84 protein-coding genes, 1 tRNA gene, 3 rRNA genes and 1 pseudogene (2 of these 89 only partly in view) are annotated in these 115,343 nt (G+C 72.2%); 63 read left to right on the top strand and 26 right to left on the bottom strand.

The genetic code is table 11. From position 1 onward, the window contains the following. Positions 1 to 601, top strand: the 3' portion of a protein-coding gene (locus tag ACPU2J_RS24645) for a DUF4190 domain-containing protein (protein ID WP_423833991.1). It extends 140 nt beyond the left edge of the window; 601 of the gene's 741 nt are visible here — the last part of the coding sequence; the start codon falls outside the window, past its left edge; the stop codon is at positions 599 to 601. Between the two features lie 64 nt (positions 602 to 665). Here the strand turns inward: ACPU2J_RS24645 and ACPU2J_RS24650 are convergent, their stop codons facing one another. Together ACPU2J_RS24650 and ACPU2J_RS24655 are read right to left on the bottom strand one after the other, a co-directional pair. Beyond that, positions 666 to 2,258: a TROVE domain-containing protein gene (locus ACPU2J_RS24650; RefSeq protein WP_423833992.1), complete on the bottom strand. Its 1,593-nt coding sequence runs from the start codon at positions 2,256 to 2,258 to the stop codon at positions 666 to 668. Positions 2,259 to 2,735: 477 nt separating this feature from the next. After that, a complete protein-coding gene (locus ACPU2J_RS24655; RefSeq protein WP_420079451.1) occupies positions 2,736 to 3,281 on the bottom strand; it encodes an NADAR family protein in 546 nt (181 codons plus the stop codon). A gap of 194 nt (positions 3,282 to 3,475) precedes the next feature. On the opposite strand from ACPU2J_RS24655, the gene ACPU2J_RS24660 reads away from it, so the two are divergent. The 8 genes from ACPU2J_RS24660 (at position 3,476) to ACPU2J_RS24695 (ending at position 13,248) form a co-directional block, all read left to right on the top strand. Beyond that, complete coding sequence (locus ACPU2J_RS24660) at positions 3,476 to 4,990, top strand: gamma-aminobutyraldehyde dehydrogenase (protein ID WP_401164981.1); 1,515 nt, start codon at positions 3,476 to 3,478, stop codon at positions 4,988 to 4,990. 44 nt (positions 4,991 to 5,034) lie between these two features. After that, positions 5,035 to 6,285 (top strand): polyamine ABC transporter substrate-binding protein, encoded by a 1,251-nt coding sequence (locus tag ACPU2J_RS24665; RefSeq protein ID WP_423833993.1) that lies wholly within the window; start codon positions 5,035 to 5,037, stop codon positions 6,283 to 6,285. A gap of 97 nt (positions 6,286 to 6,382) precedes the next feature. Further along, on the top strand, positions 6,383 to 7,549 hold the full coding sequence (locus ACPU2J_RS24670; protein ID WP_423833994.1) for an ABC transporter ATP-binding protein: 1,167 nt from the start codon (positions 6,383 to 6,385) through the stop codon (positions 7,547 to 7,549). Continuing rightward, positions 7,546 to 8,475: an ABC transporter permease gene (locus ACPU2J_RS24675; protein ID WP_420079449.1), complete on the top strand. Its 930-nt coding sequence runs from the start codon at positions 7,546 to 7,548 to the stop codon at positions 8,473 to 8,475. Before ACPU2J_RS24670 ends, ACPU2J_RS24675 begins: the two co-directional genes overlap by 4 nt. Beyond that, positions 8,475 to 9,281, top strand: a complete 807-nt coding sequence (locus tag ACPU2J_RS24680; RefSeq protein WP_361597619.1) for an ABC transporter permease — start codon at positions 8,475 to 8,477, stop codon at positions 9,279 to 9,281. Before ACPU2J_RS24675 ends, ACPU2J_RS24680 begins: the two co-directional genes overlap by 1 nt. A gap of 25 nt (positions 9,282 to 9,306) precedes the next feature. Then, a complete protein-coding gene (locus ACPU2J_RS24685; RefSeq protein ID WP_361597622.1) occupies positions 9,307 to 10,725 on the top strand; it encodes an NAD(P)/FAD-dependent oxidoreductase in 1,419 nt (472 codons plus the stop codon). 156 nt (positions 10,726 to 10,881) lie between these two features. Continuing rightward, complete coding sequence (locus ACPU2J_RS24690) at positions 10,882 to 11,346, top strand: hypothetical protein (RefSeq protein WP_361597625.1); 465 nt, start codon at positions 10,882 to 10,884, stop codon at positions 11,344 to 11,346. Between the two features lie 108 nt (positions 11,347 to 11,454). Next, complete coding sequence (locus ACPU2J_RS24695; protein ID WP_423835005.1) at positions 11,455 to 13,248, top strand: chitinase; 1,794 nt, start codon at positions 11,455 to 11,457, stop codon at positions 13,246 to 13,248. On the opposite strand, the gene ACPU2J_RS24700 is transcribed toward ACPU2J_RS24695, so the two are convergent. Both ACPU2J_RS24700 and gabT read right to left on the bottom strand, forming a co-directional pair. Continuing rightward, on the bottom strand, positions 13,208 to 14,014 hold the full coding sequence (locus tag ACPU2J_RS24700; RefSeq protein WP_423833995.1) for a phosphatase PAP2 family protein: 807 nt from the start codon (positions 14,012 to 14,014) through the stop codon (positions 13,208 to 13,210). The genes ACPU2J_RS24695 and ACPU2J_RS24700 overlap by 41 nt on opposite strands. A gap of 211 nt (positions 14,015 to 14,225) precedes the next feature. Next, complete coding sequence (gene gabT / locus ACPU2J_RS24705) at positions 14,226 to 15,575, bottom strand: 4-aminobutyrate--2-oxoglutarate transaminase (RefSeq protein ID WP_361597634.1); 1,350 nt, start codon at positions 15,573 to 15,575, stop codon at positions 14,226 to 14,228. A 239-nt stretch (positions 15,576 to 15,814) separates the two neighbouring features. Here gabT and ACPU2J_RS24710 point away from each other — a divergent pair, with 239 nt between their 5' ends. From ACPU2J_RS24710 to ACPU2J_RS24760, 11 genes are all read left to right on the top strand, one after another. Next, positions 15,815 to 18,178 (top strand): ATP/GTP-binding protein, encoded by a 2,364-nt coding sequence (locus ACPU2J_RS24710; protein WP_423833996.1) that lies wholly within the window; start codon positions 15,815 to 15,817, stop codon positions 18,176 to 18,178. Positions 18,179 to 18,340: 162 nt separating this feature from the next. Next, positions 18,341 to 19,921, top strand: a complete 1,581-nt coding sequence (locus tag ACPU2J_RS24715) for a PucR family transcriptional regulator (RefSeq protein ID WP_361597640.1) — start codon at positions 18,341 to 18,343, stop codon at positions 19,919 to 19,921. 148 nt (positions 19,922 to 20,069) lie between these two features. After that, positions 20,070 to 21,515, top strand: coding sequence for an aldehyde dehydrogenase family protein (locus tag ACPU2J_RS24720; RefSeq protein WP_361597643.1), 1,446 nt, complete (start codon positions 20,070 to 20,072; stop codon positions 21,513 to 21,515). 228 nt (positions 21,516 to 21,743) lie between these two features. Next, a complete protein-coding gene (locus ACPU2J_RS24725) occupies positions 21,744 to 23,747 on the top strand; it encodes an acyl-CoA dehydrogenase family protein (protein WP_423833997.1) in 2,004 nt (667 codons plus the stop codon). Between the two features lie 94 nt (positions 23,748 to 23,841). Then, positions 23,842 to 25,197: a hypothetical protein gene (locus ACPU2J_RS24730; RefSeq protein WP_423833998.1), complete on the top strand. Its 1,356-nt coding sequence runs from the start codon at positions 23,842 to 23,844 to the stop codon at positions 25,195 to 25,197. An 85-nt stretch (positions 25,198 to 25,282) separates the two neighbouring features. Continuing rightward, complete coding sequence (gene dxr / locus ACPU2J_RS24735) at positions 25,283 to 26,536, top strand: 1-deoxy-D-xylulose-5-phosphate reductoisomerase (protein ID WP_423833999.1); 1,254 nt, start codon at positions 25,283 to 25,285, stop codon at positions 26,534 to 26,536. Then, on the top strand, positions 26,533 to 27,834 hold the full coding sequence (locus ACPU2J_RS24740) for a M50 family metallopeptidase (protein WP_361606749.1): 1,302 nt from the start codon (positions 26,533 to 26,535) through the stop codon (positions 27,832 to 27,834). Before dxr ends, ACPU2J_RS24740 begins: the two co-directional genes overlap by 4 nt. 177 nt (positions 27,835 to 28,011) lie before the next feature. After that, positions 28,012 to 29,169 carry a flavodoxin-dependent (E)-4-hydroxy-3-methylbut-2-enyl-diphosphate synthase gene (gene ispG, locus ACPU2J_RS24745; protein ID WP_361606752.1) on the top strand — a complete coding sequence of 386 codons (1,158 nt, stop codon included), beginning with the start codon at positions 28,012 to 28,014 and terminating at the stop codon, positions 29,167 to 29,169. Positions 29,170 to 29,316: 147 nt separating this feature from the next. After that, a complete protein-coding gene (locus tag ACPU2J_RS24750; RefSeq protein WP_361606755.1) occupies positions 29,317 to 30,162 on the top strand; it encodes a GNAT family N-acetyltransferase in 846 nt (281 codons plus the stop codon). A 62-nt stretch (positions 30,163 to 30,224) separates the two neighbouring features. Continuing rightward, the gene (locus ACPU2J_RS24755) at positions 30,225 to 30,800 is read left to right on the top strand and encodes a GNAT family N-acetyltransferase (protein ID WP_423834000.1); all 576 of its coding nucleotides are present in this window, start codon (positions 30,225 to 30,227) and stop codon (positions 30,798 to 30,800) included. 9 nt (positions 30,801 to 30,809) lie between these two features. Next, positions 30,810 to 32,522 carry a proline--tRNA ligase gene (locus ACPU2J_RS24760; RefSeq protein WP_423834001.1) on the top strand — a complete coding sequence of 571 codons (1,713 nt, stop codon included), beginning with the start codon at positions 30,810 to 30,812 and terminating at the stop codon, positions 32,520 to 32,522. Between the two features lie 33 nt (positions 32,523 to 32,555). On the opposite strand, the gene ACPU2J_RS24765 is transcribed toward ACPU2J_RS24760, so the two are convergent. The 4 genes from ACPU2J_RS24765 to ACPU2J_RS24780 are packed head-to-tail and all read right to left on the bottom strand — an operon-like array spanning position 32,556 to position 35,432. Continuing rightward, the gene (locus ACPU2J_RS24765) at positions 32,556 to 33,503 is read right to left on the bottom strand and encodes a slipin family protein (protein ID WP_420079444.1); all 948 of its coding nucleotides are present in this window, start codon (positions 33,501 to 33,503) and stop codon (positions 32,556 to 32,558) included. Between the two features lie 42 nt (positions 33,504 to 33,545). Continuing rightward, positions 33,546 to 34,448, bottom strand: coding sequence for an aminoglycoside phosphotransferase family protein (locus tag ACPU2J_RS24770; RefSeq protein ID WP_420079443.1), 903 nt, complete (start codon positions 34,446 to 34,448; stop codon positions 33,546 to 33,548). 34 nt (positions 34,449 to 34,482) lie between these two features. Next, positions 34,483 to 34,923 carry a ferritin-like domain-containing protein gene (locus tag ACPU2J_RS24775; RefSeq protein ID WP_420079442.1) on the bottom strand — a complete coding sequence of 147 codons (441 nt, stop codon included), beginning with the start codon at positions 34,921 to 34,923 and terminating at the stop codon, positions 34,483 to 34,485. Next, positions 34,920 to 35,432 (bottom strand): hypothetical protein, encoded by a 513-nt coding sequence (locus ACPU2J_RS24780; RefSeq protein ID WP_423834002.1) that lies wholly within the window; start codon positions 35,430 to 35,432, stop codon positions 34,920 to 34,922. The genes ACPU2J_RS24775 and ACPU2J_RS24780 overlap by 4 nt, the downstream gene beginning before the upstream one ends. A gap of 206 nt (positions 35,433 to 35,638) precedes the next feature. On the opposite strand from ACPU2J_RS24780, the gene rimP reads away from it, so the two are divergent. The 9 genes from rimP (at position 35,639) to ACPU2J_RS24825 (ending at position 47,882) form a co-directional block, all read left to right on the top strand. Further along, positions 35,639 to 36,151, top strand: coding sequence for a ribosome maturation factor RimP (gene rimP, locus ACPU2J_RS24785; protein ID WP_361606776.1), 513 nt, complete (start codon positions 35,639 to 35,641; stop codon positions 36,149 to 36,151). Between the two features lie 2 nt (positions 36,152 to 36,153). After that, positions 36,154 to 37,170 carry a transcription termination factor NusA gene (gene nusA, locus ACPU2J_RS24790; protein ID WP_361606779.1) on the top strand — a complete coding sequence of 339 codons (1,017 nt, stop codon included), beginning with the start codon at positions 36,154 to 36,156 and terminating at the stop codon, positions 37,168 to 37,170. A gap of 146 nt (positions 37,171 to 37,316) precedes the next feature. Further along, positions 37,317 to 37,604: a YlxR family protein gene (locus ACPU2J_RS24795; protein WP_420079440.1), complete on the top strand. Its 288-nt coding sequence runs from the start codon at positions 37,317 to 37,319 to the stop codon at positions 37,602 to 37,604. 148 nt (positions 37,605 to 37,752) lie between these two features. Continuing rightward, entirely contained in the window at positions 37,753 to 40,842 is a 3,090-nt protein-coding gene (infB, locus tag ACPU2J_RS24800) for a translation initiation factor IF-2 (protein ID WP_365496700.1), read from the top strand. Between the two features lie 160 nt (positions 40,843 to 41,002). Beyond that, complete coding sequence (locus tag ACPU2J_RS24805) at positions 41,003 to 41,296, top strand: DUF503 domain-containing protein (protein ID WP_030651158.1); 294 nt, start codon at positions 41,003 to 41,005, stop codon at positions 41,294 to 41,296. 28 nt (positions 41,297 to 41,324) lie between these two features. Further along, positions 41,325 to 41,774, top strand: a complete 450-nt coding sequence (gene rbfA, locus ACPU2J_RS24810) for a 30S ribosome-binding factor RbfA (protein ID WP_030651161.1) — start codon at positions 41,325 to 41,327, stop codon at positions 41,772 to 41,774. Beyond that, a complete protein-coding gene (truB, locus tag ACPU2J_RS24815; protein WP_420079439.1) occupies positions 41,771 to 42,706 on the top strand; it encodes a tRNA pseudouridine(55) synthase TruB in 936 nt (311 codons plus the stop codon). Before rbfA ends, truB begins: the two co-directional genes overlap by 4 nt. Positions 42,707 to 42,967: 261 nt before the next feature. Further along, on the top strand, positions 42,968 to 46,798 hold the full coding sequence (locus ACPU2J_RS24820; RefSeq protein WP_423834003.1) for a serine protease: 3,831 nt from the start codon (positions 42,968 to 42,970) through the stop codon (positions 46,796 to 46,798). Between the two features lie 127 nt (positions 46,799 to 46,925). Continuing rightward, positions 46,926 to 47,882 (top strand): bifunctional riboflavin kinase/FAD synthetase, encoded by a 957-nt coding sequence (locus ACPU2J_RS24825; protein ID WP_423834004.1) that lies wholly within the window; start codon positions 46,926 to 46,928, stop codon positions 47,880 to 47,882. 72 nt (positions 47,883 to 47,954) lie between these two features. Here ACPU2J_RS24825 and ACPU2J_RS24830 read toward each other — a convergent pair whose 3' ends face one another. The 3 genes from ACPU2J_RS24830 to eccE all read right to left on the bottom strand — a co-directional run bounded on the left by ACPU2J_RS24830 (position 47,955) and on the right by eccE (position 52,793). After that, a complete protein-coding gene (locus ACPU2J_RS24830; protein ID WP_423834005.1) occupies positions 47,955 to 50,705 on the bottom strand; it encodes an SCO5717 family growth-regulating ATPase in 2,751 nt (916 codons plus the stop codon). A 121-nt stretch (positions 50,706 to 50,826) separates the two neighbouring features. After that, on the bottom strand, positions 50,827 to 51,525 hold the full coding sequence (locus ACPU2J_RS24835) for a hypothetical protein (protein ID WP_420079436.1): 699 nt from the start codon (positions 51,523 to 51,525) through the stop codon (positions 50,827 to 50,829). Further along, a complete protein-coding gene (eccE, locus tag ACPU2J_RS24840; RefSeq protein WP_423834006.1) occupies positions 51,522 to 52,793 on the bottom strand; it encodes a type VII secretion protein EccE in 1,272 nt (423 codons plus the stop codon). Before eccE ends, ACPU2J_RS24835 begins: the two co-directional genes overlap by 4 nt. 258 nt (positions 52,794 to 53,051) lie before the next feature. Here eccE and eccB point away from each other — a divergent pair, with 258 nt between their 5' ends. The 4 genes from eccB to ACPU2J_RS24860 all read left to right on the top strand — a co-directional run bounded on the left by eccB (position 53,052) and on the right by ACPU2J_RS24860 (position 56,872). Beyond that, positions 53,052 to 54,632 (top strand): type VII secretion protein EccB, encoded by a 1,581-nt coding sequence (eccB, locus tag ACPU2J_RS24845; protein WP_420079434.1) that lies wholly within the window; start codon positions 53,052 to 53,054, stop codon positions 54,630 to 54,632. Between the two features lie 65 nt (positions 54,633 to 54,697). Next, a complete protein-coding gene (mycP, locus tag ACPU2J_RS24850; RefSeq protein WP_423834007.1) occupies positions 54,698 to 55,960 on the top strand; it encodes a type VII secretion-associated serine protease mycosin in 1,263 nt (420 codons plus the stop codon). Between the two features lie 212 nt (positions 55,961 to 56,172). After that, entirely contained in the window at positions 56,173 to 56,523 is a 351-nt protein-coding gene (locus ACPU2J_RS24855; RefSeq protein WP_420079432.1) for a hypothetical protein, read from the top strand. A gap of 43 nt (positions 56,524 to 56,566) precedes the next feature. After that, on the top strand, positions 56,567 to 56,872 hold the full coding sequence (locus ACPU2J_RS24860) for a WXG100 family type VII secretion target (RefSeq protein WP_361603877.1): 306 nt from the start codon (positions 56,567 to 56,569) through the stop codon (positions 56,870 to 56,872). 92 nt (positions 56,873 to 56,964) lie between these two features. Here the strand turns inward: ACPU2J_RS24860 and ACPU2J_RS24865 are convergent, their stop codons facing one another. Together ACPU2J_RS24865 and eccCa are read right to left on the bottom strand one after the other, a co-directional pair. After that, positions 56,965 to 57,210 (bottom strand): DUF397 domain-containing protein, encoded by a 246-nt coding sequence (locus ACPU2J_RS24865; RefSeq protein WP_361603874.1) that lies wholly within the window; start codon positions 57,208 to 57,210, stop codon positions 56,965 to 56,967. An 81-nt stretch (positions 57,211 to 57,291) separates the two neighbouring features. Then, a complete protein-coding gene (eccCa, locus tag ACPU2J_RS24870) occupies positions 57,292 to 61,248 on the bottom strand; it encodes a type VII secretion protein EccCa (RefSeq protein WP_423834008.1) in 3,957 nt (1,318 codons plus the stop codon). Positions 61,249 to 61,471: 223 nt separating this feature from the next. On the opposite strand from eccCa, the gene eccD reads away from it, so the two are divergent. The 6 genes from eccD (at position 61,472) to ACPU2J_RS24900 (ending at position 68,589) form a co-directional block, all read left to right on the top strand. Beyond that, the gene (gene eccD, locus ACPU2J_RS24875; protein ID WP_423834009.1) at positions 61,472 to 62,977 is read left to right on the top strand and encodes a type VII secretion integral membrane protein EccD; all 1,506 of its coding nucleotides are present in this window, start codon (positions 61,472 to 61,474) and stop codon (positions 62,975 to 62,977) included. A 171-nt stretch (positions 62,978 to 63,148) separates the two neighbouring features. Further along, on the top strand, positions 63,149 to 63,436 hold the full coding sequence (gene rpsO, locus ACPU2J_RS24880) for a 30S ribosomal protein S15 (protein WP_360868846.1): 288 nt from the start codon (positions 63,149 to 63,151) through the stop codon (positions 63,434 to 63,436). A gap of 307 nt (positions 63,437 to 63,743) precedes the next feature. Next, the gene (locus ACPU2J_RS24885; RefSeq protein WP_361603908.1) at positions 63,744 to 65,966 is read left to right on the top strand and encodes a polyribonucleotide nucleotidyltransferase; all 2,223 of its coding nucleotides are present in this window, start codon (positions 63,744 to 63,746) and stop codon (positions 65,964 to 65,966) included. Further along, entirely contained in the window at positions 65,963 to 67,342 is a 1,380-nt protein-coding gene (locus ACPU2J_RS24890; protein ID WP_420079429.1) for a M16 family metallopeptidase, read from the top strand. The genes ACPU2J_RS24885 and ACPU2J_RS24890 overlap by 4 nt, the downstream gene beginning before the upstream one ends. 26 nt (positions 67,343 to 67,368) lie before the next feature. After that, positions 67,369 to 68,121, top strand: a complete 753-nt coding sequence (gene dapB, locus ACPU2J_RS24895) for a 4-hydroxy-tetrahydrodipicolinate reductase (RefSeq protein ID WP_361603862.1) — start codon at positions 67,369 to 67,371, stop codon at positions 68,119 to 68,121. A 15-nt stretch (positions 68,122 to 68,136) separates the two neighbouring features. Further along, complete coding sequence (locus ACPU2J_RS24900) at positions 68,137 to 68,589, top strand: hypothetical protein (RefSeq protein ID WP_361603859.1); 453 nt, start codon at positions 68,137 to 68,139, stop codon at positions 68,587 to 68,589. A gap of 48 nt (positions 68,590 to 68,637) precedes the next feature. On the opposite strand, the gene ACPU2J_RS24905 is transcribed toward ACPU2J_RS24900, so the two are convergent. Together ACPU2J_RS24905 and ACPU2J_RS24910 are read right to left on the bottom strand one after the other, a co-directional pair. Then, positions 68,638 to 69,192: a hypothetical protein gene (locus ACPU2J_RS24905; protein WP_420079428.1), complete on the bottom strand. Its 555-nt coding sequence runs from the start codon at positions 69,190 to 69,192 to the stop codon at positions 68,638 to 68,640. A gap of 48 nt (positions 69,193 to 69,240) precedes the next feature. Beyond that, positions 69,241 to 69,480, bottom strand: coding sequence for a hypothetical protein (locus tag ACPU2J_RS24910; RefSeq protein ID WP_361603853.1), 240 nt, complete (start codon positions 69,478 to 69,480; stop codon positions 69,241 to 69,243). Between the two features lie 213 nt (positions 69,481 to 69,693). On the opposite strand from ACPU2J_RS24910, the gene thyX reads away from it, so the two are divergent. The 7 genes from thyX to ACPU2J_RS24945 all read left to right on the top strand — a co-directional run bounded on the left by thyX (position 69,694) and on the right by ACPU2J_RS24945 (position 79,197). Then, the gene (thyX, locus tag ACPU2J_RS24915; protein ID WP_365496674.1) at positions 69,694 to 70,434 is read left to right on the top strand and encodes an FAD-dependent thymidylate synthase; all 741 of its coding nucleotides are present in this window, start codon (positions 69,694 to 69,696) and stop codon (positions 70,432 to 70,434) included. A gap of 200 nt (positions 70,435 to 70,634) precedes the next feature. Then, on the top strand, positions 70,635 to 71,534 hold the full coding sequence (dapA, locus tag ACPU2J_RS24920) for a 4-hydroxy-tetrahydrodipicolinate synthase (protein ID WP_361603848.1): 900 nt from the start codon (positions 70,635 to 70,637) through the stop codon (positions 71,532 to 71,534). 123 nt (positions 71,535 to 71,657) lie between these two features. Beyond that, complete coding sequence (locus ACPU2J_RS24925) at positions 71,658 to 73,343, top strand: ribonuclease J (protein ID WP_361603845.1); 1,686 nt, start codon at positions 71,658 to 71,660, stop codon at positions 73,341 to 73,343. A gap of 650 nt (positions 73,344 to 73,993) precedes the next feature. Beyond that, positions 73,994 to 75,517 (top strand): 16S ribosomal RNA (locus ACPU2J_RS24930). Between the two features lie 282 nt (positions 75,518 to 75,799). Continuing rightward, positions 75,800 to 78,923: ribosomal RNA gene (locus ACPU2J_RS24935) — 23S ribosomal RNA — on the top strand. 76 nt (positions 78,924 to 78,999) lie between these two features. Next, positions 79,000 to 79,116 (top strand): 5S ribosomal RNA (gene rrf, locus ACPU2J_RS24940). The 16S, 23S and 5S rRNA genes sit together here with 1 tRNA gene alongside, the layout of an rRNA operon. Positions 79,117 to 79,121: 5 nt before the next feature. Further along, positions 79,122 to 79,197: transfer RNA gene (locus tag ACPU2J_RS24945), tRNA-Thr, on the top strand. A gap of 99 nt (positions 79,198 to 79,296) precedes the next feature. Here ACPU2J_RS24945 and ACPU2J_RS24950 read toward each other — a convergent pair. After that, on the bottom strand, positions 79,297 to 79,809 hold the full coding sequence (locus ACPU2J_RS24950; protein WP_423834010.1) for a DinB family protein: 513 nt from the start codon (positions 79,807 to 79,809) through the stop codon (positions 79,297 to 79,299). Between the two features lie 43 nt (positions 79,810 to 79,852). Then, positions 79,853 to 82,438, bottom strand: coding sequence for a SpoIIE family protein phosphatase (locus ACPU2J_RS24955; protein ID WP_423834011.1), 2,586 nt, complete (start codon positions 82,436 to 82,438; stop codon positions 79,853 to 79,855). A 168-nt stretch (positions 82,439 to 82,606) separates the two neighbouring features. Here ACPU2J_RS24955 and ACPU2J_RS24960 point away from each other — a divergent pair, with 168 nt between their 5' ends. From ACPU2J_RS24960 to ACPU2J_RS25000, 9 genes are all read left to right on the top strand, one after another. Then, positions 82,607 to 88,141, top strand: a complete 5,535-nt coding sequence (locus ACPU2J_RS24960) for a HAMP domain-containing protein (RefSeq protein ID WP_420079425.1) — start codon at positions 82,607 to 82,609, stop codon at positions 88,139 to 88,141. Positions 88,142 to 88,415: 274 nt separating this feature from the next. Next, a complete protein-coding gene (locus tag ACPU2J_RS24965; protein ID WP_365077744.1) occupies positions 88,416 to 89,099 on the top strand; it encodes a response regulator in 684 nt (227 codons plus the stop codon). Between the two features lie 115 nt (positions 89,100 to 89,214). Next, complete coding sequence (locus ACPU2J_RS24970; protein WP_423834012.1) at positions 89,215 to 92,025, top strand: DNA translocase FtsK; 2,811 nt, start codon at positions 89,215 to 89,217, stop codon at positions 92,023 to 92,025. Positions 92,026 to 92,244: 219 nt separating this feature from the next. Then, a complete protein-coding gene (locus ACPU2J_RS24975) occupies positions 92,245 to 93,135 on the top strand; it encodes a helix-turn-helix domain-containing protein (RefSeq protein WP_420079423.1) in 891 nt (296 codons plus the stop codon). Positions 93,136 to 93,327: 192 nt separating this feature from the next. Further along, positions 93,328 to 94,821: a 30S ribosomal protein S12 methylthiotransferase RimO gene (rimO, locus tag ACPU2J_RS24980; RefSeq protein ID WP_420079422.1), complete on the top strand. Its 1,494-nt coding sequence runs from the start codon at positions 93,328 to 93,330 to the stop codon at positions 94,819 to 94,821. Continuing rightward, positions 94,818 to 95,474 (top strand): CDP-diacylglycerol--glycerol-3-phosphate 3-phosphatidyltransferase, encoded by a 657-nt coding sequence (gene pgsA / locus ACPU2J_RS24985; RefSeq protein WP_420079421.1) that lies wholly within the window; start codon positions 94,818 to 94,820, stop codon positions 95,472 to 95,474. Before rimO ends, pgsA begins: the two co-directional genes overlap by 4 nt. 29 nt (positions 95,475 to 95,503) lie before the next feature. Continuing rightward, positions 95,504 to 96,037, top strand: a complete 534-nt coding sequence (locus ACPU2J_RS24990) for a CinA family protein (protein WP_365496444.1) — start codon at positions 95,504 to 95,506, stop codon at positions 96,035 to 96,037. Between the two features lie 109 nt (positions 96,038 to 96,146). Beyond that, on the top strand, positions 96,147 to 96,524 hold the full coding sequence (locus ACPU2J_RS24995) for a helix-turn-helix domain-containing protein (protein ID WP_360871662.1): 378 nt from the start codon (positions 96,147 to 96,149) through the stop codon (positions 96,522 to 96,524). A gap of 142 nt (positions 96,525 to 96,666) precedes the next feature. Beyond that, entirely contained in the window at positions 96,667 to 96,978 is a 312-nt protein-coding gene (locus ACPU2J_RS25000; RefSeq protein WP_420079420.1) for a hypothetical protein, read from the top strand. Here ACPU2J_RS25000 and ACPU2J_RS25005 read toward each other — a convergent pair. The 4 genes from ACPU2J_RS25005 to ACPU2J_RS25020 form a co-directional block, all read right to left on the bottom strand. Beyond that, on the bottom strand, positions 96,926 to 97,696 hold the full coding sequence (locus tag ACPU2J_RS25005) for an SDR family NAD(P)-dependent oxidoreductase (RefSeq protein ID WP_361589540.1): 771 nt from the start codon (positions 97,694 to 97,696) through the stop codon (positions 96,926 to 96,928). The genes ACPU2J_RS25000 and ACPU2J_RS25005 overlap by 53 nt on opposite strands. A gap of 129 nt (positions 97,697 to 97,825) precedes the next feature. Then, positions 97,826 to 98,623 carry an Fpg/Nei family DNA glycosylase gene (locus tag ACPU2J_RS25010; RefSeq protein WP_420079419.1) on the bottom strand — a complete coding sequence of 266 codons (798 nt, stop codon included), beginning with the start codon at positions 98,621 to 98,623 and terminating at the stop codon, positions 97,826 to 97,828. A gap of 205 nt (positions 98,624 to 98,828) precedes the next feature. After that, entirely contained in the window at positions 98,829 to 99,515 is a 687-nt protein-coding gene (locus ACPU2J_RS25015; RefSeq protein ID WP_420079418.1) for a hypothetical protein, read from the bottom strand. A 154-nt stretch (positions 99,516 to 99,669) separates the two neighbouring features. Next, positions 99,670 to 104,259 (bottom strand): ATP-dependent helicase, encoded by a 4,590-nt coding sequence (locus ACPU2J_RS25020; protein WP_423834013.1) that lies wholly within the window; start codon positions 104,257 to 104,259, stop codon positions 99,670 to 99,672. A gap of 80 nt (positions 104,260 to 104,339) precedes the next feature. Here ACPU2J_RS25020 and ACPU2J_RS25025 point away from each other — a divergent pair, with 80 nt between their 5' ends. The 3 genes from ACPU2J_RS25025 (at position 104,340) to ACPU2J_RS25035 (ending at position 106,285) form a co-directional block, all read left to right on the top strand. Further along, positions 104,340 to 105,173, top strand: coding sequence for an AraC family transcriptional regulator (locus ACPU2J_RS25025; RefSeq protein WP_361589529.1), 834 nt, complete (start codon positions 104,340 to 104,342; stop codon positions 105,171 to 105,173). 174 nt (positions 105,174 to 105,347) lie between these two features. Continuing rightward, positions 105,348 to 105,980, top strand: a complete 633-nt coding sequence (locus tag ACPU2J_RS25030; RefSeq protein WP_361589636.1) for an AzlC family ABC transporter permease — start codon at positions 105,348 to 105,350, stop codon at positions 105,978 to 105,980. After that, positions 105,977 to 106,285 carry an AzlD domain-containing protein gene (locus tag ACPU2J_RS25035; protein WP_423834014.1) on the top strand — a complete coding sequence of 103 codons (309 nt, stop codon included), beginning with the start codon at positions 105,977 to 105,979 and terminating at the stop codon, positions 106,283 to 106,285. The genes ACPU2J_RS25030 and ACPU2J_RS25035 overlap by 4 nt, the downstream gene beginning before the upstream one ends. On the opposite strand, the gene ACPU2J_RS25040 is transcribed toward ACPU2J_RS25035, so the two are convergent. Continuing rightward, positions 106,254 to 107,255 carry a hypothetical protein gene (locus tag ACPU2J_RS25040; protein WP_423834015.1) on the bottom strand — a complete coding sequence of 334 codons (1,002 nt, stop codon included), beginning with the start codon at positions 107,253 to 107,255 and terminating at the stop codon, positions 106,254 to 106,256. The genes ACPU2J_RS25035 and ACPU2J_RS25040 overlap by 32 nt on opposite strands. A gap of 80 nt (positions 107,256 to 107,335) precedes the next feature. Between ACPU2J_RS25040 and ACPU2J_RS25045 the strand changes: the two genes are divergently transcribed. After that, positions 107,336 to 107,530: a DUF3046 domain-containing protein gene (locus tag ACPU2J_RS25045; protein ID WP_420079415.1), complete on the top strand. Its 195-nt coding sequence runs from the start codon at positions 107,336 to 107,338 to the stop codon at positions 107,528 to 107,530. A gap of 240 nt (positions 107,531 to 107,770) precedes the next feature. After that, entirely contained in the window at positions 107,771 to 108,925 is a 1,155-nt protein-coding gene (locus ACPU2J_RS25050) for an AI-2E family transporter (protein ID WP_420082338.1), read from the top strand. Here ACPU2J_RS25050 and ACPU2J_RS25055 read toward each other — a convergent pair. After that, positions 108,879 to 109,634, bottom strand: coding sequence for a Clp protease N-terminal domain-containing protein (locus ACPU2J_RS25055; protein ID WP_420079414.1), 756 nt, complete (start codon positions 109,632 to 109,634; stop codon positions 108,879 to 108,881). The genes ACPU2J_RS25050 and ACPU2J_RS25055 overlap by 47 nt on opposite strands. Before the next feature lie 143 nt (positions 109,635 to 109,777). Here ACPU2J_RS25055 and ACPU2J_RS25060 point away from each other — a divergent pair, with 143 nt between their 5' ends. After that, positions 109,778 to 110,401: a class I SAM-dependent methyltransferase gene (locus tag ACPU2J_RS25060; RefSeq protein ID WP_423834016.1), complete on the top strand. Its 624-nt coding sequence runs from the start codon at positions 109,778 to 109,780 to the stop codon at positions 110,399 to 110,401. A 7-nt stretch (positions 110,402 to 110,408) separates the two neighbouring features. Here the strand turns inward: ACPU2J_RS25060 and ACPU2J_RS25065 are convergent, their stop codons facing one another. Further along, a complete protein-coding gene (locus tag ACPU2J_RS25065; RefSeq protein ID WP_420079412.1) occupies positions 110,409 to 111,452 on the bottom strand; it encodes a S66 family peptidase in 1,044 nt (347 codons plus the stop codon). A gap of 121 nt (positions 111,453 to 111,573) precedes the next feature. On the opposite strand from ACPU2J_RS25065, the pseudogene ACPU2J_RS25070 reads away from it, so the two are divergent. Further along, a pseudogene (locus tag ACPU2J_RS25070) lies at positions 111,574 to 112,191 on the top strand (phosphatase PAP2 family protein); the annotation flags it as partial. A gap of 36 nt (positions 112,192 to 112,227) precedes the next feature. Here the strand turns inward: ACPU2J_RS25070 and ACPU2J_RS25075 are convergent. Further along, positions 112,228 to 112,920 (bottom strand): response regulator transcription factor, encoded by a 693-nt coding sequence (locus ACPU2J_RS25075; RefSeq protein ID WP_361589511.1) that lies wholly within the window; start codon positions 112,918 to 112,920, stop codon positions 112,228 to 112,230. After that, a complete protein-coding gene (locus ACPU2J_RS25080) occupies positions 112,917 to 114,434 on the bottom strand; it encodes a sensor histidine kinase (protein ID WP_420082337.1) in 1,518 nt (505 codons plus the stop codon). Before ACPU2J_RS25080 ends, ACPU2J_RS25075 begins: the two co-directional genes overlap by 4 nt. A 189-nt stretch (positions 114,435 to 114,623) precedes the next feature. On the opposite strand from ACPU2J_RS25080, the gene recA reads away from it, so the two are divergent. Continuing rightward, positions 114,624 to 115,343: the 5' portion of a recombinase RecA gene (gene recA / locus ACPU2J_RS25085; RefSeq protein WP_420079411.1), read on the top strand. The gene runs 390 nt beyond the window's last position; the window shows 720 of its 1,110 coding nt (coding positions 1-720); it begins with the start codon at positions 114,624 to 114,626; its stop codon lies beyond the right edge, outside the window.

Consider the following 115,343-nt stretch of genomic DNA (forward strand, 5'->3'; position numbering starts at 1 on the left):
CGGGCCGACGCTCCCCGGGCTGCCGGGGGAGCAGCCGCCGCAGTCCGTCCCGGGGCCGCCATCCGTACCGGGCCCGGCGGCGTACGGCTATCCGACCCCGCCCGGCTACGGCTATCCCGGCGGCGCGGGCCACACGGCACCCCCCGGGTATCCGGGCGACGCGGGCTACCCGGGCTACGCCACCCACCCCGGCCACCCGACCCACCCCGGCTACGCGACCCACCCCGGCTACCCGGGCCATCCGGGATACCCGGCCCCGGGCGCGTACCCGCCGTACGGCCGCCCGCCCGCCAACGGCCTCGGCGTGACCGCCCTGGTGCTCGGCATCCTCTCGGTCATCGGCTGCGTCATCGGCTTCATCGGCATCGCGCTCGGCATCGCCGCGGTCGTCTTCGGCGCCGTCGGCAGGGGCAAGGCCAGGCGCGGCGAGGCGGACAACGGCGGGATGGCCCTCGCGGGCATCATCCTCGGCGGGATCGGCATCGCACTGGGCGCCCTGATGACGGTGGCCCTGTTCGCGGGGCTGATGGACCAGGGCCCGATCGGCGACTCCCCGTCCGACAGCCCCTACGACAACTCCCGGGTCCGCGAGAAGGTCTGACCGGCCGCCCGGCACGGGCCGCCGGTCGCGGCGGACCCGGGCCGGGGCCCGGGTCCGCCCGCCCTCACTCCGTCCAGGGCCAGTGCGCGTCGCGGCCCGCCTCGATCAGGGAGACCATCCGGAAGGCCGCGTCGGTGAGCCCGCCGAAGGTGTGCCGGTTCGCGCCGCCGGAGGGCCCGTGCCCCACCCGGTAGCCGGCCAGGTTCCAGGTGTAGACGGGGATCGCGGCGGGCACCTGCTCCGTCGGATCGCCGTGGTGGCCGAACGCGCCGGCCTGCTCGTCGGTGACGATCAGCACCCTGTCGTGGCCCCGGTAGTGCTTGCGCACGGCCTCGGCCGTGCAGGTCCCGCCGAGATCGCCGAAACGTTCCAGCACCTTCAGCACGGACTCGCCGCGCGTGTACGGCACCGCCTCGCTCGTACTGCCGAACTGCACCAGATCGGCGTGCTCGGCCCGCAGCGCGAGGGCCGTCCCGAACACGGCCGCCGCGTCGGCCCGGTTGAGCTCCGAGCGGTCCGACAAGGGCGCCCACATCGACCCGGACCGGTCGACGAGGACGAGCGTACGGCCGGGCAGCGCCGGTACGTTGACCAGCGAGTGGCCGAGCGCACGCTCCAGCGGGTACGCCCAGCGCAGCGAGGGCGCGTGCCGGTACGCGGCCAGGTAGCGGAAGGGGAACTGTCGCGAGCGGGCCACGTTCTCCGGGTCGCAGATCCGCGCGGCGACCTCGGCCGCCACCTCGTCCGAGACCCCTGCCCGGTCGAAGTTGCGCAGGTTGCGCAGCAGCGCCATCGCGCCCATGGACGGGATCACGGCCTCCCACGCGGCCGCGTCCAGCGGCCCCTGCAGCCAACCGGCCAGCGCCTCCCAGGTCATGCCCGCCTCGGCGAGCCGCTCCGCGCCGTCCGCGGCGAGGACCACACCGCGCCGCTCGGAGACCGGCAGCTCCATCAGCGCCCGGTGCGCGGCGAGGGTGCGGTTGCCGGCCGGGAGCTGCGCGCCCTGCGGGTTGTGGCGGCGGTCGAGGGCGTGCCGGAACAGCTCGCCCTGCCAGGGCTTGGCCGGGTCGGGCGAGGCGTGCACGAGGTTGAGGACGTCGCCGAAGCGGTACGCCCGGGAGTCGGTGTCGTACTTCAGCAGCGAGGTGCCCGAGTACAGGCGGCGCACGGCGTCGCCGATGCCGCGCTTGACGGGCTTGGGCACGTTGCGCCCGTACGCGGAGGTCCAGTGGGCGAGCAGCTCGCCGGGCTCGTCCGCACGGCGCAGCACGGAGTCCACGACGCCGCGGTTGGACGGCCCGTCGGTGGCGCCCGCGTCGAGGCGGGCCTTCACGTACGCGGCGGCGCCGACGAGCGAGGCGGTGCGCATGTGCGCGTCGTTGCGGAGCCAGGCCAGCAGGCCGGCGGTCCACGCGGGGTCCTCGACCGCGAGGGTGCGCACGAGCGCCGCGAAGCGGTCGTCGCGGGCCTGCCCGCTCTCGTAGGCGGTGTGCTGGGTGACGAAGTTGGCGACGGCGAGCAGGAACAGCTCGGAGCGGGGGTCGCGCAGGTGGCCCGGGCCGCCCTCGGCGGTGCGGGAGCGTCCGGCGGAGCGCACGGGCGAAGTGGGCGCGGCGGGCGCCGGCTTGACGCGTGCGCGCAGGTTGAAGCGGGCCATGGGAATCCCCCCGAATTCGTTGGAAGCGGGGGAGGCGTGGCGCGGGGGTGCCCGAGATCGGGAGTCGGCGGCGGACTCGTGCCCGGCGAGCTTGCTCACTGCTCCACCGGCCCGTTCCCTCGCGGGTGACGGGCCGGGTGGGATTCGAACCCACGACCTCCGGGTTGGGAAGAAGTAACCGCAGCCTGCGCACCGGGCATCCCCCACGCGGGCCTCCCGAGATCAAGGTGGCGGCGGCCGGTGTTTTCTCTGCAAAAGAAGGAGCCGCAGCCTGCGCACCGGGAGGTGCGTGACACAAGGCGTCCAGAGAACAAGGTCGGCGAAACCACAAGGTGCTCTACCAGCTGAGCTACACCGGCCCGAAGCCGGTGACGGGACTCGAACCCGCGGCCGCCCGATGATGAGTCGAAGTAGGTCTCGCCTTCGCACCTGGACGAGGAACACGGTAGGCGGCGCCCTTCCGGCTCCGCCAGCCAATTACGCGCGCAGCCGCGCGCGGGCCTCCATCAGGGCGAAGCCCAGCAGGTTCAGGCCGCGCCAGCGGGCCGGGTCCAGGGCGCGCTCGTCGTCGGCGGCCAGCCCGATGCCCCAGATGCGGTCCAGGGGGCTCGCCTCCACCAGCACGCGCTCCCCGGTACCCAGCAGGTAGGCGCGCAGCGCCGGGTCGGAGCCGAACTTGTGCACGCTGCCCTCGACGACCAGGGCGAAGCGCTCCCGCTCCCACGTCGCGTCGTCGAAGCCGCGCACGAGCCGGCCGATCTTCTTCGCCTCGGCGGGGCTGTTCGCCGCCACCGCGGCCCGTTCCGCTTCGGCGTCCCCGAACAGCCGGGCCTTGCCGGCCATCATCCAGTGCTCCGCCGTGGCGTACCGGACCTCACCGACAGTGAAGGAGGACGGCCACCACTGGCTCAGGCAGCTCGGACCGAGCGTCCCGTCCGGCCGCGGCCGGTGCCCCCAGAACGGCAGGTACTTCACCCGTTCACCACGGCTGACCTGCTTGATCAGGTCGTCGATCATCTCCATGCACGCGAGTCTGGCACCCGCCACGGACACTTCGTACGGGATTTTCGGTGTGCCTCGACACATGGTCGACCGATTCCGTCGCGTAATCAAAAGGCAACAACGGAATCACTTGGCCGAGGGCACCGCCTCTGCCAGGATCGGCACTCAATTCGAGCTGTAGCTCGAACTGTAGCTACGGAGAGCGTGAGAGCGTGATGGGCAACCGCTTCCAGGTCAAGGACCGCTTCGCAGACGGCGCGCAGTACATCGACGGGCAGCTCAGGCCCGGCACCTCCGGACGGTCACACACCGTGGTCGACCCGGCGACCGGGGACGAGGTCCTCACCTACGAGCTGGCGGGCACCGCGGACGTCGACGAGGCCGTCGCCGCCGCCCGGCGCGCCTTCCCGGGCTGGTCCGGCGCCACCCCCGGCGAGCGTTCGGACGCCCTGCACCGGCTGGCCGCCGTACTGGCCGAGCAGGCCGGGGACTTCGCGTACGCCGAGTCCCTCCAGTGCGGCAAGCCGATCAAGCTGTCGACCGAGTTCGACGTCCCGGGCACCATCGACAACACCGCCTTCTTCGCGGGCGCCGCCCGGCACCTCCAGGGGCAGGCGGCCGGCGAGTACTCCGGCGACCACACCTCGTACGTACGCCGCGAGGCCATCGGGGTCGTCGGCTCCATCGCCCCCTGGAACTACCCGCTCCAGATGGCCGCCTGGAAGATCCTCCCGGCGATCGCGGCGGGCAACACCATCGTCCTGAAGCCCGCCGAGCTCACCCCGCTCACCTCCCTGATGTTCGCGCAGGCCGCCAAGGAGGCGGGACTGCCCGACGGCGTGATCAACATCGTCACCGGAGCCGGCCGCGAGGCCGGGGAACACCTCGTCGGCCACCCCGACGTGGTGATGACCTCCTTCACCGGCTCCACCGCCGTCGGCAGGCGCGTCGCGGAGATCGCCACCGCCACCGTCAAGCGGCTGCACCTGGAGCTCGGCGGCAAGGCCCCCTTCGTCGTCTTCGACGACGCGGACCTGGAGGCCGCCGCGCACGGCGCCGTCGCCGCCTCCCTGATCAACACCGGCCAGGACTGCACCGCCGCCACCCGCGCCTACGTGCAGCGGCCCCTGCACGACGCCTTCGTCGCCCGGGTGGCCGAGCTGATGGAGACCGTCCGCCTCGGGGACCCCTTCGCGCCCGGCACCGACCTCGGACCGCTGGTCTCGCACGCCCAGCGCGACCGGGTCGCCGGCTTCGTCGAGCGCGCCCGCGGCTACGCCACCGTCGTCACCGGCGGGGAGATCCCGGGCGGGGACCTCGCCGCCGGCGCGTACTACCGGCCCACCCTGATCACCGGGGCCGCCCAGGACAGCGAGGTGGTCCAGTCGGAGATCTTCGGCCCCGTCCTCGTCGTCCTGCCCTTCGACGCGGACGACGAGGGCATCGCGCTCGCCAACGACACCCCGTACGGGCTCGCCGCCTCCGCCTGGACCCGCGACCTCTACCGGGCGGGCCGCGCCACCCGGGAGATCCAGGCGGGCTGCGTCTGGGTCAACGACCACATCCCGATCATCAGCGAGATGCCCCACGGCGGGTACAAGGCGAGCGGCTTCGGCAAGGACATGTCCGCCTACTCCTTCGAGGAGTACACGCAGGTCAAGCACGTGATGTACGACAACACTGCGGTCGCCGCGAAGGACTGGCACCGCACGATCTTCGGGGACCGATAGAAACCCACCGCCCGACCGGCGGCACACCTCCGAAAGGCCACAGCATGGAGCAGTTCGAGCCCGACCGCCTCTCGGCGGCGCAACTCGCCGCGATGCGGCGCAGCCTGACCAGCGGGCGGGGTGCCCTCACCCGCCGGTCGCTGCTGCGCGCCTCCGGAGTCGGTGCGCTCACCCTCGGAGGGCTGTCCGCCCTCTCCGGCTGCGGGATCCCGCCCGCCAAGCGCGAGGGGGGCGAGGCCGCGGCCTCCGACGACCGCTCGGACCGGGAGAAGGAGCTCAACTTCTCCAACTGGACCGAGTACATGGACACCAGCGAGGACGAGAAGTCCCGCCCCACGCTGGCGGAGTTCACCAAGCGGACCGGGATCGACGTCAAGTACACCGAGGACATCAACGACAACGTCGAGTTCTTCGGCAAGATCAAACCCCAGCTCGCGGCCGGCCAGGACACCGGCCGCGACCTGATCGTCGTCACCGACTGGTTGGCCGCCCGCATCATCCGGCTGGGCTGGGCGCAGAAGCTCGACCCGGCCCACCTGCCCCACGCCTACGCCAACCTCTCCCCGCAGTTCCGCAGCCCCGACTGGGACCCGGGACGGGCCTACAGCTACCCCTGGACCGGCATATCCACCGTCATCGCCTACAACGAGAAGGCGACCGGCGGCAAGAAGGTCGACTCCGTCACCCAGATGCTCGACGACCCGTCCCTCAAGGGCCGGGTCGGCTTCCTGACGGAGATGCGCGACAGCGTCGGCATGACCCTGCTCGACCAGGGCAAGGACCCGGCCGCCTTCACGAACGCCGACTTCGACGAGGCGGTCGGCCGCCTCCAGAAGGGCGTGGACAAGAACCAGATCCGCCGCTTCACGGGCAACGACTACACCTCGGACCTCGACAAGGGCGACCTCGCGGCCTGCCTGGCGTGGGCGGGCGACGTCATCCAGCTCCAGGCCGGAAACTCGGACATCAAGTTCGCCATCCCCGCCGCCGGCTACATCACCTCCAGCGACAACCTGCTGGTCCCCGCCAAGGCACGGCACAAGGCCAACGCGGAGAAGCTCATCGACTACTACTACGAGCTTCCGGTCGCCGCGCAGCTGGCCGCCTACATCAGCTACGTCTGCCCGGTCGAGGGCGTCAAGGACGAGCTCGCGAAGATCGACGCCGAGCTCGCGGAGAACACCCTGATCGTCCCGGACAAGGCGATGACCGCCAAGTCCCACGCCTTCCGCTCGCTCACGAGCGAGGAGGAGACGGCGTACGAGGAGAAGTTCGCCAAGCTCATCGGCGCCTAGCCGCCGGCGGCGGCCGCGGCCCCCGCACCCGCGGGCCGCGGCCGCGCAGGCCCCCTCCCCTTGACCGCTCCGCCCCACAGACCCCCGGGACCCCTCCATGACTGACACGACCGACGGCGGCGACGTCCGCCTCTCCGGGATCAGCAAGCACTACGGCACCTTCACCGCCGTGCACCCGCTGGACCTGACCGTCCCCCAGGGCTCCTTCTTCGCCCTCCTCGGCGCCTCCGGCTGCGGGAAGACCACCACCCTGCGCATGATCGCGGGGCTGGAGGAACCCTCCACCGGCACGGTCCACCTCGGCGACCGCGAGGTCACCCACCTGCCGCCCTACAAGCGCCCGGTCAACACGGTCTTCCAGAGCTACGCGCTGTTCCCGCACCTGAGCATCTACGAGAACATAGCCTTCGGCCTGCGCCGCCGCGGCATCAAGTCGGTCAGGAAGCAGGTCGACGAGATGCTGGAGCTGGTCCAGCTCGGCCAGTTCGCCCAGCGCAAGCCGCACCAGCTCTCCGGCGGCCAGCAGCAGCGCGTGGCCGTGGCCCGCGCCCTGATCAACCACCCCCGGGTGCTCCTCCTCGACGAGCCCCTCGGCGCCCTCGACCTCAAGCTGCGGCGCCAGATGCAGCTGGAGCTCAAGCGCATCCAGACCGAGGTGGGCATCACCTTCGTGCACGTCACGCACGACCAGGAGGAGGCCATGACGATGGCCGACACGGTCGCCGTGATGAACGGCGGGCGGGTCGAACAGCTCGGCGCCCCCGCCGACCTCTACGAGAACCCGCGGACCACCTTCGTCGCGAACTTCCTCGGCACCTCGAACCTCATCGAGGCGTCCGTGGAGTCCGTCGGCTCCGACGTGGTCGTCTCCGCGTCCGGGACCGCGCTGCGGCTGCCCGCCGCCCGATGTTCGACCACGCCCCGCACCGGCGGGAAGCTGCTGGTCGGCATCCGTCCGGAGAAGGTGTCCCTGGTCCCGGCCGACGAGGAGAACACCATCGCGACGGGCCGCAACAGGATCACCGGCCGGATAGCCGCCTCCTCCTTCATCGGGGTCTCCACGCAGTTCGTCGTCGACAGCCCGGTCTGCCCCGAGCTGGAGGTCTACGTCCAGAACATCGAGCGCGACAGCCGGCTGGTCCCGGGCGCCGAAGTGGTCCTCCATTGGAACCCGGAGCACACCTTCGGCCTTGACGCCGGGCAGTCCGTGCTTGCAGGGACGACGGGCGACGCGGGCATCGAGACGGTCGAGGAGAGCGCGTGACCACCACGGCCGCGCCGCCCCAGGCGCCCGCACCCACCGAACCCCCGGTCCACAAGCCGTCGACCCGCAAGCGCCTGGTCCCGTACTGGCTGCTGCTCCCCGGGATCCTGTGGCTGCTGGTCTTCTTCGTCCTGCCGATGGTCTACCAGGCCTCCACCTCGGTGCAGACCGGCTCCCTCGAAGAGGGCTTCGAGGTCACCTGGCACTTCCGGACGTACTGGGACGCCTTCACCGAGTACCTGCCGCAGTTCCTTCGCTCCCTGCTCTACGCCGGCACCGCCACCGCGCTGTGCCTGCTGCTCGGGTACCCGCTGGCCTACCTGATCGCCTTCAAGGCGGGCCGCTGGCGCAACCTGCTGCTGGTCCTGGTCATCGCCCCCTTCTTCACCAGCTTCCTGATCCGCACGCTGGCCTGGAAGACGATCCTGGCCGACGGCGGGCCGGTGGTCGCCGGCCTCAACGCGATCGGCTTCCTCGACGTCACCAGCTGGCTCGGCATGACCGAGGGGGACCGGGTGCTGGCCACGCCGCTCGCGGTCGTCTGCGGCCTGACCTACAACTTCCTGCCCTTCATGATCCTGCCGCTGTACTCCTCCCTGGAGCGCATCGACACCCGCCTGCACGAGGCGGCCGGGGACCTGTACGCGCGCCCCGCCACGGTCTTCCGGAAGGTGACCTTCCCGCTCTCGATGCCGGGCGTGGTCTCCGGGACGCTGCTCACCTTCATCCCGGCCAGCGGCGACTACGTCAACGCCGAGCTGCTCGGCTCCACGGACACCCGGATGATCGGCAACGTCATCCAGTCGCAGTACCTGAGGATCCTCGACTACCCGACGGCGGCCGCGCTGTCGTTCATTCTCATGGCGATCGTGCTGATCATGGTCACCATCTACATCCGCCGAGCGGGGACGGAGGACCTGGTCTGATGCGCACACCCCTCGCCTGGCTGCGGCGCAACCTGGTCGTGATCGCCGGCCTCGGCACGCTCGCGTACATGATCCTGCCGAACGTCGTCGTCACCGTCTTCTCCTTCAACAACCCCTCCGGGCGCTTCAACTACGCCTGGCAGGAGTTCTCGCTCGACGCGTGGAAGGACCCCTGCGGCGTCGCCGACATGTGCGGCTCCCTCGGGCTCTCGCTGCAGATCGCCCTGTGGTCCACCCTCGTCGCGACCGCCCTCGGCACGGCCATCGCCTTCGCCCTGGTGCGCTACCGGTTCCGGGCGCGCGGCGCGGTCAACTCGCTGATCTTCCTGCCGATGGCCATGCCGGAGATCGTGATGGCGGCCTCGCTGCTCGCGCTCTTCCTCAACATGGGCATCCAGCTGGGCTTCTGGACCATCCTGATCGCCCACATCATGTTCTGCCTCAGCTTCGTCGTCGCCGCCGTCAAGGCCCGTGTCCTGTCCATGGACCCGCGGCTGGAGGAGGCCGCACGGGACCTCTACGCGGGACCGGTGCAGACCTTCCTGCGGGTGACCCTGCCCATCGCGGCACCGGGCATCGCGGCGGGCGCCCTGCTGTCCTTCGCGCTCTCGTTCGACGACTTCATCATCACCAACTTCAACTCGGGCAACACCGTCACCTTCCCCATGTTCGTGTGGGGATCGGCCCAGCGCGGCACGCCCGTACAGATCAACGTCATCGGCACGGCGATGTTCGTCATCGCGGTGCTGGTGGTCCTCGCCGGCCAGACGGTCGGCAACCGCCGCAAGAAGGCACAACCGAAGTAATCAGTTCCGTAGGGAGTTGGAAGCCATGGCCCCAGTCGCCATGCGTAGTGTTGCTGCATCACTTTCCGAAGCGAAGCCGGTCTCGTACTGGCTGGACGACCCCGGCAAGCCCGCCGCCGAGCCGGCGCTCACCTCCGACGAGCGTTGCGACCTGCTGGTCATCGGCGGCGGCTACAGCGGCCTGTGGACCGCGCTCCTCGCCAAGGAGCGCGACCCCGGGCGGGACGTCGTCCTGATCGAGAGCAAGGAGGCGGGCTGGGCCGCCTCCGGCCGCAACGGCGGCTTCTGCGCCGCCTCCCTCACGCACGGCCTGGGCAACGGGATCGCCCGCTGGCCCGGCGAGCTGGCCAAGCTGGAGGAGCTGGGCGCCCGCAACCTCGACGCCATCGAGGAGGCGGTCGCCCGCTACGGCATCGACTGCGACTTCGAGCGCACCGGCGAGATCGACGTCGCCACCGAGCCCCACCAGGTCGAGGAGCTGCGCGAGCTGCACGAGGAGGCGGTCCGCCTGGGCCTCGCCGACGGCTCCGAGTGGCTGGACCGCGACGCGGTGCGCGCCGAGGTGGACTCCCCGACCTTCCTCGCGGGCCTGTGGGACCGCGACGGCGTCGCCATGCTCAACCCCGCGAAGCTGGCCTGGGGCCTGAAGCGGGCGTGCCTGGACCTCGGCGTGCGGATCTACGAGAACACCCGCGGCCTCAAGCTCGCCCCGGCCGGACGCGGGATGACCGTGCAGACCCCCTACGGCACGATCCTGGCCCGCCGGGTCGCCCTGGGCACCAACATCTTCCCCTCGCTGGTCCGGCGGATCCGCCCGTTCACCGTCCCCGTGTACGACTACGCGCTGATGAGCGAGCCGCTGGACGAGGCCCAGCTGGCGGCCGTCGGCTGGAAGAACCGGCAGGGACTGGGCGACAGCGCCAACCAGTTCCACTACTTCCGGATCACCCGGGACCACCGGATCCTGTGGGGCGGCTACGACGCCATCTACCCCTACCGGGGCAGGCTCGACTCCGAGTACGACCACCGCCCCGAGACCTACCTCAAGCTCGCGGAGCACTTCTTCACCGCGTTCCCCCAGCTGGAGGGGCTGAAGTTCAGCCACGCCTGGGGCGGAGCCATCGACACCTGCTCGCGGTTCTCCGCCTTCTTCGGCACCGCGCACTCCGGGAAGGTGGCGTACGCGGCCGGCTACACGGGCCTCGGGGTGGGTGCCACCCGGTTCGGTGCCGACGTGATGCTGGACCTCCTCGACGGGCTCTCCACCGAGCGCACCCGGCTGGAGATGGTGAAGTCCAAGCCGATGCCGTTCCCGCCCGAGCCCTTCGCCTGGACCGGGATCGCCCTCACCAAGTGGTCGCTGGCCCGCGCGGACGCCCGGGGCGGCCACCGCAACCTGTGGCTGAAGGCGATGGACAAGCTCGGCCTCGGCTTCGACAGCTGAACCGCGCGCCGCGCTTCGCGCGCGCCGCCCTCCCCGCGCCGTCCGCCGTGTGACCCGGTTCACCTCCACGAGGTGGCGGAACCCGCGTCATAACCGCGCCCGGTCCCGCTCTCTGCGGGTGAGAACGCCTCACCTACAGGGAACGGAGGCCGGGCGATGACGACCCCGGGGGACAAGATCGCGGTGGACTGGCTGCTCTCGGCGGCGCCGGACCCGGACGCCTGCCGGTGGGAGTGGGAGCGCAGCCCCCTGGGGGTCGCCCTGCTGCCCGCCGGCCGGCTCTGGGACGTGCTGATCCTGCCGGGCGAGCTGGGGCAGGCCACCCTCGACGTGCTCGCACTGCTGCAGGAGCGCCCCGGACCGGTGCTCGCCGACTTCGGCGAGTCCAGGATGGGCTTCTTCGTGCCGCCGGGCACCGCCTCCCGCTGGATCGGCACGGGGGTCCGGGGCGCCGGCAGCGGCACCTGGATCGTGGTGCCGTACCCCGGCCGGGCCACCGGCGGCGTGCGCTGGGCGGTGCTCCCGGACGGGCGCGGCACCCTCACCGACCCGGTCCTGCTGGAGCTGGCGATGCACGAGGCGGCCGCCCGGGTGCTGGCGGGGGAGTGCCGGAACCCTTGACAGGGGCATTGGTCTGGACCATCTTGGGCGCCGCTGTGCCCGTACACCGACAGCAGCCTGGCTCCATCCCCCCATGCACCGGAGGCAGTTGTGCGCAGAGCATGGTCCATCCTCACGGCCGCCGCCCTGGCGGCCGCCGGCTTCCTCGCCGCGGGTCCGCCGGCCGCGGCGGCGGACGCCGACCTCGTCCGCAACGGCGGCTTCGAAGCCGGACTCGACGGCTGGAGCTGCTCCGCCGGCAGCGGAGCACCCGTCGCCTCACCCGTCCACGGCGGCACTTCGGCCCTGCGGGGCACCCCGGCCGGCCAGGACAACGCCCGCTGCTCCCAGACCGTCACCGTCGCCCCGGACTCCGCCTACACGCTCACCGCCTGGGTCCAGGGCGCGTACGTCTACCTCGGCGCGAGCGGCACCGGCACCACGGACGTCTCGGCCTGGACGCAGAGCCCGGGCGCCTGGAAGCAGCTCACGACCGGCTTCCGCACCGGGCCCGCCACGACCTCCGTGACCGTCTACACCCACGGCTGGTACGGCCAGCCCGCCCACCTCACCGACGACGTCACCCTCGTCGGCCCCGACCCGGGCGGCCCCGGCCAGCCCCAGCCCCCGGCCGCCCCCACCGGCCTCACGGGCACCGCGACCTCGTCGAGCACCGTGGCCCTGGCCTGGTCGGCGGTACCCGGCGCGACCTCCTACCTCGTCCACCGCGACGGGGCCGCACCCCTGCCGTCCGGCACCCCCGCGGCGACCGTGACCGGGCTCGCACCCGCCACCGCCCACACCTTCCGCGTCAGCGCCATGAACGCCGCCGGCGAGTCCGCCCGGAGCGCGCCCGTCACCGTGACGACGGGCACCGGCGGCGGGGGCGACGGCGGCGGAATCCCCGCCCACGCCCTGGTCGGCTACCTCCACGCCAGCTTCGCCAACGGCTCCGGCTACCTGCGCATGGCCGACGTACCCGCCTCCTGGGACGTCATCAACCTCGCCTTCGGCGAACCGACCTCGGTCACCTCCGGCGACATCCGCTTCCGGCTCTGCCCCGTCGCCGAATGCCCGAACGTCGAGACCCCGGCCGAGTTCAAGGCCGCCATCAAGGCCAAGCAGGCGGCCGGCAAGAAGGTGCTGATCTCGATCGGCGGCCAGAACGGACAGGTCCAGCTCTCCACCGTCGCCGCCCGCGACGCCTTCGTCACCTCCGTGAGCCGGATCATCGACGAGTACGGCCTCGACGGACTCGACATCGACTTCGAGGGCCACTCCCTGTCCCTGGCCACCGGCGACACCGACTTCCGGGCCCCCACCACCCCGGTCATCGTCAACCTGATCTCCGCGATCAAGATCCTCAAGGCCCGGTACGGCGCCGGATTCGTACTGACCATGGCCCCGGAGACCTTCTTCGTCCAGCTCGGCCACCAGTTCTACGGCTCCGGCCCCTGGGGCGGCCAGGACCCGCGCGCCGGCGCCTACCTCCCCGTCATCCACGCCCTGCGCGACGACCTCACCCTGCTCCACGTCCAGGACTACAACTCCGGCCCGATCATGGGCCTCGACGGGCAGTACCACTCGATGGGCGGCGCCGACTTCCACATCGCCATGAACGACATGCTCCTCACCGGCTTCCCGGTCGCGGGCAACAGCGCCCGGGTCTTCCCCGCCCTGCGCCCCGACCAGGTGGCGATCGGCCTCCCGGCCACCACCAACGCGGGCAACGGGCACACCTCGCCCGCCGAGGTGACCCGGGCGCTGGACTGCCTGACGAAGAACACGGGCTGCGGGAGCTACCGCCCCCACGGCGCCTGGCCCGGCCTGCGCGGCCTGATGACCTGGTCGATCAACTGGGACCGGTTCGGTGGCTGGGAGTTCAGCCGGAACTTCGACGCGTACTACGGCAGCACCGGCTGACCACCAGCAGCAGCGGTGTGCACAGCAGCAGGCTGGCCAGCACGTCCAGCGGCCAGTGGTACCCGCGCAGTACCAGTCCGGCGGCCGTCGTCCCCGTGAGGACGAGGGCGGCGGCCACCGGCCACCGCCGGCCGGCGTACGGCCGCAGGAGCAGGGCCGCGCCCGTGTACGCGACGAACGCGGTCGCGGTGTGGCCCGAGGGGAAATAGCCGGCGGCCCACGGCTCCAGCGGACCGGGGCGGGCCGTCCACACCTTCAGCGGCACCACGAGGGCCGGGACGGCCGCCATCGCCGCCACCGCGGCGGCCGCCCCGAGGCGGTTGCCGCGCAGTGCGGCGTACGCGGCGGCCAGCAGCAGCACGGGAAGGGCGACCGGGACGTTCCCGAGGTCCGAGAGGCGTTCGGTGACGGCGTCGGGGACCGTGCGGACCAGGGCGCGGCTGAGCCGGGCGTCCGCGGACAGCAGCGGGCCGGGGAGCAGCACCTGCCAGGTGGCCAGGGCGAGGAGGAGGGCGCAGAGCGCGGAGACGGCAAGGGGCCGGCGAGCGGCGGCCAGTGGGCCGCGAGGGGTGGCCGGCCGTCCCGGAACAGGGGGGATGGTTCCGAGACGGCCGGCCGGACCGGGTCGCCGCACGCCCCGGGGGGTTTGGGGCGGACGGCCGTCCGATCGGTGAGGAGTGTGCGCGAACGCACGACCAGTACGGCGCTGGGGAAGCCCGGTACCGGTATCGCTCCCGGTGGCCCGGGAACGAGCTTTTTCACTCATCTGAAGAAACCGTACGGCAGGGGGAGGGGGACCGACAGCAGGAACGCGCTCCCGCCATCGGCCCCCCACAGCTTCTTCACAGCGTCCGCCCGTTACCGTCGGTAGGAGGCGGATCGTGCGCTCGGACGTTCCACCCGTTCGAGCAGGTGGTCGGACCGGGCGTGGACCGGTCGCGTACCGGGCGAGGCCCGGTCGGCTCGGACCGGTCGGCTCAGACGACGTCCGTGCCGATGGCGGCGAAGGCCGCCTCGATGAGGTCCAGGCCCTCGTTCAGCAGGTGCTCGCCGATGACGATCGGCGGGAGGAAGCGGAGCACGTTGCCGTAGGTGCCGCAGGTGAGGACGAGCAGGCCCTCGGCGTGGCAGGCCTTGGCGAGCGCGCCGGCCGCCTCCGGGAACGGGGTCTTGGAGACCGGGTCTTTCACCAGCTCGATCGCGATCATGGCGCCGCGGCCGCGGATGTCGCCGATGATCTCGTACTTCTCCTGCATGGCCGTCAGGCGGGCCTTCATGATGGACTCGATCTTCTTCGCCTTGGCGTTGAGGTCGAGCTCCTTCATGGTCTCGATGGAGCCGAGCGCACCGGCGCACGCCACCGGGTTGCCGCCGTAGGTGCCGCCCAGGCCGCCCGCGTGGGCGGAGTCCATGATCTCGGCGCGGCCGGTCACGGCGGCGAGCGGCAGACCGCCCGCGATGCCCTTGGCGGTGGTGATCAGGTCGGGGACGATGCCCTCGTCCTCGCACGCGAACCACTGGCCGGTGCGGCAGAAGCCGGACTGGATCTCGTCGGCGACGAAGACGATGCCGTTCTCGTTGGCGAACTTCACGATCTCGGGCAGGAAGCCCTTGGCCGGCTCGATGAAGCCGCCCTCGCCGAGGACCGGCTCGATGATGATCGCGGCGACGTTCTCGGCGCCGATCTGCTTGCTGATCTGGTCGATCGCCTGGGCGGCGGCCTCGGGGCCGCAGTTCTCGGCACCGGTGGGCCAGCGGTAGCCGTAGGCGACCGGGACGCGGTAGACCTCGGGGGCGAACGGACCGAAGCCGTGCTTGTACGGCATGTTCTTCGCGGTCAGCGCCATGGTGAGGTTCGTGCGGCCGTGGTAGCCGTGGTCGAAGACGACGACGGCCTGGCGCTTGGTGTACGAACGGGCGATCTTGACGGCGTTCTCGACGGCCTCGGCGCCCGAGTTGAACAGGGCCGACTTCTTGGCGTGGTCACCCGGGGTCAGCTCGGCGAGGGCCTCGCAGACCTCGACGTAGCCCTCGTACGGGGTGACCATGAAGCAGGTGTGGGTGAAGTCGGCGAGCTGCGCGGACGCCCGGCGCACGACGGCCTCGGCGGAGGCGCCGACGGAGGTCACGGCGATGCCGGAGCCGAAGTCGATCAGGCGGTTGCCGTCGACGTCCTCGATGATGCCGCCGCCGGCGCGGGCGGTGAAGACGGGCAGTACGGAGCCCACGCCACCGGCCACCGTCTCCAGGCGACGGGCCTGCAGCTCCTGCGACTTGGGGCCGGGGATCGCGGTGACGATCTTGCGCTCCTGCGGGACAGCGGTCATAGAGGGCTCCTGGGGGGTGTTTTCGGACGCACTTGTGTCTTTGTCCGCAGGCTAGGCCCGGGAGCGGGGGTCCTGCATGCTCCGTTCGGTAGTGATCTCCGCGTGTCCTTGTCCGCGACGGCCATAGGAGGGAGCGGACGTGTGTCTTCTGGAGAGTGCCGGCGTACGCGCCCCGGACCCGGTACCGGGCACTAGATTGAGCGCCGCAGAGCACGGCACGGTCAGGGGGCAGGGTTTTCATGGACACCGAGGGCATGTACGACGGCCACGCGACGCAACGAGGCCAGGTCCCCAGACCGACCACCCCTCCTCCCAGCCTGCCGCACATTCCCCCGGCGCCGCCGAAGCCGGTCCATGCACCGGCCATGGGCCCCACGCTCGCCGACTGGGTCAGTGCCCCGAGGCCACAGGCCGAGCCGGGCGTCTGGCGGTTCGAGTACGAACCCCGGAAGGGGGAGGAGACCGATACCGCGACCGACCGATCGCTGTTGATCGGTGTGGTCATCTCGTTCCTGGCGTGCGTACTGCTCTGGTCCCTGCTGGCCAACAACTACATCCCCTACGCCGATGTCCCGTTGAAGCTCTTCACCCCCCGGGACTGGTGGGAGTTCGGCGGTCGAGCCGCCGACCACCGGGGCGTAGCAGCACTGCAGGCCTACGAACTGGTGCTGACCGGCGCGCTGGTCTTCTGGTTCAGTCGACTGGGATCATGGGGTTTGGCCTTCGAAAGGCTCGTCGTGGCGCGCGGGCCGGGCGCCCGCGTCGCAGGTGCGGCCGCCGTGGCGATGTTCGTCGCGATGTCCATCGCGACGAAAACCCTGCCTGCAGACGCCCTGGCGTTCAGCCACCTCCCCTACACCGAGATGGGGCCCTTGGCCAGGCTCTCCGCCGCCCTGTTGTACGTGGTGCTGTACGGACCCGTCGTCTACCTCTTCCTCCGGCTTGCGGGGTGGTGGCGGGCCCCCCGCGGTCGCTCCGCACCGCCGACGACAGCCGCCGCAGCGGCTGCCGCACCAGCAGCACAGCACCCGGCGGCCGACGACCCCGCTCGGTGGCCCGAGTTGCGGGGGGTTGGGCTGGGGGAGGTGGCCGATCGGTTGGAGGGGGAGGCCGGGGGCGGGCGGATGAACGACGTCGACTACACGCGGATCCGGCGGGCCTGGGACTCCGTGCGCGTCGACCCCTCGCGGATGCGCGCCTTCGCCGACTCCGTCCGGGACAAGGGCGCCGGCGCCTGCGTGCACCCCTCCGGCGCGCGCGACCTGCCCGTCCGGGCCGCCCGGCACGACCTGCTGGCCCGGCAGGTGCTGCTCGGCACCGTCGAGGACGGCGTCCGCAACCCCTACGCCCGCCGCGGCACCTCCCTCGCGCTCGACCCCGACGTGCTCGGCACCTCCCTGCTCGCCGTCGGCCCCTCCGGCACCGGCAAGACCCGGCAGCTCGTACGGCCCGTCGTGGAGTCCCTCGCGCTCCAGGCGCTGGCCGGCCAGGCCGCCGTCGTCGCCGTCGGCGCGGCCGGGGCCCAGCTCGGGCCCGACACCGCCTACGACGTCGTGGTCCGCATCGGCGACCCGGCCTCCGTCTACGACCTGGACCTCTACGGCGGGGCCACCGACCCCGACGAGGCGGCCACCCTGCTCGCCGAGGCCTTCGTCGGGGACGTCCCGGGCGCCGACGTGCGCCGCGCCGCCACCGCCCTCGCCCAGCTCCTCGGGCCGTTCCGGGCGGCCCACGGACGCTTCCCGGCCGTCCCCGAACTGCGCGAGCTGCTCGACGGACTCCCCGCGGCCCTCGACGCCCTGCGCCGGGAGCTCGACGGGCAGCCCGCCATGCTGCGCGAGCTGGACGCCCGGACCCGGCAGCACGGCGCCCACGGCGACCCCGGAGCCGCCCTCGCCGACCGGGTGGCGCTGCTGGACCGGCCCGCCTTCGCCGGGTTCTTCGACACCACCGGCCAGGGCCGCCCCTTCTCCCTGCGCGCCCTGGAACACCCGATCCGCGTCCGCGTCGACCTGCCCGAACGCGGCCACGCCGACGCCTCCCGGATGCTGGCCCGGCTGCTGCTCGCCCAGTTCAACGCCGCCGCGGCCGCCCGGGCCGACCGCTCGCTGTTCGCGTTCCTGGCCCTCGACGACGCCTCGCACACGCTGACCTCGCAGACCGTCCGGGGCGTCCAGCGGCTGCGCTCCGCGCACGCGGGCGTCCTGCTCACGCTGCGCACGCTGGACGACGTACCGGAGGAGCTGCGCACGCCGTTGCTCGGTGCGGTCGGCTGCCGGATGGCCTTCTCCGGGGTCACCACCTGGGACGGCAAGCGCTTCGCCGAGGCCTGGGGCACCGAGTGGGTGGAGACCCGTGACGTCACCCACCGCACGGTCTTCGCCGACCAGCCGCTGACCCGTGCGATCCACGCCTTCCGCAAGCTCGTCACGGGCAAGGCGGTCACCACCGACGCGGTGACCGTCCGCCAGGTGGAGCGCGAGCGCTGGTCCGCCTCGGACCTCGCGCACGCCGTACCGCCCGGGCACGCCGTGCTCTCGCTCACCTCCGTGCGCGGGGAGCGGGCGGCCCCGCTGCTGGTCCGGCTGGCCGGATCGGCCTGACCCGCGCTCCGACCCGTACTGGGTGGCAGAATCGAGGGGAGCCGTTCGTACGCCACGGCGAAAAGCCTCGGTGCCTCGACGCGTCGAAGCACCGACGGCTCCCGCGATCCAGCCCTCCCGCCCTCCCCTCCCGCCACCCTCCGCTAAGGCCCCTGGTAACCGATGCCGCTGACCCTCGCCTCCCTCGTCCAGCACTCGGCGCTCAAGCTCGGCGTCCGGGCGGGGGAAGGGCGCCTGGACACCCCCGTGCGCTGGGCCCACGTCAGCGAGCTCGCCGACCCCGTCCCCTACATGGAGGGCGGGGAGCTCCTCCTGATCACCGCGATGAAGCTGGACGCGGACGACCCGGAGGAGATGCGGGCCTACGTACGGCGCCTCGCCGCCGCCGGAGTGGTCGGCATCGGCTTCGCGATCGGTGTGAACTACGAGGCCGTCCCCGAGGCGCTGGTCGAGGCCGCCCGGGCCGAGGACATGCCGCTGCTGGAGGTGCCCCGCCGGACCCCGTTCCTCGCGATCAGCAAGGCCGTCTCGGCGGCGCTCGCCGCGGACCAGTACCGGGCGGTGACCGCCGGCTTCGAGGCGCAGCGCGAACTGACCCGCGCCGCGCTCTCCGCCGACGGCCCCGCCGAGCTGTTGGCGAGGCTCGCGGCCCACGTCCACGGATGGGCCGCGCTGTACGACGCCTCGGGCGCCGTGGTCGCCGCGGCGCCCGAATGGGCCGCCCGCCGCGCCGCCCGGCTGACCGCCGACGTGGAGCGGCTGCGCGAGCGGCCCGCGCCCGCGAGCGCGGTCGTCGGGGGTTCCGAGGACCGCGTGGAACTGCAGTCGCTGGGCACCGGCCGCCGGGCGCGCGGGGCGCTCGCCGTGGGCACCGGGGCCCCGCTGGGCACGGCCGAGCGTTACGCCGTCCACTCCGCGGTCGCCCTGCTCACCCTCACCACCGAACGGTCGCGGTCGCTGCACGAGGCCGAGTCCCGGCTGGGCGCTGCGGTGCTGCGGATGCTGCTGGCGGGCGAGGCGGAACACGCCCGGTCCGTGGCCGGCGACCTCTACGGATCCCTGCTGGACGCGCCGTTCCGGCTGATCGTCGCCGAGCCCGCGCTGGCCGGCACGGCCCAGCCGGAGGGGCTCGCGCTGCTGGCGGACACGGTCGAGTCGGCGGCCGCCCGCTCCGGGGAGGCTCTGCTGCTCGTCCCCGAGCCGGGGCGCCTGGTGGTCCTGGCCTGCGACGGCGGAGCGGCCGTGCAGGCCTGCGCCGACCACGCCGAGGCGCTGGAGGCCCGCCGCGGCCGCGACGCCGCCGGGCCCGAGCCCGACGAACTGGTGATCGGGCTGTCCGCGCCGGCCGGGCCGGGCGCCGTGGCCACCGCCCTCAAGCAGGCGGACCAGGCGCTCGCCGTGGCCCGCCGCCGGGGGCGGCCACTGGTGGAGCACGAGGACATGGCGGCCGGTTCCGTCCTGCCGCTGCTCGCCGACGACGCCGTACGGGCCTTCGCCGACGGCACGCTGCGCGCGCTGCGCGAGCACGACGCGACCGGACGCGGCGACCTGGTCGCCTCGCTGCAGGCGTGGCTCTCCCGCCACGGCCAGTGGGACGCCGCCGCCGCGGACCTGGGCGTGCACCGGCACACGCTGCGCTACCGGATGAAGCGGGTCGAGGAGATCCTCGGCCGCTCCCTGGAGGACCCCGACGTCCGCATGGAGCTGTGGCTCGCGCTGAAGGCCACCTCCACTCCCGCCTGACGGACCGCGCCGGCCCGGCCCTGACAGTGACAAACCGGCGAAGCGGGGCGACCCGCCGCTCCACCAGGGACAAACGCCGAAACGGCCCCGGAGTCCTACGGTGGAGGGGTCAGGACCCACCGCACACACCCGAAGGGCCGGGATTCGCATGACTTCCACCCACGCCTTCTGGCTCGCCGGCCGCCAGGCCACCGGCGAGGACAGCTTCGACGTCCACTCCCCGTGGGACGGCCGCCAGGTCGCCACGGTCAGCGTCCCCACCGACGCGCAGGTCGAAGAGGCCGTGGCCGCGGCGTACGCCGTGACGGCGGAGTTCTCCGCGACCCCTGCCCACGTACGGGCCGCCGCCCTGGACCACGTGTCCAAGCGGCTCGTCGAGCGCACCGAGGAGATCGCCCAGCTGATCTCCGCCGAGAACGGCAAGCCCGTCAAGTGGGCCCGCGGTGAGGTCGGCCGTGCGGTGTCCGTGTTCCGCTTCGCCGCCGAAGAGGCCCGCCGCTTCAACGGCGGAGAGGCCCAGCGCCTCGACACCGACGCCGGCGGCGTCGGCCGTCTCGCGCTGACCCGCCGCTTCGTCAAGGGCCCGGTCCTCGGCATCGCGCCGTTCAACTTCCCGCTGAACCTGTGCGCCCACAAGGTGGCCCCGGCCATCGCCGTCGGCGCGCCGATCATCCTCAAGCCGGCCCCGGCCACGCCGCTCTCCGGCCTGATCCTGGGTGAGCTCCTCGCCGAGACCGACCTCCCGGCCGGCTCCTGGTCGGTCCTCCCGGTGGCGAACGACAAGATGCCCGCCCTGGTCAAGGACGAGCGCCTCCCCGTCATCTCCTTCACCGGCTCCGACACCGTCGGCTACGCCATCCAGCAGTCGGTGCCCCACAAGCACTGCACCCTGGAACTCGGCGGCAACGCCGCGGCCGTCGTCCTGGACGACTGGTCCTCCGAGGCCGACCTCGACTGGGCCGCGACCCGTATCGCGACCTTCTCGAACTACCAGGCCGGCCAGTCCTGCATCTCCGTGCAGCGCGTGATCGCCGACGCCTCCGTCTACGACCGGCTCGTGGAGAAGGTCGTCGCGAAGGTCCAGGCGCAGGTCACCGGCGACCCGAACGACGACGCCACCGACGTCGGCCCGCTCGTCTCCGAGGCCGCCGCCCAGCGCGTGGAGTCCTGGGTCGACGAGGCCGTCTCCGCCGGCGCCAAGCTGCTCACCGGCGGCAAGCGCGAGGGCGCCTCGTACGAGCCGACCGTGCTCGCGAACGTCCCCGCCGGCGTCAAGCTCGCCACCGAGGAGGTCTTCGGCCCGGTCCTGACCCTCCTGCGGGTCGAGAACACCGACGAGGCCTTCGCCGCGGTGAACGACTCCAAGTTCGGCCTGCAGGCCGGCGTCTTCACCCACGACGTCCAGACCGCCTTCCGCGCCCACCGCGAGCTGGAGGTCGGCGGCGTGATCATCGGCGACGCGCCGTCCTACCGCGCCGACCAGATGCCGTACGGCGGCGTCAAGCAGTCGGGTGTCGGCCGCGAGGGCGTCCGCTACGCGATGGACGACTACACGTACGAGCGCGTCCTGGTCCTGACCGGCCTCGACATCTGATCCCGTACGGCCACAGAGCCGACGGCCGGAGCCTACTGTGCGGGGGCTCCGGCCGTCCCTTTTCCTCCGGGCCGGACGGCGGCCGGGCAGCAGCCCGGGCCGCCGTCCGGCCCGCGGCCGTTCCCCCGGCTGGACCGCCCCGACTTTTCCCGCGGAGCCGGGCAGGGTACGACTCACAGGTAGCACCCATCGGTAGCGATCCGACCCAGCGGCGAGGTGAGCCCCCTCATGTCGGCAACACAGCCCGCACAGCCCGCACAGCCCGCACAGCCCGCACAGCCGGTCCAGCCCGGCGGCACACAGCCCAAGGTGACCGAGCGTGAGGCACGACAGGTCGCGGAAGCGGCCCGGGAACAGGACTGGCGCAAACCGAGCTTCGCCAAGGAGCTCTTCCTCGGCCGGTTCCGGCTCGACCTGATCCATCCCCACCCGCTGCCCGCCGACGAGGACGTCCGGCGCGGCGAGGCCTTCCTCGCCCGGCTGCGCGAGTTCTGCGAGGCCCAGCTGGCCGACGGCCTGGCCGCCCGCATCGAACGCGAGGCGCGGATCCCCGACGAGACCGTGCGCGGGCTCAAGGAGCTCGGCGCCCTCGGCATGAAGATCGACCCCAAGTACGGGGGCCTCGGCCTGACCCAGGTCTACTACAACAAGGCGCTCGCCCTCGTCGGCTCCCTCAGCCCGGCCATCGGCGCCCTTCTCTCGGCCCACCAGTCGATCGGAGTGCCCCAGCCGCTGAAGATGTTCGGCACCCAGGCCCAGAAGGACGCCTACCTGCCGCGCTGCGCCACCACTGCCATCAGCGCCTTCCTGCTGACCGAACCCGACGTGGGCTCCGACCCGGCGCGCCTGGCCACCACGGCCGTCCCCGACGGCGACGACGCCTACGTGCTCGACGGCGTGAAGCTGTGGACCACCAACGGCGTCGTCGCGGACCTGCTCGTCGTCATGGCCCGCGTCCCCCGCAGCGAGAACCACCGCGGCGGCATCACCGCCTTCGTCGTCGAGGCCGACTCCCCGGGCATCACCGTCGAGAACCGCAACTCCTTCATGGGCCTGCGCGGCCTGGAGAACGGCGTCACCCGCTTCCACCGGGTGCGGGTCCCCGCCGACCAGCGCATCGGCGCCGAGGGTGCCGGTCTCAAGATCGCCCTCACCACCCTCAACACCGGACGCCTGTCGCTGCCGGCCATGTGCGTCGGCGCCGGGAAGTGGTGCCTGAAGATCGCCCGCGAGTGGTCGGCCGTCCGCGAGCAGTGGGGCCGGCCGGTCGCGCAGCACGAGGCCGTCGGCGCCAAGATCTCCTTCATCGCCGCCACCACCTTCGCCCTCGAAGCCGTCGTCGACCTCGCCTCCCAGATGGCCGATGAGGACCGCAACGACATCCGCATCGAGGCCGCCCTCGCCAAGCTCTACGGCTCCGAGATGGCCTGCCTGATGGCCGACGAACTCGTCCAGATCCGCGGCGGACGCGGCTTCGAGACCGCCGAGTCCCTGGCCGCCCGCGGCGAACGGGCCGTCCCCGCCGAGCAGATGCTGCGCGACCTGCGCATCAACCGGATCTTCGAGGGCTCCACCGAGATCATGCACCTGCTGATCGCGCGCGAGGCCGTCGACGCCCACCTCTCCGTCGCCGGCGACCTCATCGACCCCGAGAAGGACCTCGGCGACAAGGCGAAGGCCGGTGCCCGCGCCGCCGGGTTCTACGCCCGCTGGCTGCCCCGGCTGGCCACCGGACCCGGCCATGTCCCCGGCACCTACCGGGCCTTCCACCCCGGCGGCCACCCCGACCTCTCCACCCACCTGCGCTATGTGGAACGCAGCGCCCGCAAACTCGCCCGGTCCACCTTCTACGCGATGTCCCGCTGGCAGGGCCGCATGGAGACCAAGCAGGGCTTCCTCGGCCGGATCGTCGACATCGGCGCCGAACTCTTCGCGATGAGCGCGGCCTGCGTCCGCGCCGAGCACCTGCGGGCCTCCGGGGACCACGGCCGCGAGGCGTACCAGCTCGCCGACGCCTTCTGCGAGCAGTCCCGCCTCCGCGTCGAGGAGCTCTTCGGCAGGCTCTGGTCCAACACCGACGACCTCGACCGCAAGGTGGTCGCGGGCGTCCTGTCCGGCACCTACGCCTGGCTGGAGGAGGGCGTGCTCGACGCCTCCGGGGACGGCCCCTGGATCGCGGACGCCACCCCCGGCCCGTCGACTCGGAAAAACGTCCACCGCCCCTTGCGCTGACCTGCGATCATCGCCGCACGTCGGACAGACGTACGAGGATGAGCGGGCGTACCCGACCGGTACGCCCGCGAGCACAGCACGAGGCGGACCAACGATGCCGACGGCCCAGGAAGACCGCACCAGCCGACGGCTGGCCTGGTGCGTGGCGCACCTGCTGCGCCACGCCCCGGACCACGTCGTCATCGACATGATCCACCGGCTCGACGAGCCCACCCTCAAGTACCTGTGCCGGGACGAGTGGCTCTCCGCCCCGACCGTCACCCTGCTGCTGCGCCACGGCGCCGCGGCCGACCGCGGCTTCATCGCCCGCAACCCCCGCGTCGTGGGACGGCCGCTGCCCGGCCTGCCCGGGCCCGCCCGGTATGCCGCCCGCCCCGGCCCCGGCCGCGAACCGGCCCAGGAGGCCGGCCCCGGGCCGCTCGGCCGGGACGCGCTGCTCGGCCTGCTGCGACGGCACGGACGCCGGCCCCGGACCCCCCTCACCCTGCTGCGCCTGCCGCACGACCCCCTGGACCCCGGGGCGCTGCTGCGCGAGCACGCCCGGGACCCGCTGCCGCCCGGAGCCGTCGAAGCGCTCCTGCTGGTCGGCGGCCTGCCCCTGGAGACCTCCCTCGCCCTGCTCGACACCCGCGGCCGCACGGGCGGCGACACCCCCGCCTCGTGGCACCGGCCGGCGGTCCGCGCCGTCCGCATGGGGCTCGCCACCTTCGAGGAGGTCGTCGCGCACCTGGCTCCGGCCCACCTGACCCTGCGTCTCGCCGACCACCCCGCCACCGGCGGGCTGCGCTGGTCCCTGCCCGAACAGGCAGGCATGCGCACGGCCCTGACCCGCGCCCTGAGCCCCCTCGGCGACTCGCCGCGCCACTGGGCGGCCCTGGAGCGCCACGCGCCCGGCTTCCGGGGCACCCTTCCGGAGCTGGTGGCCGGGATCGTCTCCGGAGACCCCACCCCGCCCGCCCCGCCCGCCGGACCCGCTCCGGCCCCCCTCGCCCACGTCCTCGGACTGCTCCGGACCGGCCCGCCGCCGGAACACCCCGAACCCCGCGGCGACTGGGAGCCCGGGCAGTTCTCCGCCGAACGCGGGCTGGCCCTCGTCAGCCTCGCCGTGCCGATGGACTCCGTGCAGGAGGACATCCGCTGGATCCGGGACTGCCTGAGCCGGGGCCTGCTCACCGGCGCGGACGTGGTCCGGTACAAGGTGCCGGCCTGCTGGGCACTGGACGAGGACCACTGGCTGGGGGACGGGGACGGACCCGACCGCCACGACTGGCCCGCGCCCGTCCTGGCGGCGCACGCCGAGACCGCGCGGCTGACCGCGCCCCTGGGCGACGACCCCGAGGCCTGGTGGCGGGCCGCCCGGGCCCTGCCCGACTTCACCGGAACGGTGCCGGAGCTGTGCGCCGCCGCCGGGACGGGCGGCCCGGCGCCGCGTGAGCCGTCCGCGCCGTAGGACGGTGGCGCGGAGGCGCCCGGCGACGGGCCCGGCGGGGGAGTCCGTGTCCTGGCCCGTACGACTTGCGGCAACAATGGGGGGCATGAGCGACCGTCCAGCCCCCCTCGCCGATCCGCACCTCCTCTTCGACCCCGCGGCCGGCCGCCGGGACATCGTCGTCCTCGGGTGCACCGGATCCATCGGCACCCAGGCCATCGACCTGGCCCTGCGCAACCCGGACCGGTTCCGGGTCACCGCCCTGTCCGCCGCCGGCGGCCGGGTCGCACTGCTGGCCGAGCAGGCCCGGCAGCTGCGGGTCGAGAAGGTGGCCGTCGCCCGCGAGGACGCCGTACCGGCCCTGAAGGAGGCGCTGAGCGCCCAGTACGGGCCCGGGGAGACGCTGCCCGAGATCCTGGCCGGACCGGACGCCGCGACCGAGCTCGCCGCCTCCGCGTGCCACACCGTCCTCAACGGCATCACCGGCTCCATCGGCCTCGCGCCCACCCTCGCCGCGCTGCGGGCCGGCCGCACCCTGGCCCTGGCCAACAAGGAGTCGCTGATCGTCGGCGGCCCGCTGGTCAAGGAGCTCGCCCGGCCCGGCCAGATCATCCCGGTGGACTCCGAGCACGCGGCCCTCTTCCAGGCCCTCACCGCCGGGACCCGGGCCGAGGTCCGCAAGCTCGTCGTCACCGCCTCCGGCGGCCCCTTCCGCGGCCGCACCCGCGCCGAGCTGGCGCAGGTGACCGTCCAGGACGCCCTCGCGCACCCGACCTGGGCCATGGGCCCCGTGATCACCGTGAACTCGGCGACCCTGGTCAACAAGGGCCTGGAGGTCATCGAGGCGCACCTGCTCTACGACATCCCCTTCGAGCGCATCGAGGTCGTCGTCCATCCGCAGTCCTACGTGCACTCGATGGTGGAGTTCACGGACGGCTCCACGCTCGCCCAGGCGACCCCGCCGGACATGCGCGGCCCCATCGCGATCGGTCTCGGCTGGCCCCACCGGATCCCCGACGCCGCCCCCGCCTTCGACTGGAGCAAGGCCTCCACTTGGGAGTTCTTCCCCTTGGACACCGAGGCGTTCCCGGCGGTCGGCCTGGCCCGGCACGTGGGCGCCCTGGGCGGCACCGCCCCGGCCGTCTTCAACGCGGCCAACGAGGAGTGCGTCGAGGCGTTCCTGGCCGGTCGGCTGCCGTTCACAGCAATCATGGATACGGTCTCTGCCGTGGTCGACGAGCACGGGACGCCTCGGTCGGGAACCTCCCTGACCGTCCAGGACGTCCTTGAAGCAGAGGCCTGGGCCAGGGCCCGGGCGCGGGAGATGGCGGCTCGGGCCGCCGCGGAGGCGCGCGCATGACACTTCTGATGACGGTGCTCGGAATCGTGATCTTCGCGGTCGGCCTGCTGGTCTCCATCGCGTGGCACGAGCTGGGGCACCTCTCCACGGCCAAGCTGTTCGGCATCCGGGTGCCGCAGTACATGGTGGGCTTCGGCCCCACCATCTGGTCGCGGAGGAAGGGCGAGACCGAGTACGGGATCAAGGCCATCCCGATGGGCGGTTACATCCGCATGATCGGGATGTTCCCGCCGGGCGAGGACGGCAAGGTCACCGCCCGGTCGACCTCGCCGTTCCGGTCGATGATCGAGGACGCCCGCTCGGCGGCGTACGAGGAGCTCCAGCCCGGCGACGAGAGCCGGCTCTTCTACACGCGCAAGCCGTGGAAGCGCGTGATCGTGATGTTCGCCGGCCCGTTCATGAACCTGGTCCTGGCCGTGGCGATCTTCCTCACCACGCTGATGACCTTCGGGCTGAACACCCAGACCACCGCGGTCGCCACCGTCTCCGACTGCGTCATCCAGCAGAGCGAGAAGCGCGACAAGTGCCTGCCCACCGACCCGGCCGCCCCCGCCAAGGCCGCCGGCCTGCGGGCCGGCGACAGGATCGTCGGCTTCAACGGCCGCCCGGTGGCCGACTGGTCCGCCCTGCAGAAGGACATCCGCTCCACCGTCGGCCCCGCCACGATCACCGTCGAGCGGGCCGGGCAGCGCATGGACCTCAAGGCCGACCTGATCGAGAACAAGGTCGCCAAGACCGACGGCAGCGGCAACTACGTCAAGGACGAGTACGTCACCGCCGGCTTCCTCGGGTTCGCCCCGGCCTCCGGCTACGTACCGCAGTCCTTCGGCCAGTCCGTCGACCGCATGGGCGAGATGATGGAGGCCGGCGTGCAGTCGCTGGTCGCCCTGCCCACCAAGGTCCCGGACCTGTGGAACGCCGCCTTCAACGGGGCCGAGCGCAAGCAGGACAGCCCCATGGGCGTCGTCGGGGCGGCCCGCGTCAGCGGTGAGATCTTCACCCTCGACATCCCCGCCCAGCACCAGCTGGTCTTCTTCCTCAACCTGTTGGCCGGATTCAACCTTTCGCTGTTCCTGTTCAACATGCTGCCGCTGCTCCCGCTCGACGGCGGGCACATCGCCGGCGCCCTGTGGGAATCGCTGCGGCGCAAGGTCGCCCGGGTCTTCCGGCGCCCCGACCCCGGCCCGTTCGACGTGGCCAAGCTGATGCCCGTCGCGTACGTGGTCGCGGGCCTGTTCATCTGCTTCACCCTGCTGGTGATGGTGGCGGACGTGGTGAACCCCATCAAGATCACCTAGTCGCACGCGGTGCGATACCGCACACCGCCGGGAGCCGGGCACGCATCGTGCCCGGCTCCCCGCGTTCGGGTGGCGCACCCCCTCGGATGCACGGGGCGTCCCGTGGTTGGCGTAACCTCGAAGGCCGGAGCCCGCCGATCTCGGGACCTTGATCCACACCTTGGGGTTGCACAGCAGATGACTGCCATCTCACTCGGAATGCCGTCCGTGCCGACGAAGCTTGCCGACCGCCGGGTCAGCCGCAAGATCCAGGTCGGCTCCGTGGCCGTCGGCGGCGACGCGCCCATCTCGGTCCAGTCGATGACCACCACCCGCACCTCCGACATCGGTGCGACCCTCCAGCAGATCGCCGAGCTGACCGCCTCCGGCTGCAACATCGTCCGCGTGGCCTGCCCGACCCAGGACGACGCCGACGCCCTTGCCGTGATCGCCAAGAAGTCCCAGATCCCGGTCATCGCGGACATCCACTTCCAGCCGAAGTACGTGTTCGCCGCGATCGACGCCGGCTGCGCCGCGGTCCGCGTGAACCCGGGCAACATCAAGCAGTTCGACGACAAGGTCAAGGAGATCGCGAAGGCCGCGAACGAGACCCGCACGCCGATCCGCATCGGCGTGAACGCCGGCTCCCTCGACGCCCGCCTGCTGAAGAAGTACGGCAAGGCCACCCCCGAGGCCCTCGTCGAGTCGGCGCTGTGGGAGGCCTCCCTCTTCGAGGAGCACGGCTTCGGCGACATCAAGATCTCGGTCAAGCACAACGACCCGGTCGTCATGGTCAACGCCTACCGCCAGCTCGCCGCCGCCTGCGACTACCCGCTGCACCTCGGCGTCACCGAGGCCGGCCCCGCCTTCCAGGGCACCATCAAGTCCGCCGTCGCCTTCGGCGCCCTGCTCTCCGAGGGCATCGGCGACACCATCCGCGTCTCCCTCTCCGCCCCGCCGGCGGAGGAGGTCAAGGTCGGCATCCAGATCCTGGAGTCGCTGAACCTCAAGCCGCGCCGGCTGGAGATCGTCTCCTGCCCCTCCTGCGGCCGCGCCCAGGTCGACGTCTACAAGCTGGCCGAGGAGGTCACCGCCGGCCTGGAGGGCATGGAGGTCCCCCTCCGCGTCGCGGTCATGGGCTGCGTCGTCAACGGCCCCGGCGAGGCCCGCGAGGCCGACCTCGGCGTCGCCTCCGGCAACGGCAAGGGCCAGATCTTCGTGAAGGGCGAGGTCATCAAGACCGTCCCCGAGTCGAAGATCGTGGAGACCCTCATCGAAGAGGCGCTGAAGATCGCCGCGCAGATGGAGGCCGACGGCGTCGCCAGCGGCGAGCCCACCGTCGCCATCGGCGTCTGATCCCCGCGGGCCCGCCCCGCACCCGGCCCCGGCCCGTTCCCGCTGATCGCGGGGCCGGCCGGGGCCTTTCGTGACCTGCCGGCGCGGCATCGTCCGGCCCCGGCGGGTACAGTGCGGAGATCAGCAGACGTGCATGGTGAGGCCCCAGTGTTGACGCAGACGACCACCCGGGTCCTTGAACCCGGTGACCTCGATGCCGCGCTCGAAGTCCTCGGACGCGAGCCGGTGGAGAACGCCTTCGTCACCTCCCGGGTCCAGGTCGCCGGACTCGACCCCTGGCGGCTGGGCGGCGAGATGTGGGGCTGGTACGCCGACGGCGAGCTCCGCTCCCTCTGCTACGCCGGGGCCAACCTGGTGCCCGTCTGCGCCGGTCCGGACGCCGTGCGCGCCTTCGCCGACCGGGCCCGCCGCACCGGCCGCCGCTGCTCCTCGATCGTCGGCCCCGCCCCGGCCACCCGCCTGCTGTGGCAGCTGCTGGAACCCAGCTGGGGACCGGCCCGCGACGTCCGCTCCCACCAGCCGCTGATGGTCATCGAGCGCCCGTCCACCACGGTCGAGCCCGACCCGCAGGTCCGCCGGATCCGCAAGGACGAGATGGACCTGATCATGCCCGCCTGCGTGGCCATGTTCACCGAGGAGGTCGGCGTCTCGCCGATGGCCGGGGACGGCGGTCTGCTCTACCAGGCCCGGGTCGCCGAGCTCGTCGCGGGCGGCCGCTCCTTCGCCCGCGTCGAGGACGGCAAGGTCGTCTTCAAGGCGGAGATCGGCGCCGCCACCGCCCGCGCCTGCCAGATCCAGGGCGTGTGGGTGGCCCCCGAGTTCCGCGGCCGCGGCCACTCGGAGACCGGGATGGCAGCCGTCGTCGCCCACGCCCTGCGCGACGTGGCCCCCGTCGTCAGCCTCTACGTGAACGACTTCAACACCGCGGCCCGCGCCGCCTACCGACGGGTCGGCTTCCGCGAGGTCGGCGCGTTCATGAGCGTGCTGTTCTGACGCCGACGACAGACCCGGCCGCGGCATTCCGGCGCGCCCCTACCGCGAAGTAAGGTCGCCGCATGCTGCCTTCCGGAGTCCGTATCGGCCCCCTCGACCTCGCCGACCGCGTGGACGAGGCCCTGCGCGTGCAGGCCGTCGCCTTCGGCCTCAGCGAGGAGGAGGTCGGCATCCGGCGCTACATCGTCCAGCGCCACATGACCTGCCGGGGCGCCCGCGCCCTCGGGGCGTTCGCCGAGGACGGCGCCCTCGCCGGGTTCGTCTACGGCATGCCGAACGACCGCACGCACTGGTGGTCCACCGTGGTCGAGCCCTACCTGCGGGCCGGCGGCCACGACGACTGGCTCGACGGCTCCTTCGTCATCACCGAACTGCACGTCCACCCCGGTTTCCAGGGCCACGGCATCGGCCGCACGCTGATCACCGCCCTCACCGACGACGCCGCCGAACCCCGTTCGATCCTCTCCGCCATCGACACCGAGAGCCCCGCCCGGGGCCTGTACCGGGCCCTCGGCTACACCGACCTCGCCCGCCAGGTCCACTTCCCGAGCGCCGCCCTCCCGTACGCCGTCATGGGCGCCGCCCTCCCGCTGGCCAGGGGCGGAAACGGTTACCGGGGGCCGTCGCGGCCCCGGTAACCTCCCGGCATGTCCACACACCACGTACAGCGCATGTCCCGCCTCATGGCCAAGACCCTCCGCGAGGACCCGGCCGACGCCGAAACCCTGAGCCACCGGCTCCTGGTGCGCGCCGGATACGTCCGGCGCAGCTCGGCCGGGGTGTGGACGTGGCTGCCGCTCGGCAAGCGGGTGCTGGACAACGTCTCCCGCGTCGTCCGCGAGGAGATGGACGCCATCGGCGCCCAGGAGGTGCTGCTGCCGGCCCTGCTGCCGAAGGAGCCCTACGAGGTCAGCGGGCGCTGGTCGGAGTACGGGGACCTGCTGTTCCGGCTCCGGGACCGCAAGGGCGCGGACTACCTGCTCGGCCCCACCCACGAGGAGATCTTCACCCTGGTGGTGAAGGACCAGTGCACCTCGTACAAGGACCTGCCGGTCATGCTCTACCAGATCCAGACCAAGTACCGGGACGAGGCGCGGCCGCGGTCCGGGGTGCTGCGCGGCCGCGAGTTCCAGATGAAGGACTCCTACTCCTTCGACGTCTCCGACGAGGGCCTGGCCGAGTCCTACCGGCTCCACCGGGAGGCCTACGTCCGCATCTTCGAGCGGCTGGGCCTGGACCACCGGATCGTCTCGGCGGTGTCGGGAGCCATGGGCGGATCGGCGTCGGAGGAGTTCCTCGCCCCCGCCGGGGCGGGCGAGGACACCTTCGTCGACTGCCCCTCCTGCGACTACGCCGCCAACACCGAGGCCGTCACCTTCGCCCTGGCGCCGGTCTCCGCGGAGCACCCGGCGGTGCAGGAGGTGGACACCCCGGACACCCCGACGATCGAGACCCTGGCCGCGCACCTGTGCGTCCCCGCCTCGGCGACGCTGAAGAACCTCCTGGTGAAGGTCGACGGCGAGATCGTCGCCGTGGGCGTCCCGGGCGACCGCGAGGTGGACCTCGGCAAGCTCGGCGAGCACCTCGCCCCGGCCGTCGTGGAGCTCGTCACCGCCGAGGACTTCACCGGCCGACCCGACCTCGTCCGCGGGTACGTGGGCCCGCAGGGCCTGGAGAAGGTCCGCTACCTGGCCGACCCGCGGGTCGCGCCGGGCACCGCCTGGGTGACGGGCGCCAACAAGCCCGACACGCACGCCCGCAACGTGGTCTGCGGCCGTGACTTCGAGGTGGACCAGTACCTGGACGTGGTGGTCGTGGAGCCGGGCGACCCCTGCCCCTCCTGCGGCGCCGGCCTGCGGCTCGACCGGGCCATCGAGATCGGTCACATCTTCCAGCTGGGCCGCAAGTACGCCGACGCCTTCGGGCTGGACGTCCTGGGCCGCGAGGGCAAGCCGGTACGGGTCACGATGGGCTCGTACGGGATCGGCGTCTCGCGCGCGGTGGCGGCCCTGGCAGAGCAGACCGCCGACGAGCGCGGGCTGTGCTGGCCGGCGGCGGTGGCCCCGGCCGACGTCCACGTCGTCGCGGCGGGCAAGGCCGTACCGCTGGCGCTGGCGGAGCAGGCGGCCGAGGCCCTGGCCGGCTCCGGCCTCCGGGTCCTGCTGGACGACCGCCCGGGCCTGTCCCCGGGCGTGAAGCTCACCGACGCGGAGCTGATCGGCGTGCCGTGGATCCTGGTGGCGGGCCGCCGCTCGGCGGAGGAGATCGTGGAACTGCAGAACCGCGCGACGGGCACCCGCGAGGAGCTCCCCCTGGCGGAGGCCCTGACCCGGCTGCGCGAGCCCGGCGCCGGCGCCTGACGCGCCCCGTCCGCGCGGCGGCCGCCGCTGCGGCTACGGCGCGGACCCGTCCGGGGACGGCGCCGGACCGGCGGTCCCGAGGGCGGGAGGCTCCGGGGGCGGGGCGACGGGCTCCGGCCCGTCCCCGCCCTCCGGGAGGGGTCCGACCCCGTCCGGCCCGGGGCCTTCGGAAGCCGGGCCGGCCGGGGCCGGGTCGGTGTGCGCCGGCGCCGCCGGGGGCAGCGGGGCGGCGCGTTCGAGGAAGCGCAGCAGTTCCACGGGGAACGGCAGCACCAGGGTGGAGTTCTTCTCGGCGGCGACCGCGACCACCGTGTGCAGCAGCCGGAGCTGCAGTGCGGCGGGCTGTTCCGACATGACCTCCGCGGCCTCGGCCAGCTTGTGGGAGGCCTGCAGCTCGGCGTCGGCGTTGATCACGCGGGCCCGCCGCTCTCGGTCCGCCTCCGCCTGCCGGGCCATCGACCGCTTCATCGTCTCCGGCAGGGACACGTCCTTGATCTCGACCCGGTCGATCTGGACGCCCCAGCCCACCGCCGGGCTGTCGATCATCAGCTCCAGCCCCTGGTTGAGCATCTCCCGGTTGGACAGCAGGTCGTCCAGGTCCGACTTCCCGATGATCGACCTCAACGAGGTCTGGGCCATCTGCGAGACGGCGAAGCGGTAGTCCTCCACCGCCACGACCGCGCTCGCCGGATCGACCACCTTGAAGTACACGACCGCGTCCACCCGCACCGTGACGTTGTCCCGGGTGATGCCCTCCTGCGCGGGCACCGGCAGGGTCACGATCTGCATGTTGACCTTGCGCAGCCGGTCGATCAGCGGAACGATCACGGTGAACCCCGGCGGCCGGACCTCCTCGCGCAGCCTGCCGAAGCGGAAGACCAGCCCCCGCTCGTACTGCTTCACGACCCGGGCAGCGGCACCCATGTACACGGCGGCACCCACGCCCGCCGCGACCACCGCTGTCAGCAGTTCTTCGACCATGACGGCCCCCTGCCGGACACACCTTCCTACCTACGGTATGCCCTACAGCCAGGCGGCGAACTCCAGCAGCAGCTCGGCATCCCGCCGCCGGCCCGCGGCCAGCGCCCGGTGGCCCGACTCCACCGCCCGGAACAGCGTCCAGCCCCGCAGCCGGTCCCGGTCCACGTCCAGCGCGTCGGCCAGCTTGTTCACCCGGCGCCGGGCCCCGGCCGCACCGGTCGAGGAGGCCACCTGGTCCTCCAGCCGGTCCCGCACCAGCCGCGCCAGGTCGTACGCCCGCTCGCCCACCAGCGGATCCGGCCCCACCGTCAGCCACGGCGCCCGCTCACCCGCCAGCACCTTGCCCTGCCGGAAATTGCCGTGCAGCAGCAGCTCCTCGGGCGGGGACGCCACCAGCTCCGTCCGGGCGGCCAGCGCCGCGTCGGCCAGCACCCGGACCTCCGCGGGCGCCGCGGCCAGGGCCACCGCCTGGAGCCCCGTACGCTCGGCCACCGACTCCCACCCGTGCCCGGCGGGCGGCGCCACCCACAGCCGGCGCAGGGTCCCGCTCGCCTCCAGCAGCGCCTTGGCCTCCGGAAGGGAGCGCAGCGACACCTCCGGGTGCAGCCGCTCCAGCAGCAGCGCCCCGTCGTCCCCGTGATGCCGGTTGTCCAGCACCCGTACGGCCCCGAAACCGCCCCAGTGCGCCAGCGCGGCCAGCTCCCGGTCCGGCCGGGCGTTCGGCGGAGCCAGTTTCAGGGCGGCCGGGGTCCCGTCCTCGTAGGTGACGAGGACGACCAGGCTGCTGCGCCCGCCGGGGGCCTGCACCCGCTGGGCCCGTACCCCGCGCCGGGTCAGCGCGTCCTCGGCGAGTGCGGGCAACTGCCCCAGCCAGTCCGTGTCCTGCGCTGTGTCCGGCATCTCGCCGAGCGCCCGTACGAGCCGCTGCGGCGGTTCGAAAGCCATGCGTGCGTGGTCCCTTTCAGCTGGTGAGGGCTCGTTACGCGCGTTCCGTGAGCCCAGGGAAGGCTACGCCGCCGCCGCGCCAGCGCGCCGCCCGCACTGCCGCCGCGGTCAGCGCGTCGGCCGCCTCGCGGCGCAGCTGCCCCTCTGCTGCCCGCACCAGGTCGGAGTACGCGCCCGCCACCCGGTCCTCGACGAAGGCGGCCAGTCGCTCCGCGTCGGCCTGCGTGCGGACCTGGAACGGCAGGCCGTAGGCCGCCTCCGACGGCCGGGGCGCGCCGCCCAGCTCGCGGACGCCCCGCGCGAGGGCGTCGCGCCGGGCGAGGTGGGCGCCGTACGCCTCCCGGGCCTCGGTCGCGCGCGGCCCGGTGCTGCGGGCGCCGATCACCCCGTAGGCGTAGGCCGCCGCGTGCTCGGCGGCGAGGGCCGCCTGGGCGGCCGCGAGGGCCCCGCCGGCGGGGGAGGGCTCGGGCTTCACGACGCGGCTCCCGGGGGCGAGGTCAGCAGGTAGGCGTGGACGGCGCCGCAGGCGGCGACCGAGGCCAGCATCCGGGCGAGCTCACCGGGCGCCCCGGCCAGGTCGATGGTGCGGGACTCGGACAGCTTGCGCTCGGCGTCGGCGAGGGCGGTCAGGGCCTCGGCCGGCTTCGGGGGCACGGGCGACGCGCTCGACGCGGGCGCGGCGGCCGCGCCGGTGCCCGCGGAGGGGACGGCGGACGAGGCCGGGGAGGGCCGGTCGCCCGCGGCGGGGGACAGGGCGGCCGCGTGCGCGGCGACCGAGGCGCGCAGGGGAGCCAGCCGGGGAGCGAGGGACGGGTGTGCCGCCCCGGTGGCGTCGTAACGTTCCAGCAGTCGCTCGCTGTCACGAACGGCCGCTTCGCGCATCCGCCGGTCGAGTGAAATCGCGGCGGTGACGGCGGGGGAGGGGGTGTCGGAGCACCCCGTCAGCAGCACGGTGCCGGCCGCGCCGGCGGCACCGGCGAGCACGCTCCGGCGGGAGGGTCTTGGGGGCGGAGTCCAGGGCACGGCGGCGTCCTCCGGGTGGTGACGGGGCTGATCGCGGGGCGGGGTGTGATCACGGTACCCGTGGCCCTGTCCGGCGGGCGGACGGCAACACCCTCCGACACCGGATACCCTTTGACACGACGCACGACGGAAACCACAACAGCACACGCGGCCGAGGAGTCACCCGGATGAGCACCACCCAGAGCGACAGGCTGCGCGGACTGCTGGAGCCGCTCGTCGCCGCCAAGGGCCTGGACCTCGAAGAGATCGAGCTGTCCCGCGCGGGCAAGCGCCGGATGCTCCGCATCATCGTGGACTCCGACGAGGGCGTGGAACTGGACGCGTGCGCCGAGCTGAGCCGTGAGGTCTCCGACCTGCTCGACGAATCCGACGTGATGGGCGAGGACGAGTACGTCCTCGAAGTGAGCTCGCCGGGCGCCGACCGCCCGCTGACCGAGCACCGCCACTACGTACGGGCCATCGGCCGTCTCGTGAAGTTCCAGCTGGCCGCCGAGGGCGAGAAGGGGGCCGGGGAACTGGTCGCCCGCATCCTCGACGTCGACGACGAGGGCCTGGACCTCGAAGTACCGGGCGTGAAGGGCCGCAAGGCGACCGCCCGCCGCATTGCTTTCACCGACATCGCCAAGGCGCGTGTCGAGATCGAGTTCAACCGCAAGGACAAGAAGGAAGAGGAGGCGTAGCCGTGGACATCGACATGAGTGCCCTGCGGGGTCTGGTCCGGGAGAAGGAGATCTCCTTCGACCTGCTCGTCGAGGCGATCGAGTCGGCCCTCCTCATCGCGTACCACCGGACCGAGGGGAGCTTCCGCCGCGCCCGCGTCGTGCTGGACCGCACCAACGGTCACGTGGTCGTGTGGGCGACGGAGGACCCGAGGGACCTCGAGGAGGGGCAGGAGCCCAAGGAGTTCGACGACACCCCGTCGGACTTCGGCCGGATCGCGGCGACGACCGCCAAGCAGGTGATCCTCCAGCGTCTGCGCGACGCCGAGGACGACCTGACCTTCGGCGAGTTCGCCGGCCGCGAGGGCGACGTCATCACCGGTGTGGTGCAGCAGGGCAAGGACCCGAAGAACGTCCTGGTCGACATCGGCAAGCTGGAGGCCATCCTGCCGGTGCAGGAGCAGGTCCCCGGCGAGGACTACCCCCACGGCCTGCGCCTGAAGGCGTACGTCGTGCGGGTGGCGAAGGGTGTCCGCGGTCCGTCCGTGACCCTCTCGCGCACCCACCCCAACCTCGTGAAGAAGCTGTTCTCGCTGGAGGTCCCGGAGATCGCCGACGGCAGCGTCGAGATCGCGGCGATCGCCCGCGAGGCCGGTCACCGCACCAAGATCGCGGTGCGCTCCACCCGTTCGGGCCTCAACCCGAAGGGCGCCTGCATCGGCCCGATGGGCAGCCGCGTGCGCAACGTGATGGCCGAGCTGCACGGCGAGAAGATCGACATCGTGGACTGGTCGGACGACCCGGCCGAGATGGTCGCGAACGCCCTGTCACCCGCCCGGGTGAGCAAGGTCGAGGTCGTCGACTGGGACTCCCGGTCCGCCCGGGTGACCGTCCCCGACTACCAGCTCTCGCTGGCCATCGGCAAGGAGGGCCAGAACGCCCGCCTCGCCGCGCGGCTCACGGGCTGGCGCATCGACATCCGTCCCGACACCGAGGTGTCCCCGGACGCCGACCGGGACCGCGAGCGGGCCGGGGAATAAACCGGTACCGTCCGGTCCTTCCGGGACGGTAGACAGGTTCACAACCGCCGCCGCCGAGGTGACGGATCAAGACAACACGACAGCCGTTCGATTTTTCCTCCGACACTCGTCGGGGGAGAGGTCGGTGCGGGGAGGTAGACTTAGGCGTGTCTGGCCGGACGCAAGCCCGCGCATGCCCCGAACGAACCTGTGTGGGGTGTCGGGAGCGAGCGGCCAAGAGCGATCTGCTGCGCATCGTGGCGATCGAGGACGAATGTGTTCCCGATCCTCGCGGTACGCTGCCCGGCCGGGGTGCGTACCTGCACCCTGCCGTGGTCTGCCTCGACCAGGCGGTCCGCCGCCGGGCGTTCCCCCGGGCCCTGAGGTCCGCCGGAGCGCTCGACACGGTGAGCCTGCGCAAAGCCGTGGCCGGTGAAGCCACGGCCAGACCGTAAGAAGTAGTACGGCACGGATACCCCGTGCGGTCAGGTACCTCGCGAGTTGGAAGTAGGTCGAGATTGCGATGAGCACTCGATGAGTACGCGATGAGTACGCCCATGAAGTAGCGACGGTCCGGCGTAACCCGGACCTAAAAGGAGCGAAGTGGCTAAGGTCCGGGTATACGAACTCGCCAAGGAGTTCGGGGTGGAGAGCAAGGTCGTCATGGCCAAGCTCCAAGAACTCGGTGAATTCGTCCGTTCGGCGTCCTCGACGATCGAGGCGCCCGTTGTACGCAAGTTGACTGACGCACTGCAGGGGCCCGGCGGCAACGCCGGCAAGTCCGCTGCGAAGCCCGGCGCGCCCCGCAAGGCCGCGCCCGCCAAGCCCGCGGCGCCGTCTCCGGCCGCCGCGGCACGTCCTGCTGCCCCGAAGCCCGGCGCACCGGCCCCCAAGCCGGCCGCTGCCGAGGCCCCGGCCGCAGCCCCCGTGACGCCGGCCGCCCCCGGCCCGCGTCCCGGCCCGAAGGCTCCGGCCGCCCCGAAGCCCGCTCCGGCGGCGCCCGTGGCGACCGAGTTCTCCGCGCCTCCGGCGGCCCCGGCCGCTCCGGCGCGTCCCGCCGCGGCCCCCGGTCCCCGTCCGGCGCAGCAGCGTCCGGCCGCCCCGGGCCAGGGCGGTGCCCGTCCCGGCGCCCCGCGTCCCGGTGGTGCCGCCCCCGGCGCCCAGGCCCCGCGTCCCGGCGGTGCCCAGGCCCCGCGCCCGCAGGGCGCCCGTCCGGCCGGTCCCCGTCCGGGCAACAACCCGTTCACCTCCGGCGGCTCCACCGGCATGGCGCGCCCGCAGGCGCCCCGTCCGGCCGGCGCCCCGCGTCCCGGTGCCCCCGGCGCCGGCGGCGGCCAGGGTGCTCCCCGTCCGCAGGGCGGTCCCGGCGGCGCTCCGCGTCCGCAGGGTCCCGGCGGCGCCCGTCCGACCCCGGGCGGCATGCCCCGTCCGCAGGGCGGCGCTCCGCGTCCGGCCCCGGGCGGCAACCGTCCGAACCCGGGCATGATGCCGCAGCGTCCCGCTGCCGGTGGTCCCGGTCCCCGTCCCGGCGGTGGCCCCGGCGGCCGCGGTCCCGGTGCGGGCGGTCCCCGTCCCGGCGGCGGTGCCGGTCGTCCCGGCGGCGGCTTCGCCGGCCGTCCGGCCGGTCCGGGCTCGCGTCCGGCCGGTGGCGGCTTCGGCGGTCCCCGTCCCGGTGGCGGCGGCTTCGGCGGCGGTCCGGCCGGTGCCGGTGGCGGCGGTCGTCCCGGCTTCGGCGGTCGCCCCGGCGGCCCCGGTGCCCGTGGCGGTACGCAGGGTGCCTTCGGCCGTCCCGGCGGTCCGGCCCGTCGCGGCCGCAAGTCGAAGCGTCAGAGGCGCCAGGAGTACGAGGCCATGCAGGCCCCGTCCGTGGGCGGCGTGATGCTGCCCCGCGGCAACGGCGAGACCGTTCGCCTGTCGCGCGGTGCGTCCCTCACCGACTTCGCGGAGAAGATCAACGCCAACCCGGCGTCGCTGGTCGCGGTCATGATGAACCTCGGCGAGATGGTCACTGCCACGCAGTCCGTCTCCGACGAGACCCTCCAGCTCCTCGCGGGCGAGATGAACTACCAGGTTCAGATCGTCAGCCCGGAGGAGGAGGACCGCGAGCTCCTCGAGACCTTCGACATCGAGTTCGGCGAGGACGAGGGCGGCGAGGAGTACCTGCTGCCGCGTCCGCCGGTCGTCACCGTCATGGGTCACGTCGACCACGGTAAGACCCGACTGCTCGACGCCATCCGCAAGACGAACGTCGTCGCGGGCGAGGCCGGCGGCATCACCCAGGGCATCGGCGCCTACCAGGTGGGCACCGAGGTCAACGGCGAGGACCGCAAGATCACCTTCATCGACACCCCGGGTCACGAGGCGTTCACCGCCATGCGTGCCCGCGGTGCGAAGTCGACCGACATCGCGATCCTCGTGGTCGCGGCCAACGACGGCGTCATGCCGCAGACGATCGAGGCGCTGAACCACGCCAAGGCCGCCGGCGTCCCGATCGTCGTCGCGGTCAACAAGATCGACGTCGAGGGTGCCGACCCGACCAAGGTCCGCGGCCAGCTCACCGAGTTCGGTCTCGTCGCCGAGGAGTACGGCGGCGACACGATGTTCGTCGACATCTCCGCCAAGCAGGGTCTGCACATCGACTCCCTGCTGGAGGCCGTCGTCCTCACCGCCGACGCCTCGCTCGACCTGCGCGCCAACCCCGAGCAGGACGCTCAGGGTATTGCGATCGAGTCCCACCTCGACCGCGGCCGCGGTGCCGTCGCCACCGTCCTCGTCCAGCGCGGTACCCTCCGCGTCGGCGACACGATGGTCGTGGGCGACGCCTACGGTCGTGTGCGCGCCATGCTCGACGACAAGGGCAACAACATCGAGGAAGCGGGTCCGTCGACCCCCGTCCTGGTCCTGGGTCTCACCAACGTCCCCGGCGCCGGCGACAACTTCCTCGTCGTCGACGAGGACCGCACCGCCCGTCAGATCGCCGAGAAGCGTGCTGCGCGCGAGCGCAACGCCAACTTCGCCAAGCGCGTCCGCCGGGTGTCCCTGGAAGACCTCGACTCGGTCCTCAAGGCCGGTCTGGTCCAGGAACTCAACCTCATCATCAAGGGCGACTCGTCCGGTGCGGTCGAGGCTCTCGAGTCCTCGCTGCTCCAGCTCGACGTCGGTGAAGAGGTCGACATCCGGGTCCTGCACCGCGGTGTGGGTGCGGTCACCGAGTCCGACATCTCGCTGGCGATGGGCTCCGACGCCATCGTCATCGGCTACAACGTCCGCGCTGTCGGCCGTGCCGCGCAGATGGCGGACCGCGAGGGCGTCGACGTCCGCTACTACTCGGTGATCTACCAGGCCATCGAGGAGATCGAGGCGGCCCTGAAGGGTCTGCTCAAGCCGGAGTACGAAGAGGTCGAGCTCGGTACGGCGGAGGTCCGCGAGATCTTCCGCTCGTCCAAGCTGGGCAACATCGCGGGTGTCCTCATCCGCTCCGGCGAGGTCAAGCGCAACACGAAGGCGCGGCTCCTGCGCGATGGCAAGGTCATCGCCGAGAACCTCACCATCTCGGGTCTGCGCCGCTTCAAGGACGACGTCACCGAGATCCGCGAGGGCTTCGAGGGTGGTATCAACCTCGGTTCCTTCAACGACATCAAGATCGACGACGTCATCGCGACGTACGAGATGCGCGAGAAGCCGCGCGCGTAAGCGCGAGGCACATCGCACCGTGTCGTAGCTCGTCACACCGGGGCCGGTCGGCGGAATATCCGTCGATCGGCCCCGGCCGTTGCGTGTACGGTTCTGGTGATCCTGCCGAGCGACGGCCGGCAGGCCACCGAACCCGCACCGGCGGGACATCCGGAACTGCATGTACGTGGGGACTCTGTCCTTCGATCTGCTCCTCGGCGACGTCCACTCGCTGAAGGAGAAGCGCTCCGTGGTCCGGCCCATCGTGGCCGAGCTCCAACGCAAGTTCTCCGTGAGCGCGGCGGAAGTGGGCGACCAGGACCTGCACCGCAGGGCCCGTATAGGGGTCGCCCTGGTGAGTGGGGACGCGGGGTTCCTCTCGGACGTGCTGGACCGCTGCGAGCGGCTGGTCGCGGCGCGTCCGGAAGTGGAGCTGCTGTCCGTACGACGGCGCCTCCACGGTGATGAAGACTGATAGCAAGACATAAGAAGGAGACGGACCAGTGGCCGACAATGCGCGGGCGAAGAAGCTGGCGGACCTCATCCGGGAGGTGGTGGCGGAGAAGCTGCAGCGCGGTGTCAAGGACCCCCGCCTCGGTACGCACGTGACCATCACGGACACCCGGGTCACCGGCGACCTGCGGGAGGCCACGGTCTTCTACACGGTCTACGGCGACGACGAGGACCGGGCCAGCGCGGCAGCGGGCCTGGAGAGCGCCAAGGGCGTACTGCGTTCCGCGGTCGGCCGGGCGGCGGGGACCAAGTTCACGCCCACCCTGACCTTCGTCGCGGACGCCCTCCCGGAGAACGCCAAGACCATCGAGGACCTCCTGGAGAAGGCGCGCACCTCCGACGCCCAGGTGCGGGAGGTGTCCTCCGGCGCCCAGTACGCCGGCGACGCCGACCCGTACAAGAAGCCCGGCGAGGACGACGAGGACGCAGCCGCGGAATGAGCACCAACGCAGGGAAGACGCCTGGCGGTCCCTCCCGGCCGGAGGCCGGGGGCGGACTCGTCATCGTCGACAAGCCCGCCGGCTTCACCTCGCACGACGTGGTCGCCAAGATGCGCGGGATCGCCAAGACCCGCCGCGTCGGCCACGCCGGCACGCTCGACCCGATGGCGACCGGCGTCCTGGTCCTCGGCGTGGAGAAGGCCACCAAGCTCCTCGGCCACCTCGCGCTCACGGAGAAGGAGTACGTCGGCACCATCCGCCTGGGCCAGAACACCCTGACGGACGACGCCGAGGGCGAGATCACCACCTCCACGGACGCCACCGGGGTCACCCGGGACGCCGTGGACGCGGGGGTCGCCAAGCTCTCGGGCGAGATCATGCAGGTCCCGTCCAAGGTCAGCGCCATCAAGATCAAGGGCGTGCGCTCCTACAAGCGCGCCCGCGACGGTGAGGACTTCGAGATCCCGGCCCGGCCGGTGACCATCTCGTCGTTCCAGGTGTACGACATGCGCCAGGCGGAGGCCGAGGACGGCACCAAGGTCGTCGACCTCGTCGTCTCCGTGGTCTGCTCCAGCGGTACGTACATCCGCGCCCTGGCCCGCGACCTCGGCGCGGACCTCGGCGTCGGCGGTCACCTGACCGCGCTGCGCCGCACCCGCGTCGGCCCGTACAAGCTCGACCGCGCGCGGACCCTGGACCAGCTCCAGGAGGAGCTGACCGTCATGCCGATCGGCGAGGCGGCGGCCGCCGCCTTCCCGCGCTGGGACCTGGATGCGCGGCGGGCCTCGCTGCTCGCCAACGGCGTGCGGATCGACATGCCGGACGAGTACGGGGACGGCCGCACCGTCGCGGTCTTCGGGCCGCAGGGGCAGCTGCTCGGGCTCGTCGAGAGCAAGAACGGGAAGGCGAAGTCCCTCGCGGTCTTCGTCTGATCCCGCCGCCCGGCGGACCGCCGGGCGTTGACGTGGAGCGGTGAGCGCACTTGCGTGGCTGCTCACCGCTCCACGACCCCCCTCGGGTAGGTCTCTATCCATCCGGACCCTGATATTCACCCGTCCGAGCAGGCGCTCGGAGTGAATGGAGGGAGCGCAAGGGGGCGCGTTCGTCCTGTGTGCTGTTCGTGCTGATCTTCACCTGCCTACCGTCGTGACCACGGGGTGTTGCGGTGGAGCGGTACGGGGAGTGGTGCGGCCATGGCGGAACTCGTGACGATCTGCGATCCGGCCGGGCGGGAGCGCGGCAGCGGATTCGTCGCCGACGACCTCGGGACGGTGATCACCAGCCACGAGGCCGTCGACGGACTGACACTGATGGTGCTGCACGCCCCGGGCCCGGCCGGACGCACCTGTCTGGCGGACGCGGGTGACGTCACCGCCCTGCCCGGCCTCGGCCTGGCCCTCGTACGGAGCGACGGTCTCGGGGTGCGGCCGCTGCCCGTGGCGGCCCGCGCGACCGTCGAGCCGGGGACCTACGTACGGCTGCCCGCGCGCGGCTGGCGGCAGGCGCGGGTGCTCGGGGGCGCGCGGGTCACGCACCCGGCGGCGGACCGCACCCACCCCGTGCCCGACGGGGTGGCGGTCGAGCTGGCCATCGGCACCGACGGGCAGGACGCGCTCGCCCTGGGCGGAGAGGCCTGCGGGGCACCGGTGCTCGACGTCGGGACCGGAGCGGTGCTCGCCGTCCTGGGCACCGGGCTGCGCGCCGAACACCGCACCGGAGGCTTCGCCGTCGTGCTGCGCGCCGCGGCGGCCGCCGACCCGGCCGGCCCGCTCGCCGCACTGCTGGACCGCAACGGCGCGACCGTGCCCGGTCGCGGGGCCGACCTCAACCTCGCCGGAGCCCTCGAACTCACCGCGACCACCCTCGGCGCGGCCCTCCCGCCCCGGCCCGCCGGCCCGGGACGGCCCCGCGTGGAGCGGCCCGCCGTCGCCGCCGGGCTCGAGGCGTTCACGGCGGGCCGCCGCCCCGTCCTCGGCCTGGTGGGCGACCCCGGTACGGGCCGCACCACGGCGCTCGCGGCCCTCGCCGCCGACCGCGCCCGCGGGGAGCGCCCCGCGCCCACCCTGTGGCTGCGCGGTGCGGACCTCCGAGCCGGGGACGCCTCCCTCGCCGACGCCGTGGCCCGGGCCCTGACGACGGCCGGGCAGATCGTGTCGGCGGCCGACCCGGAGGGCGGGCGACCGCACCCGGGGGACCCGGCCGCCGCGGAACACGGACCGGGCCCGGCACCGGAGGCCGGCCGGGCCCGCCCGCCCGTACCGGAGGCGCCGCCCGTACCGGAGGTGCCGCCCGTACCGGAGGTGCCGGGGACCCCCGTGGCCGGCCCGTCCGCGCAGGCGCACCCGCACGCTCCGGCAGCCGCGCACCCGACCGCACCCGGCGCCGGGAGCGGACCGGCCGACGGCCCCGGCCGGGCCGACCGCCCGGCCGATGCCGGTGCCGGCGCCGCCCACCTTCCCGGGCCTCGGAGCCCCGGCGGCGCAGCCCCCCGGACGGTCGCGGCCGACCTCGGTGCCAGGGTGCCCGGGCAGCGGTCGCCGGGCGCCGGAACCACCGCACGCGGGGCGGCCCGGGTCCCCGCGCCTCCGGGCGGCGGGCCGACCGGCCCGGACCGGCCCGGGCCCGGCCCCGGGCGAGGCGTCGGGGAGCCGGAGGGCATCGCAGAGCGGGTGGCGCGCGCCGCCGCGGCGGCCGGACGGGCCCTGCTCGTGGTCCTCGACGCCCCCGAGGAGATGCCACCGGAGCTCGCGCACCGCCTGGAACCCTGGACCGGCGCCACCACCGCCTGGCTGGAGGCCACCGGTGCCCGGCTCGTCGTCGCCGCCCGGCCCGAGTACTGGGAGGGAGCCGGCGCCCTCTACCCGCCCGGCGCCCTGCACGAACCGGCCCGGGAGCCCCGCCGGCTGCCGCCCGCCCTGACCCTCGCGGACCTCACGCCCGACGAGGCAGGGACCCTCCGGGCCCGGCTCGGCATCCCCGCCGACGCCGTGGCCGAGCCCGACGCCCGTCACCCGCTCACCCTGCACCTCCTCGCCGGGATCCGGGCCGCGGAGGTCACCGCCGGCCGCCCGGGCCGCGACGAGGTCTTCGCCGCACACGTGGACCTGCTGTGCCTGCGCACCGCCGTCCGCATCACCGCCGCCGGCGCCGCGGGCACCGGGGTGCACGGCCCCGGCGTCCGCCGGCTCGCCGCCCGCGTCGCCGGGCGGGTGCACGAGGCCGCGCGGCGGTGCCTCGGCCCCGGGCAGGGACAGCTGGACCGGGCCTCCTTCGAGGAACTCTTCCCCTGGCGCACCGGCTGGGCCTCCGCCGTGCTCACCGAGGGACTGCTCGTCCCCGCCGGGAACGGCTACCGCTTCGCCCACGAGGAGCTGTCCGACTGGATCCAGGCCGGCCACCTGGACATCGGGACCGCCCTCGGCCTCCTCGTGCACGGCCCCGCCCGGCCGGCGCTGCCCGTGCCCCGGCACCGGATCGGGCCCGTCCTCGAAGCACTGCGCCGGCTCCCCGAGGACCGGCTGCGCCGCGAACTGGCCCGGCTCGTCCATGCCCTCGACGGCTTCGCCGCGGATCCGGCCGGCGCCGTACCGGACCGCGTCTGGTGGGCCGCCCGGCTGCTGCGCGAGACCCTGCTGCGGGCCCCGGACGCCGGACCCCACCTGCCCGTCCTGCACGCCCTCGCCGAGCACGTCACCCGGGCCGGCCCGGGGGCGTTCGGCGGCCGCTTCTGGAACCGCCTGCGCCTGGCCGAGCCCGACCGCCTCGACCTGCTGCGCCGCCTGTTGCCCGCCGACCCCGCCGAGGCGGAGCCCGGCGACCGCTACCTCGACGCCGTCGCCCGCCGCCTCGCCCGCGACCCCCGGCGCGTGCAGCCGCTGCTGTGCGGGTGGTTCCGCGACGGCCGCCGGCTGCGCGGCCGCCCCGGGGCCACCGTCGCCACCGCCGCCCAGGCCCTGCTGCACACGCACCGCGCCCTCGCCGTCGACGACCTCACCGAGGCCCTCGTCACCGCCGCCCACCCGCGTGCCGACGAGCTGCTCGCCGTGCTCGCCGAGGAGGAGCCCTCCGCCCTCTCCCGCGCCGTGGACCGCTGGGCGCACGACGAACGGCCCGGGCGGAGGGTCGCGGCCGCCGCCTATGCGCTCGCCGCCGCCCCGCACGTCCGCGCCCCCGCCGACCGCGACCTGCTGCGCCGTGCCGCCCGGGCCCTGCTCGCCCGTCCCGCCGACGCCCCCCTGCACGGCAGCGCCCTCGCGGTGCTCCTGCGCGATCCGCAGGTCCGGGCCCGCTACCTGCCCGACGCCCTCGCCTGTTTCCGGGACGCCGAGCACGGCTCCCGGCTGCCCGCGGCGGCGCTGGTGGCGGCCCTGCCCGTACTGCCCGACCAGGACGAGGTGTTCGCCGCGCTGCGGGCCCGGGCCGACGGCGAGGTGCTGCGCGCCCTGGCCGCCCTGACCACGCCCGCACTGGCCCGCCGCGCGGCCGACCTCGTACGGGAGCACCTCGCGCGCAGTCCGGACGACGCGCCGCACGCGGCGTACTTCGTGGAGCGGCGGCTGGAACAGGGGCCGGTCGCCGAGCCCGTGGTGCGTCCGCTGGTCCTGGACCTGCTGCGCGGCGCGCCCGTCGGGGTCCGGGCGGAGCTGGCGGCCGTCCTGGGCGCGCCGGGCGGGGAGGCCTCGTACCCGTTGCGGGGCGAGCTGGCCGCCGTACTGCTGCGCGAGGAGGCGGACCCGCGGGTGCTCGACGCGTTCCTCGGTGCGCTCGCCGCAGGGACCGGGCAGCGCCCCCAGGAGCGGACGCGCGAGCTGCTGCGGCGTACCGGACGGCAGCTGCTGCGGGCCCCCGGTGGTCCGGCGGTCTTCGAGCGGCGCACGGTCGAGCTGGCCCGCACCGAACCGGCCTTCGGGGCGGTGGTGGCCCGCTGGCTCGCCGAGTCGGGCGGGGACGCCGCCGCGCTGCTGGGGCCGAGTGCCCGGCGGACCGTGGAGACCCTCCGCCGGTCCGCCGCGGACGTGACCTGAGGATCGGTGGACCGGGCCGTCCCACGCGGACGCCGATGCGGGTCACGGGCCACCGGCATGGCAGTCTTAGACCTGCAATCGGCAATCAGTTCAACGACCAACCGGGTTCGGGCGAGGAGCGGTCACAGTGCAGCGCTGGCGTGGCTTGGAGGACATCCCCCAGGACTGGGGACGCAGCGTCGTCACCATCGGCTCCTACGACGGCGTGCACCGGGGACATCAGCTGATCATCGGACGGGCCGTGGCCACCGCCCGCGAGCTCGGCGTCCCGTCCGTCGTGGTCACCTTCGACCCGCACCCCAGCGAGGTCGTCCGCCCCGGGAGCCACCCGCCGATCCTGGCCCCCTACAACCGGCGCGCCGAACTGATGGCCGGGCTGGGCGTGGACGCCCTGCTGATCCTGCCGTTCACGGCGGAGTTCTCCCAGCTGTCCCCGGCCGACTTCATCGTCAAGGTGCTCGTCGACAAGCTGCACGCGCGGGCCGTCATCGAGGGCCCGAACTTCCGCTTCGGCCACCGTGCCGCCGGGAACGTCGACTTCCTGCGCGAGCTGGGCGCCACCTACGACTACGCGGTCGACGTCGTGGACCTGGTCGAGCGCGGCGCGGCCGGCGGCGGCGTGCCGTTCTCCTCGACGCTGGCGCGCAGGCTGGTCGCCGAGGGCGACATGGACGGAGCCGCCGAGATCCTGGGCCGCCCGCACCGGGTCGAGGGCGTGGTGGTGCGCGGGGCGCAGCGCGGCCGGGAGCTCGGCTACCCCACCGCGAACGTGGAGACGGCGCCGCACACCGCGATCCCGGCCGACGGGGTGTACGCGGGGTGGCTGACGGCGGACGGCGAGCGGATGCCCGCGGCGATCTCGGTGGGGACGAACGTGCAGTTCGACGCCACCGAGCGGACCGTGGAGGCGTACGCGATCGACCGGGTCGGGCTGGACCTGTACGGCAAGCACGTGGCCGTCGACTTCCTCGCCTACGTGCGGGGGATGGCCAGGTTCGAGTCGCTGGACGGGCTGCTGGAGGCGATCGCGGACGACGTGAAGCGGGCCCGGGTGCTGACGGACGCGTACGACACCAGGCGCTGAGCGGGAACGGGTGAGGGCCCGTGCTGCCCCGGATCCCGATCCGGGGCAGCACGGGCCCTTCCTGTTGCGCGGTCAGCCCAGGCGCGGGTCGCGCGGGGGCTGCTGGGGCTGCTGCCAGGGCTGGCCGGGCTGCGGTGCCTGCTGCGGGTAGGGCTGACCGTACGGCTGCTGGGGCTGCTGGTACGGGGGCTGGCCCTGGGGCTGGCCGTACGCCGGGGGCTGCTGAGCCTGGGGGTGTGACTGCGGGGCGTGCGGCTGCTGGGGCTGCTGGGGCGCTCCCCAGTGGTTCTGCGGGGCCTGCTGGGCCCGCAGGAAGTCCTCGGCCACCAGGGCGGACAGGTTGAAATAGGCCTCGCGGGTCTTGGGCCGCATCAGGTCGAGGTCGACCTCGGCGCCGGCCGCGAGGTGCTCGTCGAACGGCACCACGACGACACCGCGGCAGCGGGTCTCGAAGTGCTGCACGATGTCCTCGATCTTGATCATCTTGGCGGTCTCGCGGACCCCCGAGATGACGGTGAGGGAGCGGGAGACGAGGTCGGCGTAGCCGTGCGCGGACAGCCAGTCGAGGGTGGTGCTCGCGCTGCTGGCGCCGTCCACCGACGGGGTCGAGATGATGATCAGCTGGTCGGCCAGGTCCAGGACGCCGCGCATGGCGGAGTAGAGCAGCCCGGTGCCCGAGTCGGTCAGGATGATCGGGTACTGCCGGCCGACGGTCTCGATGACGCGCCGGTAGTCCTCGTCGTTGAAGGTGGTCGAGACGGCCGGGTCCACGTCGTTGGCGATGATCTCCAGGCCGGAGGGGGCCTGCGAGGTGAACCGGCGGATGTCCATGTACGAGTTGAGGTACGGGATCGCCTGCACCAGGTCCCGGATCGTCGCACCGGTCTCGCGGCGCACGCGGCGGCCGAGCGTGCCCGCGTCGGGGTTCGCGTCGATGGCCAGGATCTTGTCCTGGCGCTCGGAGGCGAGCGTGGCGCCCAGCGCGGTGGTGGTCGTCGTCTTGCCGACGCCGCCCTTGAGGCTGATGACGGCGATCCGGTAGCAGGACATCACCGGCGTGCGGATCAGCTCCAGCTTGCGCCGGCGCTCGGTTTCGGCGGCCTTGCCGCCGAAACGGAACCGGCCGCTCGCGTTGTTGTTCTTCGGCTTCTGCTTGCCGCGCAGCAGCCGGTCGGAGGACAGCTCGACGGCAGCGGTGTAGCCGAGGGGGGCGCCGCCGCCGGGCGCCGCCGCCTGGTACCGCGGGTCGTGCGGCTGCGGCTGCGGCTGGGCCTGCGGTTGGGCCTGCGGCGGGGCCTGGTGGTGCTGCTGGCCGGGGCCCACGGGCCACTGTCCCGCGGAGCGCGGGTCGTAGGCCTGCGGCTGCGGCTGCGGTGCGGGCTGGGGCCCCGGCTGAGGGGTGGCCGCCGCCGGGGGCGGGTACGCGTACCCCTCGCGCGGGCCGAACGCCGCGGGCGGTGGCGGCAGTTCAGCGGGGGGACCGCCGAACACGGCCTCCCCGGGGGCGGCGTCCGCGAACGCCGCGGGAACGGCGTCGGCGGGGGCGGGTGTGGGTGCCGGAGCTCCGGGTGCCGGGGGCAGGACCTCGGCCGGCGCCGGCTCGGCGTACGGGTCCGGACCGAAGGTCTCGGCCGGTGCGGGCCGTGCCGGGGGCACGGCGTCAACCGGCGCGGCAGGTACGGGCGGTACGGCGTCGGCAGGTACGGGGGCCGAGAACGGCGCGGCCGGCGGTGCGGCGTCGGCCGTTGCGGGAGACCCGAAGGGTGCCGGGGGCAGGACGTCGGCGGGTGCGGGCGTGCCGTACGGCGCGGCCGGGGTGGCGGTGAACGGTGTGTCCGGTGCCGGAGGGCCGGGCGGTGCCGGCGGCACGGCGCTGTCCGCAGCGGGTGCGGTGAACGGTGCCGGGGGCGCGGCGTCTGCCGGCGCGGCGTCGACCGGCGCGGCCGGAGGCGCACCGGGTGCAGCAGGCGGGCCGGGCGGTGCCGGCACGGCGTCGGCCGCTGCGGGGGTGGTGAACGGTGCCGGCGGAACGGCGTCGGCGGGTGCGGCGTCGACCGGCGCGGCCGCTGCGGTCGCGGCCGGGGGTGCGCCGGGTGCGGCCGGCGGGCTGAGGGGCGCCGGCGGTGCGGCGTCGGCCGGTCCGGGAGTGCCGAACGGGGCCGGGGGCAGGGCGTCGGTGGCTGCGGGCGTGGCGAACGGCGCGGCCGGCGCGGGCGGTGCGGCGTCAACGGGTGCAAGTGGTGCGGAGGCTTCGGACGGCGCGGCCGGTGCCGGGGGCGCCTCGGGAACCGGCGGCGCCGCGGGCGCGGCGCCGGCCGGGGCCGACGGCTGCGGCGGTTCCGGGGCCTCGGCGCGGGCGGGTGCCTGCGGCGGGGCGGGGGGCGTCCACGGAGCGGACTCCGCAGCCGTGCCGAACGGGGCCGCGGGTGCGCCCTCCGCCGCCGCGGGAACACCGAAAGGCGCGCCGGGAGCCGACGGAGCCGCCTCGGCCGGAGCCGACGCAGCGGCCTCCGGCAGCGGCGCGGGCGCGAAGGGCAGGGCGGTGGCCGGAGCCGGTCCGGCCTCGTCGGACGGGGTGCGCGGAGCCGGCGGAGCGATCCGCATCGTCGACGGCGAGTCCAGGTCCGACGGCCGGTGCGGCTCGAACCCGCTGCCCTCGGGCAGCCCGGGCACCTGCGCGGCCGGAGCGGCGCTCTGCGTGTACCAGGCCGGCGGGGTGTAGTCGATGGTGAACTCGCCCGTCACCTCGGGCTCCGCGTCGGACTGATCGTCCGTCGGGACGTCCCACGTCCCGCCGCGCCTCTCGTTCCGATCGCCGCTCACTGGTCCTCCTGGTTCGTCGAACACTGGTCCGGCGCCCACCTCCGCGCCGCGCCTGCGCCCAGCCTAATCGGGGCCCGTGGCCCCCGTCCGTCCTGTATCGCCCCCGCCGGGCGGAGCGCGCTCAGTCGATCCGGCGCGCCGGGCCCAGCAAGCCCGTCTCCGTGTCCGTCCCCTGCGTCATCACGAACTGCCGGTCCCGCGGCGTGCACCACAGGGTCACCCCGTCGCCGAGCGTCGGCAGCGCGGCCACGGCCTGCCGCGGCAGCCGCATCAGGTGGGCGATCTGCTCGGCCTCGTCCGGGGAGACCCGCTGTACCCCCACGAGTGAGGACTGCTTCAGCAACCTCGGTGCCGTCGGGCTCAGATAGGGCAGCAGGGTCAGCACCGACTGCCAGGGCCCGGACACGACGCGGCCGCGCGGCGGACGCATCCCGCAGTCGCGGACGACCAGGACCGGGCTGCCCGCCGAGGCGCCCTGGGGCGGGACCCGGCCCACCTCGTGCAGGGTGACGCACTCCTGGCCGCCGCCCGCGGCCCGGGCCAGAGCGGACCACACGTGCGCGCGCCCGGTCTCCACGGCCACCCGCGCTCCCGTGGCCGCCGTGCGCAGCGCCAGCACCTGGGCCGTCCACAGACCGCCGATGAGCGTCACCTCGTACGGGGTCGGCCGGTTGACGCCGAGGACCGCCGGATGCCCTTCGGCGTCCACGCCGATCACGACGCCGTCGTCCCCGACCGGTACCGCCAGCAGGTCCAGGTCCGCCGCGGGCACCACGTGCCGTTCCCGCCGCGGGCCGACCAGTCCGAAACCGCCCCTCATCGGGCCCCTCCCAGCGGCAGCGAGGCCAGCAGCCCGGGCACCTGCTCGCGGTCGAGCCGCACCAGACCGGCCTTCACGCCGCGTGCGGTGCGCTCCAGTTCCCGGCGCGCGGAGACGAGCTCCTCGTCGCTGCGGCCGGTCACCCGGAGGTGTCCGGTCAGGGTCACGGCCTGCCGTTCCGCGGCGGCGATCGTCAGGCTGAAGGTCGTCGCGAGCGCGGGCAGCGAGGTCAGCAGCGCCACGAACTGCGGAAGTCCCGCACCGGTTCCGCCCAGTGGGGGCCACCGGCCGATCCAGTACGTGGTGTGCCGGCGGTCGTCGCAGCGCCAGGTCCGCGGGGTCTCCTCGGTGCGCCGCCCCGTGCTCGCGGACCGGCCGGCCTGGGTGATCGCCATCGGGTTCGCGCAGGAAGACGTGGCCAGCGCGGCCGTCAGCTGCTGTTCCGTCAGGACCGCGGCGCGGAACCCCGCCCCGGTCAGCCGGCTCGCCAGCTGGTCGGCGACGCGGACCACGCAGCGCTGCGCGCCCGCCAGGCCGCCGCCGCGCGCGGTGACCGCCTCGGGGCACAGCTCCGGGTCCAGCTTGAGCGCGATCCAGGTGAGCCGGACGGCGGGGGAGCCCGTACGGGCCTGCAGCGGCGCGTAGTTCTGGGCCGCCGTCGAGCGTTCGGGCAGGTGCGGGGCGGGCGCCGGCTGCGTGTGCTGGACCAGCTGCGCCGACTCCAGCCTGATGCCGTCCACTTCCAGGACGTCCCGTACGAGGCCGAGCGGCAGCGGCCGCGCCCCCCGGTCGGGCCGCAGCGCGGTGGCGTCGGCGTCCACCTGGACGACGGCGGTCAGGAAGGTCCCGTCGCCGACCATCCCCACCGGCCGCCGGTCGCGGTCGCTGAACGTGAGGGTGCGCAGGGCGGGATCGGCCTCGACGAGCGGGGCGAACCCGGGCTCGGTGCCCGCGGGGACGGTGGAGGCGGCGGCCCGCCGGCGGCGGGCCCGCAGGGCGAGGGCCCCGCCGATCCAGTCCGGCAGGGGGCGGCGGCTGCGGCGCACGAGCGCGAGGACCACCAGGACGAGCGCCAGGCCGCCCGCCGGGACCAGCAGGAGCGGCTCCACCACCCACGCCACGAGCAGGACGGCGGCCGCCACCTGGAGGAGTACGAGTTGTTGCAGTCGGAACGGACCGAAGCGCACAGGGCCCGATTTCAGGTGCGGGGCCACACCGCCGCGCGGGGGTCGGGGCGCGCCGGTCTGCGGCTCCGTGGCCGTGGCCATCACTCGCGCACTTCCCCTTTCCGGGGCCGGGCCCCATGCGTTCCGAAGCCGCGCGAAAGCCGCCGCGAGCCCCCGGAAACTCCCCAATCCACCCCAACAAGCCCCGATTGCCCCGGTGCGGAAGGCGCTGGGAGGCTGCCTCACCCTACCCGGCCCGCCCCTGCCGCCCGTCAAGAGGCATAGTAGGTGCCCGGTCCGACTATCGAGGCCCGGGGACAGGGGCCGCCGGCCCGGCCGCGTGGGGGGAAGCAGACGGTCATGGCATCACGACGCGACGAGCTCAACGCGTACACCTTTGCGAAGCGGCGCACGGTGGCGGCGTTCCTCCAGCCCTCCGCGACGGGTACCGAGGAGGGTGCGCCGCGCCCCCTGCGGGCGGTCCTGCCGGGTGTGATCGTCGGGGCCCTCGTCCTCGCGGGATTCGGCGCGTGGGGCATGTTCAAGCCGACGGCGCCCAAGGGCTGGGCGGAACCGGGGACACGGGTCATCGTCGGCAAGGACTCCACGACCCGGTACGTGGTGCTGACGACGAAGGTCGACGGCAAGGACCAGACGCGCCTGCACCCCGTGCTGAACCTCGCCTCCGCCCGACTCCTGCTGGACCCGCAGAAGTTCAAGGTCATCCAGGTCGAGGACAAGGTCCTGGACGCGGGCCGGCCGCCGCGCGGACCCATCATCGGCATCCCGTACGCCCCCGACCGGCTCCCCTCCAAGGCCGAGGCCGCCAAGGCCAAACGCTGGGCCGTCTGCCAGCAGCCCGGCGGCAACGGCCGCGGGGTGCAGACCGCCACCTTCGTCCTCGCCGACCGCGAGGCCGCCCGCACCGACGACGCCCGCCGGCTCACCGACACCCAGGCCCTCTACGTGCAGAGCACCGGTACGGGCAACGAGCGCTACCTGGTGGACGCGAACGGCACCAAGTACAGGTTCCCCGAGGGCACCCCGGCCGCCACGACGATGACCAACGCCCAGGTCGGCACCGGCGCCACCCCCCAGCAGGTCAGCCCGGAATGGCTGGGGACCCTCAACTCCGGCGACGACCTCGCCTTCCCCGCACTCCCCGGCAGGGCGGGCGCCGACGCCGGCGTCAAGGGCCTGGCCGCCGCCGACAACAAGGTCGGCATGGTGCTCACGGCGCAGACCGGATCCGGGACCCAGTACTACGTGGTCCTCCCCGGCAAGGTGGCCCCGGTCTCCGACTTCGTGGCCTGGCTGCTGATCTCCGCACCGGCCACCGACGGGCTCAACATGCACGGCAAGGCCCGCGAGATCGACCTGCAGTCCATCGCCCCGGACACCACCCCCTTCGCCGCCGACGCCCGCTGGCCGCGGAAGAAGACCGAACGGATCAACCAGACCGCACCGGCGGCCGGCGGCCAGGGCGACGGCTCCCACCACCGCGACACGGTCTGCAACGTGCTGCGCTCGGTCGACGGCCAGGGCAACCAGACCCTGAGCACCTGGGCCGGCACGGGCTTCCCCATCGACATCACCGCCAGCGGCACCAGCGCCTACGTCACCCCCGGCTCCGGCCTCCTCTACACCCAGGTGCAGGGCAAACAGACCACCGCCGGCGGCTCCCTCTTCCTGGTCACCGACACCGGCCTGCGCTACGCCGTGCAGGCCAACGGCGACAGCGACGCCGCGCAGTCGGGGATCGGGGCGCCCGACCCGTCCAAGGGCGGCGGCCGGACCGGCCGTCCCGAGGCCAGCCAGGCCCAGGTCCGGCTCGGGTACGGGGGAGTGACCCCCGCCCTGGTGCCCATCGCCTGGTCGGAGTTCCTCTCCAAGGGGCCGCGCCTGGACACCAACTCCGCCCGCCAGCCCCAGGGATCGTGAGGCAGCCCACCATGCACCTGCCGCCCGCCGCCCCTCCGACGCCGGCCCCGCCGTCTCCCCGGCCGGTGCGGCGGACCACAGGGCCCGCGCGGGCCGCCGCCCTCGGCCTCGCCCTGACCGCCGCCGTCGCCGCCGTCGCCACGGGTGCGACGGCCGCGCAGTCCGCGCCGGCGCAGCCCGCGCCCCCGTACGCCGTGGGCCTCGACGGCGCCGGGGAGTGCACCTTCCCCATGAAGCAGCAGATCGCCGACCGCCCCTGGGCGCTCCAGAGGATCCTGCTCGACGAGTTGTGGGCGCAGACGAAGGGCAAGGACAAGAAGGGCAGGAGCGTACGGGTCGCCGTCATCGACACCGGGGTGGACCGCGCCAACCCGCAGCTCGGCCCGGCCCTCGACGTGGGCGCGGGCAAGGACCTCGTCGACCCGAAGGGGGGCGACGGCACGGCCGACACCGTCGGCCACGGCACCAAGGTCGCCGGGCTGATCGCGGCCCGTCCCCAGGAGGGCACCGGCTTCGTGGGGCTCGCGCCGGACTCCACGATCATCCCGATCCGGCAGAACGACGGGCAGGGCAAGGGCAACGCCCTCTCGCTGAGCCAGGCCATCGACCACGCCGTCGCCAAGGGCGCCCAGGTGATCAACATCTCCCAGGACACCGACGCTCAGCTGACGGCGGACTCCGAACTCGCCAAGTCGGTGAGCAAGGCCGTGGCGGCGAACATCGTCGTCGTGGCCTCGGCCGGCAACGACGGCACGAGCGGCCGCAAGCGCAGGACCTACCCGGCGGCCTTCCCCGGCGTGCTCGCCGTGGGCGCCTCCGACCGCAACAACGAACGCGCCGAGTTCTCCCAGCCCGGCGACTTCATCGGGGTGGCCGCACCCGGGGTCGACATGGTCTCCACCGTCCCCGGCTTCGGCCAGTGCATCGACAACGGCACCAGCTTCTCCGCCCCCTACGTCGCCGGCGTGGCCGCCCTGCTGCGCGCGGAGCACGAGGACTGGACCGCCCAGCAGATCGTCTGGCAGATCCAGAACACCGCGGAACGCTCCGTCAAGGGCCGCGACGACTACGTGGGTTGGGGCGTCGTGGACCCGGTCCGCGCACTCGGGCAGGACCAGCAGCCGCCCACCGCCCCCGTACCCGACCCGGGTCCGCCCCCGGCCGCCGCCCCGCAGGCCGCTCCGCTGCACCTGACCGAGACCGCGCAGGAGCGGGCGGAGCGCCTGGGCACGTACGCTCTCGGCATCGGCGCCGTCCTGATCGCCGTCATCGCCGGTACGGCGACCGTCGTGAAGGAAGCCCGCAACCGCCGACGGCGTTTGCAGTGAACGGTCACGGTTCGTCAACGGAAGCGCCCGACCGGTGTTGGGCGCGGACGGCGAACTGACTAGAGTGACCGCAGGCTTCACGAGTGTGATCGGGGGATCGTGTGAAGCGGAGGGGGACGACCCGGGGCGTGCAGCCCGCAGCCACGCCCGGCAGCCCGCTCCGCCGCGCAATCCGCCTGGTCCGCCGGCGAATTCAGAAGTGAGGAGCTTCGATGAGCACGAACACCTTCGGACTTGCGGACGACCCGGTCGTCCGGGCGAAGAACAAGATCGAGGAGACCGGCACGGCCGTCTCCAAGCAGGCCCGTGAGCTGGCCGACATCCTCGCCACCGTGAGCGCCGGCTGGACCGGTGTGGGCGCCTCGGGCTTCATCACCGCCCAGAGCACCCTCAACGACAGCCACGACGAGATCCGCCGGCTGCTCGGCGTCCTGCACAACGCGGTGGCGCAGACGAAGAACCTCAGCAACGCCCAGGACGACGAGGTTCGCGCCGCGTTCAAGAACGCCGTCCAGCCGTCGCAGTCCGGCACCGGCCCCCGCTCGGGCCTCGACGGCATCTGACGACACGTCGCCCCCGGTCGGACACAGCGAGAAGGAGCAGAGCATGACGGCGAACGACGGCACCCGGGTCCGGTACGAATCCGTCCAGCAGATGGCGGACCGCATCCGGATCGTCTCCGGGAACATCATCAAGGACCTGGAGCAGATGGAACAGGCCCTGAAGGTCGTCACCGACACCTGGGACGGTGAGGCGCACCGCGAGTACGTCACCCTCCAGGGCAAGTACAAGGGCAAGGCCAGCACGATGCAGGCCGAGCTGGAGAAGGTCGCCAAGCTCATCGAGCGCGGCAAGGACGACTACCGCGCCACCGACAAGCGGGCGTCGACCCTCTTCACCGAGGCCTACTGACCCCGGGACGGGCCCGCGCGCCGGGTCCCGCACGGTGAAGGGGCGCGCCCAGACCGGGCGCGCCCCTTCACCGTGTGTGCCCCGACGGACCCTCAGGGCTCCTGCCGGTCCAGGTCGAACTCCCCGTCCCGGGCCCCGAGCACGAACGCCTCCCACTCGGCCGCCGTGTAGCGCAGCACCGTCTCGCGGTCCAGCGAGGACCGCATGGCCACCGCCCCCTCCGGGAGCCGGGCGATCTCCACCCGCTCCTCGTCCGGGCTGGTCCCGGGCGGGCCCTCCCACTCCACACCGCTGATGTCGAGCGCGTACAGCTCGTCCTTCTCCTGCTGGGTGCCCATGAGCGGCCCCTTCCCTCGGTGGTGCGGTCTTCACGGCCGATTATCGGGGCAGCGCCCCCGGCAGGGACGGGTTTCCGCCGATCACATGCCGCCCGGCATCCGGCCGAGCTGCACCAGCGACGTGCCCCGCCTGCGCGAGACGAAGTAGCCCCGGCCCGGCGGCATCGGGCGCGGACGCACCGTACCCACCAGGTCGCCCTCGGCCGGGTCGCCCGACAGGACCAGGCCCTGCGCGCCCAGCTCCTTGATCCGCTGCATGAACGACTCGTACATCGAGCGCGAGGCGCCCGCCGTGCTCCGCGCGATGATGAAGCGCACGCCCGTGTCCCGGGCGAAGGGCAGGTACTCCACCAGCGGCGCCAGCGGATTGCCCTGGCTCGTCGCCACCAGGTCGAAGTCGTCGATGATGATGAACACGTCCGGGCCCGTCCACCAGCTGCGGTCGCGCAGCTGCTGCGGGGTGACGTCGGGCGGCGGCTGCCGGCGCGAGAACACCCCGCCCAGCGCCTCCATGTGCATCTGCAGCGAGTTCGCCATCGGCGCGTACTCCAGCAGGTGCTCCTCCGGGAGCGCGCCGAGCAGGGTCCGCCGGTAGTCGCCGACGACCAGCCGCGCCTGGTCCGGGGTGTAGCGCTCCGCGATCTGCTTCGCGATGAGCCGCAGCAGGTTGGTCTTGCCGGACTCGCTCTCGCCGAAGACCAGCAGGAACGGATCGGAGTCGAAGTCGACGAACACCGGCTCCAGGGCTGTCTCGTCGATGCCGATCGCGATGCCGCGCTCGGGGAACTCCCCGCCCTTGGGCAGCTGGTCGGCGTGGAGCAGCCGCGGCAGCAGCCGGACGCCCGGAGCCGCCGGGCCCGCCCAGTTCTGCCGCACGGCCTCCACGAACGCCGCCGTCGCCTCCGACAGGTCACCGGTGTCGTGGGAGCCGTCGATCCGGGGGAGCGCCCCCAGGAAGTGCAGCTTCTCGGGCACCTGGCCGCGCCCGGGCATGCCCTGGGGCACGTTCGCCGCGACCTTCCGGTCGAACTCCGAGTCCATGGTGTCGCCGAGCCGCAGCTCCAGCCGGCCCAGCATCTGGTCCTTCAGCGCGGCCCGCACCTCCATGTACCGCGCCGCGGTGATCACCACGTGGATGCCGTAGCCCAGGCCGCGCGAGGCGATGTCCGTGACCACCTGCTCCAGGCCCTCGTACTCGCCGCGGAAGTTGCCCCAGCCGTCGACGATGAGGAAGACGTCGCCCCACGGCTCGTGCGGCAGCTCGCCCGCTGCCCGCCGGCGCCGGTAGGTCCCGATCGAGTCGATGCCGTTCGCGCGGAAGAACTCCTCCCGGCGGTTGAGGACACCCCCCACCTCCGCGACCGTGCGCCGCACCCGCTCCGGGTCCAGCCGCGAGGCGACACCACCCACGTGCGGCAGCCCGGCGATCGCCGACAGGCTGCCGCCGCCGAAGTCCAGCGCGTAGAACTGCACCTCCCGCGGGGTGTGCGTCAGCGCGAACGAGGACACCAGCGTCCGCATCAGCGTCGACTTGCCCGACTGCGGACCGCCGACCACCATCAGATGGCCCGCCGCCCCCGAGAAGTCCCGGTACAGCACCTCGCGCCGCTGCTCGAACGGCTTGTCGATCAGACCCAGCGGCACGATCAGCCCGCCCGGGCGGGTGTACCCCTGCGCGTGCAGCCCGCGCTCCGCGCTCGGCGCCGGCGCCGGCAGCAGCTGGTCCAGTGCCGGAGCCCGGTCCAGCGGAGGCAGCCACACCTGGTGCGCCGGCACCCCCTGGCCCTCCAGCCTGCCCACGATCACGTCCAGCACCGTGTCCGCGAGGGCGTCGTCCTCCCGCTCCGACCGCGCCGTCAGGTACGCCGGGTCCGGGGCCGCGTACACCACCGGCACCGGGGCCGCCGTGAACAGCACGGGACGCCGCTCCACCGGGAACGCCCCCACCGACAGGTCCGGGCCGCCCGAACGGTACGTGCCCGAGACGTACGCCGCCTTGAAGCGCACCATCTCGTCCGTACCGAACTTCAGATAGCCCGAACCGGGCACCGACGGCAGGTGGTAGGCGTCCGGCACCCCGATCGCGGTCCGCGACTCCGCCGCCGAGAACGTCCGCAGACCGATCCGGTACGACAGGTAGGTGTCCAGACCGCGCAGCTTGCCCTCCTCCAGCCGCTGCGAGGCCAGCAGCAGGTGCACGCCCAGCGACCGGCCGATGCGCCCGATCTGGATGAACATGTCGATGAAGTCGGGCTTCGCCGTCAGCAGCTCGCTGAACTCGTCGATGACCAGCACCAGCGAGGCCAGCGGCTCCAGCGGCGCACCGGCCGCGCGGGCCTTCTCGTAGTCGTGGATGTTCGCGTAGTTGCCGGCTGCGCGCAGCAGCTCCTGGCGGCGCTGCAGCTCGCCGCGGATCGAGTCGCCCATGCGGTCCACGAGCGTCAGGTCGTCCGCCAGGTTCGTGATGACCGCCGCCACGTGCGGCATCTGCCCCATGCCCGTGAAGGTCGCACCGCCCTTGAAGTCGGCGAGCACGAAGTTCAGCGTCTCCGAGGTGTGCGTGACCGCCAGACCCAGCACCAGCGTGCGCAGCAGCTCCGACTTGCCCGAACCGGTCGCGCCCACGCACAGGCCGTGCGGCCCCATGCCCTCCTGAGCCGCCTCCTTCAGGTCCAGCATCACGGGCCCGCCGTCCTCGCCGACACCGATCGGCACGCGCAGCCGCTCGCCCGCGGACCGCGGCCGCCAGGTCCGCGCCACGTCGACGGCCGCCGGGTCGCCCAGGTTCAGCAGGTCCGTGAAGTCCAGATTCGCCAGCAGCGGCTCGTCGTCGTCCCCGCCGCCCGTCCGCAGCGGCGCCAACTGCCGTGCGAGGGCCTCCGCCGCGGGCAGCGACAGGGCGTCCGGGACGCCCTCGTACGCGACCCCGCCGCCCGACTCCAGACGCAGCCGGCCCGGACGCACCACGACCGACAGCCCGCCGCGCCGCTCGTCCAGCTCACCCGCCACCACCTCCACGATGGTGACGCCCTGCAGCCCCTCCGCCGCCGCGAACACCGAGTCCGGGGGCACCATCCCGCCGTCCAGCACCACCACCAGGTGCGGCTGGTCCAGCACCGGGGACACCTCACGGCTGAACCGCGGCCGCCCCTCCAGCCGCGGCCCCAGCAGCCCCTCCAGCTCCGCCAGGTCGTCACCGAACAGCCGCTTCGTACCCGCCCCGTCGACCTGACCGGCCACCTGCGTGTGCGGCAGCCACTTCGTCCAGTCCCACGACGGCACCGCACCCGGCGCGGCGACCACCGCCACCACCAGGTCCTCGGGGGAGTGCAGCGTCGCGAGCTGGGCGACCATCGCCCGCGCGACACCGCGCGCCGACGCCGGCTCCCCGGACACCGTCACGTGGTAGAACGCCCGCATCGACAGCGCCACCGGCAGACCGTCCAGCGAGGAGTGCACGCGCAGGAAACGCTGCATCGCCCCCGCGGTCAGCGGCTCCAGCTCGTCCACCGGCGCCGTCTCCGGCGCCACCAGCGGCGTCGCCAGCCGCTGCGCGCCCAGACCCACCCGGACCTGCCCGAAGTCCGGATCGCCGACCCGCCGCTCCCACAGCCGCGAACCCTCCGCGACCACCGACCACAGCTGCTCGGGTGCCGGGTGCAGGTACCACTGCGCGTCCCGCTGCGCCCGCGCGGTCCGGCGCACCTGACGACGCGTCTGGGCGAGGTACTTCAGGTAGTCCCGCCGCACATCCGCCATTTGCCCCTGCGTACCGCGCCGGTGCCGGACCAGCTGCGCCACGACCATGGCCACCGTCGACACCAGCATCAGCACGCCCATGATGCGCATGAACGGCGCCGCACCCGGCATGAAGAAGAAGACGACCGAAGAGCCCATGCCCAGCATCGGCAGGAGCTGCATCAGCATGCCCTCCTGCTGCCCCCGCGGAAGCTCGGGCGGGGACTCCAGCCGCAGTTCCTCGGCGGGAACCTCCGGCGGCAGGGACCGCGGCGGGCGTTTGACGACGATCTGGCTCACCGGAGCATCCATCCCTCGAAAGCGGACGGGACGTCGCAGCCGGCGCCCCCCAAGTCCCGGGTGCTGAGGGGCTCTCCCCCCACGCGACCGCGATCCTACTGGTCGACGACCGCGCAGCGTCCCCCAGTCGGCCCAGCCGGACACCCCCTGTAGGGTGTCGCGCGCGGCATGCGCATCCGCGAATCGGCTGCGGACGCGGGCACCGAAAAGGGGGGTCTCAACGGTGAGTACGGCCGGGACGACGGGTTTCTGCAGGGTCACCGTCGTGGCCCCCGACAGCCGGATCGACGTGGCCCTCCCCGAGGACATCGCCGTCGCCGACGTCTACCCCGAACTGCTCCGGCTCACCGGCCAGACCCAGCCCGTCGGCGCACCCACCGGCTTCCACCTCGTCCGCCGCTCCGGCACCGTCCTGGACGGGGCCCGCACCCTCGCCGCCCAGCAGGTCCTCGACGGCGAGGTGCTCAGCCTGCGCCCCTTCGCCGAGTCCCTGCCGCCCGCCGTCTTCGACGACGTCTCCGACGCCGTCGCCTCCGCGGTCGTCCGCGACCGCCACCGCTGGAGCGACGACATGCTGCGCGGCGCCGGCCTGGCCGGCTCCGCCGTCCTCCTCGTCATGCTGGCCCTCGTCCTCTGGTACGCCGACCCCGTCCGCCACGACATGCACGGCCTGCCCGGGATCATCGCGGGCGCCGTCGGTCTCCTGCTCACCGCCGTGGCCGGGGTGCGCGCCCGCGTCTACCGCGACCGCCTCTCCGCCGTGGCCCTCGGCCTCGGCGCCCTGCCCCACCTGCTCATCGCCGGTTCCGGGATCATCGCCCCGGACGCGGGCCACGGCCCCGGACGGCTGCAGTTCCTCCTCGGCTGCGTCTGCGTCCTGGTCGCCTCCGTCGCCCTGGTCGCCCTCACCCCCAGCGGGGACGCCCCCTTCGTGGCGGCCGTCTTCGTCGCCGCCACCGGGACCCTGGCCACCTTCGGGGCGATCGCCACCGAGGCCTCGGCGACCTGGACGGCCGCCGTGTGCGCCCCCGTCGCCATCGGCCTCGTCGCCTTCCTCCCCGGACTCTCCGCCCGCTTCGCCCGCCTGCCCATCGGCTACGCCGCCCCGCAGAGCGTCACCGAGGACTACCAGACCCCGGACCGCTACGAGACCGAGCCGTACGGTGACCAGCCCGGCGCCGACCAGGCCGAGCAGGGCACCCCGCTCGACGCCGAGGCCATCGCCGCCCAGGCCCGCCGCGGCCACGAGATGCTGCTCGGCCTCGTCGGCGGCTGCTCCGCCGTCGCCGTCGGCGCCGCCGCCGTCCTCGGCTTCTCCGACAACACCTGGGCACGGCTGCTGGCCCTGGCCACCGGCCTCGCGATGCTCCTGCGCGCCCGCCTCTTCCGCTACACCTCCCAGGTGGTGTGCGCCCTCACCGCCGGGCTCGCGGCGGTCGCCCTGCTGATCCTCGGCCTGTCGCTGCATCCGCCCGCCGCCCTGCGCGAAGCCCTGCTCCTGGAGCACGACCGCAGCGGCCTGGACCTGCGTACCCTCTGGCTCACGGCCGCCGTCGCCGCCGGAGCGGCCCTCCTCGCGGGAATTGCGCTGGTCATTCCCCGCAAGGGTCTGTCACCCTTCTGGGGACGGCTGCTCGACCTCACCGAGGCGGCGGTCCTGCTCAGCCTGGTGCCCCTGGCCCTGGCCGTGCTCGACGTCTACTCCCGGGCCCGCTCTCTCACCAGCTGAGACGGGCCCGAGCGGCAGCCTGGTACGCTGTGTGACGGCCGTTTGTGTACGCGCCTCCGGAACGCTCTGGAGGCTGCGCTCAGCGGACCCCGCCTCCCGAGTTACGGAAGATCCCCAGAGAATTCGACCTGGGGCACTCGGTGGCAACGAAGACCCAAACGAGGAGTACGCGTGCCGCTCGACGCCGCTACGAAGAAGCAGATCATCACCGAGTTCGGTACCAAGGAGGGCGACACCGGCTCCCCCGAGGTCCAGGTCGCGATGCTGTCGCGCCGCATCTCGGACCTGACCGAGCACCTCAAGACCCACAAGCACGACCACCACTCCCGTCGTGGTCTGCTGATCCTGGTCGGCCAGCGTCGCCGCCTGCTGCAGTACCTGGCCAAGAAGGACATCCAGCGCTTCCGTACGCTGGTCGAGCGCCTCGGCATCCGCCGCGGTGCGGCCGGCGCCAAGTAAGACGCCGTGAAGGGAGCGGTTCCCACATCCGGGGGCCGCTCCCTTTGCTGTACGTGCGGTACGGACCGGTCCCTTTGTAGTCTGGAACGGACGCACGTGTACGTCCGACGACGAGACGTGCACAACTGAAGAGGAGGAGCGCCCTCCCACCGCCGCCGGTCCTCGGTAGTGGCACCCGGAATGCCCCAGGGGGCAACGAACCGGATGCTTCGATCGAAGACCGGCCCGCACGCCAGGAGCGCTTCTCCGCAACCGTCCACCGCCACACGGGCGGCGGACGGAGACGACGAAAATGGAGAAAACGCTAGTGGAGAACGAGACCCACTACGCCGAGGCCGTCATCGACAACGGCTCCTTCGGCACCCGCACCATCCGCTTCGAGACGGGCCGTCTGGCCCGCCAGGCCGCCGGCTCCGCCGTTGCCTACCTGGACGACGACACGATGGTGCTGTCCGCCACCACCGCGTCGAAGAAGCCCAAGGACCAGCTCGACTTCTTCCCCCTGACGGTGGACGTCGAGGAGCGGCAGTACGCGGCCGGCAAGATCCCCGGCTCCTTCTTCCGTCGCGAGGGCCGGCCCTCCGAGGACGCGATCCTCACCTGCCGCCTGATCGACCGCCCGCTGCGCCCGTCCTTCAAGAAGGGCCTGCGCAACGAGATCCAGGTCGTCGCCACGGTCATGGCGCTCAACCCGGACCACCTGTACGACGTCGTCGCGATCAACGCCGCGTCCGCGTCCACCCAGCTGGCCGGCCTGCCCTTCTCCGGCCCGATCGGCGGCGTCCGCGTCGCGCTGATCCGCGGCCAGTGGGTGGCGTTCCCGACGCACACCGAGCTCGAGGACGCCGTCTTCGACATGGTCGTCGCGGGCCGCACCCTGGAGGACGGCGACGTCGCGATCATGATGGTCGAGGCCGAGGCCACCGAGAAGACCATCGCCCTCGTCAAGGGCGGCGCCGAGGCGCCGACCGAGGAGATCGTCGCCGCGGGCCTCGAGGCCGCGAAGCCGTTCATCAAGGTCCTCTGCAAGGCCCAGGCCGACCTCGCCGCCAAGGCCGCCAAGCCCGAGGGCGAGTTCCCGGTCTTCCTGGACTACCAGGACGACGTGTACGAGGCCCTCGCGGCCGCCGTCAAGGGCGAGCTCTCCCAGGCGCTGACCATCGCGGGCAAGCAGGACCGCGAGGCCGAGCTGGACCGCGTCAAGGAGATCGCCGCCGAGAAGCTCCTCCCGGCCTTCGAAGGCCGCGAGAAGGAGATCTCCGCCGCGTACCGCAGCCTGACCAAGGCCCTGGTCCGCGAGCGCGTCATCAAGGACAAGGTCCGCATCGACGGCCGCGGGATCACGGACATCCGTACCCTCGCCGCCGAGGTCGAGGCCATCCCGCGCGTGCACGGCTCGGCGCTGTTCGAGCGTGGCGAGACCCAGATCCTGGGCGTCACCACCCTCAACATGCTCCGCATGGAGCAGCAGCTGGACACCCTCTCCCCGGTGACCCGCAAGCGCTACATGCACAACTACAACTTCCCGCCGTACTCCGTCGGCGAGACCGGCCGCGTCGGTTCGCCGAAGCGCCGCGAGATCGGCCACGGCGCGCTCGCCGAGCGCGCGATCGTGCCGGTCCTCCCGACCCGCGAGGAGTTCCCCTACGCGATCCGCCAGGTGTCCGAGGCCCTCGGCTCCAACGGTTCGACGTCCATGGGCTCGGTCTGCGCCTCGACCATGTCGCTGCTGAACGCCGGTGTGCCCCTCAAGGCCCCCGTCGCCGGCATCGCCATGGGCCTGATCTCCCAGGAGATCGACGGCAAGACCCACTACGTCGCCCTCACCGACATCCTCGGTGCGGAGGACGCCTTCGGCGACATGGACTTCAAGGTCGCCGGCACCAAGGAGTTCGTCACCGCGCTCCAGCTCGACACCAAGCTCGACGGCATCCCGGCCTCCGTCCTGGCCGCGGCCCTCAAGCAGGCCCGCGACGCCCGCCTCCACATCCTCGACGTGATGATGGAAGCGATCGACACGCCGGACGCCATGTCCCCGTTCGCCCCGCGGATCATCACCGTCAAGATCCCCGTGGACAAGATCGGTGAGGTCATCGGCCCCAAGGGCAAGATGATCAACCAGATCCAGGAGGACACCGGCGCCGAGATCACGATCGAGGACGACGGCACCATCTACATCGGTGCCGCCGACGGCCCGGCCGCCGAGGCCGCCCGCGCCACGATCAACTCGATCGCCAACCCGACCATGCCGGAGGTCGGCGAGCGCTACCTGGGTACGGTCGTCAAGACCACCACCTTCGGTGCCTTCGTCTCCCTCATGCCCGGCAAGGACGGCCTGCTGCACATCTCGCAGATCCGCAAGCTCGCCGGTGGCAAGCGCGTGGAGAACGTCGAGGACGTGCTCGCGGTCGGCACCAAGGTCCAGGTCGAGATCGCCGAGATCGACCAGCGCGGCAAGCTCTCCCTGATCCCCGTGATCGAGGGCGAGGACGCCGCCGACGAGGCTGACAAGGACGACTCCGACAAGTGACGTCGCGTAGTTCCCGTGTGACGGCCCGCCCCTCTTCGGAGGGGCGGGCCGTCGCCCGTACCCAAACCCTGCTCAAGGGCGAGAACGGCATCGGCACCGTCCGGCGCACCGTCCTCCCCGGCGGACTGCGCGTCGTCACCGAGACGCTGCCCTCCGTCCGCTCCGCCACCTTCGGCATCTGGGCGCACGTGGGCTCCCGGGACGAGACGCCCGCCCTGAACGGGGCCACGCACTACCTGGAGCACCTCCTCTTCAAGGGCACGCACAAGCGCAGCGCCCTCGACATCTCCGCCGCGATCGACGCGGTCGGCGGCGAGATGAACGCCTTCACGGCGAAGGAGTACACCTGCTACTACGCCCGGGTGCTCGACACCGACCTGCCGCTGGCCATCGACGTGGTCTGCGACATGCTCACCGGCTCGCTCATCCGCGAGGAGGACGTCGACGCCGAACGCGGGGTCATCCTCGAAGAGATCGCGATGACCGAGGACGACCCGGGCGACATGGTCCACGACCTGTTCGCGCAGACCATGTACGGGGACAGCCCCCTGGGCCGCCCGGTCCTCGGAACGGTCGACACGATCAACGCCCTCGCCGCCGACCGGATCCGCCGCTTCTACAGGAAGCACTACGACCCGACCCACCTGGTCGTCGCCGCCGCCGGCAACGTCGACCACAACAAGGTCGTGCGCCAGGTCCGCGCCGCCTTCGAGAAGGCCGGCGCGCTGACCCGCACCGACGCCGTCCCGATCGGCCCGCGCACCGGCACCAAGCGCATCCGCACCTCCGGCCGCGTCGAGCTGGTGAGCCGCAAGACCGAGCAGGCCCACGTGGTCCTCGGCATGCCCGGCCTCGCCCGCACCGACGAGCGCCGCTGGGCGCTGGGCGTGCTGAACACCGCCCTCGGCGGTGGCATGTCCTCCCGGCTCTTCCAGGAGGTCCGCGAGAAGCGCGGCCTGGCCTACAGCGTGTACTCGTACACCTCCGGCTTCGCCGACACCGGCCTGTTCGGCGTGTATGCGGGCTGCCGGCCCAGCCAGGTCCACGACGTCCTGCGGATCTGCCGCGACGAGCTCGACAAGGTCGTCTCCGAAGGCCTCGCCGACGACGAGATCAAGCGGGCCATCGGCCAGCTCTCCGGCTCCACCGTCCTCGGCCTGGAGGACACCGGCGCGCTCATGAACCGCATCGGCAAGAGCGAGCTGTGCTGGGGCGACCAGATGTCCGTCGACGACATGCTGGCCGAGATCGCCGCGGTCACCCCGGACGACGTCCGCGCGGTCGCACAGGATGTACTGGCCCAGCGCCCCTCGCTGGCGGTGATCGGCCCGCTCAAGGAGAAGCAGGCCGCCCGCCTCGACGACGTGGTCGCCTAGATCCGTACGGCAAGTTAGGAAGCAACATGAGCAAGCTGCGCGTGGCGGTCATCGGAGCCCGGGGCCGGATCGGCTCCGAGGCGGTCAAGGCGGTCGAGGCCGCCGAGGACATGGAACTGGTCGCGGCGCTCGGCCGCGGCGACAAGCTGGAGACGCTGACCGAGGCCGGGGCCCAGGTCGCCGTCGAGCTGACCACCCCCGCCTCGGTGATGGAGAACCTGGAGTTCCTCGTCGGCCACGGCATCCACGGCGTGGTCGGCACCACCGGCTGGAACGAGGACCGCCTCGCGCAGCTGCACACCTGGCTCGCCGCCTCCCCGGAGACCGGCGTGCTGATCGCGCCGAACTTCTCCATCGGCGCGGTCCTCACCATGAAGTTCGCCGCCCAGGCCGCCCGCTACTTCGAGTCCGTCGAGGTCGTGGAGCTGCACCACCCCAACAAGGTCGACGCCCCCTCCGGCACCGCGGCCCGTACCGCGCAGCTCATCGCGGCCGCGCGGGCCGAGGCCGGCCTCGGCGCCCAGCCGGACGCCACGGCCACCGCGCTCGACGGCGCCCGCGGCGCGGACGTGGACGGCGTACCGGTCCACGCCGTGCGGCTGCGGGGCCTCCTCGCCCACCAGGAAGTGCTGCTGGGCGGCGAGGGCGAGACCCTGACCATCCGTCACGACTCCCTGCACCACAGCAGCTTCATGCCGGGCATCCTGCTCGGCGCGCGCCGCGTGACGCAGACCCCGGGCCTCACCTTCGGCCTGGAAAACTTCCTCGACCTGGGCTGACCGGACTGATTCACGATGCGTGCGAAGATCACCTACTTCCTCACGGCCGCCGTCCTGGTCGTGTACTTCGTCCTGGTCGGAAGCCGGGGCCTGATGCTGATCCAGCAGGGCACCTGGCTCACCGTCACCTTCGGTGCGGCCGTGCTGATCCTGCCGGTGATCGGCGTCTGGTTCCTCTGGAAGAACACGCAGTTCGTCACCAGGGCCAACCAGCTCGCCGGTGAGCTGGAGGCAGAGGGCGGGCTGCCCGTCGACGAGCTGGAGCGCGACCAGTACGGACGCATCCTGCGGGACTCCGCCGACGAGGTCTTCGCACGCCGCAAGGCCGAGACCGAGGATGCGCCGGGGGACTGGCGCAGCTGGTTCCGCCTCGCCGTGGCCTACCACGACGCCCGGGACACCCCGCGGGCGCGCAAGGCCATGCAGCGGGCGATCGCCCTGCACGACAAGAAGCCCGTGCGGGTCTGATCCCCGCACGGGCCTCCCGTGTCGTGTCAGCCTCCCGCGATCCGGGGATCAGGCGGGCACGGTCCGGTACTCCTCGGCCCAGGCCTCGACGAGGTCGGCCGCCCGGTCGAAGGCCTCCGTCCGCGACAGGAAGTCGGCGCTGTGGTCGGTCAGCAGCACCGGAGCCTCGGCCCCGCCCCCGCCCGACATGGTCAGCGCCTGCCCCTGCACGGTCCGGGGCAGTCCGAGCCAGCGCACGGGCTGCTGCACGGTGCGGAGCTCGCCGATCTCGTTCCACGCGGTCGTACGGGTGACGAAGAAGCCGACGCGGCGCAGGCCTGCGGGGCTCACCCAGACGCCGACGCGCAGCATCTGCAGGGCCGAGCCGAGCACCGCGAGGGCGGCGACCAGGCAGACCGCGGCTCCGCCCCAGCCGCCGGCGAAGGCGACGATCATGGTGGCCAGCAGCATGAAGGCGGACAGCAGGAGCAGCAGCGCGGACAGGGCCACGCGCCAGGGGCCGGGGCGGTACGGTCGCCGCCAGCGGTCGTGATCGGCGTGGGCCAGGGCCTCGTCGTCGTCCGCGTCGGTTACGCCGTCGGCCGTCAGGAAGGGCAGGGGCACGGCTGGACCTCACTCACATGCACGTTCGGTAGGGCTGTGCCCGTGAGGCTACCGTCCCTCGGAGGCCGCCGACTGCTGCGACTTCTCCGGTGCCTTGACGGGCTGCAGTGCGGGCATCCCGAAAAGCAGTGAGCCGGCGAGCCCCGCGACCACGGTCAGCCCGACCAGAGTACGGGCGGCCAACTGGGCCGTGCCCAGACGCTCGCGCGGCGGTGGAGTGACATTGCTGCGGAATCGGTCGGCTTCGGAGACGAATGCGAACGGAACGGCTTCGCGCCGGAGGAACATCAGGACGAATCTCCTCGGGGTGGTGGGGACGTGCACTCACCCCGTAGGACGTACGGGCGGCTCAATTGGTGCCGGTTTTCGGGGCATTAGACAAAATTGATGGCTGTGTGTCAGCTGTGCGGCGTTCCGTGTGCCGCGTGCGTCCGTGCGGGGGGCCGCGGACGGCGCCGTAGAGTGGGCGCGCCCCAGGACGCACGTTTGGAAGGACCCCCGGTGAGCGAGACCGCCGCTTCAGATCTGAAACCCAGCTTCCGCAGCGACGTGACGGTGGAGCTGGTGAAGCACTCCGCCGCCGACTCCGACGTGCTGTGGGCGGCCCGGGTCTCCACGGCCGGCGAGCAGTCCCTGGACGAGCTGCAGAAGGACCCGGAGCGCTCCAAGGGTCTGATCAACTACCTCATGCGGGACCGCCACGGCAGCCCCTTCGAGCACAACTCGATGACCTTCTTCATCAGCGCGCCGATCTTCGTCTTCCGCGAGTTCATGCGCCACCGGGTGGGCTGGTCCTACAACGAGGAATCGGGCCGCTACAGGGAGCTGGAGCCCGTCTTCTACGTCCCCGACGCCGAGCGCAAGCTGGTGCAGGAGGGCCGTCCCGGCAAGTACGTCTTCGTCGAGGGCACCCCGGCGCAGCAGGAGCTGACCGGCCGGGTCATGGAGGACTCCTACGTCCGGGCCTACGAGGCCTACCAGGAGATGCTGGCCGCGGGCGTGGCCCGCGAGGTGGCCCGTGCGGTGCTTCCGGTCGGCCTGTTCTCCTCGATGTACGCCACCTGCAACGCGCGCTCGCTGATGCACTTCCTCGGCCTGCGCACCCAGCACGAGCTGGCGACGGTCCCGTCCTTCCCGCAGCGGGAGATCGAGATGGTCGGCGAGAAGATGGAGCAGCACTGGGCGAAGCTCATGCCGCTCACGTACGCGGCCTACAACGCCAACGGACGCGTTGCCCCGTAAGGCCCGGTACACCCGTGGAGTACAGATCTGCCGAGTCAAGTCCTAAGTGTCCGTATTGCGACGTTTCGTGAACTTCATCTAGGCTGATCAAACGGACCCGGCACTGCTTGAACCCCCGAGCAGGCAGTGCCGGCGTCCAACACCCTGTTGACGTCCCCCGAGGGGACACCGCGAGCATGGCAGCGAGTAGCGTGTTACCCATGGCTCCGATCTCGACTCCGCAGACCCCCTTCGGGCGGGTCCTCACCGCCATGATCACGCCGTTCACGGCTGATGGCGCACTCGACCTCGACGGCGCGCAGCGTCTCGCCGTCCACCTGGTGGACGCAGGCAACGACGGCCTGATCGTCAACGGCACCACCGGTGAGTCGCCCACCACCACCGACGCGGAGAAAAACGACCTCGTACGAGCCGTACTGGAGGCGGTCGGAGACCGCGCCCACGTGGTCGCCGGCATCGGCACCAACGACACCCGCCACACCCTGGAGCTGGCCCGCGAGGCCGAGCGCACCGGCGCCCACGGCCTGCTCGCGGTCACGCCCTACTACAGCAAGCCGCCGCAGGAAGCCCTCTTCCGGCACTTCACGGCGATCGCCGACGCGACCGGGCTGCCGGTCATGCTCTACGACATCCCGGGCCGCAGCGGCGTCCCGATCGAGACCGAAACCCTGGTCCGGCTGGCGGAGCACCCCCGTATCGTGGCCAACAAGGACGCCAAGGGCGACCTCGGACAGGCGAGCTGGGCCATCGCCCGCAGCGGCCTGGCCTGGTACTCCGGCGACGACATGCTGAACCTGCCGCTCCTGTCGGTCGGCGCCGTCGGCTTCGTCTCCGTGGTCGGCCACGTGGTCACACCCGACCTGCGCGCCATGCTGGAGGCGCACCTGGCCGGGGACGTGCAGAAGGCCACCGAGATCCACCAGAAGCTGCTGCCGGTCTACACCGGCATGTTCCGCACCCAGGGCGTGATGACGACCAAGGGCGCGCTGAACCTCCAGGGCCTCCCCGCGGGCCCGCTGCGGCTCCCGCTGATCGAGCTGACCGCCGAAGAGACGGACCGGCTCAAGATCGATCTTGCCGCCGGCGGGGTACAGCTCTGACAACAGACTTCACAACCGAATAAGCACGACCGAACAAATGCAAAGCAGACATAGCAAGTGCACGAATGACATGCGCGCCACGTGCCTTCGGGGGTACGTGGCGTGCGTGGTGAGGAGACACTTTTGAGCCATCCGCATCCGGAACTCGGTCCGCCGCCGAAGCTGCCCAAGGGCGGCCTCAGAGTCACCCCCCTGGGCGGGCTCGGCGAGATCGGCCGCAACATGACCGTCTTCGAGCACGAAGGCCGGCTTCTGATCGTCGACTGCGGCGTTCTCTTCCCCGAAGAGGAGCAGCCGGGCATCGACCTGATCCTGCCGGACTTCACGTCCATCCGGGACCGCCTCGACGACATCGAGGGCATCGTCCTCACCCACGGCCACGAGGACCACATCGGCGCCGTCCCCTACCTCCTGCGGGAGAAGCCGGACATCCCGCTGATCGGCTCCAAGCTGACCCTGGCCCTCATCGAGGCCAAGCTCCAGGAGCACCGCATCCGCCCCTACACCCTCGAGGTGAAGGAGGGGGAGCGCGAGGTCCTCGGCCCCTTCGACTGCGAGTTCATCGCGGTCAACCACTCCATCCCGGACGCCCTCGCGGTCGCGATCCGGACGGGCGCCGGCATGGTCGTCGCCACCGGCGACTTCAAGATGGACCAGCTCCCGCTGGACCGCCGGCTCACGGACCTGCACGCCTTCGCGCGTCTGAGCGAGGAGGGCATCGACCTCCTCCTCTCGGACTCCACGAACGCCGAGGTCCCGGGCTTCGTCCCGCCGGAGCGCGAGATCTCCGGCGTCCTGCGGAACGTCTTCGCGAACGCCCACCACCGGATCATCGTGGCCAGCTTCGCCAGCCACGTGCACCGCATCCAGCAGATCCTCGACGCCGCCCACGAGTACGGCCGCCGGGTCGCCTTCGTCGGCCGTTCGATGGTCCGCAACATGGGCATCGCCCGTGACCTGGGCTACCTGCGGGTCCCGGCCGGTCTCGTCGTGGACGTCAAGACCCTCGACGACCTGCCGCCCGAGGAGGTCGTGCTGGTCTGCACCGGTTCCCAGGGCGAGCCGATGGCGGCACTGTCCCGCATGGCGAACCGCGACCACCAGATCCGGATCGTGCCCGGCGACACCGTGATCCTGGCGTCGTCCCTGATCCCGGGCAACGAGAACGCGGTCTACCGCGTGATCAACGGCCTGACCCGCTGGGGCGCCAACGTCGTGCACAAGGGCAACGCCAAGGTGCACGTCTCCGGCCACGCCTCCGCCGGCGAGCTGCTGTACTTCTACAACATCTGCAAGCCGCGGAACCTGATGCCGGTCCACGGCGAATGGCGCCACCTGCGCGCCAACGCCGAGCTCGGTGCCATGACGGGCGTCCCCAAGGACCGCATCGTCATCGCCGAGGACGGCGTGGTCGTCGACCTGATCGACGGCAAGGCCCGGATCGCGGGCAAGGTCCAGGCCGGCTACGTCTACGTGGACGGCCTCTCGGTCGGCGACGTCACCGAGGCCTCGCTCAAGGACCGCCGGATCCTCGGCGACGAGGGCATCATCTCGGTCTACGTCGTGGTGGACAGCACCACCGGCAAGGTGGTCAGCGGGCCGAACATCCAGGCGCGCGGTTCCGGCATCGACGACGGGGCCTTCGGCGCCGTCATCACGAAGATCGAAGAGGCCATCGCCCGCGCGGCGGCCGACGGCGTCGCCGAGCCGCACCAGATCCAGCAGCTCATCCGCCGCACGATGGGCAAGTGGGTCTCGGACAGCTACCGGCGCCGCCCGATGATCCTTCCGGTCGTCGTCGAGGTCTGATCGGGACCTCGCCGTAGCGACCTCACCGGAGCGGGGCAACCGGATTTGCATCCGGGGGCCCCGCTCCAGTACGTTTACGTCTCCACCCCGCACGAACCCCCGGCACACACGTGTGTCCGGGCCGAGTCGTGCGGGCGGGTGGGAATCACACCGCAGGAACACCTGATAAGGTCTGATCCGCCCGAAAGGGAAAGGCCCTCCGAAGGCCATCGGAATTCCAATCCGAGTCGGAAACGACACGGAAAAGAATCTGATAGAGTCGGAATCGCCGGAAAGGGAAACGCGAAAGCGGAAACCTGGAAAGCACCGAGGAAGTCGGACACGAAAGAGTCTGATAGAGTCGGAAACGCAAGAACACAGCAGGACAACAGAACGAAAGCCCGGAGGAAAGCCCCAGCCAGTGTTGCTGAGGGTGAGTACAAAGGAAGCGTCCGTTCCTTGAGAACTCAACAGCGTGCCAAAAATCAACGCCAGAAGTTGATACCCCGTCCACTTCGGTGGATGAGGTTCCTTTGAAAAAGACCTGTGAGGTCGCCTTCGGGTGATGCTTGCAGGCAACCAAACACAGCGAGGACGCAGTGGTACGTCGGTCATATTCCGACATGACGTGCCCGCTCAACGTGATGTGTGGACCCGATTACGGGTAAACATTCATGGAGAGTTTGATCCTGGCTCAGGACGAACGCTGGCGGCGTGCTTAACACATGCAAGTCGAACGATGAAGCCCTTCGGGGTGGATTAGTGGCGAACGGGTGAGTAACACGTGGGCAATCTGCCCTTCACTCTGGGACAAGCCCTGGAAACGGGGTCTAATACCGGATACCACTCCTGTCCGCATGGGCAGGGGTTGAAAGCTCCGGCGGTGAAGGATGAGCCCGCGGCCTATCAGCTTGTTGGTGGGGTAACGGCCCACCAAGGCGACGACGGGTAGCCGGCCTGAGAGGGCGACCGGCCACACTGGGACTGAGACACGGCCCAGACTCCTACGGGAGGCAGCAGTGGGGAATATTGCACAATGGGCGAAAGCCTGATGCAGCGACGCCGCGTGAGGGATGACGGCCTTCGGGTTGTAAACCTCTTTCAGCAGGGAAGAAGCGAAAGTGACGGTACCTGCAGAAGAAGCGCCGGCTAACTACGTGCCAGCAGCCGCGGTAATACGTAGGGCGCAAGCGTTGTCCGGAATTATTGGGCGTAAAGAGCTCGTAGGCGGCTTGTCACGTCGGATGTGAAAGCCCGAGGCTTAACCTCGGGTCTGCATTCGATACGGGCTAGCTAGAGTGTGGTAGGGGAGATCGGAATTCCTGGTGTAGCGGTGAAATGCGCAGATATCAGGAGGAACACCGGTGGCGAAGGCGGATCTCTGGGCCATTACTGACGCTGAGGAGCGAAAGCGTGGGGAGCGAACAGGATTAGATACCCTGGTAGTCCACGCCGTAAACGTTGGGAACTAGGTGTTGGCGACATTCCACGTCGTCGGTGCCGCAGCTAACGCATTAAGTTCCCCGCCTGGGGAGTACGGCCGCAAGGCTAAAACTCAAAGGAATTGACGGGGGCCCGCACAAGCGGCGGAGCATGTGGCTTAATTCGACGCAACGCGAAGAACCTTACCAAGGCTTGACATATACCGGAAAGCATTAGAGATAGTGCCCCCCTTGTGGTCGGTATACAGGTGGTGCATGGCTGTCGTCAGCTCGTGTCGTGAGATGTTGGGTTAAGTCCCGCAACGAGCGCAACCCTTGTCCTGTGTTGCCAGCATGCCCTTCGGGGTGATGGGGACTCACAGGAGACCGCCGGGGTCAACTCGGAGGAAGGTGGGGACGACGTCAAGTCATCATGCCCCTTATGTCTTGGGCTGCACACGTGCTACAATGGCCGGTACAATGAGCTGCGATACCGTGAGGTGGAGCGAATCTCAAAAAGCCGGTCTCAGTTCGGATTGGGGTCTGCAACTCGACCCCATGAAGTCGGAGTCGCTAGTAATCGCAGATCAGCATTGCTGCGGTGAATACGTTCCCGGGCCTTGTACACACCGCCCGTCACGTCACGAAAGTCGGTAACACCCGAAGCCGGTGGCCCAACCCTTGTGGAGGGAGCTGTCGAAGGTGGGACTGGCGATTGGGACGAAGTCGTAACAAGGTAGCCGTACCGGAAGGTGCGGCTGGATCACCTCCTTTCTAAGGAGCACAGTACCGATTGCAGACAAACGTTCTGCACGGTCAGCTCATGGGTGGAACGTTGATTAGTTGGCACGGTTTCTGACACTTCCTGCAAGTACTGCTTCGGCGTGGAACGCAGCGAGAGTCGACGGAATCGTGCTTGGCACGTTGTTGGGTCCTGAAGGTACGGCCGTATGGCTGTTCTTCAGTGCCGGCCCCAGTGAACTCACTAGCTTGTCTGGTGGGGTGATGGGTGGCTGGTCGTTGTTTGAGAACTACACAGTGGACGCGAGCATCTGTGGCCAAGTTTTTAAGGGCGCACGGTGGATGCCTTGGCACCAGGAACCGATGAAGGACGTGAGAGGCCGCGATAGGCCCCGGGGAGCTGCCAACTGAGCTTTGATCCGGGGGTGTCCGAATGGGGAAACCCGGCAGTCGTCATGGGCTGTCACCCACTGCTGAACACATAGGCAGTGTGGAGGGAACGAGGGGAAGTGAAACATCTCAGTACCCTCAGGAAGAGAAAACAACCGTGATTCCGGGAGTAGTGGCGAGCGAAACCGGATGAGGCCAAACCGTATGCGTGTGATACCCGGCAGGGGTTGCGCATGCGGGGTTGTGGGAATGAGCTTCAGTCGTCTGCCGGCGGCTGGGCGAGTCAGAAACCGTTGATGTAGTCGAAGGACATGCGAAAGGTCCGGCGTAGAGGGTAAGACCCCCGTAGACGAAACATCAGCGGCTTGCTTGCTCATCTCCCAAGTAGCACGGGGCCCGAGAAATCCCGTGTGAATCTGGCGGGACCACCCGCTAAGCCTAAATATTCCCTGGTGACCGATAGCGGATAGTACCGTGAGGGAATGGTGAAAAGTACCGCGGGAGCGGAGTGAAATAGTACCTGAAACCGTGTGCCTACAAGCCGTGGGAGCGTCGCTCATTGGGTTTACCCAATGGGTCGTGACTGCGTGCCTTTTGAAGAATGAGCCTGCGAGTTAGCGGTGTGTAGCGAGGTTAACCCGTGTGGGGAAGCCGTAGCGAAAGCGAGTCCGAACAGGGCGATTGAGTTGCACGCTCTAGACCCGAAGCGGAGTGATCTAGCCATGGGCAGGTTGAAGCGGAGGTAAGACTTCGTGGAGGACCGAACCCACCAGGGTTGAAAACCTGGGGGATGACCTGTGGTTAGGGGTGAAAGGCCAATCAAACTCCGTGATAGCTGGTTCTCCCCGAAATGCATTTAGGTGCAGCGTCGTGTGTTTCTTGCCGGAGGTAGAGCACTGGATAGGCGATGGGCCCTACCGGGTTACTGACCTTAGCCAAACTCCGAATGCCGGTAAGTGAGAGCACGGCAGTGAGACTGTGGGGGATAAGCTCCATGGTCGAGAGGGAAACAGCCCAGAGCATCGACTAAGGCCCCTAAGCGTACGCTAAGTGGGAAAGGATGTGGAGTCGCAGAGACAACCAGGAGGTTGGCTTAGAAGCAGCCACCCTTGAAAGAGTGCGTAATAGCTCACTGGTCAAGTGATTCCGCGCCGACAATGTAGCGGGGCTCAAGCGTACCGCCGAAGTCGTGTCATTGCAGCAATACTCCCAACGGAGGCTGTGATGGGTAGGGGAGCGTCGTGTGCCGGGTGAAGCAGCAGCGGAAGCTAGTTGTGGACGGTTCACGAGTGAGAATGCAGGCATGAGTAGCGATACACACGTGAGAAACGTGTGCGCCGATTGACTAAGGGTTCCTGGGTCAAGCTGATCTGCCCAGGGTAAGTCGGGACCTAAGGCGAGGCCGACAGGCGTAGTCGATGGACAACCGGTTGATATTCCGGTACCCGCTTTGAAACGCCCAATATCGAATCAGGCGATGCTAAGTCCGTGAAGCCGTTCCGGACCCTTCGGGGAAAGGAAAGTGGTGGAGCCGACGAACCAGACTTGTAGTAGGTAAGCGATGGGGTGACGCAGGAAGGTAGTCCAGCCCGGGCGGTGGTTGTCCCGGGGTAAGGGTGTAGGCCGAGGGGTAGGCAAATCCGTCCCTCATACAAGGCTGAGACCTGATGCCGAGCCGATTGTGGTGAAGTGGATGATCCTATGCTGTCGAGAAAAGCCTCTAGCGAGTTTCATGGCGGCCCGTACCCTAAACCGACTCAGGTGGTCAGGTAGAGAATACCGAGGCGTTCGGGTGAACTATGGTTAAGGAACTCGGCAAAATGCCCCCGTAACTTCGGGAGAAGGGGGGCCATCACTGGTGATCGGACTTGCTCCGTGAGCTGGGGGTGGCCGCAGAGACCAGCGAGAAGCGACTGTTTACTAAAAACACAGGTCCGTGCGAAGCCGTAAGGCGATGTATACGGACTGACGCCTGCCCGGTGCTGGAACGTTAAGGGGACCGGTTAGTGACCTTTCGGGGTTGCGAAGCTGAGAACTTAAGCGCCAGTAAACGGCGGTGGTAACTATAACCATCCTAAGGTAGCGAAATTCCTTGTCGGGTAAGTTCCGACCTGCACGAATGGCGTAACGACTTCTCGACTGTCTCAACCATAGGCCCGGTGAAATTGCACTACGAGTAAAGATGCTCGTTTCGCGCAGCAGGACGGAAAGACCCCGGGACCTTTACTACAGTTTGATATTGGTGTTCGGTTCGGCTTGTGTAGGATAGGTGGGAGACTTTGAAGCAGCCACGCCAGTGGTTGTGGAGTCGCCGTTGAAATACCACTCTGGTCGTGCTGGATGTCTAACCTCGGTCCGTGATCCGGATCAGGGACAGTGTCTGATGGGTAGTTTAACTGGGGCGGTTGCCTCCCAAAGGGTAACGGAGGCGCCCAAAGGTTCCCTCAGCCTGGTTGGCAATCAGGTGTTGAGTGTAAGTGCACAAGGGAGCTTGACTGTGAGACCGACGGGTCGAGCAGGGACGAAAGTCGGGACTAGTGATCCGGCGGTGGCTTGTGGAAGCGCCGTCGCTCAACGGATAAAAGGTACCCCGGGGATAACAGGCTGATCTTCCCCAAGAGTCCATATCGACGGGATGGTTTGGCACCTCGATGTCGGCTCGTCGCATCCTGGGGCTGGAGTCGGTCCCAAGGGTTGGGCTGTTCGCCCATTAAAGCGGTACGCGAGCTGGGTTTAGAACGTCGTGAGACAGTTCGGTCCCTATCCGCTGTGCGCGTAGGAATATTGAGAAGGGCTGTCCCTAGTACGAGAGGACCGGGACGGACGAACCTCTGGTGTGCCAGTTGTCCTGCCAAGGGCATGGCTGGTTGGCTACGTTCGGGAGGGATAACCGCTGAAAGCATCTAAGCGGGAAGCCTGCTTCAAGATGAGTATTCCCACCTCCTTGAGAGGGTAAGGCTCCCAGTAGACGACTGGGTTGATAGGCCAGATGTGGAAGCCCGGTAACGGGTGAAGCTGACTGGTACTAATAGGCCGAGGGCTTGTCCTCAGTTGCTCGCGTCCACTGTGTTAGTTCTGAAATAACGAACGGCTGTGAAAACACCAGCGTTCAAATTTCATAGTGTTTCGGTGGTCATAGCGTTAGGGAAACGCCCGGTTACATTCCGAACCCGGAAGCTAAGCCTTTCAGCGCCGATGGTACTGCAGGGGGGACCCTGTGGGAGAGTAGGACGCCGCCGAACAACCCGCCCTTTTAGCTCAGTCGGTAGAGCGTCTCCATGGTAAGGAGAAGGTCAACGGTTCGATTCCGTTAAAGGGCTCCAGAAAAAAGGCCCCCGCCATCAGGCGGGGGCCTTTTTGCGTTGGCCCCGTTGCGTACGGTCCCGCCTGCGCGACGCGGGCGGGACCGTCGGCAGTGGTCCCTAGTAGTAGCCCTTCCGGCCGTCCAGCAGTTCGCGGATCGTGTCCAGGTGGCCGACGTGGCGGGCGGTCTCCTCGATCATGTGGAGCAGCATCCAGCGCACCGAGGCGGCACCGTCCCGGAAGTCCTTGTTACGGCCCGTGTCGTCCAGAGAGAGGGAGGCCACGATCTCGTTCGACACCGCGCACTGGCGGTCGTACTCCTCCAGGAGCCGGCCGAGCGGGATTCCGTCGGCCCGCATGTCCGCGTCCTCCTCGCCCCCGAACTGGGGATTGGCGTCGGAGGGACGGTCCAGCAGGATCACCTCGAACCAGCAGTGCTCGACCCAGCGCATGTGCTGCACGAGACCCGCCGCCGTCATCAGAGGGGAGGACGGCAGTACGGAGCGGTGGGCGTCCTCTTCGGAGAGGCCCTCGCACTTCCAGTGGATGATCGAACGCTGCATGTCGAGCCAGCCCAGCAGCTGGGTGCGTTCGTCGGCGGTGTGATCAGGACGGTTACGGGGAGTCGGCATGAGCGCCGAGGCTAGCCCATGCCGCCGCCCCACGCACCGGAGTTCAGTCGCCCACTCGCGGCTGGGGGACACGGAACGCCAGGATGGCCATATCGTCCGAGGCGGGCTCGGCGGCGAAGCGTTCCACCGCGCGCAGGACACGGGAGGCCACCGCGCCGGCGGTGAGACCCGTACACGTGGTGAGCACCTCGGTCAGGCCGTCGTCGCCCAGCATGCGGCTGCCCTCGCGGCGTTCGGTCACCCCGTCCGTGACGCACAGCAGGACGTCGCCCGGGTCGAGCGTGAAGCTCTGCTCGTACAGGTCCAGGTCCTCGATCACGCCCAGGAGCGGCTGCGGATCCGCCGCCGGGTCGACCTCGCCGTTCGGGCGCAGGCGCAGCGGCAGCGGATGGCCCGCGCAGACCACCTTCATCAGGGCGCCGCCGTCGGGCTGCGGGTGGAGCTCACCGTAGAGGAGGGTGAGGAAGCGGCTGCGGGCGCCCTCGTCGAGGATGGCGGCGTTGAGGCGTTCCAGGACGGCCGGACCGCCCAGGCCCTCGCGGGCCAGCAGGCGCAGGGCGTGGCGGGCCAGGCCCGTGACCGCGGCGGCCTCCGGGCCGGTGCCGCACACGTCGCCGATCGCGAACCCGTACGCGCCGTCGCGGATCGGGAAGACGTCGTAGAAGTCGCCGCCGACCTCGTTGCCCTCGCCGGCCGCGCGGTAGATGACCTCGACCTCCATGCCGGGGATCGCGGGGGAGCCCGGCGGCAGCAGGCTGCGCTGGAGGGAACGGCTGATGGCGGTGCGCTCGGAGTAGAGGCGGGCGTTGTCGAGGGCGAGCGCCGCACGGCGGGACAGGTCCTCGGCGAGTTCGAGGATCTCCTGGCGGAAGTGCTCCTCGCGCGGCTTGCCGAGCGTGAGCATGCCGATCACGCGGTTGCGGGCGAGGAGCGGCAGGACCACCGTCTCACCGCCGACCGCGAGGGCCGCCTCCGGCCACGGGCGGGCGCCGGCCTCGCGGACCGGATCGGGCGGGCTGACCCGGGACAGCAGTGCCTTGAGGCCGTCGATGCGGTCCTCGTCCTCGTGGAGCACGTACGAGAGGTACGCGTCGGAGGACTGGTCGGCGATCGTGTAGACGGCGCACCAGGTGGCGAGCGTCGGGACGGTCATCTGGGCCATGAGGGCCAGGGTCTGGTCCCGGTCCAGGGTGCCGGCCAGCAGGTCGGAGGCCTCGACGAGGAAGGAGAGCGAACCGCGGCGCAGGCGCTCCAGCTCGCCGAGGCGGGCGGACTCCACGGCCAGGGCGATGCGGTCGGCCGCGAACTGAAGGTGCAGGGCCTCCTCGTTGGTGTACCGGTCCGGGGCCTCGGCCGCGACGCCGAGGGAGCCGGTCAGCCGGCCCTCCACCTTCAGCGGGACGGTGACCGCGGAGCGCATGCCTGTGCTCTCCAGGAGCGGTACGGCTCCGGGGAGGGCGACGAGGTCGTCGTGGACGGCGGGCAGGCGGGCCGAGCCGTAGCGGTTGGCGCCGGCCTCGACGGGGACCCGGGCGAAGCGTTGGCGGGTGGAGGGCAGGCCGGTGGTCGCGCGGACCTCGAGCTCCGTCTCGTCGTCCGTGGCGAGCAGCAGGAAGGCGGCGTCGGCGTCGAGGAGGTCCCGGGCCCGTTCGACGGTGCGCTGCAGGAGGCCGTCCAGGTCGTCGGGGGCGGGGGAGCCGATGAACACCTCGAAGGGGTCCGCGGGGCGGGGCTCGGTGAGGGCCCCGCTGTCGGCCGCGGGCACCCGTACCGGGGTCTGGAGCAGGGCGCGCTCGTCGTCGTGGACGAGCAGGCACACCGTGGACGGCTCGCCGTGGGCGTCGCGGACCCGCAGGTGGGAGGCGTAGACGGGGATGACGCGGCCGTCGGCGCCGCGGACGCCGTAGCTCCCCTCCCAGCGCGACAGCCGCAGGGCCTCGGCGATGCCCGTCCCGGTGCCCGGGGTCTGGGGCCAGGCGGCCAGCTCGGCGAGCGGACGGCCCAGGGCCTTCTCCGCCGGGTAGCCGAAGATGTGCTCGGCGTCGTCGTTCCAGCCGGAGACGGTGTCGTCGGAGTCGATCTGCAGGACGGCGACGCGCACCCGGCTGTCGGTGAGCGGCAGCAGCCGGTCGGGGACGACGGGGCCCGCGGACCGGGTACCGACCGGACGGTCCGGCAGGTCCAGTCGGAACCAGACGTGCTTGTGGGTGGCGGTGTACTCCACGCCCCACCGGGTGGCGAGGGCGGCGCAGAGCATCAGCCCGCGTCCGTTCTCGCGGTCCGGGTCCGCGTACGGGCTGTCGCCGGGGTGCCGCAGCGGGAGCTCGCGTTCCGGATAGCGGTCGGCGACCTCGACCCGGACGCCGTCCTCGGTGCGCAGGCACAGCACTTCGGCGCTGGTCCCGGCGTGGACCACCGCATTGGTGACGAGCTCGCTCGTCAGGACCACGGCGTCGTCGACGATGTCGGCGAACCCCCAGCCCTGGAGGGTGTCGCGGACGAACGCGCGAGCTGCGGCGACCGAGCGCCCGAGGGGATCGAAGCTGGCCGCCGCCCGTGCCGTGATCACGAGTCTCCTTCGACGCGGTTGGACATCGGTTGCCAGGTTACTTACCTTCACGGGCGGCATGGTGCCGTCGTCGGGGAATCCACCCGCAGGGTACGGCGGGTATGCGATGGTGCCGAAGTGTTATGGCCGGGTTCGGCCAGGGTGAAACACTGGGCAGGCTTGGGGTGCCGGCTCGCGACGAGCCGGGCATCGGGTGGAACAGTGGGCGACCCTTTCGGGAGGGACACGGTGGAGTCTGGCGCAGCGGTGCGGCGTACGGGAACGCGGCCCAAGGGGGGGCGTTCCCGGCGCGGCGGGACGACGGAAGTCGATACCGCCGCTCTGAACCGGCTGCTCACGGCCCTGGTGTCGATGCGGGACGGGAACTTCCGCAAGCGGCTGACGGTGTCCGGCGAGGGCGTGATGGCGGAGATCGCCGCCGTCTACAACGAGGTCGCCGACCGCAATCTCCACCTGACCGGGGAGCTGTCCCGGGTCCGGCGGACGGTGGGCCGGGAGGGCAAGCTCAGCGAACGGCTGGAAACGGGCGCCTGCGAGGGTTCCTGGGCGGCCGCGATCGACGCCTCGAACCAGCTGGTGGACGACCTGGCCCGGCCGGTGTCCGAGGTGGGCCGGGTGCTGTCGGCGGTGGCCGAGGGCGATCTCGACCAGCGGATGGACCTGCGCACGCAGACCGCGGACGGGGCGGGCCACCCGCTGCGCGGGGAGTTCCTGAGGGTCGGGCGCACGGTCAACAACCTGGTCGACCAGCTGTCCGCGTTCACGGACGAGGTGACGCGCGTCGCACTGGAGGTGGGCACCGAGGGCAAGCTCGGCGGCCAGGCCCAGGTGCGGGGGATGTCCGGTTCCTGGAAGGACCTGACCGACTCCGTCAACACGATGGCGTACCGGCTCACCGCCCAGGTGCGTGACATCGCCCTCGTCACCACGGCGGTCGCGAAGGGCGATCTGTCGCGCAAGGTCACGGTGCACGTGGCCGGCGAGATGCTCCAGCTGAAGAACACCGTGAACACGATGGTGGACCAGCTGTCGTCGTTCTCCTCCGAGGTGACCCGGGTAGCCCGCGAGGTGGGCACGGAGGGCGAGCTGGGCGGCCAGGCGAAGGTGCCCGGGGTCGCCGGGGTGTGGAAGGACCTGACCGATTCGGTCAACACCATGGCCGGGAACCTGACGGCCCAGGTGCGCGGGATCGCCCAGGTGACGACGGCGGTCGCGAACGGCGACCTGTCGCAGAAGGTACGGGTGAGCGCGCGCGGCGAGGTGGCGCAGCTGGCCGAAACGATCAACCAGATGACGGAGACCCTGCGCACCTTCGCGGACGAGGTCACGCGCGTGGCCAGCGAGGTCGGCGCCAAGGGCACGCTGGGCGGTCAGGCGCAGGTGCCGGGGGCGGCGGGGACGTGGAAGGACCTCACCGACTCGGTGAACACGGTCTTCCGGAACCTGACCACGCAGGTGCGCGACATCGCGCAGGTGACCACCGCCGTGGCCAACGGCGACCTCTCGCAGAAGGTCACGGTCGACGTGGCCGGCGAGATGCTGGAGCTGAAGAACACCGTCAACACGATGGTGGACCAGCTCCAGTCGTTCGGTTCGGAAGTGACGCGGGTGGCCCGCGAGGTCGGCGTGGAGGGCGAGCTCGGCGGCCAGGCGCAGGTGCCGGGGGCGGCGGGGACGTGGAAGGACCTCACCGACTCGGTGAACACGGCCTTCCGCAACCTCACCGGCCAGGTCCGCAACATCGCGCAGGTGACCACGGCGGTCGCCAACGGCGACCTGTCCCAGAAGGTCACGGTGGACGTCTCCGGCGAGATGCTCCAGCTGAAGAACACCGTGAACACGATGGTGGACCAGCTGTCGTCCTTCGCCGACCAGGTCACGCGGATGGCGCGGGACGTGGGTACGGAGGGCCGGCTGGGCGGTCAGGCCCGGGTGGAGGGGGTGTCGGGGACCTGGAAGGAACTGACCGACTCCGTCAACTTCATGGCCGGCAACCTGACGTCGCAGGTGCGTCAGATCGCCCAGGTGACGACGGCGGTGGCACGGGGCGACCTGTCGCAGAAGATCGACGTGGACGCCCGGGGCGAGATCCTGGAGCTGAAGAACACCATCAACACCATGGTCGACCAGCTTTCGGCGTTCGCCGAGCAGGTGACCCGGGTGGCGCGGGACGTGGGTACGGAGGGCCGGCTCGGCGGTCAGGCGCAGGTGCCCGGAGTGGCCGGTGTCTGGCGTGATCTGACCGACTCGGTGAACGGCATGGCCGGGAACCTGACCTCCCAGGTGCGCAACATCGCCCAGGTCGCGACGGCGGTGGCGCGGGGCGACCTGTCGCAGAAGATCGACGTGGACGCCCGGGGCGAGATCCTGGAGCTGAAGAACACCCTCAACACGATGGTCGACCAGCTGTCGAACTTCGCCGAGCAGGTGACCCGGGTCGCGCGCGAGGTGGGCACCGAGGGCATCCTGGGCGGCCAGGCGGAGGTGAAGGGGGTCTCCGGCACCTGGAAGGACCTCACCCAGTCCGTCAACTTCATGGCGAACAACCTGACGTCGCAGGTGCGCAACATCGCCGAGGTGACCACGGCCGTGGCCACCGGCGACCTCTCCAAGAAGATCACCGTCGACGCCAAGGGCGAGATCCTCGAACTGGTCACCACCGTGAACACGATGGTCGACCAGCTGTCGTCCTTCGCGGAGCAGGTGACGCGGGTGGCCCGCGAGGTGGGCTCCGAGGGCATCCTGGGCGGTCAGGCCCGGGTCCGCGGGGTCACGGGCATCTGGAAGGACCTGACCGACAACGTCAACCTGATGGCGAACAACCTGACCTCGCAGGTGCGCAACATCTCCCAGGTCTCGGCGGCGGTCGCCAACGGCGACCTGACCAAGAAGGTCACCGTCGAGGCGCGCGGCGAGGTGGCGCAGCTCGCCGACACCGTCAACACGATGGTGAAGACCCTGTCGTCATTCGCCGACGAGGTGACGCGGGTGGCGCGCGAGGTGGGCACCGAGGGCCGCCTGGGCGGTCAGGCGCACGTGCCCGGGGTCTCGGGGACGTGGAAGGACCTGACCGACTCGGTGAACTTCATGGCCTCCAACCTCACCGGCCAGGTGCGGCAGATCGCCATGGTCACGACCGCCATCGCCAAGGGCGACTTGACCAAGAAGATCGACATCGACGCGCGCGGGGAGATCCTGGAGCTCAAGACGACCATCAACACGATGGTCGACCAGCTGTCCTCCTTCGCCGACCAGGTGACGCGGGTGGCCCGCGAGGTGGGCACCGAGGGCATCCTCGGCGGTCAGGCGCGGGTGCGGGACGTGGACGGCACCTGGCGGGACCTGACCGAGTCCGTGAACGAGATGGCCGGGAACCTGACCCGGCAGGTGCGCGCGATCGCGGCCGTGGCCACCGCGGTGACCCGCGGCGACCTCAGCCTGAAGGTCGACGTGGACGCGGCGGGCGAGATCCAGGTCCTCCAGGACAACATCAACACGATGATCGTCAACCTGCGCGACACCACCCTGGCCAACAAGGAGCAGGACTGGCTCAAGGGGAACCTGGCCCGGATCTCCGCCCTGATGCAGGGCCGCAGGGACCTGGACGACGTGGCTTCGCTGATCATGAGCGAGCTGACCCCGGTGGTCTCCGCGCAGCACGGCGCTTTCTTCCTGGCCGTGCCGGCCGGCGGCGCCACCGAGATCGGGACGGAAGGGGGCGCGGACGGCTCGTACGAGCTGCGGATGCGCGGCAGCTACGCGTACGCGGGCGGTCAGATGCCCATCGCCTTCAGGCCGGGGGAGGGGCTGATCGGGGCCGTCGCCGAGGAGAAGCGGACGATCCTCGTCGAGAACACCCCGCCCGGCTACCTGAAGATCTCCTCGGGTCTGGGCGAGGCCCCGCCGGCGCACGTGATCGTGCTGCCGGTGCTGTTCGAGGGGACGCTGCTGGGCGTCATCGAGCTGGCCTCCTTCACCCCCTTCACGCAGATCCAGAAGGACTTCCTCAGCCAGATCGCCGAGATGATCGGTACGAGCGTCAACACCATCAGCGTCAACTCCAAGACGGAGATGCTGCTGAAGCAGTCGCAGGAGATGACCGAGCAGCTGCGCGAGCGCTCCGACGAGCTGGAGAACCGGCAGAAGGCGCTGCAGGCCGCCAACGCGGAGCTGGAGGAGAAGGCCGAGCTGCTGGCCCAGCAGAACCGCGACATCGAGGTGAAGAACACCGAGATCGAGGAGGCCCGGCAGGTCCTGGAGGAGCGCGCCGAGCAGCTCGCGGTGTCGATGCGCTACAAGTCCGAGTTCCTGGCGAACATGTCGCACGAGCTGCGCACGCCGCTCAACTCGCTGCTGATCCTGGCCAAGCTGCTCGCGGACAACGCGGACGAGAACCTGTCGCCGAAGCAGGTGGAGTTCGCCGAGACGATCCACGGCGCCGGCTCCGACCTGCTCCAGCTGATCAACGACATCCTCGACCTGTCGAAGGTGGAGGCGGGAAAGATGGACGTCTCGCCGACCCGGATCGCCCTGGTGCAGCTCGTGGACTACGTGGAGGCGACCTTCCGGCCGCTGACGGCGGAGAAGGGCCTGGACTTCTCGGTCCGGGTCTCCCCGGAGCTGCCCGCGACCCTGCACACCGACGAGCAGCGGCTGCTGCAGGTGCTGCGCAACCTGCTGTCGAACGCGGTGAAGTTCACCGACGGTGGGGCCGTGGAGCTGGTGATCCGGCCGGCCGGCGCGGACGTCCCGGCGGCGATCCGGGAGCAGCTGCTGGAGGCCGGTTCGCTGCGGGAGGCCGACGCGGACCTGATCGCCTTCTCGGTGACCGACACCGGCATCGGGATCGCGGAGAGCAAGATGCTGGTCATCTTCGAGGCGTTCAAGCAGGCGGACGGGACGACGAGCCGCAAGTACGGCGGCACCGGGCTGGGGCTGTCGATCAGCCGGGAGATCGCCCGGCTGCTGGGCGGCGAGATCCACGCCGCCAGTGAGCCCGGCCGCGGTTCGACCTTCACGCTGTACCTGCCGCTGCACCCGAGCGAGCTGCCGCCGCAGGGGTACGCGCCGCCGACGCCCGGGGGCGGCCGCGGCGAGCTGTACCGCCGGTCGCTGGACGGGGCGGAGCCGGGGCTGCCGGTGCTGCCGGCCGGGCCCGCGGCCCTGCCGGCGGCTCCGGCCGCGCAGGTGCGGTCGGGCGCTGCGGCGGAGTCCTCCGGTGCGGGGCAGGGCGGCGGCGGGGCGACGCTGTTCCGGCGCCGCCGCAAGCAGCTGAGCGACCTGGAGCCACGCACGGCCGTGCCGGGGCAGCCGAACGCCGTGGGGGCCGAGGACGGCTGGGACAGCGGGCAGGAGGAGCTGCCGGCGCCGCCGCGGACGTACGACTTCCACGGTGAGAAGGTGCTCATCGTGGACGACGACGTGCGCAACGTCTTCGCGCTCACCAGCGTCCTGGAGCAGCACGGACTGGCGGTGCTGTATGCGGAGAACGGGCGGGAGGGCATCGAGGTCCTGGAGCAGCACGACGACGTGACGGTCGTGCTGATGGACATCATGATGCCCGAGATGGACGGCTACGCCACGACCTCCGCGATCCGGCGGATGCCGCAGTTCGCGGGGCTGCCGATCATCGCGCTGACGGCCAAGGCGATGAAGGGGGACCGGGAGAAGGCGATCGACTCCGGGGCTTCCGACTACGTCACCAAGCCGGTCGACCCGGACTACCTGCTGTCGGTGATGGAGCAGTGGATGCGCGGCAAGTGAGCGCCGGGGGAGCGGACGGGATCCGGATGCTGACGTTCTGTGGCCGCGCGGGCACGGAACCACGGCAAACAGGGAACCTTCCGCTCTCCCGCCGCGTTTCCGCTTCGTGCACAGTGACATCTCGGTGACAGGGTGTGGCGATGTCGCGACTGGGGCTACGATGACCGGCACAAGGACGGACGGCGCACGGGTGCCGTTCTCCGGGACGGGGACCGGCTCACAGGCCGGAGCCAGGAGCCGGGGAGGCCCCGTGCCGGGGCGAGGAGGACAGGGCATGGTGCAGAAGGCCAAGATCCTCCTGGTCGACGACCGGCCGGAGAATCTGCTGGCGCTGGAGGCCATCCTCTCCGCGCTCGATCAGACACTGGTCCGGGCGTCGTCGGGGGAGGAAGCGCTCAAGGCGCTGCTGACGGACGATTTCGCGGTCATCCTGCTGGATGTCCAGATGCCGGGCATGGACGGGTTCGAGACGGCCGCGCACATCAAGCGGCGCGAGCGCACCCGGGACATCCCGATCATCTTCCTCACCGCGATCAACCACGGTCCGCACCACACGTTCCGCGGGTACGCGGCGGGTGCGGTGGACTACATCTCCAAGCCCTTCGACCCGTGGGTGCTGCGGGCGAAGGTCTCGGTGTTCGTGGAGCTGTACACGAAGAACTGCCAACTGCGCGAGCAGGCGGCCCTGTTGCGGCTCCAGCTGGAGGGCGGCGGCTCGAACGGCGTGGACGCCGGCAAGGAGACGGCCGGCCTGCTGGCCGAGCTCTCCGCGCGGCTCGCGGCCGTCGAGGAGCAGGCGGAGGCGCTGACGAAGCAGCTCGGCGAGGATTCCGCCGATGCGGGCGTGGTGGCCACCGCGGCCCACCTGGAGCGCAAGCTGACCGGGCTGCGACGGGCCCTCGACGCCCTGGAGCCGGGGGCCGCGGGAGGGGCGCCGGTCCTGCCCGCGCAGAACTGACCCTGCGTGTCGACGGCTTGGCGGAGCGTCAAAGAGCCCGCGGAGTCGGCGACACGAACGGGTGAAGGGGTGGGCACGCGTGTCCACCGGGGCGCGCACCGGTAACCTCGGGCGCATGGCCTCACGTACGTCCGGTAAGGGTTCCCCGAGCGCCGCGGGCACCGCGAAGGGCCGCACCGGCCGTACGACGGAGCCCGCGAAGAAGGCGGCCCCCGCCCGCAAGCCCCCCGCGAAGAAGGCCGCGGCCGCCCGGCGCGCCCCGGTCAAGAAGGTCGCGGCGAAGCCCGCGCCGTCCCCCACGGGAGGTGTGGTCCGGCTGGTGCGCGCCGTGTGGCTGGGCTGCGCGCACGCCGTGGGCGCCGTCTTCCGCGGCATCGGCCACGGCGCGAAGAACCTGGACCCGGCACACCGCAAGGACGGCGTCGCGCTGCTGCTGCTGGCGCTCGCGCTGATCGTGGCCGCCGGTACCTGGTCGAACCTGAGCGGTCCGGTCGGGGATCTGGTCACCATGCTGGTCACGGGAGCCTTCGGGCGACTGGATCTGCTCGTGCCGGTCCTGCTCGGCGTCATGGCGGTACGTTTCATCCGCCACCCCGAGCAGACCGACGCCAACGGGCGCATCGGCATCGGGCTCTCGGCCCTCGCCATCGGCGTCCTGGGGCTGGTCCACATCGCCTGCGGGGCACCGGGCCGGGACGAGGGCACCACCGCCATGCAGGACGCGGGCGGACTCATCGGCTGGGCCGCGTCCAAGCCGCTGATCTTCAGCATGGGCGCGCCGCTGGCCGTGCCGATGCTGGTGCTGCTGACCGTCTTCGGCCTGCTCGTGGTCACCGCGACCCCGGTCAACGCCATCCCGCAGCGGCTGCGCCGGCTCGGCATCCGGCTCGGGATCATCGCCCCGAACGAGTACGACGAGGCGTACGGGGAGGCCGAGGGCGGCCCGGCCGGCCGGCACGACCCCGAGCAGTGGCGGGCCCGCGGCGGGGCCGGTCCCGACTCCGGGGACCCGGCGGACTTTGCCGAGGAGGAGGCCCTGGCGGCCCGGCGGCGCCGGCCGCGCAGGTCCGCCGCCCGGCCCGCCAGGGAGGGGGAGATGGACGCCGTGGACGTGGCCGCGGCGGCCGCCGCCGCGCTGGACGGGGCCGTCTACGGCGGCATGCCGCCCTCCCCGCTGGTCGCCGACCTCACGCAGGGCATCGGCGGCGAGCGCGAGGGGACCGAGCACACCGCTCCGGTTCCGGCCGCCCGCCCCGGCCGGCCGGCCGCGCCCGCGGAACCCGCCGCGGCCCCGGAGCCCGCCCCGGCGCCGGCCGCCCCGGCCGCCGCCGAGCAGCCGCACGCCACCACCGCCGCGGCCTCCGGGACCCTGTCGGTGCCGGACCTGACCAAGTCCGCGCCGGAGGCCCAGCCCCTGCCCCCGCGGGCCGAGCAGCTCCAGCTGCGCGGGGACATCACGTACGCCCTGCCCTCGCTCGACCTGCTGGAGCGCGGCGGCCCCGGCAAGACCCGCAGCGCCGCCAACGACGCCGTGGTGGCCTCGCTGACCAACGTGTTCACCGAGTTCAAGGTGGACGCGCAGGTCACCGGCTTCACCCGCGGCCCGACGGTCACCCGCTACGAGGTCACCCTCGGCGCGGCCGTGAAGGTCGAGCGGATCACGGCACTGGCGAAGAACATCGCCTACGCCGTGGCCTCCCCGGACGTGCGCATCATCAGCCCGATCCCGGGCAAGTCCGCGGTCGGCATCGAGATCCCCAACACCGACCGCGAGATGGTCAACCTCGGTGACGTCCTGCGCCTCGCGGACGCGGCCGAGGACGACCACCCGATGCTGGTGGCCCTGGGCAAGGACGTCGAGGGCGGCTACGTCATGGCCAACCTCGCCAAGATGCCGCACGTGCTGGTGGCGGGCGCCACCGGCTCCGGCAAGTCCTCCTGCATCAACTGCCTGATCACCTCGATCATGGTGCGGGCCACCCCGGAGGACGTCCGGATGGTGCTCGTCGACCCCAAGCGGGTCGAGCTCACCGCGTACGAGGGCATCCCGCACCTGATCACGCCGATCATCACCAACCCCAAGCGGGCGGCGGAGGCGCTGCAGTGGGTCGTGCGCGAGATGGACCTGCGCTACGACGACCTGGCCGCCTTCGGCTACCGGCACATCGACGATTTCAACCAGGCCATCCGGGAAGGCAAGATCAAACTGCCGCCGGGCAGCGAGCGGGAGCTCAACCCCTACCCGTACCTGCTCGTGATCGTCGACGAGCTCGCCGACCTGATGATGGTGGCCCCGCGCGACGTCGAGGACTCGATCGTCCGCATCACCCAGCTGGCCCGCGCGGCCGGCATCCACCTGGTGCTCGCCACGCAGCGGCCGTCCGTGGACGTGGTCACCGGCCTGATCAAGGCCAACGTGCCCTCGCGTCTGGCGTTCGCCACCTCCTCGCTGGCCGACAGCCGGGTCATCCTCGACCAGCCCGGCGCCGAGAAGCTCATCGGCAAGGGCGACGGGCTGTTCCTGCCGATGGGCGCCAACAAGCCCGTCCGCCTGCAGGGCGCCTTCGTCACCGAGGACGAGATCGCCGGGATCGTCCAGCACTGCAAGGACCAGATGGCGCCGGTCTTCCGGGACGACGTCACCGTGGGCCAGAAGCAGAAGAAGGAGATCGACGAGGAGATCGGCGACGACCTGGACCTGCTGTGCCAGGCGGCGGAGCTCGTCGTCACCACGCAGTTCGGCTCCACCTCGATGCTCCAGCGCAAGCTGCGGGTGGGCTTCGCGAAGGCCGGCCGGCTCATGGACCTGATGGAGTCGCGGGGGATCGTCGGGCCGAGCGAGGGTTCGAAGGCGCGCGACGTCCTGCTGAAGGCGGACGAGCTCGACGGCGTGCTCGCGGTGATCCGCGGCGAGACGGATTCGTAGCCGAATCGCGGGCAACCGTTTCCCATGGGGCCGCGTCAAGTTGAAGGGACGGGACGGCACCGCGCACGACACGCGTACGGCGTCGGGCCGGCCCGCCGGAGGGATCCTCCCGGCGCCATTCGTATGGCGTAGGAAGGGCACCCTCCGGTTGCTCCACCCTTTCGTACCCCCCCTAGACTGGACATCCAGCAGGTGGCTACACGCTCGAAAGGCGCCCTTGTGTCCATCGGCAACTCCAACTCCCCCGAAGACGAGCGTCCTTCGACCGACGACCGGTCCGAGGACCGTCTCGTCGAACGTTCCGTCGATGAGCCGTCCATCGGGACGGCCCTCAAGAAGGCCCGGATCGCCGCCGGGCTCACAGTCGACGAGGTCAGTTCCACCACCCGCGTGCGCATTCCGATCGTGCACGCGATCGAGGAGGACGACTTCACGCGGTGCGGCGGCGACGTGTACGCCCGCGGCCACATCCGGACGCTGGCCCGCGCCGTCAACCTCGATCCGGCACCCCTGGTCGAGAGCTACGACGCGGCCCATGGCGGCCGGCCGGCACCCACGCCCGCCGCGCCGATGTTCGACGCCGAGCGCATCCGGCCCGAACGGCAGCGGCCCAACTGGACCGCGGCCATGGTCGCCGCCATCGTCGCCGTGATCGGCTTCGTGGGCTTCACGGCCTTCAGCGGCGACGACGACAAGGACAAGCGCCCCGTGGCGGAAGGATCCGCCTCGCCCAAGCCCGCACCCAAGCAGACCGTGGCCAAGCCGCCCGCCCAGGTCCCGCAGGCCCCGCAGACGCCCAAGCCCTCGGACAGCGCCATCGCGGCCGCGCCCAAGGACCTCGTCACGGTCGTCCTGACCGCCGACACGGGCGAGAGCTGGATCTCCGCGAAGGACTCCACCGGCCGGCTGCTGTTCGACGGCACCCTCGTCCAGGGGGAGTCCAAGACCTTCACCGACAAGGAGTCCGTCGACCTCGTGCTCGGGGACGCCGGCGTGGTGAAGCTCTTCGTGAACGGCAAGGAGATCAAGGAAGACTTCCGCCCCGGCCAGGTGGAACGCCTCACATACACCAAGGAGGACCCCCTGAAGGACCAGCCCCAGGCGGGCTGAGACAGGGGCCGCCCCAGGGCGGACAGCGCGATCCGGGATCCCCGGGGTGCCACCGGCACCCCGGGGATCCCGGCGTCCGGGGGGCTTCGCGGGCCGGGCCGGCCCGGCCCGCGAAGCCCGCGAGCCGGGCACGACCGGCGGGGCGCCCCCTCGCGGCGGGGGCCGGCGCCGGGACGAAGTAGTCTTGAGTCCATGCCCGAACGCCGTACCGTCGCCCTTGTCACTCTTGGCTGCGCCCGTAACGAGGTGGACTCGGAGGAGCTCGCAGGCCGCCTGGCGGCGGATGGCTGGGAGCTCGTCGAGGACGCCGCCGACGCGGACGTGGCCGTCGTCAACACCTGCGGCTTCGTCGAAGCCGCCAAGAAGGACTCCGTAGACGCCCTCCTGGAAGCCAACGACCTCAAGGACCACGGCCGCACGCAGGCCGTCGTCGCCGTCGGCTGCATGGCCGAGCGCTACGGCAAGGAGCTCGCCGACGCCCTGCCCGAGGCGGACGGAGTCCTCGGCTTCGACGACTACTCCGACATCTCCAACCGCCTCCAGACCATCCTGAGCGGCGGAAACGTCGAGGCCCACGCCCCCCGCGACCGCCGCCAGCTGCTGCCGATCAGCCCCGCCGAGCGGCAGTCCGCCGACGTCGCCCTCCCCGGCCACGCCCAGGAGCCCGCTGAGGCCCCCGCGGACCTGCCCGAGGGTGTCGCGCCCGCCTCCGGCCCGCGCGCGCCCCTGCGCCGCCGTCTGGACAAGAGCCCGGTGGCCTCGGTCAAGCTGGCCTCCGGCTGCGACCGCCGCTGCTCCTTCTGCGCCATCCCGTCCTTCCGCGGGTCCTTCATCTCCCGCCGCCCCGCCGACGTGCTGGGCGAGACCCGCTGGCTCGCCGAGCAGGGCGTCAAGGAGATCATGCTGGTCTCCGAGAACAACACCTCGTACGGCAAGGACCTCGGCGACATCCGGCTGCTGGAGACCCTGCTGCCCGAGCTCGCCGCCGTGGACGGCATCGAGCGCGTCCGCGTCAGCTACCTCCAGCCCGCCGAGATGCGCCCGGGCCTGATCGACGTGCTCACCTCGACCCCCAAGGTCGTGCCGTACTTCGACCTGTCCTTCCAGCACTCCGCCCCCGACGTGCTGCGCGCCATGCGCCGCTTCGGCGACACCGACCGCTTCCTGGAGCTGCTGGACACCATCCGCTCCAAGGCCCCGCAGGCCGGCGTCCGCTCCAACTTCATCGTCGGCTTCCCCGGCGAGACGGAAGCCGACTTCGCCGAGCTGGAGCGTTTCCTCACCCACGCCCGCCTCGACGCCATCGGCGTCTTCGGCTACTCGGACGAGGACGGCACCGAGGCCGTCACCTACGAGAACAAGCTGGACGAGGACACGATCGCCGAGCGCCTCGCGCACATGCAGCGGCTCGCCGAGGAGCTCACCACGCAGCGCGCCGAGGAGCGGATCGGGGAGACCCTGGAGGTGCTCGTCGAGACGGTCGTGCCGCTGGACGAGGCCGAGGAGGGCGAGGGCGCCTACGGGCGCGCGGCCCACCAGGCCCCCGAGACCGACGGCCAGGTCGTCTTCACGGACGGCGCCGGACTGGTGCCCGGGCGTATCGTCACGGCGAAGGTCGTCGGCACCCTGGGCGTGGACCTGGTGGCCGAGCCCCTGGACACGGACTTCGAGGAGGCGGCCGGATGACCGGAGTCCCGGCATCGACGGCGGGCGGGACCGGCCGCCGGCCCGTTCCCGGCGCGAAGCTGGGGGCCGCGGCCGTCAACCAGGCCAGCCTGTGGAACATCGCCAACATCCTGACGATGGTCCGGCTCGTCCTCGTGCCGGGATTCGTCCTCCTGCTGCTCGCCGACGGGGGCTACGACCCCGTCTGGCGGGCCTGGGCGTGGGCGGCCTTCGCCGTGGCCATGATCACGGACATCTTCGACGGGCACCTCGCCCGGACGTACAACCTGGTCACCGACTTCGGCAAGATCGCCGACCCCATCGCCGACAAGGCGATCATGGGGTCGGCGCTGATCTGTCTGTCCTGGCTGGGCGACCTCCCCTGGTGGGTGACCGGGGTGATCCTCGGCCGCGAGCTGGGGATCACGCTGATGCGCTTCTGGGTCATCCGCTACGGAGTGATTCCGGCCAGCCGCGGCGGCAAGCTGAAGACGCTCGCCCAGGGCACGGCGGTGGGCATGTACGTCCTCGCGCTGACCGGGCCGCTGGCGACCTTCCGCTTCTGGGTGATGGCCGTCGCCGTCGTGCTGACCGTCGTCACCGGTTTGGACTACATCCGGCAGGCGGTCGTCCTGCGCCGCCAGGGTCTGGCGGCGGAGCGGACCGCGAGGTGACCCACGGGGCGGGGGGTGCTCCGGAGGCCGTGACGGGCTCCGGAACGGCCGACGGGTACGAGGCGGCGGCGGACGTGCTGCGGCTGCTCGCGGAGAGTGACCAGACGCTCGCGGTGGCCGAATCCCTGACCGGCGGGATGGTGGCCGCGGCCCTCACGGCCGTACCCGGTGCTTCTCGGTCGTTCCGCGGATCGGTCACGGCGTACGCCACGGAGATCAAGCACCTGGTCCTGGGCGTGGACGCCGCGCTGCTGCGGGCCGAAGGCGCGGTGAACGCGCAGGTCGCAGCCGAGATGGCGGGCGGAGTGCGGCGTGTGATGGGCGCTTCGTGGGGAATCGCGACGACGGGGGTGGCCGGCCCGGAGCCCCAGGACGGGCAGCCGGTGGGGACGGTTTTCGTCGCGCTGGACGGTCCGGGGGGCAGGAAAACGGCCCTGCTGAGGTTGAACGGCTCCCGGGCGGAAATTCGTAGGGAGAGTGCACGCACAGTGCTCGGGCTTCTCGCGGACCAACTCCGGGAGAATGCGCGGAGGCAGGATACGGAACAGAACGGGGGGATTTGATGTTTGCAGCCCTGAGTGAACACGACATCGCTCCCCGCACGGCCGCGGCGCGAGGCGGTACGGTGGGGCGTGAAGGATGCGGCTACACGGTCAGAGGAGGGAGCCACCGATGATTCTGCTCCGTCGCCTGCTGGGTGACGTGCTGCGTCGGCAGCGCCAGCGCCAGGGCCGTACTCTGCGCGAAGTCTCCTCGTCGGCCCGAGTTTCGCTCGGCTATCTCTCCGAGGTGGAGCGGGGGCAGAAGGAGGCATCCTCCGAGCTGCTCTCCGCGATCTGCGACGCGTTGGACGTACGGATGTCCGAGCTGATGCGCGAAGTCAGCGACGAACTGTCGCTGGCCGAGCTGGCACAGTCGGCCGCGGCAAGCGAACCGGTCGGCGTACCGGTCCGCCCGATGCTCAATTCGGTATCCATGGCTTCGGTCGCGGGTCCGGAGCGGGTGACCATCAAGGCGCCTGCGGAAGCGGTGAATGTCGTAGCCGCGTGAGCACGTGCGTGTTCGAGTGTGGCCGGGAGCCCCGGCCGGTGCGTGATGCACCGGCCGGGGCTTCCGGCCGTTCTGGGTGCGCGTGGGCAGGGGCTGCGAGACGATGGGGCCGTCCGGGTCCCGGCCCCCTGGGAGGCAGTCGGTGCGGCCGTTGCTGCGCATACCTGTGGTGCCGGCCGTCGCGCTGGCGGTGGGTGCCCTGTGGTGGTGGGCCGTCCTGAGGCTGCTCCTGGTCCCGGCCGAGTCCGGGGCCGTGGAGGGCGCGGTGGCCGTGGGTGGCTGGGGGCTCGGGCTGCTGCCGGTGCACTGCGTGCCCGCTCCCGTACGCCGGCTGCGGAGGAGCGCCGACGGGGCCGGCCGGAGCGCGGCGGCACCGGGCGCGTCACCGCTGGGGGTGACGGTCACCAGGGCATCGACACCCCACCGTTCGGGCGAAGGATCTGGCCCGTCATGAAGGACGAGGCGTCGCAGGCCAGGTAGAGCACCGCCCGGGCGACGTCCTCCGGCTCCCCGACCCGGCGCAGCGGCGACAGGCGGACCATCGCCGCCTCGGTCTGCTGCTGGACCTCGGGATCGTGGCGTGCGGTCATGGGGGTGCGGATCCAGCCGGGGGCGACGGCGTTGACGCGTATGCCGTGCGGGCCGGCCTCGGTGGCGAGGGTCTTCGTGAGCTGGACGACGGCGGCCTTGGCCGCGCTGTAGCAGAGCAGGCCGGGCTGGGCGGCGTCCACGGCGCCCGAGGCCATCGTGACGATCGAACCGGGACGGCCCGCCGCGATCATGGAGCGGGCGGCCTCCTGGCAGGTGCGCAGGACCCCCTTGAAGTTCACGTCGAACACCCGGTCGAGATCCTCGTCCGTCGTGTCCAGGACGGTGCTGGTGTGCATGATCCCCGCGATGGCGGCGGCGATGTCCAGCGGGCCGGCGGCGGTGACGGCGGCACGGAGCGCGGCCCGGTCGGTGACGTCGAGGGGGTGGACCTCGGCCGTCCCGCCCGCCTTCCCGACGAGGGCGGCGGTCTCGGCGAGACCCTCCGCGTCGCGGTCGGCGCAGTGCACGCGGGCTCCGGCCCCGGCGAGGAGGAGGGCGGTGGCGCGGCCGATGCCGTTGGCGGCGCCCGTGACCAGGGCGGTGCGGCCGGTGAGGTCGTACGGGGCTGTGGGTGTGGGCATGCGGGGACCGTACGACCGGATCTGACGGGTAGTCAATTGCCGTGCGGGCGGTCCTGGGGGCGGGCGCCGGGTGCGGGCGGGGCCCGCCGGGCCCGGGGCGGGGGGGCTTTGCGGGCCTCGGGGAACGGCTCAGGGGGTGGGGCCGGTCTGGCAGCGCGGGCACCAGTAGGTCGGGCGGTCGTCCTGGGGGGCCTCCCGGACGGTGGCGCCGCAGCGCAGGCAGGGCCGGTGGGCGCGGCCGTAGACGAACAGCTCCTGGCCGGGACGCCGGCGTCCCGTGGTGTTGCGGCGGTGGCCGGGCTCGTCGCCGCAGTTCGCGGCGAGCAGCCGGTGGGCGGCCGCGGCCAGGCGGGGCAGGTTCTCCTCGGGGAGCGAGCCCACCGGGGTCCAGGGCGTGACCTGGGCCAGGAAGCAGAGCTCGGCCTTGTAGATGTTGCCGATGCCGGCGAGGTTGCGCTGGTCGAGCAGGGCCTCGCCGAGGGGCCGCTCGGGGGCGGTGAGCAGGTTGGCGGCGGCGCGGGCGGGGTCCCAGTCCGGGCCGAGGAGATCGGGACCGAGGTGGCCGACGGCGCGCTCCTCCTCGGCGGTGCGCAGCAGCTCCAGGACGGGCAGGCGGTAGCCGACGGCGGTCCGGTCGGCCGTGCCGAGGACGGCCCGGATCTCGTGGTCGGGGCCGCCGCGCCACTTCTGCCCGGGGGCGAAGACGCGCCAGGCGCCGTCCATGCGGAGGTGGCTGTGCAGGGTGAGGCCCCCTTCGAGGCGGTGCAGGAGGTGCTTGCCGCGCGGGGTGACGTCGAGGGTGAGGCGGCCGGTGAGGTCGGCCGTGGCGAACCGGGGGACCCGCAGGTCGCTGCGGGTCAGTTCCCGGCCCGCGAGGGCCGTGTGCAGTCGCGTGGCGGCGCGCCGGATGCTGTCGCCTTCGGGCATGGACCCATTGTGGCCCGGGGGCGCCCGCCGCGGGCGCGCCCTCACGGGCCGTCGGGGACGCGGGTCGGGAGTGACCGGGGGCGGGCGGTGCGGCGGAAGGCGTCCGGAGAAAGGCGCGAGCCCCCGCGCCGGAATGCGGCCGCAGGGGCTCGGCGGATCATGAAGGGGCCGAGGGCCGAGGGCCGAGGGCCGGAGGGGCCGCTCGTCACTTCCAGACGAGACCCTTGTTCGGGTAGCCGTAGGGGTTGCCCCAGTACTCGGCGGCGGTGACCTTCGTCTGGGCCGACGGGGCGAGGGCCAGCGCGCAGCTGGTCTGCGTCCGGCCGTTGGTGAAGCCCTTCGGCAGCGACTCGTTCGCGCACTTCTCGAACTTGCCGATGACCGACACGCGCTGCGCTTCGGTGCCGTCCCCGAGCAGGCCCTTGATCTGCGTGACGGAGGAGTACGACAGGTCCGTGGTGCCGGTGTTCTTGACCGAGTAGCGGATGTAGTAGGGGATCATCCCCTTCACCTTGTCGCCGAGCTTGAGGGGCTCCAGGTCGGCGGGGTCGCCCTGCTCGATCGCGGTGACCGTGAGGGCGATCTGGCCGCCCTTGTTGTTCCCGTAGCTGAACGGCATCTCCGCAGCCTCGCCGATCTTGAACGTCTGGCCGGACTTCGCCGTGCCGTTCGCCCCGGCGGGGGCCTCGCCGCCACCGGTGGTGGCGCTGGGACTGCCCGCTTCGGACGGGGCGGTGGCAGAGGGGGACGCGGCCCCGGCCGAGGCGGACTCGCTCGGCGGCGCGGGGGTCAGCTCCTCGTTGCCGTTCTTGCAGCCCGTCAGGGCCAGGGTTCCGGCGACCGCCAGGCCGACCGCGCCGAGGGTGGTGGAACGCATGCTGGTGGTGCTCACTCTTCTGCTCCCCCATGACTGTGCATCGCCTGTGCAATGCCTGTGATCATCTTGATAAAGGATGAATAAGCGCCTGCGCCAGCTCAGAGACGGCCGGCGACAGTCCTGTGACATGTCCAGGACGTGAGCGGAACAGTCGGTACCGTTGCGGTGCTCATGAACGCAAGCGCAAACCTCTCGGGGTGGCATGGAAACCGGCCGCCTCCAGGGCCCGGCCCATGGGCGAGGTCAGCGCGGCCTCGGTATTGATCCGCTCCACTGTCAGCGCCGGCAGGGTGCCCGCCCGGCAACCGGCGGCCAGCGCGGCGACCGCGGCCGTCAGGCGCGGGTCCTCAGGGCCGGGCCAGGCCAGCAGGGTCTTGCCGCCGCGCTCCAGGTACAGGCACAGCTCCCCGTCCACCAGGGCCACCAGGGACCCGGCCTTCCGGCCCGGCTTGTGCGTGGCCCCGGCCGGGGGCTCCGGCCAGGGCAGGGCCGCCCCGTACGCGTTCGCGGGGTCGGCGGCGGCCAGTACCACCGCCGCCAGCGGGGGCGGGGTCCGCTCGGCGGCCCGCAGCCGGTCCACCGCGCCGTCCATCGCGAACTGGGCCGCGCCCAGTCCCTCGACCACGTAGCCCCGGCGGGCCTGGCCGCTGTCCTCGAAGGCCGAGAGCACCCGGTAGACGGCGCTGAACCCCCCTTCGACCCCCTCCGCGGCGACCGCGCCCCGGGTCACCACCCCGTGCCGGTCCAGCAGGGTTCGGGCCAGGGCGTGGGCCCGGTGGGTCGGGTCGGGGGAGTGCTGCGGGAGCAGGGACCAGCGCCCGGACACCGTCGGCGGTCCCGTCCGGGACGCGGTCGCGCCGACCGTGCCGTACCGCCCGCGCGGGACGGTGCGCCGGGCGCGGTGGGCCGTCGACCCCGCCGTGCGGCCCGAGCCCAGGAGGGAGCGCAGCGGCGCCAGGGTGTCGTTGGTGAGCCGGCCCGACCAGGCCAGGTCCCACAGCGCCTCGGCGAGCGCGAGGTCGGACACCTCGGGGAAGTCCGCCCGGACGGCCTGCGAGATCTGCCGGAAGAACAGGCCGTACCCGCCCGCGAGGGAGTCCAGCACCGCCTGCTGGACGGGGCTCGGCTCCAGCGGGTGCGGCGGGGGCAGCAGCAGCGGCGCCGCGTCGGCCAGGTAGAGCGAGACCCAGCCGTCCTTGCCGGGCAGGGCACCCGCGCCCGCCCAGACCACCTCGCCCGTGGTGGTCAGCTCGTCCAGCAGGGCCGGGGAGTAGCCGCTCACCCGCGAGGGGAGGATCAGCCGCTCCAGGGCCGAGGCCGGGACCGGGGCGCCCTGGAGCTGCTCGACCGCGCGGGCCAGGCCGTCGAGCCCGCGCAGGGCTCCTCCCAGGTGCTGCCACTGCGGGAGGAACGTGGCCAGCGAGGTCGGCGGGACCGGCTCCAGCTCCTGCCGGAGCGCGGCCAGGGAGCGGCGGCGCAGCCTGCGCAGCACGGTCGCGTCGCACCACTCCCGGCCGATGCCCGCCGGGTGGAACTCGCCCTGCACCACCCGGCCGGCCGCGGCCAGCCGGTTCAGGGCGCCCTCGGTCACGGCCGTGCCCAGCCCGAAGGCGGTCGCGACGGCCGTCGTGGTGAACGGCCCGTGGGTGCGGGCGTACCGGGCGAGCAGGTCACCCAGCGGGTCCTTGACCGGCTCGGTGAACGCCTCCGGCACGCCGACGGGCAGGGCCGTGCCCAGTGCGTCCCGCAGCCGGCCGGAGTCCTCGACGGCCGCCCAGTGGTCGGTGCCGGCGATCCGGACCCGGATCGCACGGCGGGCGGCGGACAGCTCCCCGGCCCAGGCCGGATCCGCACCGCGCTCGGCGAGCTGGTCCTCCGTCAGCGGGCCCAGCAGGCGCAGCAGGTCGGCCACCGACTCGGCGTCCTTGGCCCTGCGGTCCTCGGTGAGCCACTGGAGCTCCCGCTCCAGCTCCTCCAGCACCTGCGCGTCGAGCAGCTCGCGCAGCTCCGCCTGGCCCAGCAGCTCGGCCAGCAGCCGGGAGTCCAGCGACAGCGCGGCCGCCCTGCGCTCGGCGAGCGGCGAGTCGCCCTCGTAGAGGAACTGGGCGACGTACCCGAAGAGGAGGGAACGGGCGAAGGGGGAGGGCTCCGCGGTGGTGACCTCCACCAGCCGCACCCGGCGCGACTCGACGTCGCCCATCAGCTCCGTCAGGCCGGGCACGTCGAAGACGTCCTGGAGGCACTCGCGCACGGCCTCCAGCACGATCGGGAACGACCCGAACTCCGAGGCGACCTGGAGCAGCTGGGAAGCGCGCTGGCGCTGCTGCCACAGCGGGGTGCGCCGCCCCGGACTGCGGCGCGGCAGCAGCAGCGCGCGGGCCGCGCACTCGCGGAAGCGCGAGGCGAACAGCGCGGACCCGCCGACCTGTTCGGTGACGATCCGGTCGACGTCGCCGCGGTCGAAGACGACGTCGGAGGCGCCCAGCGGGGGCTGGTCGTCGTCGAAGCCGAAGGCGGGCGAGGCCGCCGGGTCGTGGTCGAGGAGGTCCATGGACAGCAGGTCCGCGTCGGGCAGCCGCAGCACGATCCCGTCGTCGGCGTGCATCACCTGGGCGTCCATGCCGTACTTCTCGGCGAGGCGGGCGCCCAGCGCCAGTGCCCACGGGGCGTGCACCTGGGCGCCGAACGGGGAGTGGACCACCACCCGCCAGTCGCCCAGCTCGTCACGGAACCGCTCCACCACGATCGTCCGGTCGTCCGGGACGTGGCCGCAGGCCTCGCGCTGCTCCGCGAGGTAGGCCAGGACGTTGTCGGCGGCCCAGCCGTCGAGCCCGGCCGCCCGCAGCCGCGCCCGGGCGTCCTCCTCGCCGAGGCCGCCGAGCTCGCGCAGGAACGCGCCGACCGCACGGCCCAGTTCCAGCGGACGGCCGAGCTGGTCGCCCTTCCAGAACGGCAGCCGGCCCGGCACGCCGGGGGCGGGGGTGACCAGGACCCGGTCGCGGGTGATGTCCTCGATGCGCCAGGTCGTGGTGCCCAGGGTGAAGACGTCGCCGACCCGCGACTCGTAGACCATCTCCTCGTCCAGCTCGCCGACCCGGCCGCCGCCCTTCTTCGGGTCGGATCCCGCGAGGAACACACCGAACAGCCCCCGGTCGGGGATCGTGCCGCCGGAGGTGACCGCGAGGCGCTGGGCGCCGGGCCTGCCGGTGACCGTCCCCGCCACCCGGTCCCAGACCACCCGCGGCCTGAGCTCGGCGAACGCGTCCGACGGATAGCGGCCGGCCAGCATGTCCAGCACCGCCGTGAACGCCGACTCCGGAAGCGCGGCGAAGGGCGCGGCCCTCCGCACCAGGGCCAGCAGGTCGTCCAGCTGCCAGGTGTCCATGGCGACCATCGCGACCAGCTGCTGGGCCAGGACGTCGAGCGGGTTGGCGGGGACGCGCAGGGACTCGATCGCGCCCGTCCGCATCCGCTCGGTGACCACGGCCGCCTGCACCAGGTCGCCCCGGTACTTGGGGAACACCACTCCCGTGGAGACCGCGCCGACCTGGTGCCCGGCCCGGCCCACCCGCTGGAGCCCGGAGGCCACCGACGGCGGCGACTCCACCTGCACCACCAGGTCCACCGCGCCCATGTCGATGCCCAGCTCCAGGCTGGAGGTGGCGACGACGGCCGGCAGCCGGCCGGCCTTGAGGTCCTCCTCGACCAGCGCCCGCTGCTCCTTGGACACCGAGCCGTGGTGGGCCCGGGCCAGCAGCGGCGGCGCGCCCAGGGCCGAGCCCGACTGGGCCATGACCTCGGCGGGCGAGGCGTGCTCGGGCAGCTTCTCGCCGACGGCCCGTTCGTACGCGATCTCGTTGAGCCGGTTGCACAGCCGCTCGGCGAGGCGGCGGGAGTTGGCGAACACGATCGTCGAGCGGTGCGCCTGCACCAGGTCCGCGATGCGCTCCTCCACGTGGGGCCAGATCGACGGTTTGTCACCGCCCTCACGCCCCTCCGTCGCCGGGGAGCCGCCCAACTCGCCCATGTCCTCCACCGGCACGACCACCGACAGGTCGAACTCCTTGGCCGACGGCGGCTGCACGATCTCCACCCGGCCCCGCGGCGCGAGGTACCGGGCGATCTCGTCCACCGGACGGACCGTCGCCGACAGGCCGATCCGGCGGGCCGGGCGCGCCAGCAGCTCGTCCAGCCGCTCCAGGGACAGGGCGAGGTGCGCGCCGCGCTTGGTGCCGGCGACCGCGTGCACCTCGTCCAGGATCACCGTCTCGATCCCGGTCAGCGCCTCGCGCGCCGCCGACGTCAGCATCAGGAACAGCGACTCGGGCGTGGTGATGAGGATGTCCGGCGGCCGGGTGGCCAGCGCCCGCCGTTCTGCGGCAGGGGTGTCCCCGGACCGGATGCCCACCCGGATGTCGGGCTCGGGCAGGCCCAGCCGCACGGACTCCTGACGGATGCCGGTCAGCGGGCTGCGCAGGTTGCGCTCCACGTCGACGGCGAGGGCCTTCAGCGGCGACACGTACAGCACGCGGCAGCGCTTGCGCGCCTCGGCGGGCGGCGGGGTGGAGGCCAGCCGGTCGAGGGCGGCGAGGAACGCCGCCAGGGTCTTGCCGGAGCCCGTGGGCGCGACCACCAGCACGTCCGAACCCTCCCCGATGGCCCGCCACGCCCCCTCCTGCGCGGAAGTGGGCCTGACGAAGGCCCCCGTGAACCACGAGCGGGTCGCGGGGGAGAACGAGTCGAGCGCAGCGCCTGCCATGCCCCCATCGTGCACCCCGCCACCGACAGTGGGCCGGACCTGGGAGAACGCGCGTCCGGCACGGGGCGCAGAATGGGGGGATGGGGACGCAGGACGGCCACCGGGAGTGGGCACGGCACTGGCAGTACGCGGAACTGCCCGGCCTGGACCTGTTGCGCGCCCACTACGTGCGCCACACCTTCCCCCGGCACGCGCACGACGGCTACGTCATCGCGGCGGTCACCGGCGGGATCGAGGAGGTCGGCCTCCCCGGCCAGGTGCTGCGCGCCGGTCCGGGCAGCGTGGTCCTGATCAACCCGGAGGTGCCGCACACGGCGCGCGCCGGGGCGCCCGAGGGCTGGGCGTACTCCACGCTCTACCCCTCCCGCGAGCTGATCGCCGAGGTCGCCGCCGAGATCGGCACCCTGCGCGGCACCCCCGGCTTCACCGCGGCCATCGTCGCCGACCCGCGGGCCTCGCAGACGATCACCGAGGTGCACCGGGCCGCCGAGGCCGGGAACGCGCTGGCCGCCGACACCCTGCTGCGGGGCGTGGTCGCCCGGATGCTCACCCGGTACGCCGCGCCGCTGCCCGTCCGCGCCGTCCGCGGCGCGGGCGGCGCCGACGCCGCCGCGGCCAGGGCCGTACTGGAGGAGCGGCTCGCCGACCCGCCCTCCCTGGAACAGCTCGCGGCGCAGCTCGGCACCAGCCCGTTCGCCCTGCTGCGGGCCTTCCGAGAGCGGTACGGGATGCCGCCGCACACCTGGCTGACCGACGCCCGGGTGCGGCGCGCCCGCCGCCTGCTCGACGCGGGCACCCCGCCGGCGGAGGCGGCCGTCGCCGTGGGCTTCACCGACCAGCCCCACCTGAACCGTCACTTCACCCGGATCGTCGGCGTCCCGCCCGGCGCCTACCGGCGGGAGCGGAACACCTAGGGTCCCGGCCGGCACCGGCCCGCACGTGCAAGAACGTACAAGACCGTCCGGGCCGGCCCCGCGTACGTTCGGGGCGTGGGAGAGCAGAGCACGGCCGCAGCGCCGCAGACACGACAGACACGGGGGACACCCCCGGCCGAGGGGCGGCCGCGCGCCGCCGTCGTACGGGACGCGCTGGGCGTCGGGGTGGCCGTCGGGCTGTCCGGTTTCGCCTTCGGGGTGACCGCCGCGGGCGCCGGGATCAGCACCCTCCAGGCCTGCGTGCTCAGCCTGCTCGTCTTCACCGGGGCCTCCCAGTTCGCGCTGGTCGGTGCGCTCGCCGCGGGCGGCAACCCGTTCACGGCCGCCGCCGGAGCCTTCTTCCTCGGCACCCGGAACGCCTTCTACGGGCTGCGCCTGTCGCAGCTGCTGGGGCTGCCGCGGGCCGTACGGCCGCTCGCCGCGCACTGGGTGATCGACGAGACCACCGCCGTGGCGCTGGCCCAGCCCGACCGCAGGTCGGCCCGGCTCGGCTTCACCGTCACCGGCCTCACCCTCTACGTGCTGTGGAACCTCACCACCCTGCTCGGCGCGCTCGGTGCCGAGGCCATCGGCGACACCCGGGCCTGGGGGCTGGACGCCGCCGGACCGGCCGTCTTCCTGGCGCTGCTGGCGCCGATGCTGAAGACGGCCACCGAGCGGGCGGTCGCCGCCCTCGCGCTCGTCCTCGGGCTCGGCTTCCTGCCCGTGCTGCCCGCGGGGGTGCCCGTGCTGATCGCGGCCCTGGCCGCCCCCGTCGTGCTGTGGATGAAGGGACGCCGCTCGTGAACGTCTGGATCGCCATCGCCCTGACCGTCGTCGGCTGCTACGCCGTCAAGTACGCCGGCCTGCTGGTCCCCGCGGGCGCCCTGGAGCGGCCCGTGGTGCGCCGCCTGGCCGCGCTGCTGCCGGTGGCGCTGCTCGCCGCGCTGACCGCGCAGCAGACCTTCAGCACCGGTTCCGCCCTCGTCGTCGACGCCCGCGCCGCCGGACTCGCCGCGGCGGGGCTGGCACTGCTGCTGCGGGCCCCGTTCCTGGTGGTCGTGGCCGCCGCCGTCGTGGTCACGGCCGGGATGCGGGCCCTGGGCGGCTGACCTGGGCCGGGAGCCGGCCGTACGCCCGCAGCGTCAGCAGGGCCTCCAGGGTGGCGATCGGCCGCCGCTCCAGCGCGCTGCCCGGCGCCCAGTCCCGGCGGCGCACGGGCCAGCCGCCGTCGGGCTGCTGCTCGCACGCGAGGAAGTCCAGCGAGCGGGCCAGCTCCTCGTCGGTGAACCAGCCGCGGGCGAGCGACTCGGGCCGCCGGGCGACGTCGTACGGAAAGAGCTGCTCGTCCGGCCCGTAGCCGGGGGCGGGCGGGTACGCGTCGCGCCGCCGCGGGTCGAGGACCACGAGGCGCTGCTCGCGCACCAGGCGCCCGAGCCGGTCCGCCGCCGCGGCGGCCCGTGCCCGGTCCGGGACGCCGTCGAGGAAGGCCACCGCGCTCTGGATCTCGTACGGGTGCGAGTGGCGCAGGTTCTCGATCCGGTCCCAGCAGAAGTCCGTGGCGCGGAAGAGCCAGGCGTGCCAGACCCGGTTGCGGTGCAGGACGCCGACGACCGGTCCCGTGGTCAGCAGCTCGCCCGGCGGGTCGTCGTGGACCGGGTGGTAAGGGGCCGCGGGGTAGGCGCGGGGGGAGGGGAAGACCACCGGGAGCGCGCCCTCGGCGGTGGACACCCCGGTCAGGTGGCGGCAGATCCGCTCGACGCGCTGCCCGCCGCAGCGGCCGAGGGAGTCCAGGACGCGCAGGGCGTGCGCGGTGTGCAGGGGCTGGCTCAGCGGGCCGCGCAGGTCCGGGTCGAGCGCGTGCCCGTACCCTCCGTCGCCGTTGAGGTACGAGCCGAGGGCGGTGTCCACCGGGTCGGCGTCCCCTCCCAGGAAGTGGAACGCGAACCGGCGCTGCTCCAGCACCCGGGCCGTGAGCCAGACGAACTGCTCGGCGCGGGCCAGCGGGGTGGGGGCCGCCGGCGGGTCTGCGGGGGTCTGCGCGGGCTGCGGGTGCTGTGGGGAAGCTTCGTCTCCGGGCATGCGTGCACGGTAGGGCCCGGCGGTGGGGCGACGAGGAGGAACGCGGGCGGTGCACTCTCCCGGGGCGGGATACTGGGGACATGCGGTTGACGATTTTCTGGGAACGGATGGCGGAGCACTTCGGAGAGGCCTACGCCGACTCCTTCGCGCGCGACCACGTCATGGCGGAGCTGGGCGGGCGGACGGTCCGCCAGGCGCTGGACGCGGGCTGGGAGACCAAGGACGTCTGGCGCGCGGTGTGTTCGGCGATGGACGTGCCGGCCTCGCTGCGCTGACCCGGCCGCCGCCGGACGCGGCGCGGGCCGTGCGCCCGCCCGGCCGGGAGCCTGTGGACGCCGCTTCGCGGCGGGGGCGCCCGGTGGGACAGACTGGGCGGCGTGGCAGCACGTGAAGAGACGACGAACGGCCCGACTCCCGACGCCGGGGGCGCGCCGCCGCACCCGGCGCCGCACGCGCATCCCGACGTGGCCGCCGAGGCGGCCGCGGACGCGGGGACGGCTGCGGGGACGGGCCCGGTGGGCGCCGCCGGGGCGGGGAGCGTACCGCCGCCCGGAGGCGGTACCGCCGCGGACGACGGCAGGATGCCGCGCTGGCTGCCGCGTGCCGTCGTCCTCGTCCTGGCGCTCGTCGCCTGCTTCCAGCTCGGCAGTTGGGCCTTCCACCAGCTGATCGGACTGCTCGTCAACATCCTGATCGCGTTCTTCCTCGCGCTCGCCATCGAGCCGGCGGTGGCCCGGATGGCCGCCGGCGGCATGCGGCGCGGCCTCGCCACCTTCCTGATGTTCTTCGGGGTGGTCGTGGTCACCGCCGGATTCGTGGCGCTGCTCGGCTCCCTGCTCGCCGGACAGATCGTCGCCATGGTGGAGGGCTTCCCCGGCTACCTCGACTCGGTGATCAGGTCGATCAACTCCACGTTCCGCACCGACCTGTCCCGGCTGGAGATCCAGGAGAGCGTGCTGCGCTCCGACTGGCTGCGCAAGTACGTGCAGAACAGCGCCTCCGGAGTGCTCGACGTGTCGGCCACCGTGCTCGGCGGACTCTTCAAGCTGCTGACGATCGGCCTGTTCTCGTTCTACTTCGCGGCCGACGGGCCGCGGCTGCGGCGGGCGCTGTGCTCGGTGCTGCCGCCCGCCAAGCAGTCCGAGGTGCTGCGCGCCTGGGAGATCGCGGTGGCCAAGACCGGCGGCTACCTCTACTCCCGGACGCTGATGGCACTGGTCTCCGGGGTCGCCCATTACATCCTGCTGGCGGTCCTGGGCGTGCCGTACGCGCCCGCGCTCGCCGTGTGGGTGGGGCTGGTCTCGCAGTTCATCCCCACCATCGGCACCTACCTCGCGGGCGCGCTGCCGGTCCTGATCGCCTTCACCGTCAACCCCTGGTACGCGCTGTACGTCCTGGGGTTCGTCGTGCTGTACCAGCAGTTCGAGAACTACGTCCTGCAGCCGAAGCTGACCTCGAAGACCGTCGACATCCATCCGGCCGTGGCCTTCGGGTCGGTCGTGGCGGGCACCGCCCTGCTGGGCGCGGTCGGGGCGCTCATCGCGATCCCGGCCGTGGCCACGCTGCAGGCCTTCCTCGGCGCGTACGTCAGGCGCTACGAGCTGACGCACGCGGCCGACTCGACTACGGCCGGTCCGCGTCGCCGAGGACGACTGCCAGGGCTTCGGTGACGGTGGCCTCGACGCCGGCCTTGTCCACGCCGAGCCCGCTCAGCACGCCGTCCCCGTTCTCCAGCTCCAGCAGCGCGAGCAGGAGGTGCTCGGTGCCGACGAAGTCGTGGCCGAGGCGCAGGGCCTCGCGGAAGGTCAGCTCCAGGGCCTTCTTCGCGGAGGCGTCGAAGGGGACGAGGTCGGGCACCTCGTCCTGGGCCGGGGGCAGCAGGGCGGTCACGGCGGTCCGTACGGCGTCCGCAGTGACGTGCTGGGCGTTCAGGGCGAGTCCGGCGAGGCCCTCGGACTCCGAGAGAAGCCCCAGGACGAGGTGCTCGGTGCGGATCTCGGTGTTGCCGGCGGCGCGGGCCTCGTTCTGGGCGGTCACGATGACGTTGCGGGCGCGCGGGGTGAAGCGCCCGAAGCCCGCGTTCGGGTCCAGGGGGGTGGTGCCCTCCTTGTCCGCCTTGGGGACGAAGCGCTTCTGGGCGGCCTGGCGGGTGACGCCCATGCTGCGGCCGATGTCGGTCCAGGAGGCGCCGGAGCGGCGGGCCTGGTCGACGAAGTGGCCGATGAGGTGGTCCGCGACGTCGCCGAGGGCCTCTGCCGCGACGACGGCGCCGCTGAGCTGCTCCAGGGGGTCGGTGTGGACCTTGTTGATGGCCTCGATCAGGTCGTCGAGGCGTACCGGGTTGGTCATGCGAACGGGTTCCACCGAAGGGTTCGTCATGAGCGCAACCCTAGGTTGACAGTCGAGAGGGTGTCAACCTTCGGTTGTCAGTCGGATCCGGCCGCCGGCCGCGGTCCTCGGGTGGCGCTGCCCGGATCCCGTTCCGCCCGGTGCCATGCTGAGGGCGGCACAGGGAGGCCGCCATGGGGTTCTACGCGGAACGGATCGCGCCGAGGATCGTCGACGCCGCCTGCGGGGCGGCGCTCACCCTTCCGCTGCGCCGCCGCGTGTGTGCGGGCCTGACCGGCGAGGTCGTCGAGATCGGCTTCGGCACCGGGCGCAACGTCCCGCACTACCCTCCCGGCCTCACCTCCGTGGCGGCGATCGAGCCCTCCGACACCGGCTGGGCCCGCGCCGCCGAGCGGATCGCGGCCTCACCCGTCCCGGTGCGGCGGGCGGGCCTCGACGGCGCCGCGCTGCCCTTCGAGGACGACCGCTTCGACACCGCCCTGTGCACGTGGACGCTGTGCACCGTCCCCGACGCCCCCGCGGTCCTGCGGGAACTGCGCCGCGTCCTGCGGCCCGGCGGGACCCTGCACTTCGTGGAGCACGGGCTCGCCCCGGCGGCCGACCGGGGCGTGCGCCGCTGGCAGCGCCGCCTCGACCCGCTCCAGACGCGGCTGTTCGGCGGCTGCCACCTGACCCGGCCGACCGCCGAGCTGGTGAGGGGCGCGGGCTTCGAGGTCACCGCGCTCGACGAGTTCTACGAGAAGGGCGCCCCGAAGCCCTGGGCCGCCACCTCCCTCGGGGTCGCCACCTCCGCCTGAGGATCCCTCAGTACGTCACCGTGATCCGCCGGGCCGGCCCGTCCACCCGGACGAGTCCCCCGACGGGGACGACGACCTGCGGTTCGGTGTGGCCGAGCTCCACGTCGAAGACCGCCATCGTCTCCGGCGCGTAGGTGCGCAGCGCGCGCAGGACGGCCTCGCGCTGCTCCCGGCGGTAGCGCTCCTTCTGCCCGGCGTCGAAGCGCTTGTCGAACGACCAGCTCTTCGCCCGGCCCATCAGCAGGGCGGGGAACTGCCCCAGCAGCCCGCGCTCGCCCGCGTTGCGCAGCATCCGGTAGACCTCCTCGGCGGGCGGCATCTCCTCGGAGGTCTCCAGGAAGAGCACCTGGCCCGCGTAGGAGGCGGGAGGCAGGATCGCGCGGTCCGCCGCCAGCATCCAGGAGAGGATCTCCAGGTTGCCGCCCCAGCCGGGTCCCTCCACCACCCGGTCCGGCCGGTGCCAGGACCAGCCGTCGGCCGGTTCCGCCACCGGCTCCGAATCGAAGGTGCGCGGGTCGTCCCAGGGCAGGTCCTCGTCCCCGTAGTCGGCGGACGGGGTGAGCTCGTAGGTGCCCGAGGTGAACAGCGCCGCCCGCAGGGAGTCCGCGGTGGCCGGGTGCATCGCGCCGGGCCGCCCGAGCCCGGTCATCACCGCGCCGCCGTGGTAGCCGACGATGCCGAGGTTGCGCAGGAAGAGCAGGAGGTTGGTGTTGTCGCTGTAACCGAAGAACGGCTTGGGGCTGGCCCGCAGGAGGTCGCCGTCGAGGTGCGGCAGCAGGGTGATCTGGTCGTCGCCGCCGATGCTGGAGATGACCGCCTTGATCCCGGGGTCGGCGAAGGCCGCGTGCACGTCGGCGGCCCGCTCCCGGGGCGTCGCACCCATCTTCCGGGTCGTCGGGTACTCCACGGGCTCCAGTCCGAAGTCCTCGCGGAGCCTGCGCAGCCCCAGCTCGAAGGGGAGCGGGAAGAGTCCGGGCAGCCCGGACGAGGGCGAGAGCACCGCGATCCGGTCGCCGGGCCGCGGCTTTTCCGGGTGTGTGAATTCGATCATCGGCTGATCGTATGACCCTTCCCTGCCCGGCTCCGGGAATATGTCAACCCTGACGATCGTCGGGGTTGCGGGGTGCCGTTCGGCCGAGGTGCCCGGAACGTCAGGTTCCTACCGTCGCCGCATGGAAGCGATCAAGCGGTACGGATGGGGGCGGCGGCTGGTCTGGGCGGGAGCGGCGGCCGGGGCCGGTGGCCTGGCCGTGGGCCTGCTGGCCCCGGACGGGACCGAGGCGCGCGGCACGTCCGCGGGCGTCTACCGGGACCTGACCGGCGCCCTGGCGGACGCCCCGCCGTGGGCGGAACTCGCCCTGGAGGCGGCGAGCGAGGGCACCGTCGTGTTCCTCGGCCTGCTGCTGGCCTGGGTGGGCTGGGGCGCCCTGCGCCGCCGCGACGCCCGGGTCCTCGCCGCCGTGGCCGCCGTGGGGACGGCCGTCCTCGTCGCCTACGGGCTCAGCGAGACCCTCAAGGTACTCATCGAGGAGGAGCGGCCCTGCCGCGCCGTGCCCGGTGCCGACGCCCTCGCCTCCTGCCCCGATCCCGGCGACTGGTCCTTCCCCAGCAACCACTCCACCCTCGCCGTCGCCCTCGCCGTCGGCATCGCCTCGGTCCGGCCCCGGCTGGCGGCGCTCGCCCTGCCGGTCGGCGCGGCGGCCGCCCTGCTGCGGGTCCTCGTCGGCGTGCACTACCCGCACGACGTGCTGGCCGGCGCGCTGCTCGCCACGGCCGTCGTGGCGGTCGTACGGATCCTGGCGCAGCCGGTGACCGAGGCCGTGGCCTCAGCCCTCGTACGGCAGCCCGGCCGGCGGCGCCGGGACCACGCCGGCCTCGTGGGCGACCACGGCCGCAGCGGCCCGGTTGTCGACCCCCAGCCGCGCCAGGATCGAGCTGACATGGGCCTTCACGGTGCCTTCGGCCAGCCGCAGCCTCCGGGCTATCTGCCCGTTCGACAGGCCCCCGCCGAGGAAGCCGAGCACGTCCCGTTCCCGGGCGGTCAGGGTCTCCACGCGGGCGCGGGCCGCGGCCCGGCGTCCGGTGCGGGCGCCCGCGCCTCCGGCGGCGAGGTGCGCGACGACCCGCGCCGCGACCTTTGGTGAAAGGTACGCCGCGCCGTCTGCCACGGCCCTGACGCCTGCGATCAGCTCCTCGGGCTCGCCGGACTTGATCAGGAAGCCGGTGGCCCCCTCGGACAGGGCGGTCAGGATGTAGTCGTCCTCGCCGAAGGTCGTCAGCATCACCACACCCGTCCCGGGAACGGTCCTGCGGATCTCGGCGGCGGCCTCGATGCCCCCCGTCCCCGGCATCCGGATGTCGAGGACGGCGACCTGCGGGCGGTGGCGCTGGGCCAGCTCCACCGCCTCGCGGCCGTCCGCGGCCTCCGCGACGACCGCGATCCCGGGGTCGGTGGTCAGGATCGTGCGCACCCCCGCGCGGATCATCGGCTCGTCGTCGGCGATCAGGATCCGGATCATCGGACGTCCTTTCCGGTGTACTCGTCGGTCGAGACCAGGCGCCCGGCCCGGAAACAGATGCGGTAGATGTCCCCCGACCGGTCGTCGAAGGGGTCCGCGGTCTGCACGTAGAACTCGCACTCCGCGTCCGGGGCCGCGGGCCCCGGGTCCGCGGGCCGGCGGGTCGTCTCCCGTTCCGGGAGGAACGCCGCGACGTCCGCGCGGGACTGCCCCAGGCGCAGCAGGCCGTAGTGGTGCGGGGTCAGCACCGACTCGCGGGCCGTCGCCGTGTCCCAGACCCGCACCCCGCCGATCAGCAGCAGGGTGGTGCACAGGGGCACCAGCACCGCGGCGACGGCGGTACGGCCCAGACGGCGGCGGGCGCTGTGGTGCTCCGGCGGCAGCACCCCGGCCCCTTCGCGGCGTGCCGCCGGCGCGGGCCCGGGACGGTGCGGGAGCGCGGCCCGGACGGCGAAACCGCCGTCCTCGGGTCCCGCGGAGAAGGTGCCCCCGGCCAGCCGGACCCGTTCGTCCAGGCCGATCAGACCGGAGCGGTGGCCCCCCGGCGAGGACGGGGCGGGGGTGCGGAACACGACGTACGCGTCCGCGGCCCCGCGGGGCGCGGGGGCCGAGCGGGCGGGCCCGTCCGTCACGGCCACCTCGGTACGGCCCTCCGTGTGCCGGACGCCGACGGTCGCCCGGTGCCCGGGCGCGTGCTTGGCGACGTTCGTGAGCGCCTCCTGGACGACCCGGTGCACGGCCCGCTCCACCGGGCGGGGCACCTCGCGGGCGGCCGTGGCGCCTTCCACCCGCAGCCGGACGTCCAGCCCGGCCGAGGCGGCCCGCTCCACCAGGCCGTCGAGGCCGCCCAGGTCGTCCAGCCCGGATCCGCCGCCCGGACCGCCCCCCGCGTCCGGGCCGGCGGCCGGGTCCGAGCCGGGGCGCGGGGGCTCGCGCAGGACACCGATCACCTCGCCGAGCCGGTCCACCGCGGCCCCGGCCCGGGCCCGGATGTCCTGGGCGGCCGCCCGGTGCTCGTCGGCCAGCCCGGGGGCCAGCTTCAGCGCCCCCGCCGACAGGGCGATCAGGCTGAGGTCGTGGCCGAGGAGGTCGTGCATGTCCTGGGCGATCCGGGTCCGTTCGCGCAGCCGGGCCTGCTCGGCGACCAGCCACTGCTCGCGCTCCAGCCGGGCCGCCCGTTCCCAGCCGGCCTCCACCAGCTCGCGGTACTGGCGCAGGAAGCGGCCCGCGAACCACGGCAGCATCGCCGCGACGAGCAGCAGCCCGACGAACCGGCTCGCCCAGCCGGGCCAGGCCGGGACGAGGAGCATGGCCAGGGCCGCGGCCACCAGGACCGCGGCCAGGGCCGCCGCCGTCCGGCGGTCGCGGCCCGACTGGCGGCCCGCGAGGAAGGCGCACACCGCCGCGGGCAGGCCCCACCACAGGGTCGTGGCACTCGTTCCGGGCACGGTCACCGCGCCGATGACGAGCCCCGCGGCGAGGAAGGGAACGGCTCCGCGGCATCCGGCGAACATCGATCTCACCCGGACGACCCTACGGAACCCGGACCGGCCCGGGCTCGGCGTGGTGCGCTTGACAGGAAAATCGAACATCCATTCTGATGGGTTATCCACAGCCGGAACGGCCGTGGAGGCGCATTGTCAGTGGCAGGCATTAGCGTCAGTGGCGTGAAGCGATCGACTCAAGCAAACCGGGTGGAACCCATGGCAGGCACCGACCGCGAGAAGGCTCTCGACGCCGCGCTCGCACAGATTGAACGGCAATTCGGCAAGGGCGCGGTCATGCGCCTCGGCGACAAGCCGAACGACCCCATCGAGGTCATCTCCACCGGGTCGACCGCCCTGGACATCGCCCTCGGTGTCGGCGGGCTGCCGCGCGGCCGCGTCGTCGAGATCTACGGCCCGGAGTCCTCCGGCAAGACGACCCTGACCCTGCACGCCGTGGCCAACGCGCAGAAGGCCGGCGGCACCGTCGCCTTCGTGGACGCCGAGCACGCGCTCGACCCCGAGTACGCCAAGGCCCTCGGCGTCGACACCGACAACCTCATCCTGTCCCAGCCGGACACCGGCGAGCAGGCGCTGGAGATCGTGGACATGCTCGTCCGCTCCGGCGCCCTCGACCTGATCGTCATCGACTCCGTGGCGGCCCTCGTGCCGCGCGCCGAGATCGAGGGCGAGATGGGCGACTCGCACGTGGGTCTCCAGGCCCGACTGATGAGCCAGGCGCTCCGCAAGATCACCGGTGCGCTCAACCAGTCGAAGACCACCGCGATCTTCATCAACCAGCTCCGCGAGAAGATCGGCGTGATGTTCGGCTCGCCGGAGACCACGACCGGTGGCCGCGCGCTGAAGTTCTACGCCTCCGTGCGCATCGACATCCGCCGCATCGAGACCCTCAAGGACGGCACGGAAGCGGTCGGCAAC

Origin of the sequence: Streptomyces manipurensis, from assembly GCF_049570255.1 — a bacterium.
Lineage (GTDB): Bacteria > Actinomycetota > Actinomycetes > Streptomycetales > Streptomycetaceae > Streptomyces > Streptomyces manipurensis.

Bases quoted from the DNA above. Each gene is read 5' to 3' on its own strand.
- ACPU2J_RS24715 (WP_361597640.1), top strand. From the start codon at position 18,341: ATGCCGCTGACCCTCGCCTCCCTCGTCCAGCACTCGGCGCTCAAGCTC.
- ACPU2J_RS24655 (WP_420079451.1), bottom strand. From the start codon at position 3,281: ATGGAGATGATCGACGACCTGATCAAGCAGGTCAGCCGTGGTGAACGG.
- ACPU2J_RS24820 (WP_423834003.1), top strand. From the start codon at position 42,968: ATGGCGGAACTCGTGACGATCTGCGATCCGGCCGGGCGGGAGCGCGGC.
- ACPU2J_RS24700 (WP_423833995.1), bottom strand. From the start codon at position 14,014: ATGAGTGAAAAAGCTCGTTCCCGGGCCACCGGGAGCGATACCGGTACC.
- ACPU2J_RS25010 (WP_420079419.1), bottom strand. From the start codon at position 98,623: ATGCCCGAAGGCGACAGCATCCGGCGCGCCGCCACGCGACTGCACACG.
- ACPU2J_RS25005 (WP_361589540.1), bottom strand. From the start codon at position 97,696: ATGCCCACACCCACAGCCCCGTACGACCTCACCGGCCGCACCGCCCTG.
- ACPU2J_RS24755 (WP_423834000.1), top strand. From the start codon at position 30,225: ATGCTGCCTTCCGGAGTCCGTATCGGCCCCCTCGACCTCGCCGACCGC.
- ACPU2J_RS24955 (WP_423834011.1), bottom strand. From the start codon at position 82,438: ATGCCGCCCGTGAAGGTAAGTAACCTGGCAACCGATGTCCAACCGCGT.
- ACPU2J_RS24860 (WP_361603877.1), top strand. From the start codon at position 56,567: ATGACGGCGAACGACGGCACCCGGGTCCGGTACGAATCCGTCCAGCAG.
- dxr (WP_423833999.1), top strand. From the start codon at position 25,283: ATGAGCGACCGTCCAGCCCCCCTCGCCGATCCGCACCTCCTCTTCGAC.
- ACPU2J_RS24760 (WP_423834001.1), top strand. From the start codon at position 30,810: ATGTCCACACACCACGTACAGCGCATGTCCCGCCTCATGGCCAAGACC.
- ACPU2J_RS24660 (WP_401164981.1), top strand. From the start codon at position 3,476: ATGGGCAACCGCTTCCAGGTCAAGGACCGCTTCGCAGACGGCGCGCAG.
- rimO (WP_420079422.1), top strand. From the start codon at position 93,328: ATGCCCGAACGCCGTACCGTCGCCCTTGTCACTCTTGGCTGCGCCCGT.
- dapA (WP_361603848.1), top strand. From the start codon at position 70,635: ATGGCTCCGATCTCGACTCCGCAGACCCCCTTCGGGCGGGTCCTCACC.
- ACPU2J_RS24965 (WP_365077744.1), top strand. From the start codon at position 88,416: ATGGTGCAGAAGGCCAAGATCCTCCTGGTCGACGACCGGCCGGAGAAT.
- ACPU2J_RS24680 (WP_361597619.1), top strand. From the start codon at position 8,475: ATGCGCACACCCCTCGCCTGGCTGCGGCGCAACCTGGTCGTGATCGCC.
- eccB (WP_420079434.1), top strand. From the start codon at position 53,052: ATGGCATCACGACGCGACGAGCTCAACGCGTACACCTTTGCGAAGCGG.
- ACPU2J_RS24970 (WP_423834012.1), top strand. From the start codon at position 89,215: ATGGCCTCACGTACGTCCGGTAAGGGTTCCCCGAGCGCCGCGGGCACC.
- ACPU2J_RS25025 (WP_361589529.1), top strand. From the start codon at position 104,340: ATGGGGACGCAGGACGGCCACCGGGAGTGGGCACGGCACTGGCAGTAC.
- ACPU2J_RS24835 (WP_420079436.1), bottom strand. From the start codon at position 51,525: ATGAGGGGCGGTTTCGGACTGGTCGGCCCGCGGCGGGAACGGCACGTG.
- truB (WP_420079439.1), top strand. From the start codon at position 41,771: ATGAGCACCAACGCAGGGAAGACGCCTGGCGGTCCCTCCCGGCCGGAG.
- pgsA (WP_420079421.1), top strand. From the start codon at position 94,818: ATGACCGGAGTCCCGGCATCGACGGCGGGCGGGACCGGCCGCCGGCCC.
- ACPU2J_RS24995 (WP_360871662.1), top strand. From the start codon at position 96,147: ATGATTCTGCTCCGTCGCCTGCTGGGTGACGTGCTGCGTCGGCAGCGC.
- ACPU2J_RS24765 (WP_420079444.1), bottom strand. From the start codon at position 33,503: ATGGTCGAAGAACTGCTGACAGCGGTGGTCGCGGCGGGCGTGGGTGCC.
- ACPU2J_RS25045 (WP_420079415.1), top strand. From the start codon at position 107,336: ATGCGGTTGACGATTTTCTGGGAACGGATGGCGGAGCACTTCGGAGAG.
- rimP (WP_361606776.1), top strand. From the start codon at position 35,639: ATGAGCACCACCCAGAGCGACAGGCTGCGCGGACTGCTGGAGCCGCTC.
- ACPU2J_RS24650 (WP_423833992.1), bottom strand. From the start codon at position 2,258: ATGGCCCGCTTCAACCTGCGCGCACGCGTCAAGCCGGCGCCCGCCGCG.
- ACPU2J_RS24865 (WP_361603874.1), bottom strand. From the start codon at position 57,210: ATGGGCACCCAGCAGGAGAAGGACGAGCTGTACGCGCTCGACATCAGC.
- ACPU2J_RS24710 (WP_423833996.1), top strand. From the start codon at position 15,815: ATGGACACCGAGGGCATGTACGACGGCCACGCGACGCAACGAGGCCAG.
- ACPU2J_RS24690 (WP_361597625.1), top strand. From the start codon at position 10,882: ATGACGACCCCGGGGGACAAGATCGCGGTGGACTGGCTGCTCTCGGCG.
- ACPU2J_RS24665 (WP_423833993.1), top strand. From the start codon at position 5,035: ATGGAGCAGTTCGAGCCCGACCGCCTCTCGGCGGCGCAACTCGCCGCG.
- ACPU2J_RS25080 (WP_420082337.1), bottom strand. From the start codon at position 114,434: ATGTTCGCCGGATGCCGCGGAGCCGTTCCCTTCCTCGCCGCGGGGCTC.
- dapB (WP_361603862.1), top strand. From the start codon at position 67,369: ATGAGCAAGCTGCGCGTGGCGGTCATCGGAGCCCGGGGCCGGATCGGC.
- ACPU2J_RS25020 (WP_423834013.1), bottom strand. From the start codon at position 104,259: ATGGCAGGCGCTGCGCTCGACTCGTTCTCCCCCGCGACCCGCTCGTGG.
- ACPU2J_RS25075 (WP_361589511.1), bottom strand. From the start codon at position 112,920: ATGATCCGGATCCTGATCGCCGACGACGAGCCGATGATCCGCGCGGGG.
- ACPU2J_RS24725 (WP_423833997.1), top strand. From the start codon at position 21,744: ATGTCGGCAACACAGCCCGCACAGCCCGCACAGCCCGCACAGCCCGCA.
- ispG (WP_361606752.1), top strand. From the start codon at position 28,012: ATGACTGCCATCTCACTCGGAATGCCGTCCGTGCCGACGAAGCTTGCC.
- ACPU2J_RS24805 (WP_030651158.1), top strand. From the start codon at position 41,003: ATGTACGTGGGGACTCTGTCCTTCGATCTGCTCCTCGGCGACGTCCAC.
- ACPU2J_RS24670 (WP_423833994.1), top strand. From the start codon at position 6,383: ATGACTGACACGACCGACGGCGGCGACGTCCGCCTCTCCGGGATCAGC.
- ACPU2J_RS25060 (WP_423834016.1), top strand. From the start codon at position 109,778: ATGGGGTTCTACGCGGAACGGATCGCGCCGAGGATCGTCGACGCCGCC.
- ACPU2J_RS24855 (WP_420079432.1), top strand. From the start codon at position 56,173: ATGAGCACGAACACCTTCGGACTTGCGGACGACCCGGTCGTCCGGGCG.
- ACPU2J_RS25065 (WP_420079412.1), bottom strand. From the start codon at position 111,452: ATGATCGAATTCACACACCCGGAAAAGCCGCGGCCCGGCGACCGGATC.
- ACPU2J_RS24740 (WP_361606749.1), top strand. From the start codon at position 26,533: ATGACACTTCTGATGACGGTGCTCGGAATCGTGATCTTCGCGGTCGGC.
- ACPU2J_RS24910 (WP_361603853.1), bottom strand. From the start codon at position 69,480: ATGTTCCTCCGGCGCGAAGCCGTTCCGTTCGCATTCGTCTCCGAAGCC.
- ACPU2J_RS24685 (WP_361597622.1), top strand. From the start codon at position 9,307: ATGGCCCCAGTCGCCATGCGTAGTGTTGCTGCATCACTTTCCGAAGCG.
- ACPU2J_RS24720 (WP_361597643.1), top strand. From the start codon at position 20,070: ATGACTTCCACCCACGCCTTCTGGCTCGCCGGCCGCCAGGCCACCGGC.
- eccE (WP_423834006.1), bottom strand. From the start codon at position 52,793: ATGGCCACGGCCACGGAGCCGCAGACCGGCGCGCCCCGACCCCCGCGC.
- ACPU2J_RS24770 (WP_420079443.1), bottom strand. From the start codon at position 34,448: ATGGCTTTCGAACCGCCGCAGCGGCTCGTACGGGCGCTCGGCGAGATG.
- ACPU2J_RS24950 (WP_423834010.1), bottom strand. From the start codon at position 79,809: ATGCCGACTCCCCGTAACCGTCCTGATCACACCGCCGACGAACGCACC.
- gabT (WP_361597634.1), bottom strand. From the start codon at position 15,575: ATGACCGCTGTCCCGCAGGAGCGCAAGATCGTCACCGCGATCCCCGGC.
- ACPU2J_RS24900 (WP_361603859.1), top strand. From the start codon at position 68,137: ATGCGTGCGAAGATCACCTACTTCCTCACGGCCGCCGTCCTGGTCGTG.
- ACPU2J_RS25040 (WP_423834015.1), bottom strand. From the start codon at position 107,255: ATGCCCGGAGACGAAGCTTCCCCACAGCACCCGCAGCCCGCGCAGACC.
- ACPU2J_RS25055 (WP_420079414.1), bottom strand. From the start codon at position 109,634: ATGACGAACCCTTCGGTGGAACCCGTTCGCATGACCAACCCGGTACGC.
- ACPU2J_RS24730 (WP_423833998.1), top strand. From the start codon at position 23,842: ATGCCGACGGCCCAGGAAGACCGCACCAGCCGACGGCTGGCCTGGTGC.